This is a genomic window from Streptomyces sp. CA-278952, from assembly GCF_028747205.1.
GTDB lineage: Bacteria > Actinomycetota > Actinomycetes > Streptomycetales > Streptomycetaceae > Streptomyces.
In genome coordinates this window covers 3149875-3264140 of the sequence record NZ_CP112880.1, presented here as the reverse complement: position 1 = coordinate 3264140, position 114266 = coordinate 3149875, and the positions used below count along the sequence as shown (strand labels likewise).

Here is a 114266-nt window from a genome sequence, read left to right as displayed (position 1 = left end):
GGCTGGCGGCCCGCCTCGGTCACCGTCGCCCTGGCCGCCCTCGTCGTCGTCCCGTTCGTCTGGCTTCTGATGCGCGACCACCCGGCCGATGTCGGGCTCGCCCCCTACGGCGGCACGTACCTGGCGAAGCCCGTGCCGGTGCGGGGAGCCGCGCGCCGGACAGTGCGCGTGCTGTTCGACGCGGCCCGCACCGGCCCGTTCTGGCTGCTGGCGGGCGCCTTCGCGATCTGCGGGGCCTCCACCAACGGCCTGATCCGCACCCACTTCGTCCCGTTCGCCCACGACAACCACATGCCCATCGTCGTGGCGGCCTCGCTGCTCGCGGTGATCGGGGTCTTCGACGTCATCGGCACGATCTTCTCCGGCTGGCTCACCGACCGCTTCGACGCCCGCAGGCTGCTCGCCGTCTACTACGCGCTGCGCGGGATCTCCCTGCTGTTCCTGCCGCTGCTGATCGGCCCCGAGGTCCAGCCTCCGATGATCTTCTTCATCGTGTTCTACGGGCTGGACTGGGTCGCCACGGTCCCGCCGACGCTGGCGCTCTGCCGCGAGCAGTACGGCGACGACAGCGCGATCGTCTTCGGCTGGGTGCTGGCTTCGCACCAGGTGGGCGCGGCGGTCGTGGCGTTCCTCGGCGGGGTCGCGCGGGACGTGTTCGGCAATTACGACGTGGTCTGGTACGCGGCGGGGGCGCTGTGCGCGATGGCGGCGCTGATGTCCCTGGTGATCCGCCGCCGCGCCCCGGTGGACGCGGGCGGGGCCCCGGACCGCACGGAGCCGGTGGACGCGGGCGGGCTCAGCGGCTGAACCGGCCGAACGCCCCCCGGTGGAACAGCAGCGGCTCCCCCTCGTCCGCCGCCCCCAGCGCCTCCACCCGGCCGACCACGATGAGGTGGTCGCCGCCGGTGTGGACGGCGTGGATGCGGCAGTCGATCCAGGCGGGCACCGAGTCCAGCAGCGGAGACCCGGTCGCCGGGGCGTCCTCGTGGGCCACGCCCGCGAACTTGTCGGCGCCGCTCACCGCGAACGCCCGGCACAGCGCGCCCTGTTCCGCCCCGAGGATGTTCACGCAGAACGCCCCGGCGCGGGCGATGCGCGGCCAGGTCGTCGACGTACGGGCGACCATGAAGGACACCAGCGGCGGGTCCAGCGAGAGTGAGGCGAAGGACTGGCAGGCGAAGCCCGTCGGCCCGTCCGCGTCCCGGGCGGTGACCACGGTGACCCCGCTGGCGAAGTGCCCGAGTACGCGCCGGAATTCGGCCGGGGCGACGAGCAGCCGCTCATCGTCCCGGACGGCCCTCAGATCCGGCCGGGGCAGCGCCTCGGGCGGTGCCCCGGCAGGTGTCCCCGGTGCGGCTGTCGTGGCGGCGCCGACGGACCTGAGGTACCGGACGGCGGTGGCGGCCATGCCTGCATGTCCCATCACGCCGTCCATTAGAGCTGACGGCCCGCCAGATGTGAACCCGTGCGGGCGTCCGGGCCGGGTGGGGCCGGCGGGGTCGGGCGGGTCGGGCCGGTCGGACGGGGTGGGGCGGGCGGGTCAGGCCCCGGAGCGCCGGGCGTAGTGGCGCTGCGCCTTCGCGCGGTTGCCGCAGCCCGCCATGGAGCACCAGCGGCGCGTCCCGTTCTTGGAGACGTCGTAGAAGTGCAGGACGCAGGCGTGGTTCGCGCAGGGGCGGATGCGGTCGGGCCGGTCGGCGATCAGGCGGAGCCAGTTCTCCGCCGCGTACCAGGCGGGGGCCCAGGACGGGTCGTCCACCTCCACCGCCGACGCCGGCGCCCCGTCGGGCCCCAGTGCGCGGCGGACGCGCCCGTGGGAGAGGACCTCGTTCAGCCGGTCGGCGCTCTCGGGGGTGGCCGGATCCTGACGGGCGGCCGAGGCGGCCAGTGCGTCGAGCGCCGTCCGGGCGAGGAGCAGCCGGTCCAGCGTGGCGCGGTCGGCGGTCGGGGCGGGTGCGGGCCCGAGGTGTCCGCGCACCGGGGGGCTGTTCAGCCAGGTGGCCAGGCCGGCCACGGAATCCAGCAGGTCGTGCGGGCCGCCTCCGTCGATCCAGCGGGTGTTGAGCAGGTCGAGGGCGAGCGGCTCGCCGGTCAGCGGCCGGGGGTCCGCGCCGGGGGGTTGGGGCATGGCTGGACTCCTTCTGCCGCGAGGGAGGGGGTGGCGGGTACATCAATCTTAACCAGCCAAATGAAGATCACCGGTTGACTCCCCTCCGGTCTAACCCTCAAACTCGATATCAGCGGTTACGAGACCATCTCGCGACCCTGAGTGGAGGAGTGGGATCGACCATGGGCAAGGCGAAGAACCTGTCGACCGGCCACGTCGGCCTGAACGTCACCGACCTGGAACGCTCGGCCGCCTTCTACCGCGAGGTCTTCGACTTCGAGGTGCTGGCCGAGGGCAAGGACGCCGACCGCCGCTGGATCTTCCTTGGGCGCGACACCCGGCTCATGGTGACCCTGTGGCAACAGAGCACAGGCACGTTCGCGACGGCCCTCCCCGGCCTCCACCACCTCTCGTTCCAGGTGGACTCCGTCGAGGAGGTACGGGCCACCGAGGAGGTCCTGCGCGGGCTGGGCGCGGAGTTCGCCCACGAGGGCGTCGTACCCCACGGCGAGAGCGGCACCTCGGGCGGGATCTTCTTCACCGACCCCGACGGCATCCGCCTGGAGGTCTACGCGCCGACCGGGGCCGACCCGGCGGACGCACCGACCGCAGCCGCTCCCACCTGCGGCTTCTTCTAGCGCCTTTCGTCTGTGTCGGATCGGATCGGATCGGGGAGTGGGGTCATGAGCGGATACCACCGGGGTGAGGTCGCCGTGCAGGAGCGGGCGGGGCTCGCCCGGCGGGCGGCGAGCGCGGGGCGGGCCATCCGCTCCGACATCCCCGAGGTGGCGGCGGACTTCCTCGCCCGGCAGCCCTTCCTGGTGCTGGGCGGCGCGGACGACCGGGGGCGGATCTGGGCGACCCAGCTCACCGGCGAACCGGGATTTCTGAGCGTTCCCGCGCCGGACACCCTGGTCGTCGGAGCCCTGCCGCCGCCCGGCGACCCGCTGGCCGGTCTGCTGTCCGGAGCCGGCACGGGCGGGTCCGCCCCCGCCCGCGTCGGCATGATCGCCATCGAACCGGCGACCCGGCGCCGGATGCGGATGAACGGCCGGGCGGCCCGTGACGGGAACGGGCTCCGCGTCGACCTCGACCAGGCCGTCGCCAACTGCCCCAAGTACATCCAGGAGCGCCGGCACCGCCGGATCGCGCCGGGCGAGGAGACCGGGCAGCGGTCCACCGTCACGGACGGCGACGCCCTGAGCCCCGCGCAGGAGGAGGCACTGCGGACCGCCGACACCTTCTTCGTCGCCACCGCCTCCGACCGGGGCGACGCCGACGCCTCGCACAGGGGCGGCAACCCGGGCTTTGTCCAGGTGCTCACACCTCGCCTGCTGCGCTGGCCCGACTACGCGGGCAACGGCATGTTCCTGACCCTGGGCAACCTCGAACTCAACCCGGCCGCCGGTCTCCTCGTGCCCGACTGGGACACCGGAGCCTCCCTCCATCTGACCGGCTTCGCCCGCACCGTCTGGGACGGGGACGCGGTGGCGCGCGTACCGGGGGCGGAGCGCCTCGTGGAGTTCGAGGTGACCGCCGTGCGGGAGATCGCCGCCGCCTCCCCGCTGCGCTGGTCGGACCCCGCGTTCCACCGCTTCAACCCGCCGGTGGCCGGCTGAACCGATCCGCCCGGGGCGGGCGCCCCTCAGCGACCCCGGTACTCCGGCGACCGGCGCTCGACGAAGGACGCCACGCCCTCGTTGGCGTCGCGCGTGGTCATGTTGATCTCCTGGGCGGCGGCCTCCGCCGCGAACGCCGAGGCCCGGTCGCCGTCCAGCGAGGCGTTCACCAGCTGCTTGGTCAGGGCGAGGGCCCGGGTGGGGCCTTCCGCCAGCCGGCCCGCCCACTCCTTGGCCAGGGCCTCCAACTCCCCTCCCGGAACCGTGCGGTTGACCAGACCCAGCCGCTCCGCGTCCGCCGCCGGCAGCGCGTCCCCGAAGAACATCAGCTCCTTGGCGCGCTGCGGGCCCACCAGCCGGGGCAGCAGATACGCGCCGCCGCCGTCCGGGACGAGCCCCCGGCGTACGAAGACCTCGACGAACTTCGCCGTGTCGGCCGCCAGGACCAGATCGCACGCGAACGCCAGATGCGCGCCGATCCCCGCCGCCGTCCCGTTGACGGCGGCGATCACCGGCTTCTCGCAGTCCAGTACGGCGGCGATCAGCCGCTGCGCGCCGAGCCGGATCGTCCGGGCGACGTCCCCGGGGACGCGTTCGCGTGCCGGGGCCGGGGTGCCACGCAGGTCGGCGCCCGCGCAGAAGCCGCGGCCGGTGGCGGTGAGCACGACGGCCCGTACGGCGGGGTCGGCGGAGGCCTCGGCCAACAGGGCGATGATCCGCTCCCGCTGCTCCCAGGTGACGGCGTTCATGACCTCGGGGCGGTTGAGGGTGATCCAGGAGACGCCACCGTCGAGGGAGTGCAGGACGGTCGCGTCCCGGGGTGCTGCCTCCTGAGGGGCGGCCTCCGGGGGAGTGGCTTCCCGGGTGGCGGCCTCCGGGCCGGCGGACTCCCGGGTGGCGGCCTCCGGGCCGGCGAATTCCTGGGTGGCGGATTCCTGGGTGGCGGCCTCCGCCGCCTCCCCGCTCACCGGCACACCGCCAGCGCGTCCAGGGCCACCGCGCCCTGCCCGCGCCCCAGCACCACCAGCGGGTTGATGTCCAGCTCCGTCAGGTCGTCGCCCAGCTCCAGGGCCATGCGCTGCACCCGCAGCACCACTTCGACGAGGGCGTCCACGTCGACGGGCGGCCCGCCGCGCACCCCCTCCAGCAGGGCCCGGCCGCGCAGCTCGCCGAGCATGTCCCGGGCCTCCTGCTCGCCGAACGGCGGCACCCGGACCGCCGCGTCGTGCAGTACCTCCACCAGGACCCCGCCGAGCCCCACGGTGACGGTCGGGCCGAAGAGCGCGTCGTGGGTCACCCCGACCATCATCTCGACGCCCCGGTCGATCATCTGGCAGACCAGGATGCCGTCCAGCTCCACGGACTCGTACCGGGCGATGTCGGTCAGCTCGCGGTAGGCCTCCCGGACCTGGCTGGCCGAGGTGAGGCCGACCTTCACCAGGCCCAGCTCCGTCTTGTGGGCGAGCCGGGGCCCGGAGGCCTTCATCACCACCGGGTAGCCGACCGGGCCGGCCGCCCGGACCGCCGCCGCCGCGCTGGTCACCAACTGCTCGCGCGGCACCCGGATCCCGTACGCGCGCAGGAGCTGCTTCGCCGCGTGCTCGCTGAGCTGCTGTCCCGGCCGCAGCAGGCCCTGGGCCTTGCGGAAGGAGGGCGACGGGGTGCGCGGCGCGTCCTCGAAGGGGGAGCGGTAGCGGTCGGTGAAGCGGTGGTGGTCCAGATAGGCCTTCACGGCGGTGACGCAGTTGCGAGCCGTACGGAAGGTGGCGAGCCGGGAGGAGCCCAGCAGGGTGGTGCGGTAGGCGTCCTCGGTGCCGACGGGGGAGCCCCAGACCACGCAGACCAGCTTGTCCGTGGCCTCCGCCGCGTCCGCCAGGTCCTGGGCGAGCCGGTCGCTCATCGGGGGGAAGGGGCCGGTGATCGGGCAGATCAGCACCCCGACCGCAGGGTCCGCGAGGATCGCGTCGATGATCTTCCGGCCGCGCCAGTCGCCGACCGGGTGGCCGCCGTTGTCGATGGGGTTGGCGACGTCCAGGTAGCCGGGTATCCAGGTGTGCAGCTCGTCCTGCTTGGCGGCGGAGAGGGCGGGCAGCGAGAGCCCCGCCGCCGTCGCCAGGTCCGCGAAGTGCGCGCCGGTGCCGCCGGAGATCGAGTACACGGCGACCCCCTCGGCCTGCGGCGGCCGGGCGCGGGCCAACAGGGCCGCGGTGTCCTGGAGTTCGTCCAGGCCGTTCACCCGGATCACCCCGAACTGCCGCATCGCCGCGTCCACCACGTCGTCCGCCCCGGTCAGCTTGCCGGTGTGCGAGGCGGCGGTCCTGGCCCCGGCCTCCGTGCGGCCCACCTTGACGGCGACGACGGGGACCTTGGCGCGGGCGGCCCGGTCGGCGGCGAGCAGGAAGGAACGGCCGTCCCTGAGCCCCTCCACGTAACAGGCGATGGCCCCGACCTCGGGGAGCTGGGCGAAGTACGCGAGGAAGTCGGCGGTCTCCAGATCGGCCTCGTTGCCCGTGGGGGCCCAGTGGGAGAGCCGGATGCCCAGCTCCTGGAGGGCGTGGAGCGGGCGGCCCTGGTGACCGGACTGGGTGATCAGGGCGATGGCGGGACCTTCCAGGTCCTCCCGGAACCTCTCGAAGGCGTTCAGGTTGGTGTTCGGCCCGAGCAGGCGCAGCCCGGAGCGCTCCGCCGCCGCCGCCAGCCGGGCCTGGGCCTCCGCGCCCGCCTCCCCGGTCTCGGCGAACCCGGAGGCGAAGGCGACGGCGAAGGGCACCTTGGCCTCGCCCAGCTCCTCGATCACCGGGAGCGGGTCAGCGACCAGCAGGACCGCGAGGTCGACCGGCTCGGGCACGTCGGCGACCGAGGGGAAGCAGTCCCGGCCGAACACGGCCGGGCGGGTCGGGTGCACCGGGTGCAGCCGGGCCCCCACCCGGTCGGCCCAGGCGATGAGCTGCCGGGTGATGCCGGTGTTGGGGCGGCCCTCGGCGTCCGAGGCGCCGACGACGGCCACGGACCGGGGCCGGAAGAAGCGGTCCAGGTCGGGCACGGTCAGGTGCAGTGGTCGCCCGCTGACGTCGAGGCCGCCCCGGGCCGAGGCCGTCGGAAGGCTGACGACGGCGGCGTGCGGCTCCTCGCCGCAGGCCACCACCCGGGCACGGAAGTCGGTGGTGAGGGTGCCGTGAGTCGATCCAAGCATCGTTCCGCCCACTCCTGCTCGATGGCCCACCGGTGAACAGGCGGGACCGGCCGGTTAGCTGACACACTGTCAGGTTACTGAACTGACGCTGTGTCAGGAATGGGCGTGCAGGCAAAGGCTCCTGCGGGCGCCCGGCGCCCGGCGCCCGGAGCTGGGCGATCGAGCGCCCGGCGCCGGGCGATCGAGCGGGCGGAGCCTCGCGTGGTCACGGAGAGACATTCCGTGGCGTAGGGTGGTGTTTACCGACGCGGGGTGGAGCAGCTCGGTAGCTCGCTGGGCTCATAACCCAGAGGTCGCAGGTTCAAATCCTGTCCCCGCTACTGAAGAACACGACCGAGGCCCGGATCCCTGTGGATCCGGGCCTCGCTCGTCTCCCCCGGTGGAACGCCGGAGTGCCGCCTCCGCCGGACGATCGGACATCCCTCCCGGTCACTGGGCCATGGGCGGGGCCGCCCCACCGGGCGAGGCTGGTGCCATGACACAGACAGACACGACCTCCGTGCAGGAACCCGTACTCGTGATCGGCGGCACCGGCAAGACCGGCCGCCGGGTGGTGGCCCGGCTCCGTGAGCTGGGAGTGGAGACCCGGGCGGCCTCGCGGTCCGGCGACACCCCGTTCGACTGGGCGGACCCCACCACCTGGGCGGCCGCCCTGGACGGGGCCGCCGCCGTCTACATCACCCCGCTCGACACCTCACCCTCCCCGACACCCGCCTTCGTCGAACAGGCCGTCGCGAGCGGGGTGCGGCGGCTGGTGCTGCTCTCGGCCCGGGGCGTGGACGTGCCCGGCTTCTTCGGCCCCGGTTACGAGAACGGCGGCCCGCACGGTGAGGGGGAGCGGGCCGTACGTGCCTCCGGGGTGACCTGGACGATCCTGCGGCCCGGCTGGTTCGCCCAGAACTTCAGCGAGGGCGTCTTCCTCGACGGCGTACGCGGTGGCGAACTGGCCCTGCCGACCGGGGACGGGAAGGCCGCGTTCGTGGATGCCGACGACATCGCGGAGGTGGCTGTCGCCGCGCTCACCGAGGACGGTCACGCGGGCCAGGAGTACGGACTCTCGGGCCCCCGCGCGCTCGGCATCGACGATGTCCTGGACGAGATCGCGAAGGAGACCGGGAAGCGCGCCGCGTACGTCCGCGTCGACACGTCCGCCTTCCGGGCCGGGCTCGTCGCCCAGGGCCTCCCGGAGGTGGAGGCCGGCCTCTGGACGGACGCGCTGTACCCGATCATCACGAGCGGGGAGGCGCCCGTCCTGGACGGGGTGCGCCGGGCGCTCGGCCGGGAGCCGCGCGACTTCGCCGCGTTCGTCAGGGACGCGGCGGCGCGGGGTGCCTGGGGCTGAGCCCTTCGGTACCCCGGGGCCGATTCCCCGATTCCCCCATTTTCCCGATTTCCCGATTCGGACGTTTCGGTGACCGGCGGTTCGTATCCTTCGCACGTGCGTGCTGGGTGGGTGGGAGCCGTTCTGACGGCCGGGCTGGTGCTGTGGTTCGGCTGGGGCCTGGCCGGGCTGGTGGATGTGGGGTGCGACTGGGACGCCAAGGGCTGCCGTGTCCCGGAAGGGGGCGGCAAGTACTTCACCGCGTTCATGGCCGCGCCCTGGCCCCTGGGCATCATGGTCAGGGCGGGGCTCTACCGCAGGGACTGGCGCCGCACCTTGGGCTACCCGGCCGGAGCGGTCCCGGCGGCGGCGGTCACCCTGGGGATGGGCACGTCCGCCGGCCACTGGGCCGTGGCGACCCTCCTCGTGCTGATCGGCGGCCTCGTTCCGTGGCTGGCCCGGTACAACAGCGATGCGGTCCGCGACGTCAGGCGTCAGGAGCGCGAGCGCCGCTCGCAGGAAGAGCGACGGGAGCGGGCGCGGGTGCGGAGGAGGGAGCGCCGTCGCGAACGGCGCCGGAGTCGGAGCAGCGCGACGTGACGGCAGCCGGCCCGCCCCGCCCCCGCACCCCGCCGTAGCGGCGGCCCGCCTCCCGCAGGCCGTCGGGGGCAGCCGGCTCGCCGCCCCTCCTCCGTGGGCCCGTGGGTCGGCTCACCCGCCGCCTCTCCGTGGGCCCGTGGGGCGGCTCACCCCGCCGGGGCGGCCGTCCCCACGGGGTCGGCGGCCGCCGCCGCGCGCCGGAACGCGGTCGGGCTCTCGCCGCGCAGCCGCTTGAACGCCGCGCTGAAGCCGAACGCGTCCGCGTAGCCGACCCGCCGGGCCACGGCCGCGACCGTCAGCTCCGGGCGGGTCAGCAGATCGGCCGCGAGCGTCATCCGCCAGGCGGTCAGATAGGCCACCGGGCCCTCCCCGACCAGCTCGGTGAACCGCTTCGCCAGGGTCGTCCGGGAGACCCCCGCCCGGACCGCCAGCTCCGCCGTCGTCCAGGGATGCGCCGGGTCCGCGTGCATCGCCCGCAGGGCCGGCCCCGCCACCTGGTCGCCGAGCGCCCCGTACCACCCCGGCGGATCCGCCTCCGGCCGGTCGAACCAGTCGCGCAGCGTGCACACCAGCAACCAGTCCAGCAGCCGGTCGAGCACGATCTGCTCGCCCGGCCGCCCGCCGCCGATCTGCCCCTCCAGGTAGTCGCGCAACGGCGCGCAGTCCTGCTCGTCGGGCACCACGAGGGCGGGCGGGAGCGCCTGGAGGAGCCGCTGGGGCACCTGGGCCCGTACGTCGTAGGTGGCGGCCAACAGCACGGTGGGGAAGCCGGGTTCGGGCCCAGGGCCGGGTCCGGCTTCCGGTGCGGGCGCGGGCGCGGGGGCGGTGTCCGGGGCCGCGCCCCTGCCCACCGCCCGTACGCCGCCGCCCCGGCCCGTCCCCGACCCGTTCGCCGGGTCGTCGGTGAAGACGAACGGGGCCGGGCCGCGGACGATCGCCGCCTCGCCGACCCGCACCCGCAGTGGCTCGCCGCCCTCCGGCACGATCCATCCCCCGCCCCGCATCGGCAGGCACAGGGTCAGATACGCCCCGTCGGTGAACCGCACCGACCACGGCGCGCGCAGCACCGAACGGCCGAACACCGCGCCACTGCCCCGCACGCCCCGCAACAGCTCGTCGAACACGTCCATGACGCAACTGTAGGCAGGGCCGACCGCGCCCCGGACGCTCGCCTATGCACGGCGGACGGATGCCCATGGGCCCGGCGGGTCCGCCGCGATGGACTGGTCCCATGACGACGAAGAGCACGCACCGCGGTCCGTCCGGGATCCTCGTCCTCGGCGGCACCGGCAAGACCGGCCGCCGGGTCGTGGACCGGCTGCGCACGACCGGAACCACCACGGTCCGCCCCGCCTCCCGTTCCGGTGAGGTCCGGTTCGACTGGACCCTCCCCGACACCTGGGAGCCCGCCCTCGCCGGGGCCGAGGCGCTCTATCTGGTCGCCCCCGACGACCCGTCCCCCGTAAAGGAGTTCGTGACCCGCGCCGAGGCCTCCGGGGTCCGCCGCTTCGTGGTCCTGTCCGGCCACGGCATCGAGCACGCGGGCGAGGGCTTCGGCCGGGGCATGGCGGCGGCGGAGGACGCGGCCCGGGAGTCCGGGGCCGAGTGGACCCTCCTGCGCCCCAACAACTTCTTCCAGAACTTCGACGAGGACCTGTGGCGGACCCCGCTCCGCGAGGGCCGCCTCGGCCTGCCGATCGGGGACGTCCCCGAACCCTTCGTCGACGCCGACGACGTGGCGGCGGTCGCGGTGGCCGTCCTCACCGAGGACGGCCACGCGGGCCGCACGTATACCCTGTCCGGCCCCCGTGCCCTCACCTTCGCCGAGGCCGCGGAGACCATCGCCCGCGCGACGGGCCGCCCCGTCCGCTACGAGGAGCTGACCCCGGAGGCGTACCGCGCGGAACTCCTCGCCCAGGGATGGCCGGAGGCCGCCGCCGACTCCCTGGGCGCGATGTTCGCCCTGCACCGCGCGGGCCACTCGGCCGAGGTGACCGACGGCGTCCGCCAGGTGCTCGGCCGGGAGGCCGCCGACCTGGAACCGTGGGCGCGGCGCATCGCGGCCACGGGGGTGTGGGCGTAGCCCCGGTCCGCCCGGTCCGCCCCGTCCGTGGGTCCGTTACGCGGACTGTCCCACCTGGTAGCCGCCGGCCGGGTACTGGAGCATGACGTTCAGCCGGTTGAAGGTGTTGATCAGCGCGATCAGCGAGACGAGAGCGAGGAGCTGCTCCTCGTCGTAGTGCTTGGCGGCGTTCGCCCAGACGTCGTCCGGGACCCCGCCCGCCGCGTCCGCGATGCGGGTGCCCTGCTCCGTCAGCTCCAGCGCGGCGCGCTCGGCGTCGGTGAAGACGGTGGCCTCCCGCCACGCGGCGATCAGGTTCAGGCGCAGCGAGGTCTCCCCGGCAGCCGCGGCTTCCTTGGTGTGCATGTCCAGGCAGCCGCCGCAGCCGTTGATCTGGCTCGCGCGGATCTTCACCAGCTCCTGCGTCACGGCGGGCAGCGTCGTGTCCTCGACGAGTTTGCTCGCCGAGACCAGGTGCTTCACGAGCTTGCCCGTGACCGGGCTGGCGAAGGCGTTGAGTCGGGGGTTCATGGTGTGCTCCCTCTGCTGTCGTCACTGGCTACACACACAGGACGGAACAGGCCCCCGGGGATGTGACATCCGGGGGAGGGGAGTGACCGGCGTCACCCGGAGCGCGGTGCGGGGGCCCGCTCACGCCCGGGGTGGGGGATTCAGGTCCGCCAGGGCGGCCTCGGCGCGGGCGGCGTGGCCCGAAGCGTGGCTCTTGGCCCGTGCCCGGTTCAGGTGGTGCCTGGCGGCGTCCCGGTCGCCGCGGAGCCGTGCCGCGTGCCCCAGGCCGATCTCGGCGCGGATCTCGCCCGCGCTGTAGGCGCGTTCGGCCGACACGGACCGCGCGCGCTCGTACAGCTCCGTCGCCCGCTCGGCGCCGCCGTCCGCCAGCGCGGCCCTGCCGAGCGACGTCAGCGTCTCGACGACCTCGGTCCACAGGCCGAGTTCCTCGGCCATCAGGAGACCCTCCCGGTGCAGTCGTTCAGCCCGGGCGCCGTCACCCCGGCGTTCGGCCGCGAGCGCCAGGGCCCGGGTGGCCCGCAGTCTGCCCCAGCGGTCGCCGGCCTCCACGAACAGCGCGGCGCCCAGCTCCGCGGACGCCTCCCGGCCCGGGGCGTGGCTCGCGAGCTCGACCAGTGCCGCGGCCTCGCCCCAGTGGTCCCGGGCGGCGCGCGCGCCGGCCAGCCCCGCCTCCACCAGCCGCCGCCCCTCGCGGTGGTGGCCGCCGCCCGTCAGCCCGGTGCCGACGAACCACTGCAACCGGGCTCTCAGTACCGGGTCCTCGACGCCGGCGGTGGGGTCCTCGCCCGCCGGGGCCGCTGCCGTACCGCCCTCCGAGGAGCGCAGCTCCATACCGGCCAGCCAGGCCCGCGCCGCCACGCGCCCGGCCGGGGCGGCCTCGCCCCCGGCGGCCAGCGCCGTCCGGAGCGACCTGCGGGCCTCGGTGAGCCGGCCGCGCAGGAACCAGTACCACGCCTGCGCGTTCACCAGCCGTACCGCGTATCCGGCGGCGTCCTGGGCGACCGCGAGATCCAGGGCGCGGCGCAGGTTGACGGTCTCCGCGTCGAGGCGCTCCAGGCAGCGCCGCTGGTCCGGCCCGCGCAGCCGCTCGCTCTCCCGTTCGGCCGACTCGGCGCAGTGGCGTACGAACCGGGTGCGTACGGCGGTCTCCTCGCCGGCCTCCGCCAGCCGTTCGGCGCAGTAGGCGGCCACGGATTCGAGCAGCCGGAACCGGTCGCCCTCACGGACCACCAGCGAGCGGTCCACCAGCCGGGACAGCAGGTCGGGAATCCGCCCGGCGTCCAGGCCGGCGTCGGCGCAGACCGCCTGGGCGGACGCCATGACGCAGCCGTCGGCGTGCACGACCAGGCGCCGCAGCACCGTGCGCTCGTCCCCGGTCAGCAGCTGCCAGCTCCAGTCGAGCATCCCCCGCAACGTCCGCTGGCGGTCGGGGAGCCCGCGTACCCGGACGTCGGGCCGGGCGAACCGGTCGTCCAGCCGGGCGGCCAGCTCGTGCGGGCTCAGCGTCCGCAGCCGGGACGCCACGAGTTCCAGGGCGAGCGGAATGCCGTCGAGGCGACGGCAGATGGTGGCGACGGCCTCCGCGTTGTCCGCGTCGAGGACGAAGCCGGGCGCGGCCGCCGCGGCCCGCCGCACGAACAGCTCGACGGCGCCGGCCCGGGCGATCGCCGATGGATCGGTGCGCTCCGGCAGCGTCAGCGGCGGAACCGGATGCACCACCTCGCCGGGGATGTCGAGGGGCTCCTGGCTGGTGAGCAGGAGGTGTGCCGAGGGCACGGCCGACAGCACGGCGCCCGCGAGCACGGCGACCGGCTCGACGAGGTGCTCGCAGTTGTCCAGCAGGATCAGCAGCCGTCTGTCGGCCACGGCCCGGCAGAGCCAGCCCACCAGGTCGTCCAGATCCGGCTCCGTCGCCGCGGTGTCGCACAGCCCCAGCGTCGTGATGACCCGTTCGGCGATGTCGTCCGGGGCCGAGGTCGCGCCGAGGCCCGCCAGTTCGACCAGCCACACCCCGTCGGCGAACCGGCCGGACGCGTCGCGTGCCGCGGCGACCGCCAGCCGTGTCTTGCCCACTCCGCCGAGGCCGGTGAGGGTGACGAGACGGGTGTCCGCGCCGGGGTCCAGCCGGGCCAGCACCTGATCGGCCGCCTCCTGCCGGCCGATCAGCGGGGTCAGCGGGGCGGGCAGGTTGGTCCGGCACGACAGCGATCCGACGGCGGGTGTGGCCAGTCGTGTCTCCTGGCGCAGGATCGCCTCGTGCAGCGCGGAGGCCTCCGGGCCGGGTGACGCCCCCAGCTCCTCGGCCAGTTGCCGTCGCAGGTCCTGGAAGCTCCGCAGGGCGTCGCCCTGTCGCCCGGCCCGGTACAGGGCGCGCATATGGGTCATGCGCAGCCGCTCGCGCAGCGGGTGGCGCCCCACGAGTGTCCCCAGCTCCGCCGCCAGCGCGGTGTGCTCACCCCGGGCGAGGCGCGCCTCGGCGTGGTCCTCGACGACGTTGAGGCGCAGCTCCTCCAGCCGTGTGATCTCGCCGCGGGCGAACAGGGACTCGGCCACATCGGCGTAGGCAGGGCCCCGCCACAACGCGAGCGCTTCGGCGAACAGGTCGGCCTGCACCGCCGGTTCCCGGTGGGCGCGGGCGCGCTCGGCCAGCTCCTGGAACTCCAGGGCGTCGACCGTGCCGACCACGTCGTTCCCGCTGTTCCCGTTGTTCTCGGCGTCCGTGAGCAGCAGCCGGTAGCCGGCGGGCTCGCGGACCACCCGCTCCCGGCCCAGTACCCGGCGCAGCTGGGAGACCTTGGTCTGGAGCGTGTTGGCCGAGCCGCCCGGTGGGCAGCCCGGCCACAGGTCCTCGATCAGGCGGTCAGCCGGTACCGGCCCGCCGCCGTGGACGAGCAGATTCGCCAGCAGGGCGCGGACCTTCGCCTCGGGAACCCTGACCGGCCGCCCCTCCGCGTCCCAGACGGCCAGCGGGCCGAGCACCCCGTAACGCATGACCGGAGTCTAAGGGCTGTCCCGACGACCCTCAGGAAACCGTGCGTGGGGGACGGCACCGTGGCGCGTGCACGTTGCCGAGACGCGAAACGCAGGGGAGTTCCATGACCACAACGACCGTACGCGGAGCGGGCGCCCGGGAGTGGGGAGGACTGGCCGTCCTCTCCCTGCCCACCGTGCTGCTGGGCCTCGACGTCACCGTGCTGTACCTGGCCCTCCCCTCGCTGGCGGAGGACCTGCGGCCGTCCGGCACCCAGGAGCTGTGGATCATGGACGCCTACGGCTTCCTCATCGCCGGCTTCCTGCTCACCATGGGCACGCTGGGGGACCGGATCGGCCGTCGCAAGCTGCTGATGATCGGAGCCGCGGCCTTCGGAACCGTCTCGGTGCTGGCGGCCTGGTCCACCAGCGCCGAGCTGCTCATCGTCGCGCGTGCGGCCCTGGGGATCGCCGGGGCCACACTGATGCCGTCCACGCTGGCCCTGATCAGCAACATGTTCGCCGACCAGCGGCAGCGCTCCCTGGCCATCGGGGTCTGGGCGACGAGCTTCGCGCTCGGTATGGCGCTCGGGCCGGTGGTCGGCGGAGTGATGCTGGACCACTTCTGGTGGGGCTCGGTGTTCCTCCTCGCGGTCCCGGTCGCGATCGTGCTGCTGGTGGCCGCTCCGGTCCTGATCCCCGAGTACCGGGCGCCGCGGAGCGGCCCGTTCGACCTGCTCGGCGTCGCGCTGTCGCTGACCGCGATCCTGCCGGTGGTCTACGCGGTGAAGCGGTTCGCCGAGGACGGCTTCGACGTGCCCACGATCGCCGCCGCGCTGGTCGGTGCGGTCTTCGCGGTGCTGTTCGTCCGCCGCCAGGCGGGGCTGGCGAACCCGCTGCTGGACGTGGGCCTGTTCGCCGACCGGACGTTCAGCGCCGCGCTGAGCGTGCTGCTCGTCGGTCTCGTAGGCGTCGGCGGCTCGATGCTGCTGATCACCCAGCAGCTCCAGTTCGTCGAGGGGCTGCCCCCCGTGGAGGCGGGCCTGTGGATGGGGCCGCCGGCCCTGCTGATGTTCCTGGCGGCGATCGGGTCACCCCTGGTGGCCCGCCGGGTGGCGCCGGGAATCGTGGTGGCGGCCACCCTGGCCCTGTCCACGGTCGGATACGTGCTGCTCGCCCTGGTGGACGCCTCGGACGGCGTCGCGCTGATGGTGATCGGTTTCGGGCTCGTCTACCTCGGGCTCGGGGCGATCGCGGCGCTGGGCACGGACCTGGTGGTCGGAGCCGCGCCGCCGGAGAAGGCGGGCTCGGCCTCGGCGATGTCGGAGACCGTGCAGGAGCTGGGCCTCGCCTTGGGCGTGGCGGTCCTGGGCAGCCTGGCCACCGCGGTCTACCGCGACCGGGTCGACGACGCGATGCCCGCCGGTGTCCCGTCGGAGGTGGCCGCCGTCGCGGGCGACAGCCTCGCCGGCGCGGTCTCCTCGGCACAGCGGATGCCCGCCGGCTGGCTCGATCACGCCAAGGAAGCGGCCACCTCCGGGATGAACACCGCGATGATCGTCGCCGCGGCGTGCACCCTGCTGCTCTCGTTCCTGTCCGCCGTCGTGCTGCGGCGCGTCGGCGTCATCGGCGGCGGCGACGTGCCGGAGACCGGCGGGGACGGCCCGGCGGAGACCGACGGGGACGGCCCGGCGGAGACCGACGGGGATGGCGTGCGGGAGACCGACGGGGACGGCCCGGAGACCGACGGGGACGTCAGTGCGGCGCCCGGGCCACCCTCTTCGCGATCTTCTGGGCGTCCAGGGCCATTTCCCGGAGCATGCCGCTGATCGGGTTGGTGAAGCCGGTGAAGTAGAGCCCCGGGGCGCCCTTCGGTGAGCGTCCCCCGTGGGCGACCGGGCGGCCCCGCCCGTCCAGGACGTCCAGGTGGCCGAGCAGCGGTTCCAGCGCGCGGTCGTAGCCGGTGGCGGCGATGACGGCGTCCGGGGTGAGGCGGGTGCCGTCGGCCAGGACCACGGTGTCCCGGTCGAAGGAGGCGACCGTCGCCACCGGGGTGACCGCGCCGGACCGGACCGCGTCGATCAGCCCGACGTCCTGGACCGGGATCGCGCCCTGGCGGACCCGGGAGTACAGGCCGGTGTCGGGGCGGGGGAGGCCCTGCGCGGCCAGGTCGGGCACGGCTATCCGGCACATCACGGCCCCCGCGCGGTCGACGAGCCGCACCGGGAGGCGGCGGACCAGGATGCCGGTGGCCTGGGCCGGCCAGCCCGCGGTGGAGCGGCGGACGATGTGCGGGACCGTCCGGACCGCGATGCGGACCTGGGACGCGCCGCCCTCGGCGAGGTCCGCGGCGATCTCCGCGCCCGTGTTGCCGATGCCGACGACCAGGACGTCCCGGTCGGCGTACGGGGCCGGGGCGCGGTACTGCGCGGCGTGCAGCAGTTCGCCCGTGTACGTGTCGCGGCCCGGCCAGTCGGGGATGCGCGGGGTGTGGTTGAACCCGGTGGCGACGACGACCGCGCGGCCCCGCAGGACCCGCCCGCCCGTCGCCGTGAGCTGCCAGTCGCCGGAGCCGTCGGGGGCCCGGTCGATCCGCGTCACCTCGACGCCGGTGACCACTTCCAGCCCGTGGTGCTCGGTGTACTTCTCCAGGTACCGCACCACGTCGTCCCGGCCCACCCAGCGCCCGAACCTGCGGGGCATGCGCAGCCCCGGCAGCGCCGACCAACGCCGGGTCGTGTGCAGGCGCAGCCGGTCGTAGTGGCCGCGCCAGGAGGCGCCGACGCGGTCCGACTTCTCCAGGATCACGGTCCGTACGCCCCGGGCGCGCAGCGCGGCGGCGGCGGCGAGGCCTCCGGGGCCGCCGCCGATGACGTAGACGGGACGGTCGTCCGTACGGTCGGTGAGGGCGGCGGCGTCACGGCCTGTGGGGGACGGGCTGTTGGGCATGGTTCGGAGCGTAATCGTCCGCTCTGTTGATGGGTCTCGGTCAAGAGCGAAATCGATTGCGAATTGATCACGGGCGGGGGCCGGTTGATCAAGGGCGGGGGCCGGGGGTGGTCAGAGCCGCTACCAGCGCCTCGGCCCGGGCGGCGGCGACGGCCGGCCCGGCGCCGGTCGCGGCGACCATGCCCCACCGTCGCGGTACGCAGGCCACCGCCTCCAGCAGGGCGCCCGGCACGGCCATGGACCGGGCGGTCGCGGCCAGCTGGTGGAGCGTCCGGTCCGCCGGCGGCAGGAAGACGCGGGTGGCCGCGTACGGCTCGTCGATCCCCTGTTCCCGGGCGCGGTCCCGGAAGGTGCGCAGGCTCTCGGCCCCGTGCGCGGAGAGGTTGAAGTCGATCGCCCCGACGAGGAGGCGGTCGCCGAACGCGCCGCCGAGCCGGCCCACGGCGAAGTCGATGCCGCCGGTGACCAGCCCGCCGTGGCTGCCGTCCGCGATGCTCTCCGGGCCCTGGAAAGCCGCGCGGACGGCCTCCAGCGCGGCGCGGACGGTCCGGTAGGCGTCCCGGGGCAGCCCGAGAGCGGCCCAGCCGGCCTCGTCGACGTAGTCGTTGCCCCGCCAGGAGTAGCCGTCCAGCATCTGGAGGGTCAGCCCTTCGGCGACCTGTCCGTTGCGGATGTGCCCCGACGGCACGACCGGGACGCGGCGGGCGGTCGGGGAGCCGGGCCCCGGGGGGCCGGCCGCCGGGGAGCCCGGCGCGTCCTCCTCGCCGCCCAGGGAGACGGTGAGGAAGGTGGCCCAGGCCTCCAGGAGGTGATCGTCCCCGACCGCGTACGCGGTCCGGGCCTCCGCGGCCAGCCGGCCGGTGTCGGCGAGGTCCAGGTTGCCCACGATGCGCGCCCCGTCGCCCGCGTCGGCGGGCTTGAGCGCGGCCCGGCTCAGGCCGTACCGGGTGCGGAGCAGGGCGGCCGCGTCGAGCACGCCGGCCACGAAGGCGTCCCGGTCGACGCCGCTGCGGGCGATCGTGTAGCCGGGCAGGACCGGGACGGTCAGCCCCAGCCGCTGATGGGCCCGGCCGAGCCGCTGCTCGGCGGCGAGCAGCTCCTCGGGGGGCAGTTCCAGCGCCGCCGCGGGCATCGCACGGGCGGCGGCCACCGTGGGGTGGATGTGGTTCTTCCGGTTCCATTCGGTGGCGACCGCCGGGCTGTTGGCGTCCGTGGCCAGCTCGGCCAGCCCGGTCCTGCGGAGCAGCCAGAGCAGGAAGATCTGTGTCTCCACGTCCAACGCGTACAGCCGGACCACCGCGTCGGGCCGGTCGCGCAGCCAGTCGATGACGTGGCGCAGGGGGGTGTCCGCCCGCTCCTCGTGGGCCTCCGCCATCAGCAGCAGGGCATGGGTCAGGTAGTAGTGGTCCAGATCGCCGATGTCGACGGCGGGGACGCCCCGGAGCGCCGCGGCCTCGGCCCAGGGCGCGGTACGGCCCAGGGTGAGGTCGTCGGGGGTGCCCAGATACACCGATCTGGCTTCGACGTACGTGGTCACGTCGTGGGGCTCCTGGCCGCTCAGCAGAGCGGCCAGGTCCCCGTCGAACGCCTTGAGCAGGGGCGTGGTGGTGTGCAGCAGGAGCGACGGGGCGGTGCGGCCCGGCTGGGCCCGGTACGGCCGCACCACCTCGCCGGCGGCCCTCGCCACGGCCGCGGTGTCCATGCCGAGGAGCCGTTTGGCGCTCTCCGCGACCCGTGTCCCGTCCCAGACCCGGTGTCCGGTGAAGAAGCCTTCCCAGCGTGCCTCTGCGCCGTCTCGTGCGGAGCAGACGGACGCGGCGACGGGTGAGAGCACCGTGTTCCCTTTCGGCGATGACGTTTCCGGTTTCCCGTGCTCGGTATCCCGTGCTCCGGTTTCCCGGTATCCCAGGTTTCCTATGCGTTCCGGGCCTCCGGGCTTCCGGGCTTCCGGGTGTTCCGGTGTTCCGGTGCGGTCCGTCAGTTGCGGACCGTGGTGAATACCACCGTTACGTAGGGTAGCTCGAAGGTGTTGCCGCTTTTCAGTTCCGGGTGCACGGTGGCGAGTTCACGTATGCGTTCCTCGATTTCCCGACGGCGGTCCGGAGAAGACGTCAGGTAGTACGACCGTGATTTTATGAGCGTGATGAGGGACTCGATCGTCTTCGTCTCGGAGTGCGGGAAGAATTGCTGTTCGACGGCTCCGAACTCCGGCCCGAACGTGGGGTCGCGCAGCCAGCCGGTGAGCCACTCGGCGTCCTGGGTGCGCAGCGCCTTCAGCGCGCCGTGCAGCATGATCGCCGCGGGGGTGCGCGGGTCGGTCCCGGTGTCCTCGTCGGCGAGGATCCCGGACAGCGCCGCCGACCAGGGAACCTCCTCGTCGCGGAGGTTCCAGAGGGTCGCCAGGACTCCGCCGGGGCGCAGTACGCGCGCTATCTCCGCGTGGGCCGGGGCGGGGTCGAACCAGTGGTAGGCGTGGCTGACCAGCACCGCGTCCAGGCTGGCGTCGGGCAGCGGGATGTTCTCGGCGCTGCCGGCCAGGGCCTCGGTCCCGGGGGCGGTGGCGGTGATGCGGGCGCGCATCGCCTCGTCCGGCTCGACCGCCCGGGTGCGGTGTCCCTCGGCCGCCAGGACCCGGGTGAGCAGGCCGGTGCCCGCGCCGAGGTCCAGCACGTCGCGCGGCTCGGTCCCCAGGACCCACCGGACGCTTTCGACGGGATATCCCGGCCGGGTGGTCTCGTAGGCGTCGACCCCGTCGCCGAAGGAACTGCCTCGCTGCTGCCATGCCGTCGTGTCGTCCGCGGCTTGTGCGTCCGTCATTCGGGGAGCATCCGTCATGCGGGGAGCCTCGCATCCTTTTGTCCGTAGAACATACGGAGTCGATTCGGGTGATAGTCGATGTGCATCGGGTGGCTTTCCCCGCGAAGGGCCGAGGCCACCGCCTCGGCGGTCACGGGGGCCTGGGCGAATCCGCCCGTGTTGTGACCGCCGGTGATGAGGAGGAGCCCGCCTCCGGCGGTCCTCGCGGTCTCGAAGACCGGAAGGCTCGAAGCGGTCCAGGGCCGCACGCAATACCTTCTGCTCCGCTCCAGCAGACCGGATCGGCGGGCCGCGTCGAACGCGTCGGGGAAGAAGGAGGACGCCGTGTCCTCGACCGCCGCGTAGAGCGCTTCGAGCTGCGTCGGATCAACGTTGTCCGGGTCGGCGCCCGTCCAGCCGTACCCCGATCCGACGGTGAGGAAGGAGCGGCCGTCCGGCCCCTCGGTGACGGTGACGTTGGCGTCGGCCGCCGTGTGCCCGCTCCTGGTGATCTTCAGGGAGTTCCTCAGCCCCCGGCCGGGATCGGGGAGGGTGAGCCAGGCGCCGACCATGCCGTGGATCAGCCCGGCGGAGGCGGTGCCGCGCAGCAGCGCCTCCCCGTAGGCGCCGGTGGAGAGGACGTAGTGGTCGGCGCGGACCGTCTCGCCGTCGCGGCAGCTGATCGCGTCCGGCGCGCCGCCCTCGCCCGGGACGAGGGCGTCCACCGGCCGCCCCCAGTGGAAGACCGCACCCGCCCGCTCGGCCGCGTCGGCCACGGCGCCGAGGAACCGGTGCACCTGCACGGTGAACCCGTTCACCTCGATGCCGCCGACGAAGGCCCCTGCCCGGTGCGCCGCGGCCAGCGCCGGGTGGCGGGCGCTGATCCGGTCGGCGGACAGGATCTCGAAGCGCCGGTCCGTGAGGGAGTGTTGACGCTCCACATGGGCTTCCAGCACGTCCTGGTCGCTGTAGACCCGCAGGATGCCCTCCCGCAGGCCGACTCCGTGGAACAGCTCCGGAGCGTCGTGCCGGAGCTCCCGCCACAGCCGGTCGCTGGCGAGGTTGTAGCCCAGGACGTCCTCGGTGAAGGACCGGGCCAGCCAGTCGGGCACCCGGGCGTTGTCCTCGGCCCAGGCCGCCTCCGCCGGCCCGAGGCGGGCCAGGTCGGCCAGGCCCCAGCCCTGGTCCTTCACCGGCTGGGTGAAGGGCGGGGGCCCGCCCCCGGGGCTCCCGAAATAGCCGTCGGCCTCGGTGAGCGTGAACATCCGGGCGTCGCCGCCGCCCCTGCTGCATCCGAAGGACGTCCACGGCGCGTCGGACCGGGGGTCGGGGCCGCTGTCGTAGAAGCTCACGCGGTGGCCGGCCCGGAGCAGCCGCAGTCCGGTCAGCAGGTTCACCACGCCGGCGCCCACCAGGACGACCGAGGCCGCTTCTTGCCGGACGGCGCCGAGGCGCCCGGCGAGCACCGGGCCGACCCGCTCGGCCAGAAAACGGCGTTCGGCCGTGGCGAGCGCCCGTGCGTAGAGGTCCGCCGGGGGCTCGGCCGCCCCGGCCGACGGGCACGCGGTCACGCGTAATCGGGATCCGGCCGGTCCGGCCCCGGGTAATCGGCGGGCGGACGGGCGGTGGACGCGCGCGGCGCTCCTGCGTGGACCGCCCGGCCCGGCCGCCCGGTCCAGGAGGACCACGACGAGAGGACGCTCTCCCGCCGCCGCACCCCAGGCGGCCGTCTCGGCGGCCGCGGGCAGGGACCGGGTGAGCAGGACGTCCGGCCGGGTCCGAGCCAGTTCCCGGCCGCGGAGGGCACCCGGCCGAGCCCCCAGTGCGGGGCGGTGCAGTACGTGGGCGCCGTTCAGCAGCGGCTCGACGGAGGTCGGCACTGGATGATCCAGCAGAACCAGCAAGGGGCCTCCTCTGCAGGCTGGTTGGTCAGTTTCCAACCGGCCGGGCGGCGAAACGCCGAGGGGGTCCGGTGGCCGGATTTACGCCGTACTACGTCTCGGAATCCCGGCGGCGGGCCGGCCACGCCGCGTGCCGCGGCCGACGCCGAGCGGCGCCCCCACATGCTCCCGGCACGTGCCACCCCTCCTCCCTCTTGCGCCAAGCCATCGAATCCGCTGAACTGACGTACCGTCAGAAACCTGACTCCGGAGGCCTGATGCAGACGATCTGGCTCAGCGGCGCGGAATGGCTCGCCGTCCTGCGCATAGGCCTCGGCCTGTGGTGGCTGGAGAGCTGGCGGCACAAGGACAAGAAGGGCTGGTTCGAGCGCGGCACGGGCATCGCCTGGGCGGCGGAGGTCGCGGGCAAGCACCGCTGGGGCGTGGTGCGCACGGGCTTCCGGCGGGTCGTCGAACCGCGCCCGAAGGCGATGGCGTACATCGTCGTCTACGCGGAACTGGCTCTCGGTCTCGGCCTGGTGGCGGGGTTCCTGACCCCGGTCGCCCTCGTTGCCGGCCTGCTCCTCAACCTGCTCTACCTGGTCCTGATGATCCACGACTGGGCCGAGCAGGGACAGAACGCGATGATGGCGCTGATCTCGCTGGTGGCCCTGTTCGCGATGGCCTGGCAGACCTGGTCCCTGGACGCCGCCCTCGGACTGTTCCCGTGACCCCGCAGCGCGCGGGGGCCCCGCGCTTCGACCTCCCCGAGCCGGACGCCTTCACTCGCCCCTACTGGGACGCGGCGGCGGAGGGGCACCTGCTCCTGCGCCGCTGCGGCGGGTGCGGCCGGGCCCACCACTACCCGCGGGAGTTCTGCCCGTACTGCTGGAGCGAGGACGTCGGGTGGGAGCGCGCGAGCGGGGAGGCGACCCTGTACACCTGGTCCGTCGTCCACCGCAACGACCTGCCGCCCTTCGGCTCCCGCGTCCCGTACGTCGCGGCCGTCGTCGACCTCGCCGAGGGGCCCCGGATGATGACGGAGATCGTGGAGTGCGCGCACGACGGCCTCCGGATCGGGATGGGGCTGACGGTCACGTTCCGGGGTGCCGGGGAGGGCGAGAACGGCGAGGCGGTGGCGGTGTTCCGGCCCCGGGGCTGACCTCCGACGGGCCCAGGCGCTCAACCCCTGGAAGTCGGCGGAGATCATCGAGACGAAGGTGAGACAACTGTGAGCCACGGACCCGGACTGACCTGGTTCAAGTCCAGCTACAGCGGCAATACGGGCGAAGCCTGCATCGAAGTCGCCTACGACTGGCGCAAGTCCAGTTACAGCAACAACGAAGGCGGCGCCTGCGTCGAGGTCGCCACCTGCCCCCACACCGTCCACGTCCGCGACTCCAAGGTCACCGACGGGCCCACCTTCGCCGTCGCCCCGGCTGCCTGGAACGCGTTCCTGAGCCACGCCACCACCGTCAACGGCTGACCTCGTCCGGCGGTCTACAGCGCGAGTGCGGCGCGCAGTCCTGCCGAGACCTTCATCATGGTCTGCGGGGACAGCGCGCCGCGGTCCTCCTCGAAGTCTGTGCGGTACAGCAGGGCTACGTCGTCGCAGAGCACGCGTCCCACGAGTGGGTCCGCCGACCCGAGCTCGATGATGGTCGGCAACTCGGGTTTCGTGCTGGTGGTGAGCCGGACCGCCAGGCAGTCCTGCAATGCTCGGTTGCGAGCGTTGTTGGAGACGACGAGCCACGGTTTGCGCCCACTGCCGATGTCAGCCATGTAGACCCGTCCCCGGATGGGGGTGAGTGCATTGCCCACAGGGGTCAGTCCTCCAGTCGAGCGCTGCGAGCGCGCATCGCGCGACGCGTGGAGGCGTCTTCGTCGTCCTGGGCGGCGGCCAGAGCGGCATAGCCGGTGAGCATGGCGTGCTCGGTCACCGCAATGCGTCCAGCGGTGAGAAGGGCATGAAGGGTCTCGGCTTCGGATGCGTCGTCGGGCAGCCTTATACCCGCCATGTGCTCCAGGGCCTCGTGTTCCGGTGACCCCGCCGTTCGGAGACGTTCGATGTGGGCCTGATCCTCTTGGCTGAGGGGGACACTCTTGCGGACCTTCGCGTGTGCCATGCTGCACAGTGTGCAGCAGATTGTGCAGCATGACAAGCTGCACTAAGTGCCACAATTAGAGGTCACATGCCCGGCGCGCCCCACACCGGGAACCACCGGGACAGGTCCTTCTCCACCCGGAGGTCGTCCCCGAGGGCGCCCCGCACCTGGAGCTCCAGCTGGTTGTCCCGCTTCTCGGCACCGCCGGGCAGCGGGGCGAACGGATAGAACGTGCCGCGCTTGTAGAGGTAGACCAGCGCCAGCGACCGGCTCCCCGCGCCCTCCCCGTCCCGGAAACCGATCAGCGAGCAGAGCAGGTGCGGGCCGAAGCCGCCGTCCTGGAGCAGCGTGTTCACCGCGTGCAGGTCGTTGACCAGGGCGGCGGAGTCGTCCGCCGGGTGGCGGGCGAGCAGCCAGGTGTAGCCGTACGCGTCCCGGCTGAACTCCACCGGGATGCCGCCGCGCTCCGTGTCCGCGTCCAGCAGTTCGCGTACGTCCTCCTGGAGCCGGGCGAAGCCACCGCCCTCCACGCCCGCGAAGCACACCGAGCCCAGGCCGGTCGGGGCGAGGCCGGCGCCGGCCTGGAGGGTGAGGGCGGCCGAGGGGACGGCGAAGAGCTGGTCGAGGTCGGGGCGGACGGGTTTGCTCCGGCCGAGGATCACGTCGAGCAGGCCCACGGGCGTAACTCCTCACGTCACTCAACGGGACAGGTCGGCGGAGATGCGGGACAGCTGGTCCAGGCGCTGCTCCAGCGTCGGGTGGGACGAGAACAGCCGGCCCAGGGACTCCTTCGCGGAGAACGCCGGCATGAAGTAGAACGCGTTGTACGGCTCCGCCTTCCGCAGGTCCTCCGTCGGGATGCGGGCCATCTGCCCGCTGACCTTCGTCAGGGCGGAGGCGAGCGCGGAGGGCCGGCCGGTGAGCAGGGCGGCGGCCCGGTCGGCGGACAGCTCGCGGTAGCGGGAGAGCAGCCGGGTCAGCAGGAAGCTGATCGCGTACACGACGGCGCTGATCAGCGGGATCAGCAGCAGGAGGATGCCCGCGGGGTCGTTGCCGGGCCTGCTGCGGGCGAACCCGCCCCACAGGGCGATACGGGTGATGATGCCCGCCAGCACCCCGAGGAACGAGGCGATCGTCATGACGGCCACGTCCCGGTGCGCGACGTGCGACATCTCGTGGGCGAGGACGCCCTCCAGCTCCTCCGGCTCCAGTCTGCGCAGCAGCCCCGTCGTCGCGCAGACCAGGGCCGTCTTCTCGCTCCGGCCGGTGGCGAACGCGTTCGGTACGTCGCTCTCGGCGATGGCCACCTTGGGCTTCGGCATGTCCGCCAGCGCGCAGATCCGGTCGATGGTTCCGTGCAGCTCGGGGGCCTGCTCGGGGGTGACCTCGCGGGCCCCCATGCCGTACGCGGCGATGCGGTCGCTGAACCAGAACTGGGCGATGAACAGGCCGCCCGTGATGACCAGGATGATCGGCCAGGAGCCCCGCAGGGCCGCGAGCAGCACGCCCACGAAGACGACGTAGAGCAGACCGATCAGGAACATGGTGGTGACCATGCGACCGGTCAGCCCCCGGTCGGGGGCGTAGCGCGAACGGGCTCGTGGCATCGGTGCCTCCCAACAGCTCACCTCTCACCTGCCTCCCATAGTGCCCCTTTACGGTGAGAACCGGATAAGCGTGCGGTCTGCACCGGTCGGGGACGAACGGTGCGGGGCCGTCCGCACCGGTCGGCGGCGGACCGGCTCGGGGGCCCCGCGCCGCTCACGGCCAGAGCAGCTCGCGCGTCCAGGAGCCGCCTGTCGGGCGCCGGTAGCGCAGCCGGATGTGGCGGCGTCGGGCGTCGCCCTGGAAGAACTCGACCTCGGCCGGCTCGACCACGTACCGGGTCCAGGTCGGAGCTTCCGTGTCCGGCTCCGCCCGTGCCCGGTCCCAGGCCGCGTCCGCCGTCCGGTGCAGCTCCGACACGGAGCCCACGACCTCGCTCTGCGCGCCGGTCAGCGCGGCGGCGAGCGCCCCGGTGGACCGCGCGTGCAGGTCGGCGTGGCTCTCGGCGGGCGTGCAGCGGACGACGGGGCCCCGGACCCGTACCTGCCGACCTTGCGCGGGCCAGTAGAAGCCGAGGGCGGCGTGCGGGCGGGCGGCGAGCTGGTGCCCCTTGGCGCTGGTGGCGTGGGTGGCGAAGTGGAAGCCGCGCTCGTCGGCCTCGTGGAGGAGCAGCGTGCGTACGTCGGAGAGGCCCTCGGCGTCGGCAGTGGCCAGCGACATCGCGTGCGGCTCCGGCTGCCCCGCCGCGACGGCCTCGGCGAACCAGGCGTGGAAGAGAGGAGTCGGGGCGGACGGGGCGGACGCCGGATCGAAGGACGGCAGCTCGGTGTCCCAGACGCGCTGGGCGTGCAGGAGGTCGCGGAAGTGGTGCGGGGAAGGGGAGTCGGCTTCGCTCATGCCCCCATTTCATCCGGTCCCGGCCGCGAGGGGCAGTGGGGTGGGCGGCGCCGCGCCTCACGCGAAACCGTCGACAACAACAGTTTACGAACCGTCGAATGGTAACTATGGTTGTCGCATGACTGCATTCGGGATCACTCCGGAAGAACAGGTGGAGCTCGACAAGGCGCTCTACGACGCCCTCGACCCCCTCGCGTCGGCCATCCGCTCCCGGCTGTCGGGGCTGCCCGAGGACCGCAAGTGGGAGGCGGAGCCCGTCGAGGTGGCGTTGTCCGTCCTGGCCGCGTGGAAGGTCGTGGACACGGAGGTGAAGCGGCTGACGGCGATCGCGGCGGGCACTGCCGGAACGTATGGCGCGAGCTACGAACAGCTGGGGTCCGTATGGGGTATCACCCGGCAGGGCGCTCGGAAGAAGTGGCCCGAAGCCGTCAGTCGCCCGGCGGCCCCGGAATCGTCGGCGAACCGGACCGTCGAACTGTGCGGCGGAACGGCCGAACTGACCCGGGAGCCCGCGTCCGGCGGCTGGCGGTGGACCGGCGTGGGTGCGGACGGGGCGCGGGGGGCGGCCGACGCGGAGGTCCGGTACGCGACGCCGGAGGAAGCCGCCGCCCACGCGGGCGCCTTCCTGAAGGGGCACTCGCGGGTGGACGGTGGGGCGATGCGCCGTGAGGCGGACGACTTCTTCGGCACGGAGGATCGGGTCGGCGGTGGGGACCCGTGGGCGCGCGGGGGCGATTGAGCGGCGCCCGATCGCGTGGGCGGCACCCGCTCGCGCCTGCTCACCCCCGCCCCAGCACCACCGTCCCCGACGAGCAGAACCAGCCGCCCGTCCCCGACGCCACCGCCAGCTCCGGGAGGCGGCCCCCGGCCTTGCGCACCTGGCGTTCGCCGGCCTCGCCGCGTAGTTGCCGTACCGCCTCCACCAGCAGGAACAGCCCTCGCATCCCGGGGTGGCAGGCGGACAGGCCGCCGCCGTCCGTGTTCACCGGGAGGTCGCCGCGCAGACCGGTGCGGCCCTTCTCGACGAACGCGCCGCCCTCGCCCTTCGTGCAGAAGCCCAGGTCCTCCAGGGTCACCAGCGTCATGTACGTGAACGCGTCGTAGATCTCGGCCAGGTCGATGTCGGCGGGCCGCACCCCGGCCCGTTCGAAGGCCAGGCGGCCGGAGACGGCGGCGGGCGAGACCGTGAAGTCCTCCCACTCGGACATCGTGGAGTGCGAGACGCGCTCCCCGGCTCCCAGGATCCAGACGGGTTCTTTCGCCGTGTCGGGTACGTACTCCTCGGCGGCCAGCAGCACCGCGCAGCCCCCGTCGCTGCGGATGCAGCAGTGCAGCTTGGTGAACGGGTCCGCGATCATCGGGCCGGAGAGGACGTCGTCGACCGTGATCGGGTCCCGGAACATCGCCTCCGGGTTCGCCGCCGCGTTCGCCCGTGCCGTCACCGCCACCTCGGCGAGCTGGGCCGGCGTCGTGCCGTACTCGTGCATGTGGCGGCGGGCGGCCATCGCGTACTTGGCGATCAGCGAGTGCCCGTACGGTACTTCGAACTGCGACGGCCCCCGCGCCCCGAACGACAGGTTCGACGTGCGGCGGCCCGCCTTGATATCGGCCCGGGCCGTCGATCCGTACACCAGGAGCACGGCACGGGCCCGGCCCGCGGCGATGGCGTCCGCCGCGTGGGCGGCCATCACCTCCCAGGTGGCACCGCCCACCGCCGTGGAGTCGACCCAGGTGGGCCGTAGCCCCAGATACTCGGCGACCTCCACCGGGGCGAGCGTCCCGAGCCCCGCCGAGGCGAAGCCGTCGACGACCGAGCGGTCGAGTCCGGAGTCGGCGAGGGCGCGGCGGGCGGCCTGGGCGTGCAGGGCGTACGGAGTGGCGTCGTCGACCCGGCCGCAGTCCGCGAGCGCCACGCCGACGACGGCGACCTTGCGCGGACGGCGGGAGGCGGCCGGGGCGGAGCGGTCCGGGGCGGCGGATGCCGGGCGGGAGCTTGCCGGGCGGGAGCAGGCCGGGGCAGAGGAGGAGGGGGAGGGAGCCGGGGCGGAGGAAGCCGGGTCGGAAGAAGCCGGGTCGGAAGAAGCCGGGGCTGGGGCCATGAATTTGACGGTACATCAGATAGTGGTGGCCGCCGCAACCGTTCGGGCGCGACGGCTTCCGCCGCCCAAGCGCGTGCGGGACCCTGGGAAATGCCGCACCCCGGGCCTAATATGACGGCTCGTCAGATCAGGGGTCGGCTGTCGGTCCCTGGGGGGAAGGAGCCCGCAGATGGACGCCGCCTTCACCGCGGAACAGCACGAGATCCGCCGCACCCTGCGCGAACTGCTCACCCGGAGCGCCGGCCCCGACGCGATCCCCGCCGCCCTCCGCACCGCCGAGGGCTACGACCCGCTCCTGTGGCACAGGCTCGCCGGAGACCTCGGGCTGCCGGGGCTCGCCGTCCCGGAGGAGTACGGCGGGGCCGGGTGCACGGCCACCGAGCTGGCCCTCGCCTGCGAGGAGACCGGGCGCGCGCTGCTGCCCACACCGCTGCTCGCCACCGCCGCCCTCGCCGCACCTCTGATCGCCGCTCTCGGCACCCCGGACCAGCGGACCGCCCTGCTGCCCCGGATCGCCGGGGGAACCCTGACCGCAGCCCTCGCCGTCCCCGGCGGCTCGCTCGCCACCGCCCTCGGCCTCACCGGGGACAACGCCGACGGGGTCTGGGCGGGCGGCGGCCGGGCCGGCGGCATCCAGGCCCGCGGGCCCGGGGAGGGCGGGAGCCGGCGGCTCTACGGGGAGGCGGACCGGGTCCTGGACGGGCACAGCGCGGGACTGCTCCTGGTCGCCGCCCACGCCGGGGGCTACCCGCGCAGCCGTACGCTCCTGTTCCTGGTCGACGCCGGAGCGGCGGGGCTGGCACGCACCCGGCTCACCGCGCTCGACGAGACCCGCCCGCTGGCCCGCGTCGAGCTGCGCGACACCCCGGCCGAGCTCCTCGGTGCGGACGACACCGCCGACGCGGCCGCCGCGCTCGCCGCCGCCGGACGCACGGCCGCCGCGATCCTCGCCGCCGAGGCGGTCGGGACGGCGGCGAGCGCCCTGGAGCGCACCGTGGAGTACGTGAAGGCGCGCGAACAGTTCGGCAGGGCCGTCGGTTCGTTCCAGGCCGTCAAACACCGCCTCGCCGACCTGTACGTACGCGTCGAGGCGGCCCGCTCCGCCGCGTACCACGCCGCCCGGGACCCGGAGGCCGGGCCCCTCGCGCTGGCCCAGGCCCTGGAGGCGGCCCGGATCACCACCGGTGAGGCCGTCCAGCTGCACGGCGGCATCGGTTTCACCTGGGAGCACGAGGCGCACCGGTATCTGAAGCGGGCGGCGGGCGACGAACTGCTCTTCGGCCCGGTCCACCGGCTGCGCGACCACGCGGCGCGGCGGGCCGGGCTCTTCGGGCCCGACCGGATGACGCTCGCCGCTGCACCCGGGGCGGGCGTCCGATGACCGCCACCCGTGGAGTGCGTCTGATCCAGAAGGTCTCCTCGACCCGCGCCTTCGGACGGATCGCCCCGCACGTGGTCCCCGCCCTGGACCGGGCCGTGCACCGGCTCACCCGGGGAAAGGTGCTGCTCAGCGCCCGGATGCTGCCGGGGCTCGTCCTCACGGTGCCGGGGGCGCGCACGGGTCGGCCGAGGACCACGCCGCTGGCCTGCATGCCGGAGGGCGAGGTGGAGGGCAGCTGGATCCTGGTCGGCAGCAACTTCGGGCGCCCGGGTCACCCGGCCTGGACCGTGAATCTGCTGGCCCGCGGGGGTGAGGCCGTCGTCAACTGGCGCGGCCGGGACATCCCGGTGCGCGCGAGCCTGCTGGAGGGCGAGGAGCGGGAGCGGGTGTGGGAGGCCGCACTCGCGTTCTGGCCGCCGTACGCGGCGTACCAGCGGCGGCTGGAGCGGCAGATCCGGCTGTTCCGGCTGGAGAGGCGGTAGCGGCGGCAGCGGCGGGCAGGTCGGTAGCGGCGGGCGGAGCGGTCTCCGGCGCGGCCTCTGCTCCGGGACCGGGGCGGGGCGGCCCCGGCGCGGCCCCTCCTCCGGGAACGCCGACGGCGGACCACCCGCAGGGGCGCGTGGGTGGTCCGCCGTCGGTGAGACAGGACGGGGGCGTCCGGGTGGGCGGGTGCCCGCCCGGTGGCATGGGGCGCCCGGGGCCGGTCGGCCTCCCGCGCCCCGGACCGCTTACTTCGTCGGCTTCTTGCCGGTGATGCCGAGATGCACCAACAGGGCGAGATTGGGCCGCAGTTCGGCCTGCTTCACACCCCAGGTGGTGAAACCCTTCTGGTGCGAGGCGACCGCGGCCAGCATCGCCACCAGGGAGCCCGCCATCGCCGCCGGACTGACGTCCTTGTCGATCTTGCCCTTGCTCTGGAGCTCCTTCACGGAATCCGTGAGGGAGTTGGTGACCGAGTTCAGGATCTTCATACGGATCTTGTAGAACCGCTTGTCCCCCTCGGCCGCTCCGAGGTCGATCACGCGGAGGATCGCGTCGTTGTGCCGCCAGAAATCGAGGAATCCCTCGACGAGTTGCTCGGCGGTGGTCCAGCCGGCCTTGCCGACCCAGGAGCGTCCGGCGACCAGTTCGGTCAGTCCGGCGCCCTCCTTGGCCACCTCCTCGGCGATTTCGAGGACGGCGCCCTCCACGTCGGGGAAGTACTGGTAGAAAGTCGCGGGTGAAGTCCCGGCCTTCCGGGCGACGTCGATGACTTTGACGTCCCGGTACGGCGAGGAGCTGAGCATCTCGCTGAGGCAGTCGAGCAGCTTCTGCCGCGTCGCCTGACCGCGTCGACCGGCCACGCGGCCGTCGACGGTACGTACTTGTCCTGTCATGCCGTCAGCTTACCGAGGGGTGATGGGAGCGCGATTCGGCCGACTGCAAATGGGGAACGCCGCAGGACCGGCGGGGTGCGCGGGGGCGGCGAGCGGCGGTTTTCGGCCGCCGTGCGAGAGGCGCCGGAGCCCGGAGCGCGGTCAGGGCGAGGTCTCAGGGGCGCGGCCGGAGTAAATGTTATCAACAGCCTGTGGACAACTTCGGTGGACAACTTCCGTCCACATGGTGAGCGCGCCTTCATCAATCGGTCAAAAGTTCCCTTTAGGTGCCTCCGGGGCGCGCGGGGCCGGACGCGACGTTACGTTGACTGTGACGGGCGTCACTGCTACGGAAGGACCCGGTCCCATGGCCGCATTCGCGCATTCCGCGCCGTGCTGGGCGGACGTGCAGCTCTCCGACCTCGAAGCGGGCAAGCGCTTCTACGGTGGGCTCTTCGGCTGGACCTTCCGGGCCGGCGACGGCATGCCCTTCGCGGACGCGCTCAGCGACGGCCGCCTCGTCGCCGCCCTCGCCGCGAAGAAGGACGGCCGGATGCCCACGGCCTGGGGCGTCTACTTCGCCACCGACGACATCCGGGCCACCGTCGCCGCGATCCGCGAGCACGGCGGCCAGATCATCACCGACCCCGTACGGGCGGGGCGCGCCGGAATCGTGGCGCAGGCGGCCGACCCCGGGGGCGCCGTCTTCGGACTCTGGCAGCCGGAGGAGCGCGCGGGCTTCGAGAAACAGAACGAACCCGCCTCCTTCTGCTGGACCGAGGTCTACACCCGGCAACCGGACAAGGTGGACCCCTTCTACGAGAAGGTCTTCGGCTTCCACGGCACCGACCTGGACGAGGCGGGCCACGACATCTCCGGCGACTCCGAGGCGCTGGTCGACTTCCGGATGTGGTCCCCCGAGGCCGCCGAACCCGGCCCGGACACCGCTGTCGGCGGCCGCAGCGTCATCACGGACGCGTTCCCGGCCGAGATGCCGAGCTACTTCCTCGTCTACTTCGCCGTCGCCGACTGCGACGCCGCCGCCGAACTCGCCGTACAGCTCGGTGGCCGGGTGACCCAGCCACCCTTCGACATCCCCTCCGGGCGGATGACCGTGCTGCACGACGACCAGGGGGCCGCCTTCGCCGTGCTGGAGCCCGCCGAGCCGCGTCCGTAACCCTTGGCTTCCGCACCCCTCGTAACCCCGGCTTTGCGCACCCCTCGTAACCCCGGCTTTGCGCACCCCTCGTAACCCCGGCTTTGCGCGCCCTCGTAACCCCCGCTTACGCGCCCGCGTACCCCTGGCTTCCGCACCTTCGCAACCTCGGCTTCCGCACCCCCGCCCCCTCTCCGCACCCCCGGTGTGGGGGATACCGCCCGAAGTGGCATGAGACATCCCCATCCGCCCCCGGGTTCGCAACCGGGGCCCGGGCCAGGAAGAATCGGGGTGCGTACCGCCAGGTGATGCCCAGTGGTGAGACCCTGCACAGGGCGAGCTGCGCAGTGCGGGATTCGACCGGGCGGTAATTCGCGGACTTCGTCGCCGAGGTCCGTCTACGGGGAGGTGGCAGGCAAGTGGTGGAGCAGCTGACGCAGCACGACCCGAGACGGATCGGCCCGTTCGAGGTGCTGGGACGGCTCGGGGCCGGCGGCATGGGGCTGGTCTATCTCGCGCGGTCGGCGTCCGGCCGGCGGGTGGCGATCAAGACGGTGCGGACCGAGCTCGCCGAGGACCAGCTCTTCCGGGTCCGCTTCACCCGCGAGGTCGAGGCCGCCCGCGCGGTCAGCGGGTTCTACACCGCCGCCGTGGTCGACGCCGACCCGCGGGCCGCCGTGCCCTGGCTCGCCACCGCCTATGTGCCCGCGCCCTCGCTCGAAGAGATAGTGAACGAGTGCGGTCCCATGCCGACCCAGGCGGTGCGCTGGCTGGCCGCCGGCATCGCCGAGGCCCTCCAGTCCATCCACGGTGCGGGCCTCGTCCACCGCGACCTGAAGCCGTCCAACGTCCTCGTCGTCGAGGACGGCCCCCGGGTGATCGACTTCGGGATCGCGTCCGGCGTCTCCAACACCCGGCTGACCATGACGAACGTCGCCGTCGGCACGCCCGCGTACATGTCGCCCGAGCAGGCCCGGGACTCCCGCAGCGTCACCGGGGCCAGCGACATCTTCTCGCTGGGCTCCACGCTCGTCTTCGCCGCCACCGGGCACGCCCCCTTCCACGGGGCCAACCCGGTCGAGACGGTGTTCATGCTGCTGAGGGAGGGCCCCGACACCGAGGGGCTGCCCGACGACCTGCGGCCGCTGATCGAGTCCTGCATGCGGATGGACGCCACCCAGCGGCCGAGCCCCGCCGACCTCCAGGCCCAGCTCGCCCCGCACCTCTTCGCCTCCGGCAGCGACGACAGCGGCACGGCCTCGGCCTGGCTGCCGTCCGTGGCCACCGCGATGATCGAGCGGCGCAGGGGCGGCGGGCGCACCGCGCCGCCCGCCCCGGCCGTGCCCCCGCCACCCCCGCACCAGCCCCCCAGGGCTCCGGAGCGGGACACGGCCTGGCGCAGCGGGGCGGATCTGCGCTCGCCCTCCCCGCTGTCCTCGCCCTCGCCGCTGTCCGGCGGGCCCGGCCCGGCCGCGGGCCCTTCCGCAGCTCCCGACGGCGGGCCCGTCCAGCTGCCCGGCGCCAAGGTGCCGATCGGTCCCGGTCCGCGTGCGGGGGAGGGGCGCGGGGCCGCCGCCGCGCACCCGGCCGCCGCGACCGGCTGGGTCCGGCCGCCCGCCGGAGTGAACGGTTCGTCGGCGGTCACGGCCCCCACCGCACCCGTCCCGGCCCCGGCGGCCTCCCCGGACGGCGCGGCACCCGTTCCCGACCGCTGGCGGCCCTGGCGCTTCCGCATGTCCAACGACGTGTGGGGCACGCCCGTCGTCTCCGGCGACCTGCTTTACGTGACGTCCTTCGAGGTCCACGCGCTGGACGTGGGCAACGGCCGGCGCCAGTTCAAGACCCGGGACGTGGCCTGGGCGATGGCCGTCGAGGGCGGCAGGATCCACGCCTCGGACGGCCCCTCGCTGTACGCGCTGGACGCCACGACCGGCGCCGAGCAGTGGCGGCTGGCGACCGACGCCTGGGTGTACGCCCTCAAGGCCGACCGGGGCACGGTCCTGACCGCGACCCGGGGCGGCGGCGTCCAGGGCTGGGAGGCCTCCAACGGCGAGAAGCTGTGGGAAGTCACCGGTGCGCAGAGCGACTTCGAGACGGCGGAGGCCGGCCCGGTCATCCACGACGGCACGGTGTACGTCTGGCAGGACGCGCGGCTGCGCGCGCTGGACGCCCGTACGGGCATCGAGCGCTGGTCGTACCCGATCGGCGACGCGGCCTCCTGCGGCGGCGTCCCCGTCCGGGTCACCCCGGCCCCCGACGGCTACGTCTACATCGCGGCGGGCACCCGGGTGCTGGCGGTGGAGACCGGCTCCGGCCGGGTGCGCTGGCACTTCGAGGCCCCCGCGGTCTTCCTCTCCCCGCCGGCGTTCGCGCCGGGCCCGGCGGTGACCGGCGGCGGGGTGTACCTCGCGGACTACCTCGGCACGGTGTACGCGCTGGACGCGACGACCGGCAAGGACCGCTGGCGGATCGCCACGGAGGCCCGCTCCTCCATCGAACCGGTGCTGGTCGCGGTGGGCAACGTGCACGTCGGCAGCGGCAGCGCGCTGTACACCCTGGACGCGGTCACCGGCACGCCGAAGTGGCGCTTCGCGGCGGGCGGCGAGGTGGTGGGCTCCCCGGTGGTGGCGGACGGCCGGGTCCACTTCGGCTCGGCGGACCACGTGCTCTACACCCTGGACGCGGCAGGCGGCCAGCTGCGCTGGAAGCTCGCGACGGGCGGCGAGATCACGGGGTCGCCCGTGGCGCAGGCGGGCGTGGTCTACGCCTGCAGCAAGGACCGCTGCGTGTACGCGCTGGACGCACTGAAGGGCACGGGCACGGGGAGCAGGGCCCGGGCCTGACCGGGGTTCTGTCCGCAGCACCCACCCAGCTGGTCCGCACCACCCACCCAGCTGGTCCGCACCACCCACCCAGCTGGTCCGCACCACCCACCCAGCTGGTCCGGCGCGCACCCAGTCGGCCTGGCGCTCACCCAGCCCGTCCGGCGTTTGAGGACGGAAGCCTGGTCCGGGGGGCGTGGGCCCTGCGGTGTTCCAGCTGGTCCGGCGCCCAGCCAGTCGGCCTGGCGCTCACCCAGCCCGTCCGGCGTTTGAGGACGGAAGCCTGGTCCGGGGGGCGTGGGCCCTGCGGTGTTCCAGCTGGTCCGGCGCGCAGCCAGTCGGCCTGGCGCTCACCCAGCCCGTCCGGCGTTTGAGGACGGAAGCCTCGTCCGGGGGGCGTCGGCTCTGCGGTGTTCCAGCCCGTCCGGCGCTTGAGGACGGAACCCTCGTCCGGAAGGGCGTCGGCTCTGCGGTGATCCAGCCCGTCCGGCGCTTGAGGACGGAATCCTCGGAGGGGTGGCCGTCAATCCTGTTGCGGCGGCCGGTGCGGCGGATGTACCGGGTCGCGGGGGTCGGCCTCCGCCGACGGGGCCTTCGGAGAGGACCGCGTACGGGGGTCATGCGGGTCGGGCCCCGTGTACGGGTCCACCTCCGGCTCCGGCCACGGCGACGTCTGCACGGACATCCCCGGCTCCTGCGTCGGCGGCCAGGTATCCACCTGATCCGGCCCCGGCGCGGCAGACGGCTCCACCGGCTCCCGCTCTCGCCGCTCCCGCCGGCCCCGCCGGCCCCGCCCACTCATCAGCAGCGCCCCGATCAGCATCAGCAGCCCGCCCGCCAAGGCGTTCACCACCCCCACCTGGAGCCCGGACCCGTCCCCGGCCACCACCAGCGACCCCGCGGCCTGCCCCTGGCGGACCATCCACAGGATCGTGAAGCCCAGCACCACCAGACCCGCGAGGGCGACCACGAGCCGCGAGCGGAGCACCACGCCCACGATCACCAACAGCGCCGCGCCGAGGAACGGCAGCAGCATCGAGACCAGCACCCCCGACTCCGCGGCGGTGATGCCTCCGAAGAGGTCCTCCACCCGGTAGTCCTGCCCCGCCCGCCCGGCGTACCAGTCGCGGAACGGGCTCAGCACGGCCGAGGCCGCCCCGGCCAGGGCGACGACGGAGCCGAGGACATTGCGGATCATCGTCAGCCTCCAGGGCGTCGTCCTGCGAACACGCACCCCCGCAGCCGACGCTACGCCGGGGCGATCACCCCCGCCATGCGGACGATGACGGGACCGTGACAGGGTCATGACTTGGACATGGGGTCGCGTGCGGCATGCTGAGGGTGACGACGCACGCCATCGGCGCGACGTGCCAACGGCAACGAAACTCAAGGGGGGCTGCATCCATGATGCGGCGACAGACGAAACTCGCGGCGGTCCTGGTCGTGGTGGTGCTCGCGCTCACCGGGTTCTCCACCTCTTCCAGCGGCGGCAAGGGCAAGAGCGGCAAGAGCAGCAGCTCGGGCGGCGGTTGCTCCAGCTCGAAGAAGAGCAACAACGGCTACCGGGACAACGACTTCGACGAGGACTACGACGACGACTCCTCGTCCTCCGGCTCGTCCGGCTCCTACGGAACCCCGACGCCCACCGCGTCCGACGCCCCCGCCTACCGGATCATCCGCTGCGCCCAGCCCCGCAAGGGCAAGCGCAAGGCGGTCACCTCGTCGCTGATCGAGCTGCGGGCGAACGAGCCGGGCTCGCAGGCGTACGAGATCGACGTGCGGTTCGTCGACGGCCTCGGCAACACCATGGACACCGCCGAGACCACCGTGAACCTCGACGGCGGCGAGGTCCGCACCTACACCCTGCGTATGGAGAGTCCCCGCAAGGTGTCCAAGGTCAAGGGCTGCGAAGTGACCGTCGAGGTCCTCTGAGGCCGGGTACCTCGCGCGGATGGGACGGACGGACAGGGCTCGTCGTGCCCGGGCCCCCTCGGATGCTCACCGCACCCGGGGCTCCCCACCCCCGCCCCGCCCCTCGAACAGCTCCGCCTGCCGATCCGGGGGCAGATTGCCCAGGGCGATCAGCGCCGGAGCCTGGGACATCGCCTGGGCCCTGGCCGCCTCCTTCGCGGACCACACCGCCCGGACCGTGCCCTGCACCGCCTCCGTCGGGTAGCGGGCGATGACCGTCGCCGACCGCAGCGCCGCCGCCACCGCGCCGCCCGGCTCCGTCACCTCGCTGACCAGCCCGATCGCGTACGCCCGCCCGGCGCTCAGCCGTTCCGCCGTGCCCATCAGGGACATCCGGGCGACCTCCCCGAACGGCATCCGCTGGGCCATGGCAATCGCTTCGTACGCCGAGACCATCCCGTACGTCGTGTGCGGGTCGAAGAACGTCGCCTCCCGGGACGCGACCACGAACTCCGCCTCGCCCAGCAGATAGAACGCCCCGCCGCAGGCCATCCCCTCCACCGCCGCGACCACGGGCTTCCACAGGTCGTTCGCCTTGGGGCCGATCCGCAGGAGGGGGTCGTCGAGGGCGTACGGGGACGGGGGCTGCGGGACGGTGACGCCCCGGTCGATCCCCGTACAGAAGGCACGCGTCCCGGCCCCGGTGAGGACGGTCGCCCGCACCGACTCGTCGTACCGCAACTCCCGCCACAGCGCGGCCAGTTCCTCGGCCGTCTCCAGGTCGATCGCGTTGAGTCTCGCCGGTCGGTCCAGGGTGACGAGCGCGACCCCCGTCCCCTCGTCCCGCTCGATGCGCAGGGCCATCCGCTCACCCCTCCAGGAGCCAGCGGACGAGCGTGACGCCACCGCCGGGCCCCGCCGGGCAGAACGCTGCCCGCACCGGAGCCCCGATCCGCAGCCGCGCCGGGTCGACCGAGTTCAGCGGAGCGTCCGGGGCGGCGACGACGTTCCCGGCCAGCCGGATGTGCGGGGTTTCCGCCAGCTCGACCAACACCGCGTTGTACGGGGCCTGTTCGGCGTAGGCGGGGAGCAGCGGCGGATGAGGGATCACGTACGACCAGAGTCGGCCGCGCCCGCTCATCTCCCGCCACTCGCTCTCGAACGACCCGCAGTGCGGGCAGCAGGGCCGGGGCGGGAAGCGCGGTTCGCCGCAGGCGGGGGAGGCGCAGGCCTGGACGCGCAGTTCGCCGCGCGCGGCGTACTCCCAGAAGGGTGCGCCGTCCTCGTCGGCGACGGGCAGCAGGAGGGAATCGTTCACGGCCATGTCCTCAACTCCTCAGCAGTACGGCCGATGTCGGAACGCCCTCACCGGCGGTGACCAGGCAGGTGGCGGCGTCGGGAATCTGGGCGGTGGAGGTGCCGCGCAGTTGTTTCACGCCCTCGGTGATGAGGTTGAAGCCGTGGACGTACGCCTCGCTGAGGCCGCCGCCCCCGGTGTTGATGGGCAGCCGTCCGCCGCTCTCCAGGGCCCCACCCTCGGTGAACGCGCCGCCCTCGCCGCGCCCGCAGAAGCCGTAGCCCTCCAGGGAGAGCGGGACGAGCGGGGTGAACGCGTCGTAGATCTGGGCCACATCGACGTCGTCGGGCCCGAAGTCCGCCTGTTTCCAGAGCTGTCGGGCGGCGGTCCAGGCGGGCCCGGTCAGCGGGTCGTCGTTCCAGTAGTTGACCATCCCGTGGTGCTGGGCGGGCAGCCCCTGGGCGACGGAGTGGAGGTAGACGGGCTTCTGCCGGCAGTCGCGGGCGCGTTCGGCGGAGACGATCACGCAGGCCAACGCCCCGTCGGTCTCCAGGCAGTTGTCGAAGAGGCAGAGGGGTTCACTGATCCAGCGGGAGGTCATGTACATCTCGCGGGTCAGCGGGCGGTCGTACATGATCGCGGCCGGGTTCTGGTTGGCCCGGTTGCGGCAGGCGAGCGCCACGTTGAAGAGGTGGTCGCGGGTGGCCCCGTACTCGTGCATGTAGCGCCGGGCCAGCATGCCGATCTCGTCGGCGGGCCTCAGCAGCCCGTAGGGACGGGTCCACTGGGCGGGCGTGGGGAGCTGGACGGCCGTGTTCTTCCACGGCCGGGGCCCGGAGCCGCGCTTGCGTGACCGCCAGGCCACGCCGACGCTCGCCTGTCCGGTGGCGACGGCGGCGGCGAGGTGGGCGAGCGTGGCGCAGGAACCGCCGCCGCCGTAGCCGACCTTGGAGAAGAAGGTGACGTCGCCGGCGCCGATCGCCTTGGCGACCTCCACCTCGTCGGTCTCCTCCATCGTGTACGAGGCGAAGCCGTCGACCTCGGCGGGGGCGATGCCCGCGTCGTCGAGGGCCGCCAGGATCGCCCGGCAGGCGAGGGTCTTCTCCGGCTCGGGGAGCCGTTTCGCGAACGCCGTCTGCCCGATCCCGGCTATCGCCGTCGCGTCCTTGAGCGTTGCCATCCGCTGACCTCCCGCACCGTCGCCCCTGCTGACAGCGGCAGAGGCTACCGCTAATCTGACGGATAGTCAGCTAGTGCGGCGGCAGGAGGGCGCGTGATGCGGGGCGACGAGGAATGGGGCAGCATCCCGGAGCTGGTGCGGTCGGCGGCGCGGCGGTACGGCTCCGCCGAGGCGGTGGCCGACGGCCGTAACCGGCTCTCGTACGCCGAGCTCGGCGAGCGGGTGGAGCGGGCCGCGGCCGCGTGCCTCGCCTCCGGTGTGGAGCGGGGGGACCGGGTCGCGATCTGGGCCCCGAACACCCTGGACTGGATCGTCTCCGCGCTCGGGGCGGTGACGGCCGGCGCGGTGCTGGTCCCGCTGAACACCCGCTTCAAGGGCGCGGAGGCGGCGTACATCCTGCGCCGCAGCCGGGCGAGGCTGCTGTTCGTCACCGGCACGTTCCTGGGCACCTCGTACGTGGCGTCGCTGCGGCGGGCGGACATGGCGCTGCCGGACCTGGAGCGGGTCGTGGTCCTCGCGGACACGGCCCCCGAGGACTACACGAGCTGGCCGGACTTCCTGGCGGCGGGGGAGAGCGTCCCGCCCTCCGCCGTACGGGAACGGGCTGCCGGCATCGCCCCCTCGGACCCCTCCGACATCGTCTACACCTCCGGCACCACGGGCCGCCCGAAGGGCGCGGTGATCACCCATGCGCAGACGCTGCGGGCGTACGCGATCTGGAGCGACCTGGCGGGCCTGCGCGAAGGCGACCGCTACCTCATCGTCAACCCCTTCTTCCACACCTTCGGCTACAAGGCGGGGATCATCGCCTGTCTGATGCGGGGGGCCACGATGGTGCCGCAGCCGGTGTTCAACGTGGACACGGTGCTGGCGAACATCGCGGCGGAGCGGATCTCGGTCCTGCCCGGCCCGCCGACCCTCCACCAGTCGCTCCTGGACCACCCGGCACGCGACGCCCACGACCTCTCGGCCCTCCGCCTGGTCGTCACCGGCGCGGCGGTGGTCCCCCTCCAACTGGTGGAGCGCCTGCGCGAGGAACTCCACATCGCGACGGTCCTCACGGCGTACGGCCTCTCCGAGGCGAGCGGCATCGTCACCATGTGCCGCCGGGGCGACGCGCCGGAGATCGTGGCCACCACGTCGGGCCGCGCGATCCCCGGCACCGAGCTCCGCGTCCTGGCGGAACCGGGCGCTCCGGGCGAGGTCCAGGTCCGCGGCTTCCACGTGATGGGCGGCTACTTCGAGGACCCGGACACGACGGCCGCCACGATGACCGAGGACGGCTGGCTCCGCACCGGCGACGTGGGCGTCCTGGACGCGGCGGGGAACCTGCGGATCACGGACCGGATCAAGGACATGTTCATCGTGGGCGGCTTCAACGCCTACCCGGCCGAGATAGAGCAGCTCCTCGGCCTCCACCCGGACGTGGCCGACGTCGCGGTCATCGGCGTCCCGGACCCGAGGCTCGGCGAGGTCGGCAAGGCCTACGCGGTCCGCCGCCGGGGCGCGACGCTCACCGCGGACGACCTGATCGCCTGGTCCCGCCGCGAGATGGCCAACTTCAAGGTGCCGAGGGCGGTGGAATTCGTCCCGGAGCTGCCGCGCAACGCGAGCGGCAAGGTGGTGAAGGGGGAGCTGCGGGGGCGGTAGACCCCGGGTCGGGGACGTTCGTTCGGATGCGCTGCATGGGATGAACGAGGAGGGCGTCGCGACCCTCGTGGCGGTATGGTCGAGGGTATGGCAACCAAGAAATACACGGTCACCCTGCCGGAGGAGCTGGCGGAGGAGATCCGCAGCGAGGTGGGCCCCGGCGCGTTCAGCGCGTATGTCACGCGGGCCATAGAGCGGCAGCGGGAGCATGACCGGCTGGGGGAGCTGGTCGCCTGGATGCAGGAGAAGGACGGCCCGCTCACCGAGGAGGAGCAGGCCGCGGCCGCCGCGGAGCTGCGCGACATCGAGCGGTGGTTCGAGGAGCGGGAAGCCGACGGCCGTGGCGATCAGGCGGCTGCCGCCTGATGAAAGACATGTGCTTCGTCCTGGACAGTGAGGCGCTGTCCAGGATCGCGCTGCGGGATCGCACGTTCACGGGCATCCTGACCAAAGCCCACCAGTCGGGCATCCGGGTGGTGACCAGTTCCATGACGCTCATCGAGGCGTATCACGGCAAGATCCGCATGCCGGCGTGGAACTGGGCGATGGCACGGGTGGTCGTCGAACCCGTCACCAAGGACCTCGCCGACGAGGCGATCCGCCTCCTGCGCGAGGCCGGACTGCACGGCCACAAGTACGCCATCGACGCCGCCCTCGCCGCGATCGCGAACCGGCAGCCGGGCCGGACGGCGCTCTTCGCGTCCGACGTGGACGACCTGCGGAAGCTGTGCCGGCCGAGGGTCCAGCTGCGGGGCCTGTAGGCACGCCCCCGGACATGCGGGAAGGGCCCGAGCGCTTCCCCCGACTCGGGCCCCTCGCCATTCCCCCGTACCGCGGCCGCGGTGGCTCCCCCTCGGTGCCACCGCAGCCGCTTCCCCCGTATCCCCGTCGGGAAGGTCTAGGCGGGCTCGCCCGTCGCGTGGTTGTCGAGCGGCTTGGCCGTGCCGCCGGTGGCGTGGTTGTCCAGCGGCTTCAGCACGCCACCCGTCGCGTGGTTGTCCTGCGTCGTGGCTTCCCCGCCGGTGGCGTGGTTGTCGAGCGGCTTCACGACCGGCTTCTTCTGCGCATCGCTCATGGTGTTCTCCAGCTCCCTGAATGGCTGTGCTCGGACTCGACGAGCCCGCCCGGCAACTCCCCCGTCGGGTTGCCGGGCAGGTGTCGTTCGGCCGTTCAACCTACCTCTGCGGCCGAGGCCGGCCCGTCTGCCCCCCGACGCGACGGAACGACTGGAACCACCATGTCGGGGCGCGATAAACGAATGATGAACGCCTCGTCGGCTCACGCGGGCAGCGTCGAGGCCAGCAACTTCCGTACGGCTTCGACCTCCGCCGAACCGAGAGCCTCGTATATGTCCAGCGCTTCGCGCCAGCACACCGCGGCCCGTCCCGGCTGGCCGATGTCGTTCAGCGCCTGGCCCAGGACGGTGAGGACGTTGCCGCGCCGCCACTCCCCGCCGATACCGCGCAGCACCGCGAGCGCCTGCTCGGCCTTCGTGGCAGCCTGGGCCGGAAGCCCGGCGGCCAGATCCACCTCTGCCAGACGGAAGGTCGCCATACCCTCCCAGAGGCGCTGCCGGCTGTCCCGGAACACGGCCAGCGCCTCGTGGAGCTGCTCCGTCGCGTCCGTGAGCCGTCCGCTCTGCGTGAGGGCGAGACCCAGGGCGTACCGGCCGTTCGCGCCGCGCAGTGCGTGACCCAGTTCGTCGTATATGTCGATGCCCTGCTGGGCCAGGGCCACCGCGCTCGTCGTATGGCCCATCGCGAGGTGGATGCGGGAAAGGTTGCACAGGGCGCTCGCCTCGCCCGGACGGTTGCCGTCGGCCCGGAAGTTGGCGATGGCCTGTTCGAGGTAGGCCTCGCCCTCCGCGTGGCGGTTCTGGTACAGCGCGATGATCCCGAGGTCGTTGGGCGCCCAGCAGCTCGGCAGGGGATCGCCCACCGCGTGGGCGAGCCGCATGGCACGCTGCGCGTCCCGCTCCGCCTGGTCGAACCGTCCGGCGACGAGGCGGGCGTTGGTGAGAGTGATCAGCGCCCGCCCCTCGGCCCGCGCGTCGTCGCTGGACCGGGCCAGATCGCGCATGGTGATCGCCGCAGCCTCGTACTGCTTGGAGTTCGCGCCCGACTCCGCGAGGTCCTTGGTGGCCCAGAGCAGGTCGACCGCTCGGCGTACCCCTCCGGGCCCCGACGCCTGACGTACGCACGCGAGCAGGGAGTTGGCCTCCGTGTAGAGCCAGTCCTGCGCCGTGTGCCGGTCGGCGAACGTCAGCCCGCTGTACTGTGTGGGCTCCCGGTGATCGGCCAGCCGGTCCCCCGGCCGCTCCAGTGCGTACACCCCCGCAGCCGTCGCCAGGTAGAAGTCCAGCAGCCGCGACAACGCCAGCTCCCGTTCCACCGGCGACTGTTCGTCCCGCTCGGCGCACGCACGCGCGTAGAGGCGCACCAGGTCGTGGTACCGGTAGCGGCCCGGGGCGGCCGACTCCACCAGGCTCGTGTCGACCAGGGCCTCCAGGAGGTCCTCCGCCGCATGCGGGTCCAGGTCCAGCAGGGCCGCCGCCGCGGCCAGGGAGATGTCCGGGCCGTCCGCGAGGCCCAGGAGGCGGAAGGCGCGGGCCTGGGCCGGTTCCAGCTGGCCGTAGCCGAGTTCGAAGGTGGCCTTCACCGCGAGGTCGCCCGCCTGGAGCTCGTCCAGGCGGCGGCGCTCGTCCGCGAGCTTGGCGGCGAGGACCGAGACCGTCCAGGTGCGGCGCGCCGCCAGACGCGAGGCGGCGATGCGGATGGCCAGGGGCAGGAAGCCGCACGCGGCCACCACGTCCAGCGCCGCCTCGCGTTCCGCACCGACCCGCTCCACCCCGACGATCCGGGTGAAGAGCTGGAGCGCCTCCTCGGGCGACATCACGTCCAGGTCCACCAGATGCGCCCCGGCCAGGTCCACCATCCGCACCCGGCTCGTCACCAGCGCCGCGCACCCCGGCGTACCGGGCAGCAGCGGGCGGATCTGGGCGGCGTCGTGGGCGTTGTCGAGGAGGATCAGGATGCGGCGGCCGTCCAGCGTCGAGCGGTACAGCGCGGCCCGCTCGTCCAGGGTGTCGGGGATCGCCGAGTCAGCCGTGCCGAGCGCCCGCAGGAACGAGCCGAGGACCGTCTCCGGCTCCGCCGCCCGGGCTCCCGCGCCCTGGAGGTCGACGTAGAGCTGCCCGTCCGGGAAGTGCCGACGGGCCTGGTGGGCGACGTGCACCGCCAGCGTCGTCTTGCCGACGCCGCCGATCCCGGCGACCGCGGAGACGGCCATCACCGAGCTCTCGGCGGTCGCGAGACGGCTGCCCAGCTCGGTCACGAACGCGGACCGGCCGGTGAAGTCCGGCACCGTGGCCGGGAGCTGCGCGGGCTTCAGCGGCGCGGGCGCGGGGGCCGGCTCGTCCGCCGGGCGCGCCAGCTCCTCGTCGGCGCGCAGGATGCGCTGCTGGAGCTGGGCCAGTTCGGGGCGCGGGTCGACGCCCAGCTCCTCCGCGAGGAGCCGGCGGGTGTCCGCGTACACCGCGAGGGCCTCGGCCTGCCGGCCGCTGCGGTACAGCGCCACCATCAGCAGCTCGCGCAGCCTCTCGCGCAGCGGGTGCGCGGCGGTGAGCGCGGTCAGCTCGGAGACGGCCTCCGCGTGGCAGCCGACCTCCAGGTCCAGGTCGAGCCGCGCCTCCGTGAGCTGGAGCCGCCACTCCTCCAGCCGGGTCCGCTGGTTGTCCGCGTACGGGCCCGGCACCGAGGCCAGCGCCTCGCCGTCCCACAGGCCCAGCACCTTGTTGATCAGGGTGCGGGCCTGGAAGCGGTCGCCGGCCGCGCGGGCCTTCTCCGCCTCGGCCGCCAGGTCCTGTGCCAGCGTCAGGTCGAGCGCGGTCCGTTCGGTCCGGATCGCATAGCCGCCGGACTCGCTCACCAGGGTGTCCTGGCCCAGGATCTTGCGCAGCCGCGAGGCGTACGTCCGGATCGTGGCCAGCGCCTGCGAGGGCGGCTCCTCGCCCCAGAACGCGTCGATCAGCTCGCCCGCGGTGGCCGTCCGGCCCTCGCGGAGCAGCAGCGCGGCCAGCAGGGCGCGCTGCTGGGGCGAGCCGGAGGAGAGCAGCTCCGAGCCCCGCCAGGCCCGTACGGGGCCGAGCACGGTGAATCTGAGGGCGTCCGTCGTAGCCGGTTTCTCCGGAGCTCGCTGCTCCGGTACGCGCACGCGTGGCCCGCTGTCACGGTCCATTGATGCCCCCTGTCCTGCTCGCCTGCCGGTCCCGCTCGGCTGCGGATCCTGCCGGTGCTGCCCGCGTCCGTATGTCCGCCCGTGCGTCGAAGTGCGGTAGGCATCCGGATGGCGCGGTACCGCTGGTATCGCGCTCAACAGTCTGCCTTGTCCCGGGTGGACTCGTCAGCAGTGGGTGATGCTCTGCACAAGCCCTCGACAACGATTCGGGAACCGTGCCACGTGCCGCACACCTGCCATGTGTCATGTCAATGCGCGCGCGGTAGCTGACGGTTCGTCAGATCGACGCTACCGTGGAACGCATGGAGACCTTCCCGAAGATCATCTCGGTGGACGACCACACGGTGGAGCCCGCTCATGTCTGGCGGGACCGGCTCCCGTCCAGGTACGCGGACTCCGGGCCGCGCGTCGTCCGCGCACCGCTGAAGGAAATGACCTTTCTGGGCGGCAAGTTCGCGCCCGTGATGGGGGCGAAGGGCGACGACGGGCCGGTCGGCGACTGGTGGGTGTACGAGGACCTGCACCGTCCGCTCACCCGCCTGGACACCGCCGTCGGCTACGACAGGGACGAGATCAGACTGGAGATCATCACCTACGAACAGATGCGGCCGGGCTCCTTCTCGGTGCCGGACCGGCTCGCCGACATGGACGTCAACCACGTGCAGTCCGCCCTCTGCTTCCCGACCTTCCCCCGCTTCTGCGGACAGACGTTCACCGAAGCGAAGGACCGCGAACTGGGACTGCTCGGCGTGCGCGCGTACAACGACTGGATGGTGGAGGAGTGGTGCGGCCCCGAGGCGCACGGCCGCCTCATCCCGCTCACGCTCGTCCCGCTGTGGGACGCGGAGCTCGCCGCGGCCGAGGTCCGGCGCAACGCGGCGCGGGGCGTGCGCGCGGTCGCGTTCTCCGAGATACCTCCCCATCTCGGACTTCCGTCCATACATGCGGACGACTGGGATCCGTTCCTCGCGGCCTGCGACGAGACGGGCACCGTCATCGCCATGCACATCGGTTCCTCGTCGAGGATGCCTTCCACCTCCGCCGACGCCCCGCCCGCCGTCGGCTCCACCATCACCTTCGCCAACTGCTGCTTCTCGATGGTCGACTGGCTGATGAGCGGCAAGTTCGAGCGCTTCCCCCATCTGAGGATCATGTACGCGGAGGGACAGATCGGCTGGATCCCGTACATCCTGGAGCGCGCCGACGTGGTCTGGGAGGAGAACCGGGCCTGGGGCGGCGTCGCCGAGAAGGTCCACCGGCCGCCGTCCGAGCTGTTCGCCGAGCACGTCTACGGCTGCTTCTTCGACGACGCCTTCGGGCTGAAGAACCTCGACGCGATCGGCGTGGGCAACGTGCTGTACGAGACGGACTACCCGCACTCCGACTCCACCTGGCCCCGCTCCCGCGAGGTCGGCGAGGAGCAGATGGGCCACCTGGCCCCGGACGTCGTCGACCGGATCGTGCGCGGCAACGCGATCGAGCTGCTGGGGCTCACCGAGGACGGGCTCTGGGCGGGGGCGTAGAGCCTGGGCCGGGCCCGCGTACGGGGAGGAGCGGCGCGCCCCTCCCCGTACGCGGGCGGGGGCGGCGCGCCCCTCCCTGTACGCGGGCGGATCGGATCACCGTACGCACCGGATCGGATCAGGCCTTCGCCACCGGCTCCTGGAGCTCCGTCACCCCACTCTCGCGGTCCGGCGGGCACTCCAGGTCGACCTCACGGGTGTAGCCGGTGGAGCGGTAGCCGTTGGCGTCCAGCCGGCGGGCCAGGGTGTGGGTCGTCGACAGGACGTCGTCCATCGCGCCCCGGTGCACGATCGTGGCCGCCTCGAACGGCGGCACACCGGCCCGATGTCCTGCGGCTGGTAGCTCGCCGCCGTCCCGGTCAGCTGGGCCACCCGGACCGCCGGAACGGCCGGTCCGGGCGCAGCAGTCCGATGGCGTCGTCATGACGCAGCATCCGGGGCGACACCCGTCCGTATCTGGCGACATCTCCGATGTTGACGTCCTCTCCCTCCTGCGGGTCCGTCAGCCGTGCCGCTTCGGGTCCAGCAGCTGTTCGCGCAGGGCGGTCAGCTGGTGCGAGGAGCCGACGGCCCGGTCCTCGTCCAGGGTGGCCAGCGCCAGCAGCAGCGCGTCGGCCACCAGCAGCCCGGTCAGGGACTCCGCCGTTATGCCGGTCGGCGTGTGGGGCGCGGTGAGCACCGCCTCGACCCGGTCCGCGTATGCCTCGCCCAGCTCGTCCGTCACCAGGACCACCTTCGCGCCGACCGAGCGGGCCCGTTCCATCAGGACCGACAGCTCCATCAGCCGCCGCCCCGGCTGGAAGATCACCACCGCGTCGCCCTGCCCGAGCGCCAGCAGCTGGTCCGCCAGCGCGAACCCGGTCTCCGAGACGGCCCGGGCCCGGCGGCCGATCCGGCCGAGCGCCAGCGCCAGGTGCCGTGCGCCCGGTTCGGAGGCGGCGACCCCGTAGGCGAAGACCTCGCGGGCCTCCGCCAGGACAGCGACCGCCCGTTTCAGGGAGTCCGGGCCGGTCAGCCGGCGGGCCTGGTCGATGCGCTCCTGGGCCTCGTCGAAGACATCGGTCCAGATGGAGTCCAGGTCCTGGCCCACGTGCGCGATGCGCCGTTTGAGCCGCACCTCGGGGGCGACGGCCGAGGTGAAGTCGTTGGCCAGCTCCCGCTTGAGCGCCGGGAGGCCCGCGTAGCCGAGGCGTTGCAGGGCCCGTACGACGGTGGCGTTGCTGGTGGAGCTGGCCGCGCCGAGCTGCTGAGCGCTGGCGAAGAGCAACTGCTCGACCGGCGCGCTCACCAGGTACTGCGCCACGGCACGCTCCGAAGCGGACAGATCGTTCCATTGGTCACGAATGGCAGCACGGAGGCGCGTCACTCCGGTCTCGTTCTCTGGAATTTCCATTACAAGCATTGACTTCCGTGTGACCGGCGTTACTGTCCTGGGCAGAACGTTCCAAAGGGAACGCATCCTGAAATCGACGTTACAGGACCGTGCTGGTTCCTGGTCTCTGGTCTCCGGTCTCCCGTTCCCGGGGCCCGGTCTCCGGTCCGGTCCCTGTTCGTCGGTCGCCGAAGCGTTCCGTCGCGAGGAGAAGAATGGCACCCCTTCCCACGGAGTCCACCCCCGTCCCCACGGATTCCGCACCCCCGCCCAAGGATTCCGCCGCCCGGGTCCTCCCCGTCATCGAGATCTCCGGCTCCCCGCTGGAGCGCGGCCGCCAGTACGGCGAGGCCGTCCGCCCCCAACTGCACGCCGCCCTCGGCTACTACGAGGAGGCGTTCGGCCGCTCCGCCGGGCTCACCTGGGACAAGGTCACCGCGCGCGCCGCCCGCTGGCTGGAGCCCGTGAGCGCCTACGCCCCCCACCTCGTGGAGGAGATGCGGGGCATCGCCGACGGCGCGGGCGCAGACCTCCTGGACGTCCTCGCGCTGAACGCACGCGGCGAGGTCATCTACGACAAGTCCTTCGCCGAGATCGCCGCCGACGGGGCAGGGGAGGGGCCGCCCGACGAGGAACCCGCCGAGGGCTGCACCTCCTTCGCCGCGTACGGCCCGGCCAGCGGCGACGGCCACGTCTACGCCGGGCAGAACTGGGACTGGCGGGCCGGGGTCGCCGACACCGTCGTCATGATCCGGATCGTCCAGCCGCCCAAACCGACCCTGATCATGCAGGTGGAGGCCGGACAGATCGGCCGCCAGGGCGCCAACTCCGCCGGGATCGCCTTCAACGCCAACGGCCTCGGCGGCCGGTTCGACGACCGGATCGGACTGCCCCAGACGGTCGTCCGGCGCAGCGTCCTCGACCAGGACAACATCGCCGACGCCCTCGACGTGCTCTGCCGCACCCGGGCCCACATCGCCAGCAACGCCCTGCTCACCTGCCGGGAGGGCTTCGCCATCGACCTGGAGACCACCCCCGCCGGGCACGGCTGGATGTATCCGACCGACGGCCTGCTGGTGCACGGCAACCACTACCAGGCGGGCATCCCCGCCCCGCTCGCCGCCGCCGGCTACCGCCCGATGTCCTCCGACTCCCTGGTCCGCGTCCCCCGCGCCGAACAGGGCCTGGCCGCCCTGCGCCACTCCACCGGACCCGACGAGTCCCGGAAGCTGATCCGCCGGGCCATGTCCGACCACCTCGGCCACCCCGAGTCCCTGTGCACGCACCCCGACCCGCGCCGGCCGGCCGTCGAGCACTGGACCACCCTCGTCTCCTCCCTCGCCGACCTCACCACCGGCGACTACCACGTGACCGCCGGAACCCCCTGCGACCGCGAGTACCAGCACCTTCCCTGGAACCTCTACGACGGCCCGCACGGCGGCCCGGAACCGACAGGAACCCAGCCATGACCCAGCGCACAGCCCAGCGCACAGACCGCCGCACGGCCCGCCGCGCCGCCCCCGTCGCCGGAGCCGTCGTCGCCGCCCTGCTCGCCGCCGGATGCAGCGGGGCCACCAAGCCCGCCGGCAGCGGCTCCGCCGCCGATGCCGGGCGGCTCACCCTCACCCCGACCACGGCCGCCGCGAAGGGCGAACTCGCCGAAGCACGCTGGCTCCTGGAGGACGAACCGGACTCCCTCGACCTGGACACCCAGGGCTCCAGCGCCGGCCGGGTCGTCCTCACCAACGTCTGCGAGCGGCTCTACCAGCTCCAGCCGGACATGACGACGAAGCCCTTCCTCGCCGAGAGCGTCGAAACACCCGACGACACCACCCTCGTCCTGAAGCTCCGCTCCGGCGTCACCTTCCACGACGGCACCCCGATGACCGCCGACGACGTCCTCTGGAGCCTTCAGCGGCACGCCGACCCGGACATGGAGCAGGGCGACGAGTTCGAGAACGTCGCGTCCATGAAGAAGACCGGCGAGAAGGAGATCACCCTCTCCTTCAAGGCCCCCGACGCCCTCTTCCTCAAGGCGCTCGCCGGGGACGCGGGCATCGTCTGGAACAAGGAGCAGGTCGAGAAGGCGGGCCGGGACTTCGGCACCCCCGGACAGCCCGACGCCTGCACCGGCCCCTACCGGCTGGCGAACTGGAAGTCCGGCGACTCCATCACCATCGAGCGCTACGACGCCTACTGGGGCGACAGACCGCTGACGAAGCGCGTCACCTTCCGCTGGGCCACCGACAGCGCCCTGGTCAACGCACTCACCACCGGGGCCGCCGACGGCGCGTACGCCGAATCGCCCAACACCGCCGCCGCCTTGGCCGGCAAGAAGGGCCTCACCCAGCACTACGGGCCCTCCACCTCCTCCCTCGTCCTCATCCCCACCGCACGCGGCGGACTGAAGGACCCGGCCGTGCGCCGCGCGCTCTCCCTCGCGCTCGACCGCAAGGGCATCGCCGCCTCCGGCTACGGCGGGATGGTCCAGCCCTGGTCCACCCCGGTCGGCTCCGGCGCCTGGGGCTACGAGAAGCCGGCCTTCGAGGCAGCCCAGCGCGCCGCCGAACCGGTCGCCCCCGCCAGCCCCGACGCCGAGGACATCGCCGCCGCGAAGAAGCTGGTGAAGGACTCCGGCGCCGACGCGGCCACCCCGATCGTCATCGGCACCGACGCCAGCCAGGGCCGCACCGTCGTCGCCAACGCCGTCCGGGCCGCCCTCCAGCGGATCGGGCTCACCGGGCAGATCAAGACCGTGCCCACCGCCCAGTTCGAGCAGTTCTACAGCGACCCCGAGGCCCGCGGCGGCATCGACGTCCTGGTCGGAGACTGGTACATCTCCAAGGCCGACCCGATGGGCTTCTACGACAACGCGCTCACCGGCTCCTCCAACAACTGGGTCGGCTTCGCGGACCCCGCCTACGACGCCACGGTCAAGAAGGCGCTCGCCACCCTCGACGACGCCGAGCGCGCGAAGCTCGCCGCCGAGGTCCAGAAGAAGTTCACCGACGCAGCCGTCTGGATCTCCGTCGCCCAGGTCCCCTCCGTCCTCGTCCTCGGCGACAAGCTGACCGGACCGCCCGCCTCCATGGCGTACCTCTACTACCCCTGGGCCGCCGAACTCGGCGCCAAGAAGGGCTGACCCGCGATGCTCGCCCGGATCTCCCGGCGGCTGGCCGGACTGCTGGCCACCCTCCTCGCCGCCTCCTTCGTCATCTTCGCCGCCGTGTACGCGGCCCCCGGCGACCCCGCCGTCTTCCTGGCCGGCGGCCGCGACAAACTCACCCCCGAGAAGCTGGAGCTGGTCCGGGCGCAGTACCACCTCGACGAACCCCTCGTCGTGCAGTACGGCCGCTGGCTCGGCGACTGCCTCCACTTCGACCTCGGCCGCTCCTTCAAATACAGCGACCAGGTGGCCGACCTGATCGTCGCCCGCTTCCCGACCACCCTGGCCCTGGTGGCGTACGCGACCGTCCTCTTCGTCGTCCTCGGCGTCGGCGCGGGCATCCTCGCCGCCGTCCGGCGCGGTACCTGGGTCGACTCGGCCGTGGTCGGCGGTACGACGCTGGCGGCCTCGGTCCCCTCGTTCGTCTCCGCCATCGCGCTCGCCGCCGTCTTCGGCGTCCAGCTCGGCTGGTTCCCCGTCACCGGGGGAGGCGAGGGCTTCACCGGCACCCTGCACCACCTGACCCTGCCCGCCCTGGCGCTGGCGCTCGGCGCGCTCGCCATCATCAGCCGGGTCACCCGGCAGGCGATGGCCGACGCCGGGGCCGCCGACCACGTGGAGGCCGCCCGCTCCTCCGGCATCCCCGAGCGCGAGATCGTCCGCCGCCACATCCTGCGCAACGCGCTCGGCCCGATCGTCACCATGTGCGGCCTGGTCATGGCAGGGATGCTCGCCGGCACGGTCGTCGTGGAGACCGCGTTCGGCATCAGCGGCATCGGCTCGCTGCTCGTCGGCGCGATCAACACCCACGACTTCCCCGTCGCCCAGGCGGTCCTGCTGCTCATGGTCACCGGTTACATCGTGGTCACCACCCTCGTCGACCTCGTCCACCCGCTGCTCGACCCGCGCGTGAAGGAGGCCGCCGTATGACCGCCCCGACCCTGGCCCCGGCCCTCACCCCGGTGGAGATCCCGGCCGCGCGGCGCCCCTACGGGGCGATCCTCGCGGGCGCGGTCCTCGGCCTGGTGGTGCTCGCCGCCCTCCTCGCCCCGCTGATCGCCCCGTACGCCCCCGACGCCATCGACCTCTCCGCCTCGCTCGCCGGGACCACCGGCGACCACCTCCTGGGCACCGACTCCTCCGGCCAGGACCTGCTGTCGCGGGTGCTGTACGGGGCCCGCACCAGCCTCGTCGCCCCGGCGCTCCTGCTCGCCATCGCCGCCGTGCTCGGCATCGCGCTCGGCACCCTGGCGGCCTGGCGCGGCGGCTGGGCCGACACCGTCATCTCCCGGCTCACCGACGTCATGTACGCGTTCCCGGGACTGCTGTTCACCGTGCTGATCATCGCGGTCTTCGGCGCCGGAATGACCACCTCCGTGCTGGCGCTCGGCCTCGCCTACACGCCGACCGTCGCCAAGTACACCCGCTCCGTGGCCATGGGAGAGCGGCGCAAGCCCTACATCGACGCCTACCGCGTCCAGGGCATGGGCGGCCTGCGGATCTGCGCCTTCCACCTCGTCCCCAACCTCGGCCGCTCCGTCATCGGCTATCTGGTGGTCCTCTTCGGCGAGGCCCTGATGTCCCTGGCCACACTCTCCTACCTCGGCTTCGGCGCCCAGCCGCCCAGCTCCGACTGGGGGCTGATGGTGCAGGAGGGGCAGGCCGCCGTCGTCCAGGGAGCGCTGCTGCCCGCCCTGGTGCCCGGCATCGCCATCGCCCTGGTGGTCGTCTCCTTCAACGTCGTCGGGGTCCGGGCCGCCGACCGACTCGCCAACGGGAGGTAGGGCCCATGCCGTACGACGCAGCGGGATACGACAGAGCGGCGGAACACGCCGCACCGGGAAGTGACACCGTGCTCCTCGACATCGACCACCTCACCCTCCGCCTCCCCGGCACCGCCCGGCCCGTCCTGGACCAGGTGTCCCTGCGGGTCGCGAGCGGCGAAGTCGTCGGCCTGGTCGGCGAGTCCGGCTCCGGCAAGTCCACGACCGCCAAGGCCGCCCTCCGCACCCTCCCCGAAGGGACGGTCCTCGACGGTTCCGTACGGGTGGCGGGCCGCGACGTCCTCGCCCTGCGCGGCGAGGAGCTGCGCGCCCACCGGGCCCGGACCGTCGCCCTGGTCCACCAGGACCCGCGCGCCGCCCTCAACCCCGTCCGCCGCGTCGGGGACTTCCTCGTCGAGCGGCTCGCCGCCGCCGGGACCGGGGTGACCGGAGCGGCCGCCCGGGACCGCGCGGTCGAGCTGCTGGAGGCCGTCGGGCTCGACGAACCGGAGCGCCGGGTCCGCCAGCGCCCGCACGAACTCTCCGGCGGGATGCTCCAACGCGTCGTCATCGCCGGGGCGCTGGCCGCCGAGCCCCGGCTGCTGCTGGCCGACGAGGCGACCAGCGCCCTGGACGTCACCACCCAGGCGGAGATCCTCGCCCTCCTGCGCACCCTGCGCGCCGAACGCGGCCTCGGCCTGCTGTTCATCACCCACGACCTGCACCTGGCCGCCGCCTACTGCGACCGCGTGTACGTGATGTACGCGGGCCGGGTCGTCGAGGAGCGGACCGCCGGCGACCTGTTCGAGCGGCCCCGCCACCCCTACACCCGGGGGCTGCTGGCCTGCTCGCCGACGCTGGGGGAGGAGCACCGGGAGATCCGCCCGATCCCGGGGAAGCCGCCGTCGCTGGCCGACGCCTTCGCGGGCTGCCCCTTCGCCGACCGCTGCCCGGACGCCGAACCGGAGTGCGCGACCTGGCGGCCCGAGCCGGTGGCCCTCGCGGACGGCGGTACGGGCTCCGCCTCCTGCCGCCGGCTGCCCGAACTCGGCTCCGTACCCGTCCCCGTACCGCTGACACAGATGAAGGGCACCGACCGATGACGCTCTCCTCCGACCGGGACTCCGCGCCGCTGCTCGCGGTCGAGGGGCTGCGCAAGACGTACCCGCTGCCCGGCAAGGGCCGCCTGACCGCCGCCGACGGCATCGGCTTCACCGTCCCGGCGGGCGGTTCGCTCGGGATCGTCGGGGAGTCCGGCTCCGGCAAGACGACCGTGGCCCGGATGCTGGTGGGCCTGGTCCGCCCGGACGCCGGAACGGTCCGGGTCGAGGGCCGGGCCCGGGGACTCGCCGCCCCGCGCGGCAGGGCGGCCCGGCTGGCCCGCGCGCGGGAGATCCAGATGGTCTTCCAGGACCCCTACCTCTCGCTCGACCCCCGGCTCACCGCCCGCCGCTGTCTCACCACGGCGCTGCGACTGCACGGCCGGCCGGCGGAGCTGGCCGACGGCCTGCTGGACCGGGTGGGCCTCGGCGCGCGCGAGGCCGAGGCCCTGCCGCACGGGCTCTCCGGCGGGCAACGGCAGCGCCTGGCCATCGCCCGCGCGCTCGCCGTCGACCCGAAGGTGCTGGTCCTGGACGAGGCGGTGGCCGCGCTCGACGTGTCGATCCAAGCCCAGATCCTGCACCTGCTCGACGGGATCCGCCGGGACACCGGGGTCGCGCTGGTCTTCGTCAGCCACGACCTGGCGGTGGTGCAGCACATCACCGATGAGGTCGTCGTGATGCGGCGGGGAACGGCTGTCGAACAGGGCCCGACCGCCGAGGTCCTCGCCGACCCCCGCGACCCCTACACCCGGCTGCTGCTGGCCTCGGTGCCGCGCGCCGGCTGGGACCCGGCCGATGCGGTCGCCGCCCGGTCCGCCGTGGCCTGACGGGTCCGGTCGTCCCCCCGGCGATCCGATCGGCCCCAGGCGATCCGGTCGTCCCCGGGCGATCCGGTCGTACACAGGCAGGAGCCCCGTTCCTCCGCCGAGGCGGGGGAACGGGGCTCCTTGGGCACTGCTATGAACGGCCGCGATCGACCGACCCGGGCAACTAGACCGGGGTGACGTTCTCAGCCTGCGGACCCTTGGGTCCCTGAGTGACGTCGAAGTTCACCTGCTGGTTCTCCTCGAGGGAGCGGAACCCGGAGGCGTTGATCGCGGAGTAGTGAACGAAGACATCCGGGCCGCCGCCGTCCTGGGCGATGAAGCCGAAGCCCTTTTCAGCGTTGAACCACTTGACGGTTCCGGTAGCCATAAGCCCTCCTTGGGCCAAAGGGTTGCCCTGCTCCAGAACCTGCAAACAAGTCTGAAAACTACAAAAGCCTGCGGGTTACATGCTCCGCAGGCTCTGTACTGCAAGGGAAACCAAACTGCAACTTGCGGGCGAGCCTAGCACGCAGTCTCCGGCGAGCGGTAGAGGGAAAGATCACTTCACCCGAAGGTTTGACGGCCCTCCCCGAGGTCCGGCGGGAGGCCCCCGAAAAGGGGGCGCGGACCGGGGTGCGAGCAGGGCGTAGGACGGGGCGCGCGGGCCCCGGTGATGCTCGCGGGCGGCCGCGGGTCTAGCCTCGCGATGTGGACAATTCAACCGTCTCCCCCCGTGAAGGCGACGACGACCGTCGCAGTCGGCCCCGCGTCGGCCACATCCAGTTCCTGAACTGCCTCCCGCTGTACTGGGGTCTGGCGCGGACGGGAACCCTGCTCGACCTGGAGCTCTCCAAGGACACCCCGGAGCGGCTCAGCGAGCAGCTGATCAGGGGGGACCTGGACATCGGCCCGGTCACCCTCGTGGAGTACCTGCGCAACGCGGACGACCTGGTGGCCTTCCCCGACATCGCGGTCGGCTGCGACGGGCCCGTCATGTCCTGCGTGATCGTCTCCCAGCTCCCGCTGGAGCAGCTCGACCGGTCCCGGGTGGCGCTCGGCTCGACCTCCCGCACCTCGGTGCGGCTGGCGCAGCTGCTGCTGGCCGAGCGCTACGGCGTCCGGCCCGACTACTACACCTGCCCGCCCGACCTGGGCCTGATGATGCAGGAGGCGGACGCCGCCGTGCTGATCGGCGACGCCGCGCTGCGCGCCAACCTGCACGACGCCCCCCGGCTCGGGCTCCAGGTCCACGACCTGGGACAGATGTGGAAGGAGTGGACGGGGCTGCCGTTCGTCTTCGCCGTCTGGGCGGCCCGCAAGGACTTCCTCGCCGCCCACCCCGAACAGGCGGCCCAGGTCCACCAGGCGTTCCTGGCCTCCCGGGACCTCTCCCTGGAGGAGGTCACCAAGGTCGCGGAGCAGGCGGCCCGCTGGGAGGCCTTCGACGCGGAGGTGCTCGAGCGGTACTTCACGACGCTCGACTTCCGCTTCGGCCCGGACCAGCTGGCCGGCGTCCGCGAGTTCGCCCGCCGCACGGGCCGGGACACCGGTTACCCGGCCGACGTCCACGTGGAGCTGCTCGGCGGCTGAACCGGGGAATGGAGGGAATTCCCTTCCGTGCCCGCAAAGGGCCCGTACCCGCAAACTCCGTACCCGCAAAGGGTCCGTGCCGGCAAAGGGAATGGGAGAGGCCGTGCAACAACACATTCACGCCTTTCCCCGGGGCGAAAAGATCCCCTCCTGACCGGAGAAGGGGGAATGGTCCGGCCGTTTCCCGGTGACCGCGCCGTTGGCGCCCCCTAGGCTTCGGTCCGGGTCCGGACCGTCCACCGGGTTTGCCGTCCACGGGTTCACCGTCCGCAGGGTTCACAGGGGGAGTCCATATGCAGCCGCTGGAAGCGGGCGAACCGCGCACCATCGGTTCCTACCGGCTGCTCGGCAGGCTCGGTGCGGGCGGTATGGGCCGGGTCTATCTCGGCCGCAGCGCGGGCGGGCGTACGGTCGCGGTCAAGGTCGTCCACCCCCACTTCGCCCTCGACGAGCAGTTCCGCGCCCGGTTCCGGCGCGAGGTGGAGTCCGCCCGGCGCATCGGCGCCCAGTGGACCGCCCCGGTCCTGGACGCCGACCCGGACGCCCCGGTGCCGTGGGTGGCCACCGGGTACGTCGCCGGGCCACCGCTCTCGCAGGCGATCACCGAGCACGGCCCGCTGCCCGAACACGCGGTGCGCACCCTGGGCGCGGGGCTCGCCGAGGCCCTCGCCGTCGTCCACGGGCAGGGCATCGTCCACCGTGACGTGAAGCCGTCCAACGTGCTGCTCGCCCTCGACGGGCCCCGCCTCATCGACTTCGGCATCGCACGGGCCCTCGGCGCGACCGTCTCGCTCACCTCTACCGGCGTCTCCGTCGGCTCGCCCGGCTACATGGCGCCCGAGCAGATCCGGGGCCGGGACGTCTCCGGTGCGGCCGACGTCTTCTCGCTCGGTGCGGTCCTCGCGTACGCGGCGACGGGCGCGGCCCCCTTCTCGGGCGACTCCTCCGCCGTGCTCCTCTACAAGGTGGTCCACGAGGAACCCGAGCTGGGCGACCTGGAGGGCGAACTGCGCGAGGTGGTCGAGGGCTGCCTCGCCAAGGACCCGGCGGCCCGGCCCGGCCCGGCCGATCTCGCCCGGGTGCTCGCTCCCGGCGGGGCGGCGGTGATGGTGGCGGGCGGCTGGCTGCCGGGCGGGCTGGTGCGCGAGGTGAGCCGGTCCGCGGTGGCACTGCTGGACCTGGAACCGCAGGACGCGCCGGTCCAGTCGGGGCCGGTGCCGTTCAGCAGCGCGTCGCTGGGCGCGCTCCCGGGAACGGCCGCACCGAGCAGGGGCGGGCAGTTCGGCCCGCCGGCCCAGGGCTCGCAGGAAGCCCCGTACGGGACTCCCCGCCCACAGGAAGCGGCGCAGCGGGAGGCCCCGTACGGGACACCGCGCCCCCAGGAAGCGCAGGAAGCACCGCAGGAAGCACCGCAGGAAGCGACGCAGGACGCGCCGTACAGGACCCCGCATCCGCAGGACGACGCCTACGGCACGCCGCATCCGCAGGACGACACGTACGGGACGCCGCCCCCGCCCCCGACGCCTCCGCGCGCGAAACCCGCCTCCACCGTGCCCCCGCCGCCCATGCACGCCGGTACCTACCGCCAGGGCGGCGACGGCGCGCACGGCGCGAGCGGGCTGCCGGGCCAGCGCGCCGGCGACCCCCGACTCTCCCTCACGGTCAGCGCCGAGAACCGGCCGGCCTCCGGGGAGCGCCGCGGCCGCCGCGTCAGCTGCACGGTCGCCCTGGCGGTGGCGGGCGCGCTCGCGGTCGTCACCCTCAACACGGGGCTGCTCGACGGCTTCTTCCCGGGCGACGCCGACCGGGACCGGGGCAACGACGCCGCGACGACCCCGTCGGGCTCCGCCTCCCCGCCCGGCTCCGGGAAGCCGACGCCCGCCGAGTCCGCCGACGCGAGCGGGGCCCCGGCCGGCGAGCTGCCGAAGGCGTACCTGGGCACCTGGAAGGGCCCGGTCACCGAGAAGACGACCGGCCAGCCGCACGGCACCCTCACCGCCGTCTTCACCGAGGGGAGACGCGGCGAGCGGGTCGTCCGGATGAGCACGACGATCTCCCAGCTCGGCCTCACCGTCACCTGCAACAGCGTCGGCACCCTCGCCTCCGGCACCGCGAAGGAGCTGAACATCCGCGAGCGCACCGACCCCGACCGCCCCAGCACGCCCGGCCTGTGCACCGGCACCGAGGCGGACGTGGTCTTCCGCCTGGCCGGCGACGGCACCCTGGACTACCGCTCCAAGGAACGCGCCGCGGGTCTCCCGTACGGCAAGCTCACCCGGTCCGGCGGCTGACGGCGCCAAGGGCTGGCGTACGCTGGATCGGTCCGAGGAACGTCAATAAAACCGCCGAAAGGTGACAGCCCGGTGACCGAGAAGGCCGACCTCCAGCCCGTCCTCGACCGAGCCGCCGAAGGCGGACGGATCACCCCGGAGGAGGCGCTCGACCTCTACCGGTCCGCGCCCCTGCACGCGCTGGGCGCCGCCGCCGACGCCGCACGCCGCCGCCGCTACGCCGGTACGGAGCACATCGCGACGTACATCATCGAGCGGAACATCAACTACACCAACGTGTGCGTGACGGCCTGCAAGTTCTGCGCCTTCTACGCCCCGCCCAAGGACACCGCCAAGGGCTGGACCCGCGACCTCGACGACATCCTGCGCCGCTGCGCGGAGACCGTGGAGCTGGGCGGCACCCAGATCATGTTCCAGGGCGGCCACCACCCGGACTTCGGCGTCGAGTACTACGAGGAGCACTTCTCCGCGATCAAGAAGGCGTACCCGCAGCTGGTCATCCACTCGCTGGGCGCCTCCGAGATCGAGCACATGGCCCGGATCTCGAAGGTCTCCGCCGAGGAGGCCATCAGCCGGATCCACGCCGCCGGGCTCGACTCCTTCGCCGGCGCCGGCGCCGAGCTGCTGCCCGCCCGGCCGCGCACCGCGATCGCCCCGCTCAAGGAGTCCGGCGAGCGGTGGCTGGAGATCATGGAGATCGCGCACGGCCTCGGCGTCGAGTCCACCTCCACCATGCTGATGGGAACCGGCGAGACCAACGCCGAGCGCATCGAGCACCTGAGGATGATCCGGGACGTCCAGGACCGTACGGGCGGCTTCCGCGCCTTCATCCCGTACACCTACCAGCCGGAGAACAACAAGCTGAAGGGCCAGACGCAGGCCACGCTCTTCGAGTACCTGCGGATGATCGCCATCGCCCGGCTCTTCCTCGACAACGTCGCCCACATCCAGGGCTCCTGGCTGACCACCGGCAAGGAGGTCGGCCAGCTGTCGCTGCACTACGGCGCGGACGACCTCGGCTCGATCATGCTGGAGGAGAACGTCGTCTCCTCGGCCGGCGCCAAGCACCGCTCCAACCGGCTGGAGATCATCGACCTGATCCGCAAGGCGGACCGGGTCCCCGCGCAGCGCGCCACGACGTACGAGCACCTCGTCGTGCACGACGACCCGGCGATGGACCCGGTCGACGAGCGCGTGGTCTCGCACATCTCCTCCACCGCGATCGAGGGCGGCACGGCCCACCCGGAGCTGAAGCTCCTCAACGCCAACTAGGCCCCGGCTTCCCGTGCTGACGATCCACGCCGCGCCCCTGGTCCTCCCGGTGGGCGCGGCGGCCGTCGTGGACGGCGCCGTCGCGGTGGACGGGGAACGGATCGCCGCCCTCGGCCCCTACGAGGAGGTCGTCGCCGCGCACCCGGCGGCCCGGGTCCGCCGCTGGCCCGGCCTCCTCACGCCCGGACTGCGCCAGGACCGGCCCCGGGAGCTGCTCACCCGCTGCTACCACCCCGACCCCCGCGAGGCCGAAGAGCTGGGCGAACTCCCCCTGTTCGGCGAGGAGTTCGAGCGCCTGGCGGCGACGATGGACACGGCCAGGCGGGCCGGTTCCGTCCGGCGCGGGCTCCAGCGGATGCTGCGCCACGGCACGACGCACCTGGCGGGCCCCCTCGACGCGGAGGACCCCGCGCTGCGCACGGCCGTCGCCCGGTCGGGCCTGGTCCGGGTCCCGCCGTCGCCCGCGCCCCCCGGACCACCGGACCTGGACCCCTTCGCCACGGGCGGCGACCTGGCCCGCACGGCGGGCGCCCCGCTGACCGTGGGCGGCCGTGCGGACCTCGCGGTCTTCGACGTTCCCGACGAGGCGGCCCTCCGCGCGGGCGGCACCCGGGCCTGCGTGGCGACGGTCCTCGGGGGGCGACTCGTGCACCGCGCCCGCTGAGGCGGGGCCGGTACACCTCCCGAATGTACGAAAGGGCTCAGCGGAGTATTCCGTTGAGCCCTTCGCCGATGCCCGGTCCGCGCGGCGGCAGTACCGTTCATCGGACGGTCGCGGACCCGCAGGCGTGCAACCGGGGCCGGCCCCGCTCTCTCTTTCCAGCCTGGGTGGCGGTCGCCCAGTCGAGAAGCTCGGAGCGTGGGGAAGGCTACAGCTGAGACTGACAGTCCAGTGACGGCTGCGTCTCCTCGGCCCGAAGCGAACTATCCCCGCAGCGGGGCCTGTCTCGTAGGCTCGCGACCATGACTGAATGCGTACAGGTGTCGACCGCGACAGAGACCCGGGAACAGGCGATTGCCCTGGCGGGCGGGGCTGTTCAGCAACGTCTGGCGGCGGGAGTCCAGATCGTGGGGCCCGTCGTCAGCGTCTTCTGGCACCTGGGCCAGTACGGCACCGGTGAGGAGTGGCAAGTCCTCCTCAAGACGACGAAGGAGCGCTACGCCGAGCTGGAGGCACATCTCCTGGAGCGGCACCCCTGGGACAACCCGGAGCTGTGCGCCGTCCCGATCGTCGAGGGTGCTGACCGGTGCCTCGAATGGATCCGGACTTCGGTTGGCCCTTCCTAGGCGGCAGTGCCTTCCAGGAGTTCACGGACTGCGGGGAGGTCGGCGTGCGGGCGCAGGTGGTTGATCAGCGGGACGAGACGCTGCGCCGGACGCTGTGATGCGACCCCACTGGCAAGGGTGGCCGCACGGCCGACGTGCCGCGCGGCCACCTCAACCTCGTCGGCAATTAGGTAGGCCTGAGCCAGCCAGGACAGGTAGAGGGACTTGTCGCGCGCGTGGTCGTCGCTGTACTGGTCGAGAGCGCGGGTGAGGGCAGGGACGGCGCGGAGCGGTCGTCGGAGCTCCGTCCAGCAGCGGCCGGTCATGATGTCCAGCTCGACGTGGTCGACCCAGGCCGCCCAGTCAGGCTGGGGCTCGTCCTTCTGCGTGCTGTCGAGAGCATCGCGGGCTGCCTCCAGTGCACGCTCAGTGCCTCCGATCCGGCCGTTGACAGCGCAGGCCCATGCGTGGCGCTCGTGCAGCAGCGCGCGGACGGTGGACGGGGTCCGAGCTGTGATCGTGGCACAGGAAGCCTCTGCGACGGCGACGGCGGCCTGTCGGTCGTCGGGCCCTATCTTGTAGGCGAGGAACGCGAGCGCGTTGCCGTAGAGGTCCGCGTCCCGGGCCTCTCGCGCGAGGTCGCGGCTCTCCTCGTACAGGTCCACCGCTTCCCGAGTACGGCCGCCGTCGAATGCGGACCATCCCGCCTGCTGGGCCAGCTCGGCAAGGAGCGCCGTCGCTCTCTGGCGGGCGTCGTCTGTGAAGACGGCCGCGCGCAGAAGGGACTTGGTGCGCTGGACCTCCGCGAGGTACACCCGATAGGTGTCGCCACCGCCGAGATAGATATCGAGGCGCCGGAGGCGGGCTGCCCGCGCGCGCAGCTCCTCAACGTAGACCGGGGTGATCCGGCTCGGTGGCTCCGGGTGGTGCAGGGCGGGGAGCGCTGCGGCGAGGCCGGTGGCGGTGGCTGCCTGGAGGATGGTTCGACGTCGCACGTGCGGTCCGATCTCTTCACTGGAATGACCAGGAGAGCCCGCCTCCCAGGGGCGGGGAGCCAAGCCGAGCACGTGCCCCGGGACGCGTAATGCGTCGGCGATCTGGACGATCTTCTCAAAGGTCGTGATGCGCCCGCGGCCCTTGGCGAGTTCTCCTACGCGATTCGGCTTGATGTCGCACTCTGTGGCGATCTTGGAGTACGAGATGCCCGCGTGCTCGCGCGCGAGACGGAACACCGCCCCGAAGTCATGACTTACCAGCGCGCGGTGCACCTCTTCCTGGTCGATGAGGTCGCGCGGTAGAGCTGTCGGCGGCTGGTAGGTCATGCGGCTCTCCTGCCTGCTCGTCCCACTGTGCACGGGGGGCACCCACGGGGGTGTACCCATCATGGGTACACCCGCGATGGGCAGGCGGAGCACTCGCAGGAGAAGGACTCTCGGACGTCAAGGCCCCATGCGCGGTGACGCCCGCCTGCCCGGGGTGACGACTGACTAGGAGTCGCCGTGCGTGAGAGTACTCATTTCCGTATCGCAGAGTTGACGCGATGACTGATCTAACTGGAAAAGGCATCTCGCGGGAGCGGACGCTCGCCGGCGAGCACTGGCTGCTGGGGGCGGCTTCGTCGGTCCGGGCAGCACGAGCCGACTGGGCCGAAGACGGCATCACGTTCCTATCGCCCTGTGCCCTGTTCGGCGCAGTCCTCGTCCGGGCCGCCGTGGTGCACGCCGCGCTCCTCCTGGACGACCCGGTCAAGTGCGCGGATCCGCTGCGGACGCGCCTGTGCGGCGGGCCGGTCTTCTACGCCGAGCAGAAGTTCGGACGTGAGCCCGGCTACGTCGCCCTGGTCCCGGCGTCCGTGGCCAGGGCGTGGGGTGTCCGCGGCTCAGTGGCGCACCACCGTAAGGCGCTGCTGGAGGTTCCGGCCCCGGGGAACGTTCGCCCCGATCAGGGTGCTGTGTGGTGGGTGGTGCCCCCGGGCGGCCCCGGAGCGCTGTGCGGCCAACAGCCGCTCGCCACCTTGGTCAACCACGGTCACGACGTCCTCAACAGCAGCCTGGGCGGCGGCCGTGGTGCTTGAGTCGCTGCTTCGCGTGGCCGCGCCCGTGGTGTCGACTCCCCTGGCAGTCCGCAGACGCTCATCCAGAAGGATCGGAGCGCTCGTCATGATCGAGACCGTAGCGGGCCGGATGCCCGCGTACACCGAGACGCTGCCGAGAGTCGCTGAATCCGTGCACCGTGCGCGGCGACTGGTGCGCCTGGCCCTGGACGTGTGGGGGCTTACCGATGTGCAGGACGACGCCGAGCTGGTCGTCAGCGAGCTGCTGACGAACGCCGTGCTTCACGCCCGCCGGGGGGATTCGGTCCGGGTGACCGTGACCCGGCTCGGGGAGGGACGGGTCCGGGTCGCCGTGGTCGACCTGTCGAAAGGCAGGCCGGTGCCACGGGATGCCGGCAGCGATCAGGAGTCCGGGCGGGGCCTGGAGATCGTGAAGACGCTGAGCGGCGGCCAGTGGGGCGTCGACCTCCTGCCGTGGGGGAAACGCGTTTGGGCCACGCTCGGCCTGGAGGCCACGCCCGGTGGGTGAGCGAACAGCACAGGTCCTGCACTGGACCGCCCTGCCTCGCTCCTCACGGCGATCCGTCTCGGAAGCCCCCAGAACTAGCCGTACGTGGCCCGGCTGTGCCGCGCCCGGCCGACACATGAACGCGAGCCGAGGAAGAACGGTTGATGACGCTGACCACGAGCGGGGACACAGCAATGAAGGCAGAGCAGCTGTATGAGGCGAGCCGGAGGGCGATCACGCTCACGGCCGATGACCTCTGGCCGGGCCGTGGTGCTGTCCTGGGGCCGCAGTGCCCGAGCGTCACTTCCTACGTCTGCTCGGTGACGGTCGACGGCGAGGAGATGTATGCCAAATACAGCTGGCTGGGTTCGTCGCTGGTGTCGATCTTGCGCGGCGCGCGGGGGACGTGGGACGACGTACTGGAGGCGCAGCACTCGTACACCAGGAGCGCCGACTTGGTGACGCGGCGGGAGTACCAGCACCTGGAATTCCTGCGGGAGCTCGGGCGGCCCCGGGTGTGCGAGGGCGCCACATTCCGAGCAGGCGTCCTGTTCACCAAGGCGGTGCCGGGGACGACGGTTGCGGAGGAGATCACCGCGCGCCCCTGGGACACCGCCGCCTTACTGGACTCGGTTTTGCTGTCGCTGAAGGAACTGCACGGCGACCAGGGGGCGCGGTACCTGCGGGGCGCGTGGCCGATAAACGAGCGCAACATCGTGGACGTGTTCCTCCGGAAGTTCAACGGTCCGGCCGTAGCGGGGTACGTCGTCGGCCTCGGCCGGGACAGCGGACTTCCGGAGAATGAACGCCTGGCGGTCGTCGGCCTTATCGAGAGCGCGGTACGCCGACTGTTGCGGCTCACGACCGCGATCCCTGCCAGGCACCGGACTGCCGTGTTCGGGGACCTCAAGCCCGAGCACGTCATTCTCGGCGGCCACCGGCTGACGTTCATCGACCCGGCGCTCCAGTGGGCGGCCGGACCGCAGCCCGACGTGGCGAAGCTCTGCGGCCGAACTCTGATGCTGGCCCTGTGCCACCACGAGCTGCGCGTCGAACGGCAGATCACCCAGGGGGGGTTGGACACCTTGAGCCGATATTTCGCAGGCATGCCCAAGACGGATCGGGTCGATCGGCTGCGCGAGGTCATGGTCCTGTGGCTGATGGACACCACGAACTACCTGACGTCGTGCCTGAGTGCGCCGTCCGGCTTCCCCTTGTCGGCCCACCAGCGGACGCTGATGTCGCAGGGGCGTCGGATCGCGACGGTCGTGGACCGGGTCAGCGGTCTCCTCATCGGGTCGATGACGGGGCTCGGCCTGATCGACGCCATCTTCAACGAGGTCGAGCACACCACGCTGGACCTGCGGTGACCGGGCCGGTGGTGGGAGTCATCGGCGCGGGCGCGGTCGGTCAGGCCCTGGCAACCGGCCTGGTGTCGGTGGCGCTTGCCGAGCGGCTCGTCGTCGTGTCCAGGCGGCAGGAGCAGGCGCGCGGACTGGTCGCCGATCTCCAGGACCTGGCCCTGTCCGTCCGGTCGCGCACTCAGGTCGAGGCCGGCGATACCGCGGACCTCAACGCGTGCGACGCCGTCGTGGTCACCCTGCGCACCGACTTCACGAACACGAACGCCCGGGACATACGTCGCGGCGGTGCCAGGGCAAACGCCCCCGCGGTCACCACCCTGGCAAGGGAGCTACGCGGGTATCCGGGCGCCGTCCTCGTTGTCACCAACCCGGTGGACCTGATGGCCCGCCGCTTCGCCCAGGTGTCCGCGTGCGCTCGGGTCTACGGGATCGGATCGAACCTCGACTCGGCCCGGTACCGGCTTCTCCTGGCCCGGTACGCCCAGGTCTCCCCGGAACGGGTCGAGGGCCATGTGATCGGGGAGCACGGCGACCTCGCGGTGCCGTGCCTGTCCACCACGACCGTGAACGGCAACCCGGTGACGGCCACCGCCCGCGCTGTCGCGGAAGACCTCCGGCAGCGGCCGGCGCTGATCCGGGCCGGGAGCGGCCGCACGCGCTGCGGCCCCGCCGGTGCCGTGCTGTCGACGCTCCGCAAGGTCCTCGGCCTGGTCGACGGTATCGAGGAGCTGTCCGTTCCGTACGGGGACGTGTGGCTCGGCATCCCGCTGCGCTTCACCGGGGGTGTGGCCACCCCGTGCCTTCCCTCGCTCACTCGTCACGAACTCCTGTGCCTGGACTCCGCGGCCAGCAGTCTCCGCGACGCCTACACCCGTCTGCCTGACCCGACCGAGAGGATCCCCGCATGATCACCGCTACCCGGCTGGAGGCCGCTGCTGCGGCAGTCACCGTCATGAGCAACCGATCGGAGGTGACGGACTGGGCGGCTCGGTACTTCGGCCAGTGGTGGAACGCGACCTCCGTCGAAGCCGCCACGGTGTGTGCGGGGGCTGTCCTTGTGGCGGACGTCGACCCGGAGGCGTACCAGGCGCTGACCCTCCTGGTCCACGACGGGCGGCACACGGAAGAGGTCGAGTACGCGCGGCACCGGATGCTCGTTGCCCGGGACGGTGAGGACGTCATCGCGACGTCGCCGGACGAAGCGATCGCGTACCGCAGCAGCCCCCTCTCCGGCCGGCTCACGCTCACGGGCATCGGCGTCGTGGAACTCTCCCTCGCTACCGCGCGTGTGGCCCGCGAGGTGATCCGGGGTCACCTCCTGCGGGACGGGTGGGCAGTGCTTCACTCCTCGGCGGTCGTACGCCCGCAGGACGGGGCGACGCTCCTCGCGTTCGGCGGGAAAGGCGCGGGGAAGACCACGACGGCCCTGCTGCTCGCCTCTTCCGGTTGGCAGCTCCTGGCCAACGACCGGGTGCTGGTCCGGCCGACCGGTACCCGGGGCGTGGAGGTGGTGCCGTGGCCGTCTGCCGCTGCGGTCGGCCTCGGCCTGCTGGAATCGTTGGGGTGGGGTGCCGCTGCACGCGGCCACGTCAGAAGGGGCGGAGCCTTCCATCCGACGCAGCACGACGCGGTGACGACGGCCCTCCTCGCCGGCGATTTCACGCCCCTGTGGGAAGACGGGAAGCGGCGGGAGAAGAAGGTCCAGGTGTTCCCGGACCAGTTCACGAGCCTGTTCGGGGTCGAGCTGGCCACGGGTGGCCGCGCTGCGGCGCTCCTCTTCCCCCGGGTCGACGCCGAGTCCTCGCCCGATGTGGTCGGCGGTGCGGTGCGGGCGTTGGAGGACGACGACTTCATGAGCGGCGCTACGGAGGACCGCTACCCCGACATCTTCGAGCTGGCCGGAGGTGTGGACGGCGGTGGGCTGCGGAGCGCTCGGGATGAGGTGTCGGCCCGGCTCGCCGTGCTGCCTCACCGGACGGTCCGGCTGAGCCACGACGTTCCGGCGAGCGTTGCCGCCCTACGGAAGGCCGCGGAGGCGATCTGACACCGGGCGCCATGCCCAACAGGCTCCCGCGCCCCGGACGGTGGGCGTCATGGACGTCGACGTCGACGTCGAGCTGCGGGAGCTCGACGGGGCGGACTGTTCACCGTGCGACAGCAAGGTGCCTGCCTGCGTATCATCGCCGATCCCGGCGGCCCTTGACCAACTTCGTGATCGCCCCGAGGCCGGGGACGGGGAGTTCGCCGGTTTGCTGGAGCGGCTGGCCGAGGTGCCCGACCCGCGCGATCCGCGCGGAGTGCGCCACCGGCCGACCGTCGTCCTCGCCCTCGTCGCCTGCGCCGTCCTGTCCGGGGCGACATCGCTGCTGGCAGTAGGCGAGTGGATCGCCGATGCATCGCCGTTCGTACGGGAACAGGTAGCTTGCCGAATGGTCCTGGGACGGTCATCGAGTCCCTCTCTGTCGGCCTTGGGTGAGACTTCCCGCTTCGGCGGGTGAGCCTGAGAGGGCACCGACAGGAGAACCACCCCGTCATGACCAGCACCGAGCCCGCCTGATCCGACCCGGACGTCACCTTCCACGAGGACGACTCCCAGGTCGGGGAGGCCGGGGCCGTTCCTGGAGAACGATGACGGCTTCACAACCGAACTCGTCGAAATCAAGCCATCACGACGGGACTGAGATCAATCGGTCCACAGATCTCGACGACTACTGGCGGCCCGTGATCAAGCCATGAGTACGTTTACTCATGCGCCCCATGGGAGCGTGTGGCAAAGATTCATCTATGCCATCAATGCGCTTCACTGTGTCCGTCGTCATAGCGGCTGCGGGCTCCCTCGCCCTGACCGCCTGCGGCACCCAGACAGCCTCATCCACATCCACCGCCCCGGTCGGCTCCCAGGTCTCCGCCTCGCCCGCCCGGCAGCCCACCGATAAGCAGTTCCTCGACATCCTCAACAAGTTCGCGCGCCAATGCTCCCCCGACGCCCCCAGCGGCAGCGGCGCCGCACCAGATCCCGGGACACTGCCCGGCGGCATCCCCAGCGGTGTAGCCCCCCGCACCGACAAGCCCGCCGGGACACCTGATGCGAACGGCGACATACCCATCCCCGTCGATGAGTCAAATGAGATGCCCGACAAGCCCATGCAGTCCGGCCCACCCCAGGAAGTCGAACTCGGCGAAATCGAAAAGTGCGCAGGCGCCAAGCACGCCGAGCGCCTGACCACCAAAGCAGCCGGAGAGTCGCACACCACCTACAGCACACTTCAGCAGACCATTATCGCCGCCGGATACCGTACCGACCGCATCCACAAGATGCCCGACCTCGGCGGCGGCCCGCGCGCCCGAGTGGACCTTCGGTTCATGGGCTCCGGCCTGGCAGTGGAAGTCATCGGCACCGGAACAGGCGTGATCGCGGAACCCTTCGGCGCCCCCGAAGACGAGAGCGTGTCCGTGACTGAGGTGAGGCGCAAGCCGAACCCGGACGCACCGTCCTCCTGAACTGCGAGTGAACCGTCCCGGGTTCGTCGGAGACCCTGCGGAACTGGGTGAAGAGTCCCCATTGGCCGAGATTAAGCATGCTTGACAATTTTAGGCACTTGCGGGCTTCCACTCGAATCGGTGCAGGATGCAAACCACCTGTAATACGCCATGTATCCATCGCGAGTGCCTTGAATCCATCTCAAGCTATTCCAAACGATCACGTTACTCTCGCGACACTGCAATGCCCCGCTTGAGGTTCGGGCAAATGCGGGGAGTGGGGGAGGATTCGGCGTGTTGGCAGGCGATCTGATCCCTGCCAATGGCGTAAGGCCTCTCTGGACGGGGAGTGCCGATCTATGCTCTTGGAGGAAAAGCAATGGATCCGGTCGCGGGATTCACTTTCGGCGCGGGATTGATGGTGCTGGGCGCGGTGATTCATTACATGAAGAGCCAAGTTGCGAGCGGCAGTATTGAAAGTAATTCCGTGATGGGAATTCGCACTAAGGCGACGATGTCCTCCGACCGTGCATGGCAAGCAGGGCACGTCTCCGCGGCTCCGATGCTGACGGTAACCTTCCTTACCGCCTATGTCACAGGTGCCATTTCGTTGGCACTCGGCCTGGCGTTCACGCTGAGCGATACCGAGAATGCGACTGTCATCATCGTCCCGTCGGCCGGGCTAGTAGGCGTTCTCACACTTCTCACCACAGCAGCGATCAAGGCGAATTCAGCTGCATGTGCAGTCGGTCATTCAGACAGATAGCTCGGCTCGCGCCGAGCTGTCCCCGTGTGCGATGGGTGCGAACGTGGCCATCTACGTCAATGCCGTGGGTGCCGGACCACCGGGAGGGAAGGGGGCGGGTCGAGTCGCTCGGAATCGGCCCTGGTCCCCCCTACGGGCGGCATTCTCCTGGTCGGAGTTCTGCTGGCTGGATCGATCTTTTTCTCACTCCCGAGCAACGCACTCTCCCCGCACGACGGGAGTGATCTCCGGTCACTGTCAGAAGGTTTCTGCCCCAGAGTCGGGCATTCTTCACGAATCGCCGATTGATCCGGAGTTTGTCCCGTACGTCGTGTCTGACGCAGGTCACGGAACCTTCGGGCCGCCCAGGTAGCGTCCCTTCGTGTCGTAGGGCCAGGCGTTGGCGACGCAGCCCTTCAACCCGTCGATCTGCTGCATCATCGCGGGAGCGGGGAGCCCCTTCCCCGGGCAGGTCTCGTGGCCGCGCCCCAGCCAGTGGCCGACCTCGTGGTTGACGATCAGCGCCCGGTACTCCGTTACGGGCCCGTCGAACTGCGGTGAACCGAGCTGCCAGCGCTTCAGGTTGGCCACCACCGTCTCGCCGACCCGGCAGTTGACCTCGCCGCGCGTCCTCAGTCCGTACTCGCCGCAGATCCGGTCCGTGGTCGCCGGGGTGGCGATCTTGATCACCAGCCCGGCCGGTCCGTCGGCGACCTGGCGGAACGTGTGCTCGCCGCCGTGGCCCCAGCCGCGTGGGTGGGCGAGGACGGCGGCTATCTCCGCGGCGGCCCGGTCGGGGTCGACGCCGCTGCCGTTCTCCACCTCGACCCGGTAGGCGCTCCCCCTGCCCTTCGGGTCGACCCCCGCACGGGCCACGGTGAACGTGCCGGGGCCCGAGGCGGGGATGTCCTCGGCCCGGACGTCGGCGTCCTTCTTGGCCGAGGCCGAGGCGGAGGGCTTCGGGGACGGGGACGGCGGGGGAGTCGACGCAGAAGGGTCCTCCAGCGGCTCCGACGCGTTGTCCGGTCCACCCGCCGGTGCCGTACGGGACGAGTTCGGCGCCGCCGTGTCCGCCGGCCCGCCCCCGTCCTGCCAGGGGCGGCCGACCAGCAGGGCCGCGCCCGCCACGACCACGAGGGCCAGCACGGTGAGCGAGGCCGCCCGGCGCCGGTTGCGGCGTCTGCGGCGTACCCGGGAGCGGGCCGTCGACCGTGAGCGGCCCGGAGCGCGCCCCGGGGCCCGGGGCGGCGGCACGCGCAGCCGGAACGTGTCCTCGTCGCGGTCCGGTTCCCCGTACGCGCGCGGCAGGGTGCCCGTGGACCGGCGGCGCGTCACGAGGCGGCCCCGCTCCGCTCCACCGGGTTCTCGTCGGCGTACGCGACCAGCTCCCGGAACCGCGGACTCTGGACGACCCGGACCAGGTCCCCGGCGGTGACGGGAGCACCACCCGCCCCGGACGGCGCGGGCGCGACGGAGAGGGCCACCGTGCTGCCGCCGGAACGGTACTGGAGGGAGACCTCCGTGCCCGTCGTGTCCTCGGCCGGCTGCCGGTACACCCGGGCGGGCGTGCCGTCGTCCAGGGCGAGGTCCTCGCAGGTCAGCCCCTTCTCGGGGATGTCGCGACAGGCGGGCGCCGGGCCCTCCGGCTCCGGGCGCACCGACAGCCGGACGGCGTGCACGGTGGAGCCGCGCCGCCCCTGGTAGCTCTCCGGGCCGTCGCCGACCGGCAGGACCGTCCCGATCGACGCGGGCAGCAGGGCGTCCAGCGCCCCGGCCGCCCACTGCCGGAAGTCCTCCAGCCGCTGGGCCTCCTCGGGGCCGAGGCCGGGCGGGACCGATGGGGAGGGCGTCGAGAGGGGCGGCGTCGCAGGAACGGCCGCGGACTCCGTAGGCACGGGGGTGGACGTGGGGCTCGGCATGTCGGGGCGTGGCTCCGTACGTTGGGGGGACGGGGTGGAAGTGGGAGCGGGCAGGGAGAGGGACGGGCCGGCGGGCGCGGCGGGCCCCGCCTCCGGCCCCGCCAGCAGCCAGGGGCCGAGCACGGCGAGGCCCAGGGTCACCGCGGTGACCGCGACGAAGGTGCCCGCGACCGCGAACGCCCGGGTCCTGGCCCGCCGCCGGTGCCCCTCGCGGACGGCGTCGGGGACGAGATCGGGCTGGAGGGACAGCGGGCCGACGGTCCGGTGCAGGGCGTCCCGGAACAGCTCTTCGTCGTGGGTGCGGGGCGGCAGGTGCTCGTGCGGTTCAGGAATCATGACCGGCCCTCAGCTTCCGGTGGAGTAGAGCTGGACGTCGCCCATCCGGGCGCGCAGTCGGATGAGCGAACGCGAGCACTGGCTCTTCACCGTGGACTCGCTGCACCGCAGCAGCGAGGCCACGGTCTCCACGCTCAGGTCGTCCCAGTAGCGCAGGACGACCATCGCCCGGGCCCGGGGCGGGAGTTCGGCGAGCAGGGCGAGCAGCGTGACCCGGAGGTCGGCGTTGGGCGCGGGGTTGGGCTGCGGGCGGGGCGCGTTGCGGTTGTGGGCGAGCAGATCGGTGACCGATCGGCGGCGCTCGGCCACGAAGGTGCGGACGAGCACGGTCTTGGCGTAGGCGTCGAGGTTGTCCGCCCGGCTCGCCTTCCGCCAGTGCTGGAACAACTTGGCGAGCGTCGTCTGCGTCAGGTCCTGCGCGCCCTCGACGTCTCCGCACAGCAGGTAGGCCGTCCGGTACAGCCGGCGCTGCCCGGTCCGGGCGTACGCCTCGAACGCGGCGCCCTCGCCGTCGGCCATGGCGGGCTCAGCCGCTGCCGGCATCCGCCCTCCCCTCTCCTCGCGCTTCCGTGCTCCCCGAACTCCGCCGCTGGGCGGACTCCCACCCCTTACAGAGCACCCGTGTGCCGAAAAGGTTGAAGAGAAGTGAAGATCAGTTCGAGGGAGCGCGGGGCCCGGTCGACCGCCCCCGCTGATCCGTGGCGCCGGGCTGCTTGAATGGAAGGGTGACCCGAGCCTCCCTGGAAAAGCAGCCGCACGAAGTCGCCTCGATGTTCGACGGTGTGGCGGCCAACTACGACCTGACCAACGACGTGATCTCGCTCGGCCAGGCCCGGCTGTGGCGCCAGGCGGTCGCCCGGGCGGTCGACGCCCGCCCCGCGCAGAAGATCCTCGACCTGGCGGCCGGTACGGCGACCTCCTCGCAGCCCTTCGTGAAGGCGGGCGCCTACGTCGTACCGTGCGACTTCTCGCTCGGCATGCTCAAGGTCGGCAAGGAGCGCCACCCCTGGATGCCGTTCACCGCGGGCGACGGGATGAAGCTGCCGTTCAAGGACGAGACGTTCGACACCGTCACGATCTCCTTCGGGCTGCGCAACATCCAGGACACCGAGGTCGCGCTGCGCGAGCTGTACCGGGTGACGAAGCCCGGCGGCCGCGTCGTGATCTGCGAGTTCTCCCAGCCGACCTGGACCCCGTTCCGTACGGTCTACACGGAGTACCTGATGCGGGCGATCCCGCCGGCCGCCCGCGCGGTGTCCTCCAACCCGGACGCGTACGTCTACCTCGCCGAGTCCATCCGCGACTGGCCCGACCAGCCCGCCCTCGCCGCGCTGCTCCAGAAGGCCGGCTGGTCGAAGGTCGCCTGGCGCAACCTGACCGGCGGCGTGGTGGCCCTGCACCGGGCCACCCGCGCCTGACGTTCCCGTAGCGGCCCGGAGTCGGTCACGGTCCCGGGTCGGTCACGGTCACGGACCGGGGTCGGTCACGACGACCCCCGGCTACGGCTCCCGCCCGTGGACCCGGCCCGGACCGTCCACGGGCCCGGATACGGCCCCGGGCTCACAGCTCCAGCCGGAAGCAGACGGCCTCCTGGCCGCGCGGAGTGGCGTACGACTCGGCCCGCCGCATCCCGAGCCGTTCCGCGACCGCCATCGACCGGACGTTGCGCGAGTGGACCAACGCGACGACCTCGCCCACCCCCGCCACCCGCAGCCGCTCCAGCGTGGTGCGGGCCGCGGCGGTGGCGTACCCCCGCCCCCACGCCGGGCGCCCCAGCCGCCAGCCGATCTCGGTCGCCCCGACCGGCCCGTAATGCGTGTGCGGCCACGGCTGCGCCCCGGTGAAGCCGAGGACGGCGTCCTCCTCGTCCGTGACGGTCCACAGGCAGTAGCCCAGCTCCGCGTCGTGCCGCCGCTGGCGGGCGGTGAGCTCCTCGTACGCGGACAGCTCCGCGCTCCGCCCGCCGAAGAACTCCATGACCTGCGGGTCGTCGAAGACCCGGTGCCAGCTCAGGGCGTCCTCGTCGGTCGGAACACGGAGGTGTACGGCGGGGGCCGAAGCAGGGGGCGTGACAGGTGCTGTCGACATGAGGGAGCCCTTCGGAGGGTTGGTTCGCAGGCCCCCATAGACTGCACGGGACATGTGCCGCGCGGCACGCGAATTCGAGTCTTCGGGAGATCCGACCGTGACCGAGCCCCTCTCCGAGCACAGCGCGGACGTGATCGTCGTCGGAGCGGGCCCAGCCGGCTCCACGACCGCCTACTACCTCGCCAAGGCAGGACTCGACGTCCTGCTCCTGGAGAAGACCGCCTTCCCCCGCGAGAAGGTCTGCGGCGACGGGCTCACGCCCCGTGCCACGAAACAGCTCGTCTCCATGGGGATCGACATCTCCGAGGAGGCGGGCTGGCTCCGCAACAAGGGCCTGCGCATCATCGGCGGCGGCGTGCGGCTCCAGCTGGACTGGCCGGACCTCGCCTCCTACCCGGACTACGGTCTGGTCCGCAAGCGCGACGACTTCGACGAGCAGCTGGCCCGGCAGGCGCAGAAGGCCGGCGCCCGGCTGTACGAGCGCTGCAACGTGGGCGCGCCCATCAAGGACGAGCGCACCGGCCGCATCACCGGGGTCGAGGCGAAGATCGGCGAGGAGAAGACCCCGGTCACCTTCCACGCCCCGCTCGTCGTCGCCGCCGACGGCAACTCCACCCGGCTCTCCCTGGCGATGGGCCTGCACCGCCGCGAGGACCGCCCCATGGGCGTCGCCGTGCGGACCTACTTCACCTCGCCCCGCCACGACGACGACTACCTGGAGTCCTGGCTGGAGCTGTGGGACAAGCGCGGCTCCGAGGACCGGCTGCTGCCCGGCTACGGCTGGATCTTCGGCATGGGCGACGGCACCTCCAACGTGGGCCTCGGCATCCTCAACTCCTCCTCCGCCTTCAAGGAGCTGGACTGGCGCGAGGTCCTCAAGGCCTGGTGCGCCTCGATGCCGGAGGACTGGGGCTACACCCCGGACAACATGACGATGCCGATCCGCGGCGCGGCCCTCCCGATGGCCTTCAACCGCCAGCCGCACTACACCAAGGGCCTCCTGCTCGTCGGTGACGCGGGCGGCATGGTCAACCCGTTCAACGGCGAAGGCATCGCGTACGCCATGGAGTCGGGCCAGATCGCGGCCGACGTCATCGTCCAGGCCCACGCCCGCGCCACCCCCGCCCAGCGCGAACTGGCCCTGAACAACTACCCGAAGGTGCTCAAGGAGACCTACGGCGGCTATTACACGATGGGCCGCGCCTTCGTGAAGCTGATCGGCAACCCGAAGATCATGAAGATCGCCACCCAGCGCGGTCTGACCCACCCGCTGCTGATGAAGTTCACCCTCAAGATGCTGGCCAACCTGACCGACCCGCAGGGCGGCGACGCGATGGACCGCATCATCAACGGCCTGTCGAAGGTGGCCCCGAAGGCCTGAGGCCGCTCAGGAAGGGTCCGCCGCACGCGTGCGTTCGTAGTGGCGGGCCACCCGGGCCCGGTTGCCGCAGGAGGGTTTGCACCACTCCTGCCGGCCGTGGCTCCTGATGAAGTAGCGCACGCAGCGCGGCGCGTGGCAGGCCCGTAGCCGCTCGCACTCCGGGCCGCTCAGGAAGTCGACGGCGTCGCGCGCCAGCGCCGCGACCAGCCGTACGCGGGGGTCGGCCTCGGCCGACAACAAGCGGGCCACCGGGGCCCCTTCGTCCGGCCAGTGCAGTTGGGGGGCGACGGGCTCCCGGGCCGCGGCCGCGTTGAGGCGGGCCAGGGCCTCGTCGGCGGGCATCAGGCGGTGGGCGTCGGCCGGGCTGGGCGGGCCAGGGCTGACCACCCGCGCGAACAGCGCCCGGACGGCCCGCCGTACGCCGACGACCGCGGCCCGGAGCTCCTCGTCGACGACCAGGTCCCCGGAGGCGGTCGCGACGGCCGGCAGGCCGGGCTGCTGCCGGAGCCACCGCTGCGCTCCCCGGACCGTGTCCAGGTCGTCGAGCACCCCGCCGTCCCCATCGTGACGGATGGTGCTCACCAGCTCCATCACGGGCCGCTGTGCCACCGCCTGCTCCCTCCGCCGCCTCTTGAACGTCCGAGCCACCCACTCTAGAGTCCTAACGGATCATGGGAAATAACCATTAGGCGGGGGAGTGCTGCTCATGTTGCTTGCTCAGATCAGCGATCTGCACCTGGACGGCAGCGAACGCGCGACCCGGCGGACCGCCCGCGTCATGGACCATCTGCGGGCCCTGCCCCACCCCGTCGACGCGTTGCTGGTCACGGGGGACATCGCCGATCACGCGGCCGAGACCGAGTACGAGGAGGCGGTACGCCTTCTGGACGCGCCGTTCCCCGTGCTCGCCTGCCCGGGCAACCACGACGACCGTCCCGCCTACCGCACGGCGTTCCTCGGGGAGGCCCCCGGCACCGCCCCCGTCAACCGGGTCCACCGCATCGCCGGGTGCGCCATCCTGATGTGCGACTCCACGATCCCCGGCCGCGACGAGGGGCGCCTCGCCCCGGAGACGCTGGCCTGGATCGACGCCACGCTCGCCGGGCTGCCCGACGGCGTTCCCGCGCTGATCGCCTTCCACCAGCCGCCCGTCGAACTCCACCACCCGCTGCCGGACGCCGGGATGCTCCAGGAGCCCGAGCGGCTCGCCGCCCTGCTCGCCGCCCACCCGCGGGTCGTCGCCGTCCTCACCGGACACGCCCACACGGCCGCCGCCTCGGTCTTCGGCGGCCGCCCCCTGATCGTCGGCCCCGCCGTCACCTGGACCCTGCGCCTGCCCTGGGAGGGGGACCGCCCGGCGGACCGGGAGCAGCCGCCGGGCCTGGCGTTCCACGTCCTGGGCGAGGACCGGCGGCTGACCACGCACTTCCGCGTCGTCCCCTGAGCACCCCGAACGCGGCGCTCCGCTCGCCTCCGGTGTTAATCCTCATCCCCCCAGGTGATCGTGTGCGATGATTTGCGCGCCCCCGGTCGTCGGCAGTACCGGACCGGACGGCGCCCGCCCGCCCCCGCCCGCAGTGGCGGCACGCGGTGCGTGCCACTCTTCTTGACGCACGCTCACATCGAACGCAGGCCAGCGGGGTACGGAACAAGCCGATACAGCGCTGCTCGACCCCAAGGACAGACAGCCATGACCACCGCCTCCCTGCCCCAGCACCACGGGCTCTTCCTGGAGCCCCGCTTCGCCGTGGATCCCACCGCGACGGACGAGGACGAGGACTTCGACGCCGCGTACGACGCGCTGCCCGCGCCCACCACCTCGGCCAAGGAGCCGGAGCGGACGACCCGCCGCCCGCGCCGCCGCTGATCCGGGCGGCGGTCCCCTCCGGCCCGGAAAAGCGCTGGAGGCCCCGCCGCCCGACCGGTAGCCTCTCTTCCATGGCCAGCCCCGAGTCCGACAGACTCCGGCCACCGGTGCGCCGGTGGCCGTGTTCGTGCTGAGCGTCGTCGGCTGACCCACGGGTCACCGGCCTCCCTCGTCACGGTTCCACGCCCCCTGCTCACCGCGGGTACGGGCCGTCCCCCCTCGCGTACGCGCTGAAGCACCGCCGTACGCGAGGTTCGTGCACCGGCCGGTCGTCACCGCAGGGCACTTCTCCGTGCCACCGGCCGATCACCGCCGGGCACTTCTCCCGCACCGCCCCGCCGGACCACCGGCGGACGTCTCCGCGGCCCGTATCCCCGCACTCCGGTCTGTCTGTCCACCCGACGGTTCCGTCCAAGGGGCTACTCACCCATGCCATTCGCCGTCTACGTCCTGGGGCTCGCGGTCTTCGCCCAGGGCACCTCCGAGTTCATGCTGTCCGGGCTCGTCTCCGGCATCGCCGCCGACCTCGACGTCTCCCTCTCCGCCGCCGGCCTCCTCACCTCCGCCTTCGCCATCGGGATGGTCGTCGGCGCCCCCCTGATGGCGCTCGCCGGCCGCGCCTGGCCCCGGCGCCGCGCCCTGCTCCTCTTCCTCGCAGTGTTCGTCGCCGTCCATGTCGTCGGCGCTCTCACCCCGAGCTACGAGGTGCTCCTGGTGACCCGCTTCGTCGGGGCCCTCGCCAACGCGGGCTTCTGGGCGGTCGCGCTGACCACGGCCATCGCGATGGTCCCGGACCAACTGAAGGGCCGGGCCACCGCCGTGGTGGTCGGCGGCGTGACGATCGCCTGCGTCGTGGGCGTACCGGCCGGCGCGGTGCTGGGCGAGCGGTGGGGGTGGCGGTCGGCCTTCTGGGCGGTCGCGATCGTCTCGCTGCCCGCCTTCCTCGCGGTCCTGCGCTCCATCCCGGGCGGCCGGGGTACGGGCACGGGCGCCGCTCCCGTACCCGTGCGGGACGAACTGCGGGCGCTGACCGGCCCCGGGCCGCGGCCGGTCCTGCTCACGATGGCCCTGGTGCAGGGGGCGACCTTCTGCGCCTTCTCCTACCTGGAGCCCCTCCTCACCCGGGAGACGGGGCTGGGCGCGGGGTGGGTGCCGGTGTCCCTGGCGCTCTTCGGGGCGGGTTCGTTCGCCGGGGTCACGGTGGCGGGCCGGTTCGCCGACGCCCGCCCGGTCGCCGTCGTCGCCACGGGGATGACCGCCCTCACCCTGGGCTGGGCGGCCCTCGCCCTGACGGCGGGCCGCCCGGTGCTCGCCCTGGCGCTGATCCCGCTCCTCGGCATGCTCGCCTTCGGTACGGGCACCGCCCTGATCACCCGGGTCCTGGGCCTCGCGTCGGGGGCCCCGACGCTGGCCGGCGCGTTCTCGACGACCGCGTTCAACCTGGGGGCGGCGGTGGGCCCGTGGGTGGGCGGCCTGGCCCTGGACGCCGGGTTCGGCTACCGGGCGCCGGTCTGGGTGAGCGCCCTGCTGATGGTCCTGGCCCTGCTCGTCGCCGCGACGACGGCGAAGGGCCGCCGCCCCCGAGCGGGGGAGCGGCGGCCCTCAGAGGCTGTCGACGTGAGCGCCGACGGGCGCTTGTGAATCAGAGAACGCGGACCGCGCCGGTCGGCCGGTCGTAGTCCATGGAGCGCTGCACCGTGCCGGTGTTGGAGTTCTGCGCACCGACGAACTCGCCGCCGCCGATGTAGATCGCGACGTGGTACGCGCTGCCCGCGCTACCCCAGTAGAGGATGTCGCCGGGCTGGAGGTTGCCCAGGGAGACCTGGGTGCCGAACGTCGACTGGGACTGCGAGACGCGCGGCAGGTCGATGCCCGCCGTGCGGTACGCGGCCTGGACCAGGCCGGAGCAGTCCCAGGAGTTGGGGCCGGTGCCGCCGGGCACGTACGCGTCGCCCACCTGCGCCTTGGCGAACGCCACGATGGAGGCGGCGGAGCCGCTCACGTTCGAGGAGGACGACGAGGAGGAGGGTGCGGAGGCGGAGCTGCCCGAGTCCGAGGAGCCCGACGAGCCGGAGGAGGCGCTGAGCGTCGTGCGCTCGGAGGTCCGGGACGCGCGCTCGGCGCGCTCCTCGGCCTCCGCCTCGGCCTTGGCCTTCGCGGCGGCTTCGGCCTTCTTCTTGGCCTCGGCCTTGCGGACGGCCTCGGCGTGCGCCTTCTTGGCCGTCTTGGCGGCCTTCTCCGCCGCGGCGTCCTCGTCGGCCTGCGTCTCCAGGTCGAGGGCGACCTGCTGCGTGGCCTGGGCGGAGGCGGCCACAGCGGTGGAGAAGCCGGACGTGATCGTGGGCATCTCGATCGTCTGGGTCACCGGCTCGGCCTGGGCCGGACCGGCGGCACCCGCGACCGCGATGGTGCTGAGGACGCCACCGGCAACTCCGGCTCGCAGTGCCGACTTCGAGGCGCGCTGACGGGGCTTCCGGTGGCTGGGTATGTGAGCGGTGTGGGACATGAGTACTAGCGCTATCAGGGCTGTAGGGGTCCCATCAAGAAACGTGTGTTGCGACACAGTTACGTTCGGAATCTGTGAATCCGCTTTCTGAGCACCCTTATTGACGCCGTAACGGGCAAATCGGACGTCGCCTATCAGGCCCGTGATCATTGTCTTTTGGTAATACGCCCGAATTGCCCGTCGCTTACCATCCGTTCACACCGATGGCCAAGCCCGGCTTTCCGCGGCGTGAGGCCGAGTGGCGCAGGTCACAGTGTGGGTCCACCGGGACGGGCAACCCTCGCGGCCGCGATCCGCGTGGGCGGCCCGCGGTCACTCGCGGGCCCCCATGATCGCCCCGTGATCGCCCCGTGATCGCCCCGTGGTCGTCCCGCGGTCGTCCCGTGTCGGCGGAGGCGGTGACTCCACTCGCGTACCGAGCCGGCGCGGAGGGGGGCTCCCGGTGCGCGATCCGGAAGTTCGTGAATGCGTGCACATGTCCGCATCGGTCCCCGCCGCCCCTCGTGCGGACGGTCGCCGATCTCGGCCGAGGCCCTTATCACCCCGGGGTATTCCACCGCCAATTTGCTTGTACGGGCGGTCGATTGATAGCGCGACACGCCTTTGACCAGCGGTAACACCGTCGAATGTCACGTCTCGTGATCACTCGGCCGCTTCGCGTACGAAGATCACCGCTCATACGACTTCATGATCCTTCGTCAGGTGGTGGAGATCACAAAGCCGTTGCCGTACCCCGTGTCGCAGATCACAGGGGGCCGGGCATAGGATGCGGGGCAGTCGGGCTTGTGAACTGCCTCACATGTGCACGATCTTGGTGAGGCGGCGAGCCGGTCGCCCGATGCGGTCCACAGGTCAAGGACGACTGGAAGGAGCGAGGAGCGTGAATGCCTACGCGCCCATCCTCGTGCTCGGCGCCCTCGGGGCAGGGTTTGCGATCTTCTCCGTGGTCATGGCCACGCTTATCGGCCCCAAGCGGTACAACCGGGCAAAGCTCGAAGCGTACGAGTGCGGTATCGAACCCACCCCGACTCCCGCCGGAGGCGGCCGCTTTCCGATCAAGTACTACCTGACGGCGATGCTTTTCATCGTCTTCGACATCGAGATCGTCTTCCTCTATCCCTGGGCGGTCTCCTTCGACGCCCTCGGGATCTTCGGGCTCGTGGAGATGCTGCTCTTCGTGCTCACCGTCTTCGTCGCCTATGCGTATGTATGGCGTCGCGGCGGCCTGGAATGGGACTGAGGGGCTGAGGGGCACACCATGGGACTCGAAGAGAAACTGCCGAGCGGCTTCGTTCTGACCACGGTCGAGCAGGCCGCGGGCTGGGTGCGGAAGTCGTCCGTCTTCCCGGCCACGTTCGGACTGGCCTGCTGCGCCATCGAGATGATGACGACCGGCGCGGGCCGCTACGACCTGGCCCGGTTCGGGATGGAGGTCTTCCGCGGGTCGCCGCGACAGGCGGACCTGATGATCGTCGCGGGACGGGTGAGCCAGAAGATGGCGCCCGTCCTGCGGCAGGTCTACGACCAGATGCCGAATCCCAAGTGGGTCATTTCCATGGGAGTCTGTGCGTCATCGGGCGGAATGTTCAACAATTACGCCATTGTGCAGGGTGTTGATCATATTGTCCCGGTCGATATCTACTTGCCGGGTTGTCCGCCTCGTCCCGAGATGCTGCTGGACGCCATCCTCAAGCTCCACCAGAAGATCCAGGACGGCAAACTCGGGGTCAACGCGGAGGAGGCCGCCCGCGAGGCGGAGGAAGCGGCCCTCAAGGCACTGCCCCTGATCGAGATGAAGGGGCTCCTGCGGTGACCGAGAACTCCGACGCGAACGGCGAGCGGAACGGCAACGCCGTACCCGCCCCGCGTGACACCGGCGGCGAGGTCATCCGCGTCCGCAAGGGCATGTTCGGCGCGAACAACGGCGGTGACACCTCCGGCTACGGCGGCCTCGTCCGCACCGTCACCCTGCCGGGAGCCGCCTCCCGGCCGTACGGCGGCTGGTTCGACGAGGTGGCCGACGAGCTGGAAGGCGCCCTGGAGGAACAGGACCTGCTCCCCTCCAACGCCATCGAGAGGACGGTCGTCGACCGCGACGAGCTGACCTTCCACATCGCCCGCGAGCACCTGGTCCAGGTCGCCCGCACCCTGCGCGACGACCCCGCCCTGCGCTTCGAACTCTGTACGGGCGTGAGCGGCGTCCACTTCCTGGGCGACAAGGGGCGCGAGCTGCACGCCGTCTACCACCTGCGGTCCCTCACCCACGGCCGGCTGATCCGGCTGGAGGTCTCCGCCCCGGACAGCGACCCGCACATCCCGTCGCTCGTCGAGGTCTACCCGACCAACGACTGGCACGAGCGCGAGGCGTACGACTTCTTCGGGCTCGTCTTCGACGGGCACCCGGCCCTGACCCGGATCATGATGCCGGACGACTGGCAGGGCTTCCCGCAGCGCAAGGACTACCCCCTCGGCGGCATCGCCGTCGAGTACAAGGGCGCCCAGATCCCGGCTCCGGACCAGCGGAGGTCGTACTCCTGATGACCACTCCCCACGCGACACCCCGTGCCACGACCGAGGGGACTGTATATACAGTCACCGGCGGCGACTGGGACGAGGTCGTCGAATCCGCGGTGAAGTCCGACGACGAGCGCATCATCGTCAACATGGGCCCCCAGCACCCGTCCACGCACGGCGTGCTGCGCCTCATCCTGGAGATCGACGGCGAGACCGTCACCGAGGCCCGCTGCGGCATCGGCTACCTCCACACCGGCATCGAGAAGAACCTCGAATTCCGCAACTGGACCCAGGGCACCACCTTCGTCACGCGGATGGACTACCTGACGCCGTTCTTCAACGAGACGGCCTACTGCCTCGGCGTCGAGAAGCTCCTCGGCATCGAGGACCAGATCCCCGACCGGGCCACCGTCCTGCGCGTCCTGCTGATGGAGCTCAACCGGCTCGCCTCGCACCTCGTGTGCATCGCCACCGGCGGCATGGAGCTCGGCGCGACCACGATCATGATCTACGGCTTCCGCGATCGTGAACTGGTTCTCGACCTCTTCGAGCTCTTCACCGGCCTGCGGATGAACCACGCGTTCGTCCGCCCCGGCGGCCTCGCCCAGGACCTGCCCCCGGGCGCGGTCGACCAGCTGCGCGAGTTCATCAAGACCATGAAGAAGAACCTGCCGGAGTACGACAAGCTCGCCACCGGCAACCCCATCTTCAAGGCCCGGATGAAGGACGTCGGCTACCTCGACCTCACCGGCTGCATGGCGCTCGGCGCCACCGGCCCGGTGCTGCGCTCCGCCGGACTCCCGCACGACCTGCGCAAGAGCGACCCGTACTGCGGCTACGAGACCTACGACTTCGACGTCCCGACCGCCGACACCTGCGACTCCTACGGACGCTTCCTGATCCGCCTGGAGGAGATGCGCCAGTCGCTGCGCATCATCGAGCAGTGCATCGACCGCCTGGAGCCCGGGCCGGTCATGGTCGCCGACAAGAAGATCGCCTGGCCCGCCCAGCTCGCCCTCGGCCCGGACGGACTCGGCAACTCGCTCGACCACATCCGGAACATCATGGGCACCTCCATGGAAGCCCTGATCCACCACTTCAAGCTGGTGACCGAGGGCTTCCGGGTCCCGGCCGGTCAGGTGTACACCGCCGTCGAGTCCCCCAAGGGCGAACTCGGCGTGCACGTCGTCTCCGACGGCGGCACCCGCCCCTACCGGGTCCACTTCCGCGACCCGTCCTTCACCAACCTCCAGGCCATGGCGGCGATGTGCGAAGGCGGCCAGGTCGCCGACGTCATCGTCGCCGTCGCGTCCATCGACCCCGTGATGGGAGGCGTCGACCGGTGACCACATCACGCCAAGACGTCAGTCTGGGGATGCCGCAGCTCCCCGCCACCCCCTACCCGGCCGAGGTGCGCGCCCGGCTCGACGCGGACGCGAAGGAGGTGCTCGCCCGCTACCCCGGCAGCCGCTCCGCCCTGCTGCCGCTGCTGCACCTCGTGCAGTCCGAGGAGGGATACGTCTCCCGTACGGGCATGGCCTTCTGCGCCGAGACGCTCGACCTCACCACCGCCGAGGTCACCGCCGTCGCGACCTTCTACTCCATGTACCGGCGCAGGCCCAGCGGCGACTACCAGGTCGGCGTCTGCACCAACACCCTGTGCGCGGTCATGGGCGGCGACGCCATCTTCGACACGCTCAAGGAACACCTCGGCGTCGGCAACAACGAGACCACCGACGACGGCAAGGTCACCCTCGAACACATCGAGTGCAACGCCGCCTGCGACTTCGCGCCCGTCGTGATGGTCAACTGGGAGTTCTTCGACAACCAGACGCCCCAGAGCGCCACGCAGCTCGTCGACGACCTGATCGCCGGCCGGACCGTCGAGCCCACCCGGGGCGCGCCCATCTGCTCGTACAAGGAGACGGCCCGCATCCTGGCCGGCTTCCCCGACGAGCGGCCCGGCGCCGTCGAGGCGACCGGCGGCGCGGGCCCCGCCTCCCTCGTCGGGCTGAAGCTCGCCAAGGGCGAAGCGCTCCCGCAGGCGCGCGTGGTCTCCCCGCGCGCCGGACAGCCCCAGGACGCGCAGCCGCAGGCTGCGCAACCCCAGGATGCGCAGCCCCAGGACGGGCAACCGCACGACCCTTCGCCGTCCGAGCACCTCAGCTCGCACGACGCACCGCAGCAGACCTCGGCCTCCGACCCGGAGCACCCGGCCGGGCCCGCAGCCGAGGAGGGGGAGTGATGACCTTGGCCGCCGAGATCGACCACAACGGGACGAGCCCCGAGAAGCTGCTCGCACCGGTCCTCTCCGCCTTCTGGGACCAGCCCGAATCCTGGACCCTGGACACCTACCGCCGCCACGAGGGCTACGAAGGGCTGCGCAAGGCGCTCGCCATGGCGCCCGACGACCTCATCGCGTACGTCAAGGACTCCGGTCTGCGCGGACGCGGCGGCGCGGGCTTCCCCACCGGGATGAAGTGGCAGTTCATCCCGCAGGGGGACGGCAAACCGCACTATCTGGTTGTCAACGCCGACGAGTCGGAGCCGGGGACCTGCAAGGACATCCCGCTCCTCTTCGCCAACCCGCACAGCCTCATCGAGGGCATCGTGATCGCCTGTTACGCGATCCGTTCGTCGCACGCGTTCATCTATCTGCGCGGTGAGGTCGTCCCCGTGCTGCGACGACTGCACGAGGCCGTACGAGAGGCGTACGAGGCGGGTTATCTGGGGACGAACATCCTGGGCTCAGGACTCGATCTGGAACTCACGGTGCACGCGGGCGCCGGTGCGTACATCTGTGGTGAGGAAACCGCGCTGCTCGACTCTCTCGAAGGACGGCGTGGCCAGCCCCGGCTGCGGCCCCCCTTCCCTGCGGTCGCCGGTCTGTACGCCTGCCCCACTGTCGTGAACAACGTCGAGTCCATCGCCTCGGTTCCCGCGATCCTGAACAAGGGCAAGGACTGGTTCAAGTCGATGGGCAGCGAGAAGTCCCCGGGCTTCACGCTCTACTCGCTCAGCGGCCATGTCACCAGCCCCGGCCAGTACGAGGCCCCGCTCGGCATCACGCTGCGCCAGCTCCTCGACATGAGCGGCGGCATCCGGGCCGGTCACCGCCTGAAGTTCTGGACCCCGGGCGGCTCCTCCACCCCGATGTTCACCGAGGAGCACCTCGACGTCCCCCTCGACTACGAGGGCGTCGCCGCCGCCGGGTCCATGCTCGGCACCAAGGCGCTCCAGTGCTTCGACGAGACGACCTGCGTCGTGCGGGCCGTCACCCGCTGGACCGAGTTCTACGCCCACGAGTCCTGCGGCAAGTGCACACCCTGCCGCGAAGGGACGTACTGGCTGGTCCAGTTGCTCCGCGACATCGAGGCCGGCAAGGGCGAGATGGCCGACCTCGACAAGCTCAACGACATCGCCGACAACATCAACGGCAAGTCGTTCTGCGCGCTCGGCGACGGCGCCGCCTCGCCGATCTTCTCCTCGCTCAAGTACTTCCGCGAGGAGTACGAGCAGCACATCACCGGCAAGGGCTGCCCCTTCGACCCCGCCCGGTCCACGGCCTGGGCCGACGACAAGAACACCGACGGCAAGAACGCTCACCGGGGGGTGAACGCATGACAGTCACCACGAGTGCGCCCTCCGGGGGCGGCGAGGCGGCGATCCCGCCCGAGGACCTGGTCACGCTGACCATCGACGGCATCCAGATCAGCGTCCCCAAGGGGACCCTGGTCATCCGCGCCGCCGAGCTCCTCGGCATCGAGATCCCGCGCTTCTGCGACCACCCGCTCCTCGACCCCGCCGGCGCCTGCCGGCAGTGCATCGTCGAGGTCGAGGGCCAGCGCAAGCCGATGGCCTCCTGCACCATCACCTGCACCGACGGCATGGTCGTCAAGTCGCAGATCACCTCTCCTGTCGCCGAGAAGGCGCAGAAGGGCGTGATGGAGCTGCTGCTGATCAACCATCCGCTGGACTGCCCCGTCTGCGACAAGGGCGGCGAGTGCCCGCTCCAGAACCAGGCGATGTCCCACGGCGGCGCCGACTCCCGCTTCGAGGGCAAGAAGCGGACGTTCGAGAAGCCCGTCCCGATCTCCACCCAGGTACTGCTGGACCGCGAGCGGTGCGTGCTCTGCGCGCGCTGCACCCGGTTCTCCAACCAGGTGGCGGGCGACCCGATGATCGAGCTGATCGAGCGCGGCGCCCTCCAGCAGGTCGGCACCGGCGAGGGCGACCCCTTCGAGTCGTACTTCTCCGGCAACACCATCCAGATCTGCCCGGTCGGCGCGCTGACCTCGGCGGCGTACCGCTTCCGCTCCCGCCCCTTCGACCTGGTCTCCACCCCCTCGGTCTGCGAGCAGTGCGCGGGCGGCTGCTCGACCCGGACCGACCACCGGCGCGGCAAGGTCATGCGCCGCCTCGCGGCCAACGACCCCGAGGTCAACGAGGAGTGGCTCTGCGACAAGGGGCGGTTCGGCTTCCGTTACGCCCAGCAGCGCGACCGGCTCACCACCCCGCTGGTCCGCAACGCCGAGGGCGAGCTGGAGCCGGCGAGCTGGCCCGAGGCGCTGGCAGCCGCGGCGGCCGGACTCCTCGCCGCCCGCGGCCGTACCGGCGTCCTGACCGGCGGCCGGCTCACCGTCGAGGACGCCTACGCGTACAGCAAGTTCGCCCGGGTCGCCCTCGACACCAACGACGTCGACTTCCGCTCCCGGGTGCACAGCGCCGAGGAGGCCGACTTCCTGGCCGCCCGGGTCGCCGGACGAGGCCTGGACCTGGACGGCGAGGGGGTCACGTACACCGCGCTGGAGAAGGCCCCCGCGGTCCTGCTCGTCGGGTTCGAGTCCGAGGAGGAGGCGCCCGGCGTCTTCCTGCGGCTGCGCAAGGCCCACCGCAAGAGCGGACAGAAGACCTTCGCGCTCGCCTCGCACGCCACCCGGGGCCTGGTGAAGGCGGGCGGCACGCTGCTGCCCGCCGCCCCCGGCACCGAGACCGAGTGGCTGGACGCGCTCGCGGGCGGCGTCGGCCTGGAGGCCGAAGGGGCCGCCGCGGCCGAGGCGCTCCGCGCCGAGCACTCCCTGATCATCGTCGGTGAACGGCTCGCCGGAGTGCCCGGTGCGCTGTCCGCCGCCGTCCGCACCGCCACCGCCACCGGCGCACGCCTGGTGTGGATCCCGCGCCGGGCGGGCGACCGGGGCGCGGTGGAGGCGGGCGCGCTCCCCACCCTGCTGCCCGGCGGCCGCCCGGCCACCGACCCACGGGCCCGGGAGGAGGTCGCGGGGGTGTGGCGCGTGGCCGAACTGCCCACCCGCCACGGCCGCGACACCGGCCAGATCGTCGAGGCCGCGGCCACCGGCGAACTGGGCGCCCTGCTCGTCGCCGGAGTCGGCGTCGAGGACCTGCCCGACCCGAACCGTGCCCTCCAGGCGCTGAACGAGGTCGGCTTCCTGGTCTCGCTGGAACTGCGGCCGAGCGCGGTCTCCGCCCGGGCGGACGTGGTCTTCCCGGTCGCCGCCGTCGCGGAGAAGTCCGGCACCTTCCTCAACTGGGAGGGCCGGGTCCGGATGTTCCAGGCGGCGCTCAAGCCGGAGCAGATGCCCCGGACGCTGGCGCCGACGGACTCCCGGGTGCTGCACATGCTGGCCGACGCCATGGACGTGCACTTCGCCCTGCCGGACCTGACCGCCGCCCGCCGCGAGCTGGACCGGCTCGGCGGCTGGGAGGGCGGCCGCGCACAGGACCCGCGCGAGAGCGCGCAGCCGCTGCCCCGGCCCGGCGACGGCGAGGCGGTCCTCGCGGGCCACCGGATGCTGCTCGACCTCGGCCGGCTCCAGGAGGGCGACACCGCCCTCGCCGGGACCCGGCACGCGGCCGTCGCCCGGCTCTCGGCGGTCACCGCCGCCGAGTCCGGCGTCAAGGACGGCGACCTGCTCGCCGTCACCGGCCCCGCGGGCACCGTCGAACTGCCCCTCGCGGTCACCGACATGCCGGACCGGGTGGTCTGGGTGCCGCTGAACTCGGTGGGGCGCGGCATCCCCGCCGACACCGGCGCGAACCCCGGCGGCCTGGTGCGGATCGGCCCCGCCGCCGCACCGGGTGCTCCCGTCGAACCATCGGAGGTACGAGCGTGACTGGCCTCGCCGCATTCACGACGGCGCCCGAGAGCGTCGTCCTCGCCGCCGAGGATCTCTCGATGTTCGGCACCGACCCCTGGTGGCTCGTCGTCATCAAGGCGGTCTTCTGCTTCGCGTTCCTGATGCTGATCGTGCTGTTCTCCATCGTGTGGGAGCGCAAGGTCGTCGCCTGGATGCAGCTGCGCATCGGCCCCAACCGGCACGGCCCCTGGGGGCTGCTCCAGTCGCTCGCCGACGGCATCAAGCTGATGCTGAAGGAGGACGTGATCGTCAAGCGCGCGGACAAGGCGGTCTACGTCCTCGCGCCGATCCTCGCCGCGATCCCGGCCTTCATGGCGATCGCGGTGATCCCCTTCGGCCCGGCGGGCAACGAGGTCTCGATCTTCGGGCAGCGCACCACGATGCAGCTCACCGACCTCCCGATCGCCGCGCTCTACATCCTGGCCGTCGGCGCGGTCGGGGTGTACGGCTTCGTCCTCGGCGGCTGGTCCTCGGGCTCGACGTACCCCCTGCTCGGCGGAATCCGTTCGTCCGCCCAGATGATCTCGTACGAGATCGCGATGGGCGCGGCCTTCGCCTCGGTCTTCCTCTACTCCGGGTCGATGTCCACCTCGACCATCGTGGAGGCGCAGGCGGACCGCTGGTACATCATGCTGCTGCCGGTCTCGTTCATCATCTACATGGTGACCATGGTCGGTGAGGCCAGTCGGGCGCCGTTCGACATGCCGGAGTCCGAGGGCGACCTGGTCGGCGGGTTCAACACCGAGTACAGCTCCATCAAGTTCGCGATGTTCATGCTCGCCGAGTACATCCACATGGTGACCGTGTCGATGATCGCGGTGACGCTGTTCCTCGGCGGCTGGAGGGCCCCGTACCCGATCTCCGCCTTCTGGGAGGGAGCGAACCACGGCTGGTGGCCGATGCTCTGGTTCTTCCTGAAGCTCCAGGTGCTGATCTTCTTCTTCATCTGGCTGCGCGGCACGCTTCCCCGCGTCCGCTACGACCAGTTGATGAAGCTGGGCTGGAAGGTCCTCATCCCGGTCTCGGTCGTCTGGCTGATGCTCGTCGCCACCGTCCGCGCCCTGCGCAACGAGGGCTACGACTTCTCCCGGATCGTGCTGTACGTCGGTGCGGCCGTGATCGCGATCCTGCTGATCTCGTTCGTCGTCGACATGTTCCGCGACCGCAGGAACCGGGCCGAGGAGGAAGCGGCCGGACCGGAGCCCGCCTTCGACCCGATGGCGGGCGGGTTCCCGGTGCCTCCGCTGCCCGGACAGACCCTGCCGCCGGTGCCCAGGCGCACACCGCGGCGGGAGCGGGAGCTCGTTGTCAGTGGCGGGGCGGATACTCAGAGTGACGAAAGCGCGAGTGACGGAAAGGAGGCCGGCGGTGTCTGAGAAACCAGAGCTCACGGGCTCATCGGGATCCGCTGGGTCCTCGGGCCAGGCGGGGCAGGCAGGGGAGTCGGGGGACAAGTTCCAGAACCCCGTGGCCGGCTTCGGCGTGACCTTCAAGGCCATGTTCAAGAAGCGGCTCACCGAGCAGTATCCGGAGACGCCGAAGGTGACGGCGCCCCGCTTCCACGGCCGCCACCAGCTCAACCGCCACCCGGACGGCCTGGAGAAGTGCGTCGGCTGCGAGCTGTGCGCCTGGGCCTGCCCGGCGGACGCGATCTACGTGGAGGGCGCGGACAACACCGAGGAGGAGCGCTACTCCCCGGGAGAGCGCTACGGCCGCGTCTACCAGATCAACTACGCGCGCTGCATCCTGTGCGGACTCTGCATCGAGGCCTGCCCCACCCGGGCGCTGACCATGACGAACGAGTTCGAGCTCGCCAACACCACCCGCGAAAGCCTCATCTACACCAAGGACGAGCTGCTCGCGGGCCTGGAGGAAGGCATGGTCGACAGCCCGCACGCGATCTTCCCCGGCATGGACGAGCAGGACTACTACCGGGGCGTGGTCACCGAGGCCGCTCCCGGCACGGTCCGTCAGACGGCCGTGTCCAAGGGCGAGGGCGACAAGCCCGACCAGGACGAGGACCCCATCGAGTCGACGCATGCCGCCGACGCCCGGCAGGGAAAGGGGGTGGGGGAGTGAACGCGCTGGCCGCAGCCACCACCACCTCGACCGGCGAGGCCGTCCAGTTCTGGATCCTGGGCACCGTCGCCGTGATCGGCGCGCTCTCCACGGTGCTGATGAAGAAGTCCGTGCACAGCGCCCTCTCGCTCGCCGGGACCATGATCGTCCTCGCGGTCTTCTACCTCGCCAACGGGGCGTATTTCCTCGGCATCGTCCAGATCGTCGTCTACACCGGCGCCATCATGATGCTGTTCCTCTTCGTCGTGATGCTCGTCGGCGTCACCGCCGCCGACTCCCTCCAGGAGACCCTCAAGGGGCAGCGCTGGCTGGCCCTCGGGTGCGCTCTCGGGTTCGCCGTGCTGCTGATCGCGGGCATCGGCAACGCCTCCCTGAGCACCTTCAACGGGCTCGGCGCGGCCAACGCCCGGCACGGCGGCAACGTCGAGGGAATCGCCAACCTCATCTTCACCAAGTACGTCTTCGCCTTCGAGATCACCGGCGCCCTGCTGATCACCGCGACGGTCGGGGCGATGGTGCTCACGCACCGCGAGCGCACCGAACGGGCCAAGACCCAGCGGGAGATGTCCGAGGAGCGCGTGCGCGGCAAGCACCTCCCGCCGCTCCCCGCCCCCGGCGTCTACGCCCGGCACAACGCGGTGGACATCCCCGGTCTGCTCCCCGACGGCACGCCGTCCGAGCTGACCGTCATGCAGACACTGCGTCAGCGCGGCCAGATCCGTGACGTCTCGCAGCAGTCCCTCGCCGATCTCAAGGCCCTGGAGCAGCGCTCCGGGGAGCGGCTCGGACGTGAGGACGCGGACGCCGTGGCGCGCGGAGCCAATCCCCCGTCCGCGGCGGAGAATTCGGAGGCCGCGAAGTGAACCCGGTCAACTACCTCTATCTCGCGGCCCTGCTCTTCGCGATCGGCGCCTCCGGGGTGCTGATCAGGCGGAACACGATCGTGCTGTTCATGTGCGTCGAGCTGATGCTCAACGCCTGCAATCTGGCGCTCGTCACGTTCTCCCGGATGCACGGCAACCTCGACGGGCAGATCGTCGCGTTCTTCACGATGGTCGTCGCCGCCGCGGAAGTCGTCGTCGGACTCGCGATCATCGTGTCGTTGTTCCGCTCCCGCCACTCGGCCTCGGTCGACGACGCCAGCCTGATGAAGCTGTAAGGGGTCGGAAACGTGGAGAACCTGATTGCGCTGCTCGTCGCGGCGCCCCTGCTCGGAGCGGCGGTCCTGCTCTGCGGCGGACGCCGACTGGACAAGACCGGCCACTGGCTCGGCACCGTCCTGGCCGGAGCCTCGTTCGTCGTCGGACTGATTCTGTTCACCGACATGCTGGGGAAGGACGCCGAGGACCGGGCCCTGCACCAGCACCTGTTCAGCTGGATTCCGGTGGAGGGCTTCCAGGCCGACATCGCCTTCCAGCTCGACCAGCTGTCGATGACGTTCGTCCTGCTCATCACCGGTGTGGGCACCCTGATCCACATCTACTCCATCGGTTACATGGAGCACGACGAGCGCAGGCGCCGCTTCTTCGGCTATCTCAACCTGTTCCTCGCGGCGATGCTCATCCTGGTCATCGCCGACAACTACCTCCTGCTGTACGTCGGGTGGGAGGGCGTCGGTCTGGCGTCGTTCCTGCTCATCGGCTTCTGGCAGCACAAGCCCACCGCGGCCACCGCCGCGAAGAAGGCCTTCCTGGTCAACCGGGTCGGCGACATGGGCCTGTCGATCGCCATCATGCTGATGTTCACCACCTTCGGCACCTTCGCCTTCGGGCCGGTGCTGGAGTCGGCCGGCGAGACGAGCCAGGGCAAGCTGACCGCCATCGGGCTGATGCTGCTGCTGGCCGCCTGCGGCAAGTCGGCCCAGGTGCCGCTCCAGTCCTGGCTCGGCGACGCGATGGAGGGCCCGACCCCGGTCTCCGCCCTCATCCACGCCGCGACCATGGTCACCGCGGGCGTCTATCTGATCGTCCGCTCCGGCGCGATCTTCAACGCCGCCCCGGACGCCCAGATGGTCGTCGTCATCGTCGGCGCGGTCACGCTGATCTTCGGTGCGATCGTCGGTTGTGCGAAGGACGACATCAAGAAGGCCCTGGCCGGCTCCACGATGTCGCAGATCGGCTACATGATCCTGGCCGCGGGCCTCGGCCCCATCGGCTACATCTTCGCGATCATGCACCTGGTGACGCACGGCTTCTTCAAGGCCGGGCTCTTCCTCGGCGCGGGCTCCGTCATGCACGGCATGAACGACGAGGTCGACATGCGCAAGTACGGCGGCCTGCGGAAGTACATGCCGGTCACCTTCGTCACCTTCGGTCTCGGCTATCTGGCCATCATCGGCTTCCCCGGCCTGTCCGGCTTCTTCTCCAAGGACAAGATCATCGAGGCGGCGTTCGCCAAGGGCGGCACCGAGGGCTGGATCCTCGGCTCCGTGGCCCTGCTGGGCGCCGCGATCACCGCGTTCTACATGACGCGCGTGATGCTGATGACCTTCTTCGGCGAGAAGCGCTGGCAGCCGGACGCGGAGGGCCACGAGCCGCACCCGCACGAGTCCCCGAAGTCGATGACGATCCCGATGATCGTGCTGGCCTTCGGCTCGGTCTTCGCCGGCGGGTTCTTCGCGATCGGCGACCGGTTCATCACCTGGCTGGAGCCCGTGACCGGTTACGACCACGGGCACGCCCCGCTGAGCGCGGCCACGGTCACCGGAGCCACCGTGGTGGCCCTGGTCATCGGCGTCGGGATCGCCTGGGCGATGTACGGGCGCAAGCCCGTGCCCGTCGTCGCCCCGCGCGGCTCGGTCCTCACCCGGGCCGCCCGCCGCGATCTCCTCCAGGACGACTTCAACCACGTGGTCCTGGTCCGCGGCGGCGAGCACCTCACCCGCTCGCTGGTCTACGTGGACCACTCCCTGGTCGACGGCGTCGTCAACGGCACGGCCGCCTCGGTCGGCGGGCTCTCCGGCCGGCTGCGCAAGCTGCAGAACGGCTACGCCCGCACCTACGCGGTCTCGATGTTCGGCGGTACGGCGGTCGTCATCGCCGCGACCCTGCTGATGAGGGCGGTCTGATCACATGTCCTTTCCCCTCCTGACCGCGACGGCGGCGCTCCCGGCGATCGGCGCCATCGCCACCGCCGCGGTCCCCGCCGCGCGGCGCACCGCGGCCAAATGGCTCGCGCTGCTCTTCTCGCTCGGGACGCTCCTCCTGGCGGCCGTCGTCTTCCTCCGCTTCGAACCGGGCGGCGACCGCTACCAGCTCACCGAGTCCCGGTCCTGGATCGCCGACTTCGGCGTCCGCTACGAGCTGGGCGTGGACGGCATCGGGGTGGCGCTTCTCGGCCTCACCGCGCTGCTGATCCCGTTCGTCATCGTCGCGGGCTGGCACGACGCCGATCCCCAGGAGACGACGTCCTCGCGCTGGCGTCCGACACAGGGCTTCTTCGCCCTGATCCTCATGGTCGAGGCCATGGTGATCCTGTCGTTCACCGCCACCGACGTCTTCCTCTTCTACATCCTGTTCGAAGCCATGCTCATCCCGATGTACTTCCTCATCGGCGGCTTCGGCGACCGGGCCCACGCGGGCACCGACGAGAACGCCGCGACCCAGCGGTCGTACGCGGCGGTCAAGTTCCTCCTCTACAACCTGGCCGGCGGCCTGATCATGCTGGCCGCCGTCATCGGGCTGTACGTGGTCGCGGGCAGCTTCTCGCTCTCCGAGATCACCGAGGCCCGGGCCAACGGCTCCCTGGAGATGGCGACCAGCACCGAGCGGTGGCTCTTCCTCGGGTTCTTCCTCGCCTTCGCGATCAAGGCCCCGCTCTGGCCGCTGCACACCTGGCTGCCCAACGCGATGGGCGAGGCCACCGCCCCGGTGGCCGTGCTCATCACCGCGATCGTCGACAAGGTCGGCACCTTCGCGATGCTCCGCTTCTGCCTCGGGCTCTTCCCGGAGGCCAGCAAGTGGGCGACGCCGGTGGTGATCACCCTGGCGCTCGTCTCCATCGTGTACGGGGCGCTGCTCGCGGTCGGCCAGCGCGACATCAAGCGGCTCATCGCCTACGCCTCGATCTCGCACTTCGGCTTCATCATCCTGGGCATCTTCGCGATGACCAGCCAGGGCCAGTCGGGCGCCACGCTCTACATGGTCAACCACGGGATTTCGACGGCCGCGCTGCTGCTGGTCGCCGGATTCCTCATCACCCGGCGCGGATCGCGGCTCATCGCGGACTACGGCGGGGTGCAGAAGGTCGCCCCCGTGCTGGCCGGGACGTTCCTCATCGGCGGGCTCGCCACCCTGTCGCTGCCCGGACTCGCCCCGTTCGTCAGTGAGTTTTTGGTCCTCGTCGGCACGTTCAGCGTGTACCCGGTGGCCGGCATCATCGCTACCTCCGGCATCGTGCTCGCCGCGCTCTACGTCCTGGTCCTCTACCAGCGCACGATGACCGGCCCGGTGAAGGAATCGGTCCGGTCCATGCCGGACCTCAGGGCCCGGGAGCTGGCGGTCGCGCTTCCGCTGATCGCCGTGCTGATCTTCCTGGGCGTCTTCCCGAAGCCGCTCACCGAGGTCGTCAACCCGGCGGTGGAGCACACCATGTCCGACGTACAGAAGAAGGACCCCCAGCCCGAGGTGGAGGCCGCCAAGTGAGCGCAACAGCTGTCCACAGTCTGTGGACGACGGCGAGCGGGGTGACATCGGCGGCACCGGGCAGTACGTTCACGGCGCCGAAGATCGAGTACACCCAGCTGATGCCGGTCCTGATCATCGTGGTCGCCGCCGTCCTGGGCATCCTGGTGGAGGCCTTCGTGCCGCGCCGGGCCCGCTACCACGCCCAGCTCCTCCTGACGGTGGTGGCGGTCGCCGGTTCGTTCGCCGCGATCGTCGGCCTCGCGGCCGGCGGATACGGCACCACGGACGCCGGGATCGTGGCCATGGGCGCCATCGCGATCGACGGCCCCACCCTGTTCCTCCAGGGCACCATTCTCCTGGTCGCCATGGTGGCGGTGTTCACCTTCGCCGAGCGCCGACTGGACCCCACCGCCCACGGCAACCGGGTCGACTCCTTCGCCGCCCAGGCCGGAGCCGTACCGGGCGGTGAAGGCGAGAAGGCCGCCGTCCGGGCCGGCTTCGCCACCACCGAGGTCTTCCCGCTCCTCCTCTTCTCGGTGGCGGGGCTGCTGGTCTTCCCGGCCGCCAACGACCTGCTGACCCTGTTCATCGCGCTGGAGGTCTTCTCCCTCCCGCTCTACCTCCTGTGCGCCGTGGCCCGCCGCAAGCGGCTGCTGTCGCAGGAGGCCGCCGTGAAGTACTTCCTGCTCGGCGCGTTCTCCTCGGCGTTCTTCCTCTTCGGGATCGCCCTCCTCTACGGCTACGCGGGCTCCCTCTCGTACGCCGACATCGCCAATGTCGTCGACGGGTCGGTCCTGGAGATCGACCCGGCCCTCGCCGACACCATGGGCAACGACGCACTGCTGCTCATCGGCGGCGCGATGGTCCTGGTCGGCCTGCTCTTCAAGGTCGGTGCGATCCCATTCCACATGTGGACCCCGGACGTCTACCAGGGAGCTCCGACCCCGGTGACCGGCTTCATGGCCGCCGCCACGAAGGTCGCGGCGTTCGGCGCGATGCTGCGCCTGCTGTACGTGGCGCTGCCGGGCCTCGCCTGGGACCTGCGGCCGGTCATGTGGGGGGTGGCCATCGTCACGATGCTGGGCGGCGCGGTCGTCGCGATCACCCAGACCGACATCAAGCGGCTGCTGGCCTACTCCTCGATCGCGCACGCGGGCTTCATCCTCGCGGGCGTCATCGCGGCCAGTCCGGAGGGCATCTCCTCGGTCCTCTTCTACCTGCTGGCCTACTCCTTCGTGACGGTCGGCGCGTTCGCCGTCGTCACGCTGGTGCGGGACGCGGGCGGCGAGGCCACCCACCTGTCGAAGTGGGCCGGGCTCGGCCGGCGCTCGCCGCTGGTCGCCGCGGTCTTCGCGGTGTTCCTGCTGGCCTTCGCGGGCATCCCGCTGACCTCCGGGTTCTCCGGCAAATTCGCGGTGTTCAAGGCGGCCGCCGAGGGCGGTGCCGGCGGGCTGGTCGTCGTCGGTGTGCTCTCCTCGGCCGTCGCGGCGTTCTTCTACATCCGGGTCATCGTCCTGATGTTCTTCAGCGAGCCGAAGGCGGACGGCCCCACGGTCGCCGTCCCGTCCCCGCTGACCATGACGACGATCGCGGTCGGCGTCGCCGTCACCCTGGTGCTGGGCCTGGCCCCGCAGTATTTCCTGGACCTGGCGAGCCAGGCGGGAGTGTTCGTGCGGTAGCCCGTGCGGTATGCGGGTCAGCAGCGCCGGACGGTCGGTTATCCACAGACCGTCCGGCGTTGTCGTTGCCGCCGCCTATCGTGGACGGGGACGAGAGCAGGACGGACAGGGCCGGGCGTGCGGACCTCGGGGGACAGAGCATTGGGTGTGACCATGGATGTGACCGGGACGGTGACCGACACCGACATCGACACGGGCGGCGAGGGCGAGACCGACACGGGCGGCGAGAGCGAGGCGCGGCGGACACTGCACCGCGTCTTCGGGTACGAGTCGTTCCGCGGCGAGCAGGGCGCGGTCATCGAGCATGTGGTGGCGGGCGGCGACGCGGTCGTGCTCATGCCCACCGGCGGGGGAAAGTCCCTCTGCTACCAGATCCCGTCCCTGGTCAGGCGGGGCACCGGCGTCGTCGTCTCCCCGCTGATCGCCCTCATGCAGGATCAGGTCGACGCCCTGCGGGCGCTCGGCGTCCGGGCCGGCTTCATGAACTCCACGCAGGACTTCGACGAGCGCCGCTCGATGGAGGCGCAGTTCCTCGCGGGCGAGCTGGACGTGCTCTACCTCGCGCCGGAGCGGCTGCGCCTGGACTCCACCCTCTCCCTGCTGGCCCGGGGCGAGATCTCCGTCTTCGCGATCGACGAGGCGCACTGTGTCGCCCAGTGGGGCCACGACTTCCGCCCCGACTATCTGGCCCTGTCCGTGCTCGGCGAGCGCTGGCCGGACGTTCCGCGCATCGCTCTGACGGCGACCGCGACCCACGCCACGCACGAGGAGATCACCCGCCGCCTCGGCATGCCGAACGCGAAGCACTTCGTCGCGAGCTTCGACCGGCCGAACATCCAGTACCGGATCGTGCCGAAGTCCGAGCCCAAGAAGCAGCTCCTCACCTTCCTCAAGGAGGAGCACGCCGGGGACGCGGGCATCGTCTACTGCCTCTCGCGCAACTCCACCGAGAAGATCGCGGAGTACCTCTGTCGCAACGGCGTGGAGGCCGTGCCGTACCACGCGGGCCTGGACGCCGGGACCCGCGCCACCAACCAGGCGCGCTTCCTCCGCGAGGAGGGGCTCGTCGTCGTCGCGACGATCGCGTTCGGCATGGGCATCGACAAGCCGGACGTCCGCTTCGTCGCCCACGTCGACCTCCCCAAGTCCGTCGAGGGGTACTACCAGGAGACCGGCCGCGCGGGCCGTGACGGGGAGCCGTCGACGGCCTGGATGGCGTACGGGCTCCAGGACGTCGTCCAGCAGCGCAAGCTCATCCAGGGCAGCGAGGGCGACGAGGCGTTCCGCCGCCGGGCCGCCTCTCATCTGGACTCGATGCTGGCCCTGTGCGAGACGGTGCAATGCCGCCGGTCGCAGCTGCTGACCTACTTCGGCCAGGAGCCCACGGCCCCCGCCTGCGGCAACTGCGACACCTGCCTGACTCCGCCGGAGACCTGGGACGGCACGGTCGTCTCGCAGAAGCTGCTCTCCACGGTGGTGCGGCTGAAGCGGGAACGGAACCAGAAGTTCGGCGCGGGCCAGATCATCGACATCCTGCTGGGCCGCAAGACCGCCAAGGTCATCCAGTTCGACCACGACCAGCTCTCCGTCTTCGGCATCGGCGAGGACCTGGCGGAGGCGGAGTGGCGCGGTGTGGTGCGCCAGCTGCTGGCCCAGGGGCTGCTCGCGGTCGAGGGGGAGTACGGCACGCTGGTCCTCACCGACGAGAGCGCGACGGTCCTGGGGCGGGAGCGGGACGTGCTGCTCCGCAAGGAGCCGAAGAAGCCGACGTCCCGGTCGTCGTCCTCGGCCGGCGGAGCCAAGGGCGCCAAGGGCAAGGCGGCCGTCGCCGATCTCCCCGAGTCCGCGGTCCCGGTCTTCGAGGCGCTGCGCGCCTGGCGCGGGGCGACGGCGAAGGAGCAGGGCGTCCCGGCGTACGTCATCTTCCACGACGCCACGCTGCGCGAGATCGCGACGCTGCACCCGAGCTCCCTCGCGGAGCTGGGCGGCGTCAGCGGCCTGGGCGAGAAGAAGCTCGCGACGTACGGGGAGGGCGTGCTGGAGGTCCTGGCGCAGACGTCCCCGGGGGCGGCGGCGGAGGTTCCCGCACCGGCCGTCCCGGCTCCCGCACCGGCGGCCCCGGCTCCCGTAGCCGCTCCTGCGGCTCCCGTGCCCGCGTCGCGCCCGGCGGCGGCCCCGGCCCGCACACAGGCCCCGGCCGCGGTCCCGGCCCCGCAGCACAGCGACCCCGAGTTCGGCTGGGACGAGGAACCGCCCGAGTACGAGTGAGGCGTACCGGGCGGTGGGGGAGGGGCGGCGGGGCCTATGCCAGGTCCGCCGCCCTGGGGGTGGTTGGGTCGATCGCGGTGAGGTCCAGGTCGACGGGGAACGGGACCGCGACCTTCATCCGGTCGTGGAAGATCCCGGTAGAGGTGTACGTACCGGTGGCGGGCTCCAGCTCGAAGACGTAGACCACGGCGCGTCCGTCGTGATTCTCGACGCGCCAGTAGTGGGGGATCTTGACCCTGGCGTACTTGACCGGCTTGGTTTCCCGGTCGCGCGAACGAGACTCCGGTGAGACGACCTCGATGGCCAGGCGTACCGAGTCGGCTGGGTAACGGGTCTGGCCCGGCGTCGGGGCTACGCGACTGTCGTAGACGGCCACGTCGGGCTCAGGCCGGTTGTAGCGGTCGATGTCGATGGTGCACTCACGCACAATCTGGAGCTCCGGCGGCGCAAGTGATCGCAGGTGCCAGGTGAAGAAATCAACCGCCCACGAGTGGAAGAAGCTCTGCGGACTCACGAAAACCAGACTCCCGTCGATCAGCTCCGTGTGCGGAGGCAGATTCGGGAGTGTGTCCAGGTCATCGGCGGTCCAGCCGCCCTCGGGCGGGACCGCCCACCGCGGCTCGGAGGCCTCGGGTTCGATGCTCATCATTGCTCCCATGGGGAGGAGTCTCGCGGGCCCGACCAGCGTATCCGCCGGGAACCGGATAAGGCTCCCCCGAACGTGCGAACGCCTCACGCACCGCTGACCGGCCCGCTCTCCTACTCCCCGCCGCCCCCTCCGCAGCCGCCGCTCTCTCCGCCCCCGCTGTCGCCGCTCCAGCCGTTGCCGGACTCGTGCTGCTTCACGTTGTAGCGGACCGCTGCGGCGGTCCACTCGGAGCGGCGCATGACCTTCATCACCGTCCGGCCCGTGCGGCCGAGGCGGGTCAGGTCGCCGGCCAGGCCGATGGCGGAGGCCAGGGCTGCCAGCACCCGGGCGCGGTGGTCCGGATATCCCGCCGCCTCGGCCGCCGCGAACCGGTCGAGGACGCCCGGCGCGAGGTCCGGCACGCCCGGGTAGTGGCGGTGGTACGGGATGACGCCGAGGAAGCGGTGGGTCTTCCGGGACAGGACGGAGCGCTCGACCAGGGAGTCCAGGTACTTCTCCTGTACGTACCGGTCGTACTCGCCCACCCAGCGCCGGGCGCGGATCCCCCGGCGGCGGCGGCCCTTGGCCGGCGGGTCCAGGGTCCGGAGCAGGGCGGCGAGGAGCGGGTCGGCCGGGTCCAGCGGGTTCACCACCTGGATCCGGCCGCCCTCCTCCCGTATCCGGCCCTGGATCTCCAGCTCCGCGAGGGCCGCCCCGGCGGTCCCGTACGCCAGATCGCGGGCCCCGCACGTCGGCTTGCCCCGGTCCGGATCCAGGGCGAGCAGGATCAGCTCTTCCGGCAGCGTCAGCGCGGGGGCGTCATGCGTCATGGCGCGGTGACGATCCTTCCGGTCACGTCGCCGAGGCCCACGCGGGTGCCGTGCGGGCCGGGGGCCCAGGCGGTCAGCGTGACCGTGTCGCCGTCCTCCAGGAACGTCCGCTTGCCCTCGGGGAGTTCGAGCGCGTCGCGGCCGTTCCAGGTCAGCTCCAGGAGCGAGCCGCGCTGGGCGGGCTCGGGGCCGCTGACGGTGCCGGAGCCGTACAGGTCACCGGTGCGCAGCGACGCGCCGTTCACCGTCATATGGGCGAGCTGCTGGGCGGCCGTCCAGTACATCGAGGCGAACGGCGGCTCGGCGACCACCTGCCCGTTGATCTCGACGGTGATGCGGATGTCGAAGCCGCCCGGCTCCTCGTCCGCCGCGTCGTCGAGGTAGGGGAGGAGGGGGACGTCGCGGGCCGGGGGCGCCGTGCGGGCGGCGTCCAGGGCCTCCAGCGGGGTGACCCAGGCGGAGACGGAGGTGGCGAAGGACTTGCCGAGGAACGGGCCGAGCGGCACGTACTCCCAGGCCTGGAGGTCGCGGGCCGACCAGTCGTTGAGGAGCGAGAGGCCGAAGACGTGCTCGCGGAAGTCGGCCAGCGGTACCGGGGTGCCGTGCGCGGAGGGGACGCCGACGACGAAGCCGACCTCGGCCTCGATGTCGAGCTTCACCGAGGGCCCGAAGACGGGGGCCGGGTCGGTGGGGGCCTTGCGCTGGCCGCTGGGGCGCACCACGTCGGTGCCGGAGACCACGACGGTGCCGGAGCGGCCGTGGTAACCGATCGGCAGGTGCTTCCAGTTGGGGGTGAGCGCGTCGCCGTCCGGCCGGAAGATCTGTCCGACGTTGGTGGCGTGGTGCTCGCTGGCGTAGAAGTCGACATAATCCGCGACCTCGTACGGCAGGTGCAGGATCACCGCGTCCACCGGGTACAGCAGCGGCTCGATGTCCGCGCGGTGGGCGGGGACCGTCAGCCAGGCGGTGAGCGCGCGGCGCACGTCCCGCCAGGCGGTGCGGCCCGCCGCGAGCAGCGGTGTCAGGCTCGGCTGCGCGAGCAGCCCCGCGTAGGGGGAGCCCAGCGCGTGGGCGGCGGCCCCGGCGTCCAGGACGTGGTTGCCGATGCGGACGCCGACCCGGCGGTCGTCGGGGTGGTCGGGGGTGGAGAACACACCGTACGGAAGGTTGTGCGGGCCGAAGGGGTCGCCCTCGGCCGGATCGAGCGGGCTGCTCTGCTCGGGCATGTGGTGCTGCCTCGCTTTCCAGGTCGCGTTGGGGGACACGTTACGTCGGTGCTCCTACCCAGCGGCAGTGCCCCGACTGTCCCCAACTGTGCGCATTGCCCGGAAAGTTCGTCGGGTCCCCCGGAAAACCGGGGGACCCGACGAAGGGAAACCGCGCGCCGCTCAGCCCGCCGTGCGCGGGATGCGCTTCTCCCAGGTGCGGTGGAAGACGACCTCCCCGCCGTCCTTGCAGATCACCTCGTTGGAGGTGATGAAGTCCTGGTCGTCGGCGGCGATCTCGGAGCGGGTCTCGATCTCCACGTCCCACGCCATCTCCGGGCGGTGCAGCCGGATCCGCCAGTCGGACCGGGTCCGCGCGGAGAGCGGGTCGTCCTGCTGGATCGTGTACGTCTCCAGGGCGTCCTCGGTGAATTCGAGGCCGTCGGGGTAGACCCGCGTACCGCCGTAGCGGGGGTCGACCTCCATGCGCCATTCGCCCTTGGCGACATCGCGGACGACGAGGCGTTCGGGGCGGGGCTCCTCCAGGGTGACCGGGTAGACCACGCCGAGCGGTTCGGACTGCTCGGGCTCCCCGAAGGTGATCGCCGGGTCCTCGGTGTGGCGGCGGACCGGGAGCTCGACGAAGCTGCCGTCCGCGTCCAGGGTGAAGCCCGCCGAGCCGGCCTGCGGCCAGATCCAGGGCCAGTAGGAGGAGGAGACGGCGAGCCGGATGCGGTGGCCGGGCGGGAAGGTGTGCCCGATGCCGTTGAGGTCGAAGACCACGTCCTCGGTCTCGCCGGGGGGCCAGTCGTCGGCGCGGTCGCGGCCGTGCCGGGCCGCGAGGTTGAGCACGCCCCGGGTGACCAGGGTGGAGGATCCGTCGGGGGCGACGTCGCAGAGCCGGGCGATGGCCTGGCCGCGCGGGACGTCCATCCGGACGCGGAGCTTCACCCGGGGGCGGCCGAGGATCTCGATCGGCGCGTCCTCGACGGGGAATTCGAAGGACACCGACTTCGCGTCCTCGTCCCGCTGGTCCGGCGGCAGGTCCGCGTCGTTGCCGAACGGGAAGAAGCGGCCCGCGTCCACGCCGGTCTGCTGCGGCGAGGCGACGATCCGCTCGCCGCCCTGGAGGGCGTACGCCACCGGGGAGACGTTCTCCGAGGGCCAGCTCGCGTCCCCGACCCAGCGGCCCGGCAGCGTCTCGTACACCGTGGCGGGCGGGTGCGAGCCGCTGATCCAGGACCGCAGCAGCGGCTCCCGCATCACACCCGTCTCCTGGCCCTTCAGGTGCTGGTCCCACCAGCGCAGCGTCTCCTGGAGGAAACCGATCGCAGGCCCCGGCGGCAGCCCCCGGTCGGGGTACTGGTGCGACCAGGGTCCGATCAGCCCGCGCACCTGCTCCGGGTCCAGGTGCTCCACGAGCCGCAGCACGGTGTCCCGGTACGGGTCGTGCCAGCCGCCGACCGCGAGGACCTTCGCCTTGATCGCGCCGTAGTCCTCGCAGACGCTGCCGTGCTTCCAGTAGTCGTCGCGGCTCTGGTGGGCCAGCCAGGTGTGGATGAAGGGGTCGACGGCCTCCAGCCGCTTCAGCCACATCTCCTTCCACTCGTCGCCGACCTGCGCCGGGTCCGGCGGGCGGCAGACGAAGGCGAGCATGGTGGCGGCCCAGGCGTGCATGTCCACGGCGAGGACGGAGCCGCCCATGTAGTGGACGTCGTTGTCGTAGCGGTCGTCGGCCGAGCAGACCGTGACGATCGCCTTCAGCGGCTCGGGGGCGAGCGCGGCGATCTGGAGCGAGTTGAAGCCGCCCCAGGAGATGCCGAACATCCCGACCCGGCCGGAGCACCACTCCTGCTGGGCCAGCCAGTGGATGACGGCGACCCCGTCCTCCAGCTCCCGCGCGTCGTACTCGTCGCCCGGCAGCCCCTCGCTGTTGCCGTGGCCGCGGACGTCGACCCGGAGGGAGGCGTAGCCGTGGCCCGCGTACCAGGGGTGGCGCTGCCAGTCGCGGGGCGCGGTCCAGTCGCTGAGCCGGTAGGGCAGGTACTCCAGCAGGGCCGGGACCGGTTCGTCGGTCAGCGGCCGCCAGATCCGGGCGTAGAGCCGGGTGCCGTCGGGGAGCGGGATGTACACGTCCTCGCGGGTGGTCTCGTACGGGAACTCGGTCGTGATGTTCATGGGTGGGTCACCTCGATGGACGACGACGGGGTGCGGAGGCGCGCTCAGTGGACGGGGTGCATGGTGCGTTTCAGCCATGGCGCGGCGGCGATCATCGCCACGCCCGCCGCCACGGCGATCGCGCCGTTGACGCCGAAGTAGGCGGGGTTGGAGACCTCGCCGTACAGCTTCACGATCTGGGCCTGGATGCCGTTGGCCAGGGCGAGCGAGAGGAACCACAGGGCCATCGTCTGGCTGGCGAACGCTTTCGGGGCGAGCTTGCTGGTGGCGGACATTCCGGACGTCTCCAGCAGGATGTCGCCGAGCCCGAGCAGCAGGTACGAGCCGACGATCCACCAGGCCGCCATGCGGTACGTGTCGTCGGCGTGGCCGGAGGTCGGCAGGACCATCAGCAGGAAGGAGAGCCCGCCGAGGATCACCCCGAAGGCGATCTTGTTGGAGGCGTGCGGCTGGCGGGGGCCCATCTTCGCCCAGACCGCGGCGACGACCGGGGCGAGCGCGACCTCGAAGGCGCCGAGCGCGGAGGCGTACCAGCTGGCCGGGAAGGTGAAGCCGAGGATCTCGGTCCGGGCGTTCGTCGACGCGAGCAGCATCATCGTGGAGTACGCCTGGAAGAGGATGAAGTTGAAGACGACGGATCCGAGGAAGAGGACGATGTACGGGCGGAGCCTGCCGCGTTCCTCGGCGGTGACCCGGGGGGAGCGGAACATCACCACGAAGTAGACGATCGGCGCGATCACCGAGATGACGGTGAGGACGTCGACGAACCGGTCCATCGTCAGCCAGCCCGCCAGGGCCACCGCGGCGACCGCGACGGCCCCGCCGATGATCAGCCGCACCGCGCGGCGCATCGCGTCGGGGGCCAGCGCGAACTCGGCGGCGTGCTTACGCCCGGCCAGGTGACGGCGGCCCGCCACGTACTGGATCAGACCGAGGGTCATGCCGACCGCGGCGGCCGAGAAGCCCCAGTGCCAGCTGACGTGGTCGCCGAGCCAGCCGGTGATCAGCGGTCCGGCGAACGCGCCGATGTTGATGCCCATGTAGTAGAGGGCGAAGCCGGCGTCGCGCCGCTCGTCGTCGGTGCGGTAGAGCTTGCCGACCATGGAGGCCACGTTGGGCTTGAGCAGGCCCGTTCCGGCGCTGATCAGACCGAGGCCCACCCAGGTCATGGCGTCGGTGGGAACGGCCATGCTGTAGTGGCCGCACGCGATGAGGATGCCGCCGTACAGCACGGCCCGGTACGAGCCGAGGATCCGGTCGGCCAGCCAGCCGCCCGCCACGGAGACCAGATAGACCAGTGTCCCGTAGGCGGCGGAGACGGAGGCGGCGGTTCCGGGGTCCATGTCCATGCCGCCGTTCGCCACTGTGTCGGCGAAGAACAGCACCAGGATGGCCTGCATGCCCAAGAACGAGAACCGCTCCCAGACCTCCAGGCCGGACAGGGTCATCAGTCCCCGGGGGTGCCCGAAGAAGGCGTGGTCGTCCTCGGGAGGGGGCTTGGTCGGCTCGGTGCCGGCGGTGCTGTGCGACAAAACGGGGACTCCTGATCGTATGAGCTGATCCCGAACATACCGGCGGTCATGGGAAGCCGCCCACGGTGATCCATAGCGGACCGGATACGCTGAAGTTGCTAAGGGAGACAGCGACACATCGACATTGCGTGTGATCGTCAGCAGACAGGAGATGCCCTCGTGACCGTCGTCGGGCCGTTCGGACTGCACGTGCGGGACCAGGCTCTTGAGGCCGATGTCCAGTCGGGCCTGGCCGCTGTCGAGGCGGGGCTGCTCGAAGCCACCAAGAGCGACGTGCCCTTCATCACGGATGCCGCCCAGCACCTCCTGCGCGCGGGGGGCAAGCGGTTCCGCCCGCTGCTGGTCATGCTCGCGTCACAGTTCGGCGATCCCGGCGCGCCGGGAGTCGTCCCCGCCGCCGTCATCGTCGAACTGACCCACCTGGCCACGCTGTACCACGACGACGTGATGGACGAGGCCGACGTGCGGCGCGGGGTGCCCAGCGCCAACACCCGCTGGGGCAACTCCGTCGCCGTCCTCACGGGCGACTTCCTCTTCGCCCGCGCCTCCCACATCCTGGCCGACCTCGGCCCCGAGGCCGTCCGCATCCAGGCGGAGGCCTTCGAGCGGCTCGTCACCGGCCAGATCCTGGAGACCGCGGGCCCGCGCGACGGCCGCGACCCGGTCGACCACTACCTGGACGTCCTCAGCGGCAAGTCCGGCTCGCTGGTCGCCGTGTCCGGCCGCTTCGGCGCGATGATGTCCGGCGCCGACGAGCGGACCGTGGACGTCCTCACCCAGTACGGGGAGCGGCTCGGCATCGCCTTCCAGCTCGCCGACGACGTCCTCGACATCGCCTCCGACTCCCACGAGTCCGGCAAGACCCCCGGCACCGACCTGCGCGAGGGCATCCCGACGCTCCCCGTCCTGCGGCTGCGCGCCCAGGCGGCGGCCGACGGCGAGCCCGACGACCTGGAGCTCGTCGAGCTGCTCGACGGCGACCTCGGCGACGACGCCGCCCTGGACGAGGTGCTGCGCCGGCTGCGCGTCCATCCGGCGCTGGAGCAGGCCCGCCAGGACGCCGTGCGCTACGCCCAGGCGGCGCGCGCCACGCTCGCACCGCTGCCCGAGGGGTACGCGAAGTCCGCGCTGGAAGAGCTGTGCGACGCGGTGGTGCACCGCGCGGGCTGAGAGAGCCTGCCCGCGGCGGCCTGCGCCGGGTCCTGGCCGTGGTGCGCGAGGTCCTCGCCGTGGTGCGCGGGACGTTGACGGCGCGTCGTCCGGTGGGGCGTACCCCTACTGGATGACGTACACGACCCTCCCGGTTGTCATACCGGAGCAGTACGTGGAGTTGATTCCCCGGGCTGACGCTTCGGACCGCCTTATTTGGTCAGATGGTTGACAACGGAAGCCGCCGACCACGGAGGTAGGGCACACCATGGCACCGAACGACAGCGCAGAGACCACCGGCGAGGCCACGAGCACTGTCGTGGGCCGCCGGAAGGCGGCGCGCTACATCGTCCCCGTCGCGGTCGCGGGGGTGGCGGCCGCGACCATCGGGCTCGTCCCGGCGCTCGCCAGCACCGGCGACCCGGACCTGCCGAAGATCACCGCACAGCAGCTCATCGAGAAGATCGCCGCTTCCGACGAGGAGCAGCTCTCCGGCACGTTCAAGATCAGCACCGACCTGGGCCTGCCCCTCGACGGCCTCGCGGGCTCGCTCGCACCGGGCGGCGCGGGCGGGGACAAGGACGGCGGCGCGGCGGACCCGCAGGACAAGCTCATGGAGCTGACGTCCGGCACGCACACGCTGCGCGTGGCCGCCGACGGTCCGGAGCGGCAGAAGCTCTCCATCCTCGGGGACGCGTCCGAGTACAGCCTCATCCACAACCAGGGCGAGGTCTGGGCGTACGACAGCGAGTCCGACGAGATCTACCACGCCGAGGCTCCCGAGGGCCGGGACGGCAGCAAGCACGCGGAGAAGGCCCCGAAGGCGCCCAAGGGCGCTCCGGCCACCCCGAAGGACTTCGCCGAGCAGGCGCTCGCGGCGGCCGGGGACACCACCTCGGTCACCGTGGACGGCACGGCGCAGGTCGCCGGGCGGGACGCGTACCAGCTGCTGATCAAGCCGAAGCAGTCCGGTTCGACGATCGGCTCGGTCCGTATCGCCGTGGACGCCGAGAACGGCGTACCGCTGAAGTTCACCCTGTCGGCGGCGAGCGGCGGCAAGGCCGTGGTCGACGCCGGGTTCACCAAGGTCGACTTCTCCAGGCCCGCCGCGTCCACGTTCGACTTCACCCCGCCCAAGGGGGCCGAGGTGACCGAGGCCGACGAGCTGGAGACCGGCAAGGACGAGCACGGCGCGGCGCAGCAGGCCCTCCCCGGGCAACTGGCCGAGCTGGACGGCTTCGAGGGCCTCAACGTCATCGGCAAGGGCTGGACCTCGATCGCCGAGATCAGGACCCCCGGCGGCACGGGGCTCCCCACGGCCGGCTCGGGCGACGTCCCGGCCGAGGCGCAGGGCTTCCTCGACGCGCTCGGCGACAAGGTCACCGGAAAGTTCGGTTCGGGCACGGTCTTCAAGACGCGCCTGGTCAACGCCCTGCTGACGGACGACGGCAGGGTGTACGTCGGAGCGGTGACGAAGGACGCGCTGGTCCGCGCCGCCGACGCCGCCAAGTAGGACACCCCGGCGCCCGTCCTGCCGGACGACCGGCGCCGGGCACCCCGCCCCGTCGCGCACCGTGCGGCGGGGCGGCAGTGCCGCAGGGGCGCTGCCAGCCGTGCGGACGGGACGGGAGAGGTGCGACCGGGATGACGACGACGGGAACGGCCGGGGCGACCGGATCGGCCGGGTCTGCCGAGGCGGGCGCGCGAGCCGCGTCGGGCGGTGCGGGCACGGCGGGTGCGGTGCGTGCGTCGGACGCGGCGAGCACCGGCGCTGCGGGTACGGCGGGTGCGGCGGGTGCGGAGGAGGCCGGTCCGGTCATTCGCACCCGTGGTCTGACCAAGCGCTACCGGGGCGGCCAGCTCGCCGTGGACGGCCTCGACCTGAGCGTGCCCGGCGGCAGCGTCTTCGGCTTCCTCGGCCCCAACGGCTCCGGGAAGACCACCACGATCCGCATGCTGATGGGCCTCATCACCCCGACGTCCGGCACCGCGGAGGTGCTCGGCCGCCCGATGCCGGGGGCCGTTCGCACGGTGCTGCCGCAGGTCGGCGCGCTGATCGAGGGGCCCGCGCTGTACGGCTTCCTGAACGGCCGGGAGAACCTGCTGTGCTACGACCGGGCCGACCCCACCGCCGACCCGCGTACTCGCCGGGCCCGCGTCGACGAGGCCCTGGAGCGGGTCGGGCTCGCCGCCGCCTCCGGGAAGAAGGCCAAGGCGTACTCCCTCGGCATGAAGCAGCGCCTCGGGCTCGCCGCCGCCCTGCTCCGGCCGCGCCGGCTGCTGGTCCTGGACGAGCCGACCAACGGCCTCGACCCGCAGGGCATGCGCGAGATCCGTGCCCTGGTCCGGGAGCTGGCCGCCGAGGGCACCACGGTGTTCCTCTCCTCCCACCTGCTGGACGAGATCGAGCAGGTCTGCACGCACGCCGCGGTGATGGCCCGGGGCCGCCTGATCGTCCAGGGCACGGTCGCCGACCTCGCCGCGGGCGCCCGGGGCCGGCTCGCCGTCACCACCCCCGACCCCGGGGGCGCGGCCCGCATTCTCGAGGAGCACGGACTCACCGGCCTGAGCGCCGACGGCGACCGGCTGACCGCCGACGCCCCGCCTGCCGCCGTGGACCTCGCCGACCTCAACGCGGCGCTGGTGTCCGGCGGGGTGCGGGTGCGCTTCTTCGGCGTCGAGCGGGGCTCGCTGGAAGACGCCTTCGTCGCACTCACGGGAGAGGGATTCGATGTCGCAGACTGAGAAGGTCACACCTGCGGGGAGCGCGGGCCCCCGCAACCCGCTGTGGACCCTGGGCATCCTCCGGTCCGAGATCACCACGCTGCTCCGCCGCCACCGGACCTTCGCCCTGCTCGGCGTGCTCGCCGCCGTGCCCGTACTCATCGGGATCGCGGTCCGGATCGAGACGGGCGGCGGCGGTGGGGCGGGCGGCCCCGACGGCGGGGCGGGGCCGGCGTTCCTCGCCCAGGTCACCAACAACGGCCTGTTCCTCGTCTTCGCCGCCCTGGCCGCGACCCTGCCGGTCTTCCTGCCGATGGCCGTCGGCGTCGTCGCGGGCGACGCGATCGCGGGCGAGGCGAGCAGCGGCACCCTGCGCTACCTGCTGGTCGCCCCGGCCGGCCGGACCCGGCTGCTGCTGGTGAAGTACGCCTCCGTCCTCACCTTCTGCCTGGTCGCGACCCTGGTCGTGGCGGCGTCGGCGCTGGCGGTGGGTGCGCTGCTGTTCCCGGTGGGCGAGGTCACCACGATCTCCGGGACCCGCATCAGCTTCGGCGAGGGGCTGGTAAGGGCGGCACTGACGGCGCTGGTCGTCGCGGTCTCCCTGACCGGGTTCGCCGCGCTCGGGCTGTTCGTCTCGACGCTGACCGGCAGCGGGATCGGGGCGATGGCGGCCACGGTCGGACTGCTGATCACGGTGCAGATCGTGGACAGCATTCCGCAGCTGAGCGGCGTGCACCCGTATCTGTTCGCGCACTACTGGATGTCCTTCGCGGACGTCCTGCGCGAACCCGTCCACTGGGACGACCTGATCAAGAACTTCCAACTGCAGGGGCTGTACGTCGCGGTGTTCGGCTCGGCGGCCTGGGCGCGCTTCACGGCCAAGGACATCACGGCCTGAGAGGCCTGGCAGGTCTCGGAGGCCTGAGAGGCCTGAGAGGCCTGGCAGGTCTGGGAGCCTGGGATAGACGATCCGGGAGGGCGCAACTCCTGGCTGGATCAGATCGGCGGGAGGCCGTCCGCGCCGTCGGCCGGGCGAGCCGTCCCCCGATCGGCTCGTCGCGGCACGAACGGCACGAACGGTGCGGACACCGGGAACGACACGACACGGTACGTTCCGTTTCCGCCTGGGTATTGTTCGGTCTTTGGCGACGAGATGTCAACAAGAGATTGGCTGGAACCCCCCTATGCTCACCGAATGATCACATCGCCGAGCAGTGTGCGCCGCAGCGAAAGATCACGCCGCGCGATCCTGCGGTCCGCTCTCGATCTCTGTACGGAGCGGGGGTACGGACACGTCACCATAGAGGCCATCGCGGCCGGGGCCGGGGTCAGCAAGAAGACGATCTACCGCTGGTGGCCGTCGAAGGGCGCGGTGCTGCTGGAGGCGTTCACGGACGCCCTGATCGACGCCACGCCGTTCGTGGACACCGGCGACATCGGCGCCGACCTGCGGGCCCACGTCGCCGGCGCGGTGAGACTGCTCTCGGTCCCGCCGTTCGGCCCCGCCTACGCGGGCATCCTCTCCGAGCTGCACCACGACGACCTGCTGGCCCAGCAGCTGCGGGAGGAGCTGGTCGACCCGCGCGTCGAGGAAGCGATCGGCCGGCTGCGCAGCGCCCAGGAACAGGGCCAGATCCCGCCCGGTGCGGACCTCCCGCTCGCCGTGGAGATGCTGTACGGCCCGGTCTACTACCGCCATGTACTGCGCAAGCCCGTCCAGGACGAGGAGACGATCGCCGCCCTGGTGAACCACGTGCTGCGCTCCCTGCGCGCGCCGGGCTACTGAGTCCCGCCGTCCGGATCCTGTCGGGTGGCGCCGCTCGCCCCACGCGTCATAGGGATGTCCCCGTGCCGTACGGCGAAGCGTTCCGGCGGAAGAGGCCGAGGACGGCATCCCTGGTGCCCTGCCACGGGTCCGTGGCCATCGCCGCCACCACGACCGCGGCGCCCGCCTCGGCGAGCAGCGTCACTTCGTCGGTCACGTGGGCCCCTTCATTTCTCGCCGCCGATGTTCATCGTGCCGTTCGCCGGCGCGTGGACGACGCCGTGCCCCGAGGCCCTGCTGATCACCGCTACGCGAAGCACTCCAGGATCAGGGGCAGATCCTCCAGCCACTCCTGGAGGCGGCTCCGCCGCCGGGCGGCGAGGAGGCACGGGTGGGCCGTGCCGCGGTGCGGGTGGACGACGACCCTGAGGTGCTTGGGGCCCTCGGCCGCGTACGTCACGGTGCCGATCTCGGCCCAGGGGTAGTGCGTCTCCGCGCCTTCCGGGCCCAGCGTGACGCCCGCGGCGTCGATCAGCAGGGAGCCTCCCGGGCCGACCGCCACGAACGTGAGGTCGGCGTCGGCCGGTGCGGCGCCCGCCAGGACGGTCGGGACCTGGTGCGGCGGGAGGGCGTTGGACGGGGCGTACGACGGCGGCGGCGGAAGCACGGGCACGGTGGGGGCGTACGCCGCGGCGGGAGAGTGCGTCACCGCGTCCTGTACGAACAGGTCCAGCAGGCCCGCCGGGGTGGGCCGCTCCCCCGGGTCCTTGGCCAGGCAGGCCGCGAGCACCGGGCGCAGCCCCTCCGGCACCCGGGCCAGGTCCGGCTGCTCGTGCACCGACCGGTACATCATGCCCATCGGCGTACCCGCCCCGAACGCGCTGCCGCCCGCCGCCGCGACGAGCACCGCGCCCAGCGCGAACACGTCGGCGGCGCCGTCGACCTCCTGCCCCTGGGCCTGCTCGGGCGCCAGGAACCCCGGCGTGCCGAAGGCCGTGCCGGTCGCCGTCAGCCGGGTCGATTCCAGTGCCCGGGCGATGCCGAAGTCCACGACCCGCGGGCCGTCCGGAGCCATGATGATGTTGCCGGGCTTGAGATCGCGGTGCACCAGGCCGCAGCCGTGGATCGCCGCCAGCGCCTCGGCGAGCGCCGCGCCCAGCCCCCGCAGCCGCGCCTCGTCCAACGGCCCCCCGGCCTCCAGGAGCGCGGAGAGGGTGGGCCCGGGAATGTACGCCGTGGCCAGCCAGGGCGCTGCCGCCTCCGGGTCCGCGTCCACCACGGGGGCCGTGTGGAAGCCGCCCACGCTGCGGGCGGCGGCGACCTCGGCGCGGAACCGCTCGCGGAAGTGCGGGTCGCTCGCGAGTTCCGGGCGGGCCACCTTCACGGCCACCGCGCGCCCTCCGCGGGAACGCGCCAGATAGACGGTGCCCATCCCGCCGGCACCCAACTCCCGCTCCACGGCGTACCCGCCGATCCGCTCCGGCAGCCCGCCGCCGTCCGCCCCGTACTCCATGCGCTGTACGCCCCCCTGTGTTCCGGCGGTCAGTATGACGCAGGGACCGGCCGGACCCGGGCCCGATGACGCAGTGACCGATCGGACCCGGACTCGATGACGCAGTGACCGATCGGACCCGGACTCGATGACGCAGTGACCGGCCGGACCCGGGCCCGCCGGGCCCGTCGTTCACGCCTCTGCCCTCCACCGGTGGCCGGGCCCGGTGCGGCGGGTGATGCTGGTCCGGCGCGTACCGGCTCCGGTGCACCGGTGCGCCGGAGCCGGAGGGCGGGTGGAGCCGTGGCGGACGCCGAGACCCCGGCCGGGCGCGGGACGCCCCGGGGCGTCCCGGACCAGCTGGACGAGGCACTGCTGGCGACCCTGTTCACCCAGTCCGCCGTCGGCCTGGTCGTGCTCGACCCGCAGCTCCGTCTCGTACGGGCCAACTCACTCGTCGACGGTGTGGAGACCGGGGAGTACATCGGCCGCCGGTTCACCGAGGCCTTCCGGCTCGACGACCCGGACGGCGCCGAGCAGCTCATGAAGCGGGTGCTCGCCGGCGAAGGCCCGGTGCGCGACCGCCTCGTGCGCGGCCGGCTGCGCGAGATCCCCGGCGACCGGGAGTTCCTGGTCTCCGTCTACCGCCTCGACGGCCCCGGCGGCCCCGACGCACCCGCCCTCGGCCTGCTGACCGCGGTCGTCGACGTCACCGAGCGCCAACGGGCCCGCGCCCGGGACGCCGCACTCGCCGCCGTGCGGGACGCCGTCGGCGGCTCCCTCGACGTTGCCGCCACCTGCCGCGCCTTCGCCGACGCCCTGGTGCCCGGATTCGCCGACCTCGCCGTCGTCGAGGTGGTGGACGACGTCCTGCGCGGCGCCGACCCGCCGGTGGGCCCGCTGCCGCCCGGCACCCCGCTGCACTGCGCCGCGAGCGGCCGGTGCGACTCCGTCCGGGACACGGTGGAGGGGCAGGGCGGAGACCGGGAGTGCTCGGCGGGGGTGACCCGCCGCCTCCCCGCCCGTACGCCGTACGCGCTCGCCACCACCGACCTGCGGGCCCGGCTGGTCCCGCTCGCGCCCGACACCTCCTGGCTGAAAACCGACCCGGACGGGGCGCGCGCCGTCGCGGAGACCGGCGCGCACTCCCTGATCGTCGTTCCCCTCACCCTGCGGGGCGCGGTCCTCGGGCTGGTCAGCCTCTACCGCTGCGGAGCGGCCGAGCCCTTCGACGACGACGACCTCTCCCTCGCGGTCGCGGCGGCCACCCGGGCGGCCCTCGGCATCGACAACGCCCGCCGCTACGAGCGCGAGCACGTCATCGCCGCGACGGTCCAGCGGCGGCTGCTCCCGCAGGCCGAACGGCAGCAGGCCGCCGTCGA

At 72.2% G+C, this 114266-nt stretch carries 105 protein-coding genes, 1 tRNA gene and 1 pseudogene (2 of these 107 only partly in view); 66 read left to right on the top strand and 41 right to left on the bottom strand.

The annotated features are described in order from the left end of the window. Window positions 1–807: the 3' portion of an MFS transporter gene (locus N7925_RS14410; RefSeq protein ID WP_274344052.1), read on the top strand. Its footprint begins 561 nt before the window's first position; 807 of the gene's 1368 nt are visible here — the last part of the coding sequence; its start codon lies beyond the left edge, outside the window; it ends in the stop codon at window positions 805–807. On the opposite strand, the gene N7925_RS14405 is transcribed toward N7925_RS14410, so the two are convergent. Next, entirely contained in the window at window positions 797–1408 is a 612-nt protein-coding gene (locus tag N7925_RS14405; protein ID WP_265603874.1) for a flavin reductase family protein, read from the bottom strand. The genes N7925_RS14410 and N7925_RS14405 overlap by 11 nt on opposite strands. Before the next feature lie 132 nt (window positions 1409–1540). Next, the gene (locus N7925_RS14400) at window positions 1541–2128 is read right to left on the bottom strand and encodes a CGNR zinc finger domain-containing protein (protein WP_274344051.1); all 588 of its coding nucleotides are present in this window, start codon (window positions 2126–2128) and stop codon (window positions 1541–1543) included. A gap of 161 nt (window positions 2129–2289) precedes the next feature. Here N7925_RS14400 and N7925_RS14395 point away from each other — a divergent pair, with 161 nt between their 5' ends. Together N7925_RS14395 and N7925_RS14390 are read left to right on the top strand one after the other, a co-directional pair. Beyond that, entirely contained in the window at window positions 2290–2745 is a 456-nt protein-coding gene (locus N7925_RS14395) for a VOC family protein (RefSeq protein WP_265600016.1), read from the top strand. 45 nt (window positions 2746–2790) lie between these two features. Then, window positions 2791–3726, top strand: coding sequence for a pyridoxamine 5'-phosphate oxidase family protein (locus tag N7925_RS14390; RefSeq protein WP_265600015.1), 936 nt, complete (start codon window positions 2791–2793; stop codon window positions 3724–3726). A gap of 26 nt (window positions 3727–3752) precedes the next feature. Here the strand turns inward: N7925_RS14390 and N7925_RS14385 are convergent, their stop codons facing one another. Then, window positions 3753–4694 (bottom strand): enoyl-CoA hydratase/isomerase family protein, encoded by a 942-nt coding sequence (locus N7925_RS14385; RefSeq protein WP_443032150.1) that lies wholly within the window; start codon window positions 4692–4694, stop codon window positions 3753–3755. Beyond that, window positions 4691–6919 carry an acetate--CoA ligase family protein gene (locus tag N7925_RS14380; protein WP_265600014.1) on the bottom strand — a complete coding sequence of 743 codons (2229 nt, stop codon included), beginning with the start codon at window positions 6917–6919 and terminating at the stop codon, window positions 4691–4693. Before N7925_RS14380 ends, N7925_RS14385 begins: the two co-directional genes overlap by 4 nt. A gap of 246 nt (window positions 6920–7165) precedes the next feature. Here N7925_RS14380 and N7925_RS14375 point away from each other — a divergent pair. The 3 genes from N7925_RS14375 to N7925_RS14365 all read left to right on the top strand — a co-directional run bounded on the left by N7925_RS14375 (window position 7166) and on the right by N7925_RS14365 (window position 8840). Next, window positions 7166–7239: transfer RNA gene (locus tag N7925_RS14375), tRNA-Met, on the top strand. 155 nt (window positions 7240–7394) lie between these two features. Next, entirely contained in the window at window positions 7395–8261 is an 867-nt protein-coding gene (locus N7925_RS14370; protein WP_265600013.1) for an NAD(P)H-binding protein, read from the top strand. A 96-nt stretch (window positions 8262–8357) separates the two neighbouring features. Next, window positions 8358–8840: a hypothetical protein gene (locus N7925_RS14365; protein ID WP_274344050.1), complete on the top strand. Its 483-nt coding sequence runs from the start codon at window positions 8358–8360 to the stop codon at window positions 8838–8840. Between the two features lie 146 nt (window positions 8841–8986). Here the strand turns inward: N7925_RS14365 and N7925_RS14360 are convergent, their stop codons facing one another. Beyond that, the gene (locus tag N7925_RS14360; protein WP_274344049.1) at window positions 8987–9970 is read right to left on the bottom strand and encodes an AraC family transcriptional regulator; all 984 of its coding nucleotides are present in this window, start codon (window positions 9968–9970) and stop codon (window positions 8987–8989) included. 101 nt (window positions 9971–10071) lie between these two features. Between N7925_RS14360 and N7925_RS14355 the strand changes: the two genes are divergently transcribed. Beyond that, window positions 10072–10923: an NAD(P)H-binding protein gene (locus N7925_RS14355; protein ID WP_274344048.1), complete on the top strand. Its 852-nt coding sequence runs from the start codon at window positions 10072–10074 to the stop codon at window positions 10921–10923. Between the two features lie 36 nt (window positions 10924–10959). Here N7925_RS14355 and N7925_RS14350 read toward each other — a convergent pair whose 3' ends face one another. Both N7925_RS14350 and N7925_RS14345 read right to left on the bottom strand, forming a co-directional pair. Continuing rightward, entirely contained in the window at window positions 10960–11433 is a 474-nt protein-coding gene (locus N7925_RS14350; protein ID WP_265600009.1) for a carboxymuconolactone decarboxylase family protein, read from the bottom strand. A gap of 120 nt (window positions 11434–11553) precedes the next feature. Continuing rightward, window positions 11554–14424, bottom strand: coding sequence for a BTAD domain-containing putative transcriptional regulator (locus N7925_RS14345; RefSeq protein WP_274344047.1), 2871 nt, complete (start codon window positions 14422–14424; stop codon window positions 11554–11556). Between the two features lie 104 nt (window positions 14425–14528). On the opposite strand from N7925_RS14345, the gene N7925_RS14340 reads away from it, so the two are divergent. Next, window positions 14529–16232: an MFS transporter gene (locus tag N7925_RS14340; RefSeq protein ID WP_274344046.1), complete on the top strand. Its 1704-nt coding sequence runs from the start codon at window positions 14529–14531 to the stop codon at window positions 16230–16232. On the opposite strand, the gene N7925_RS14335 is transcribed toward N7925_RS14340, so the two are convergent. From N7925_RS14335 to N7925_RS14320, 4 genes are all read right to left on the bottom strand, one after another. Next, complete coding sequence (locus N7925_RS14335; protein ID WP_274344045.1) at window positions 16159–17352, bottom strand: flavin-containing monooxygenase; 1194 nt, start codon at window positions 17350–17352, stop codon at window positions 16159–16161. The two genes, N7925_RS14340 and N7925_RS14335, sit on opposite strands and share 74 nt — an antisense overlap. An 88-nt stretch (window positions 17353–17440) precedes the next feature. Continuing rightward, entirely contained in the window at window positions 17441–19186 is a 1746-nt protein-coding gene (locus N7925_RS14330) for a hypothetical protein (RefSeq protein ID WP_274344044.1), read from the bottom strand. A gap of 143 nt (window positions 19187–19329) precedes the next feature. Then, the gene (locus tag N7925_RS14325; protein WP_265600004.1) at window positions 19330–20169 is read right to left on the bottom strand and encodes a class I SAM-dependent methyltransferase; all 840 of its coding nucleotides are present in this window, start codon (window positions 20167–20169) and stop codon (window positions 19330–19332) included. A gap of 14 nt (window positions 20170–20183) precedes the next feature. Further along, the gene (locus tag N7925_RS14320; RefSeq protein ID WP_274344043.1) at window positions 20184–22052 is read right to left on the bottom strand and encodes an NAD(P)/FAD-dependent oxidoreductase; all 1869 of its coding nucleotides are present in this window, start codon (window positions 22050–22052) and stop codon (window positions 20184–20186) included. Window positions 22053–22306: 254 nt separating this feature from the next. Between N7925_RS14320 and N7925_RS14315 the strand changes: the two genes are divergently transcribed. The 3 genes from N7925_RS14315 to N7925_RS14305 all read left to right on the top strand — a co-directional run bounded on the left by N7925_RS14315 (window position 22307) and on the right by N7925_RS14305 (window position 23514). Beyond that, a complete protein-coding gene (locus N7925_RS14315) occupies window positions 22307–22759 on the top strand; it encodes a DoxX family protein (protein ID WP_265600002.1) in 453 nt (150 codons plus the stop codon). Next, a complete protein-coding gene (locus N7925_RS14310) occupies window positions 22756–23190 on the top strand; it encodes a Zn-ribbon domain-containing OB-fold protein (protein ID WP_265600001.1) in 435 nt (144 codons plus the stop codon). Before N7925_RS14315 ends, N7925_RS14310 begins: the two co-directional genes overlap by 4 nt. 69 nt (window positions 23191–23259) lie before the next feature. Beyond that, entirely contained in the window at window positions 23260–23514 is a 255-nt protein-coding gene (locus tag N7925_RS14305) for a DUF397 domain-containing protein (protein WP_265600000.1), read from the top strand. Window positions 23515–23528: 14 nt separating this feature from the next. On the opposite strand, the gene N7925_RS14300 is transcribed toward N7925_RS14305, so the two are convergent. The 5 genes from N7925_RS14300 to N7925_RS14280 all read right to left on the bottom strand — a co-directional run bounded on the left by N7925_RS14300 (window position 23529) and on the right by N7925_RS14280 (window position 26575). Further along, entirely contained in the window at window positions 23529–23849 is a 321-nt protein-coding gene (locus N7925_RS14300; RefSeq protein WP_265599999.1) for a type II toxin-antitoxin system PemK/MazF family toxin, read from the bottom strand. 5 nt (window positions 23850–23854) lie between these two features. After that, entirely contained in the window at window positions 23855–24154 is a 300-nt protein-coding gene (locus N7925_RS14295; RefSeq protein WP_265599998.1) for a hypothetical protein, read from the bottom strand. A 62-nt stretch (window positions 24155–24216) separates the two neighbouring features. Further along, entirely contained in the window at window positions 24217–24810 is a 594-nt protein-coding gene (gene pspAB / locus N7925_RS14290) for a PspA-associated protein PspAB (RefSeq protein WP_265599997.1), read from the bottom strand. Window positions 24811–24831: 21 nt separating this feature from the next. Then, complete coding sequence (htpX, locus tag N7925_RS14285; protein WP_265599996.1) at window positions 24832–25740, bottom strand: zinc metalloprotease HtpX; 909 nt, start codon at window positions 25738–25740, stop codon at window positions 24832–24834. Window positions 25741–25894: 154 nt separating this feature from the next. Further along, entirely contained in the window at window positions 25895–26575 is a 681-nt protein-coding gene (locus N7925_RS14280) for a pyridoxine/pyridoxamine 5'-phosphate oxidase (RefSeq protein ID WP_265599995.1), read from the bottom strand. Window positions 26576–26693: 118 nt separating this feature from the next. Here N7925_RS14280 and N7925_RS14275 point away from each other — a divergent pair, with 118 nt between their 5' ends. Continuing rightward, window positions 26694–27314, top strand: a complete 621-nt coding sequence (locus N7925_RS14275) for a hypothetical protein (RefSeq protein ID WP_274344042.1) — start codon at window positions 26694–26696, stop codon at window positions 27312–27314. Window positions 27315–27354: 40 nt separating this feature from the next. On the opposite strand, the gene N7925_RS14270 is transcribed toward N7925_RS14275, so the two are convergent. After that, window positions 27355–28488, bottom strand: coding sequence for a thiolase C-terminal domain-containing protein (locus N7925_RS14270; protein ID WP_274346466.1), 1134 nt, complete (start codon window positions 28486–28488; stop codon window positions 27355–27357). Between the two features lie 355 nt (window positions 28489–28843). Here N7925_RS14270 and N7925_RS14265 point away from each other — a divergent pair, with 355 nt between their 5' ends. Both N7925_RS14265 and N7925_RS14260 read left to right on the top strand, forming a co-directional pair. Then, window positions 28844–30055: an acyl-CoA dehydrogenase family protein gene (locus tag N7925_RS14265; protein ID WP_265599993.1), complete on the top strand. Its 1212-nt coding sequence runs from the start codon at window positions 28844–28846 to the stop codon at window positions 30053–30055. After that, a complete protein-coding gene (locus N7925_RS14260; protein WP_274344041.1) occupies window positions 30052–30537 on the top strand; it encodes a nitroreductase/quinone reductase family protein in 486 nt (161 codons plus the stop codon). Before N7925_RS14265 ends, N7925_RS14260 begins: the two co-directional genes overlap by 4 nt. Before the next feature lie 246 nt (window positions 30538–30783). Here the strand turns inward: N7925_RS14260 and N7925_RS14255 are convergent, their stop codons facing one another. Further along, entirely contained in the window at window positions 30784–31431 is a 648-nt protein-coding gene (locus N7925_RS14255) for a TetR family transcriptional regulator (RefSeq protein WP_265599991.1), read from the bottom strand. A gap of 346 nt (window positions 31432–31777) precedes the next feature. Here N7925_RS14255 and N7925_RS14250 point away from each other — a divergent pair, with 346 nt between their 5' ends. Next, window positions 31778–32587 (top strand): VOC family protein, encoded by an 810-nt coding sequence (locus tag N7925_RS14250; RefSeq protein WP_265599990.1) that lies wholly within the window; start codon window positions 31778–31780, stop codon window positions 32585–32587. A gap of 398 nt (window positions 32588–32985) precedes the next feature. Then, window positions 32986–35409 (top strand): outer membrane protein assembly factor BamB family protein, encoded by a 2424-nt coding sequence (locus tag N7925_RS14245; RefSeq protein ID WP_274344040.1) that lies wholly within the window; start codon window positions 32986–32988, stop codon window positions 35407–35409. Window positions 35410–35911: 502 nt separating this feature from the next. Here N7925_RS14245 and N7925_RS14240 read toward each other — a convergent pair. Further along, window positions 35912–36586, bottom strand: coding sequence for a hypothetical protein (locus N7925_RS14240; protein WP_274344039.1), 675 nt, complete (start codon window positions 36584–36586; stop codon window positions 35912–35914). Between the two features lie 206 nt (window positions 36587–36792). On the opposite strand from N7925_RS14240, the gene N7925_RS14235 reads away from it, so the two are divergent. Continuing rightward, window positions 36793–37320: a hypothetical protein gene (locus N7925_RS14235; protein WP_265599987.1), complete on the top strand. Its 528-nt coding sequence runs from the start codon at window positions 36793–36795 to the stop codon at window positions 37318–37320. Between the two features lie 66 nt (window positions 37321–37386). On the opposite strand, the gene N7925_RS14230 is transcribed toward N7925_RS14235, so the two are convergent. Genes N7925_RS14230 through N7925_RS14220 form a run of 3 tightly spaced genes read right to left on the bottom strand, consistent with a single transcriptional unit; the run spans window position 37387 to window position 39776 of the window. Beyond that, window positions 37387–38163 carry an enoyl-CoA hydratase/isomerase family protein gene (locus tag N7925_RS14230; protein WP_265599986.1) on the bottom strand — a complete coding sequence of 259 codons (777 nt, stop codon included), beginning with the start codon at window positions 38161–38163 and terminating at the stop codon, window positions 37387–37389. Between the two features lie 4 nt (window positions 38164–38167). Beyond that, window positions 38168–38623, bottom strand: a complete 456-nt coding sequence (locus N7925_RS14225) for a Zn-ribbon domain-containing OB-fold protein (protein WP_265599985.1) — start codon at window positions 38621–38623, stop codon at window positions 38168–38170. Between the two features lie 4 nt (window positions 38624–38627). Further along, window positions 38628–39776 (bottom strand): lipid-transfer protein, encoded by a 1149-nt coding sequence (locus tag N7925_RS14220; protein WP_274344038.1) that lies wholly within the window; start codon window positions 39774–39776, stop codon window positions 38628–38630. A 96-nt stretch (window positions 39777–39872) separates the two neighbouring features. Between N7925_RS14220 and N7925_RS14215 the strand changes: the two genes are divergently transcribed. From N7925_RS14215 to N7925_RS14205, 3 genes are all read left to right on the top strand, one after another. Next, complete coding sequence (locus N7925_RS14215; protein ID WP_274344037.1) at window positions 39873–41426, top strand: FadD3 family acyl-CoA ligase; 1554 nt, start codon at window positions 39873–39875, stop codon at window positions 41424–41426. Window positions 41427–41513: 87 nt separating this feature from the next. After that, the gene (locus N7925_RS14210) at window positions 41514–41792 is read left to right on the top strand and encodes a hypothetical protein (RefSeq protein ID WP_274344036.1); all 279 of its coding nucleotides are present in this window, start codon (window positions 41514–41516) and stop codon (window positions 41790–41792) included. Further along, a complete protein-coding gene (locus N7925_RS14205) occupies window positions 41792–42187 on the top strand; it encodes a PIN domain-containing protein (RefSeq protein WP_274344035.1) in 396 nt (131 codons plus the stop codon). The genes N7925_RS14210 and N7925_RS14205 overlap by 1 nt, the downstream gene beginning before the upstream one ends. 137 nt (window positions 42188–42324) lie before the next feature. On the opposite strand, the gene N7925_RS14200 is transcribed toward N7925_RS14205, so the two are convergent. Beyond that, window positions 42325–42501, bottom strand: coding sequence for a hypothetical protein (locus N7925_RS14200; protein ID WP_265599980.1), 177 nt, complete (start codon window positions 42499–42501; stop codon window positions 42325–42327). 203 nt (window positions 42502–42704) lie between these two features. Then, on the bottom strand, window positions 42705–45662 hold the full coding sequence (locus N7925_RS14195; RefSeq protein WP_274344034.1) for an AfsR/SARP family transcriptional regulator: 2958 nt from the start codon (window positions 45660–45662) through the stop codon (window positions 42705–42707). 302 nt (window positions 45663–45964) lie between these two features. On the opposite strand from N7925_RS14195, the gene N7925_RS14190 reads away from it, so the two are divergent. Next, window positions 45965–47185 carry an amidohydrolase family protein gene (locus N7925_RS14190; RefSeq protein WP_265599978.1) on the top strand — a complete coding sequence of 407 codons (1221 nt, stop codon included), beginning with the start codon at window positions 45965–45967 and terminating at the stop codon, window positions 47183–47185. Between the two features lie 118 nt (window positions 47186–47303). Here the strand turns inward: N7925_RS14190 and N7925_RS14185 are convergent. Both N7925_RS14185 and N7925_RS14180 read right to left on the bottom strand, forming a co-directional pair. Continuing rightward, a pseudogene (locus tag N7925_RS14185) lies at window positions 47304–47572 on the bottom strand (MerR family transcriptional regulator); the annotation flags it as partial. Window positions 47573–47687: 115 nt separating this feature from the next. Then, window positions 47688–48587 (bottom strand): MurR/RpiR family transcriptional regulator, encoded by a 900-nt coding sequence (locus N7925_RS14180; RefSeq protein ID WP_416222892.1) that lies wholly within the window; start codon window positions 48585–48587, stop codon window positions 47688–47690. A 185-nt stretch (window positions 48588–48772) separates the two neighbouring features. Between N7925_RS14180 and N7925_RS14175 the strand changes: the two genes are divergently transcribed. From N7925_RS14175 to N7925_RS14150, 6 genes are read left to right on the top strand one after another with little or no spacing between them, the layout of a single operon-like run. Next, window positions 48773–50026, top strand: a complete 1254-nt coding sequence (locus N7925_RS14175) for a C45 family autoproteolytic acyltransferase/hydolase (RefSeq protein ID WP_265599976.1) — start codon at window positions 48773–48775, stop codon at window positions 50024–50026. Next, window positions 50023–51699 (top strand): ABC transporter substrate-binding protein, encoded by a 1677-nt coding sequence (locus tag N7925_RS14170; RefSeq protein WP_274344033.1) that lies wholly within the window; start codon window positions 50023–50025, stop codon window positions 51697–51699. Before N7925_RS14175 ends, N7925_RS14170 begins: the two co-directional genes overlap by 4 nt. 6 nt (window positions 51700–51705) lie before the next feature. After that, a complete protein-coding gene (locus tag N7925_RS14165; RefSeq protein WP_097964034.1) occupies window positions 51706–52653 on the top strand; it encodes an ABC transporter permease in 948 nt (315 codons plus the stop codon). Beyond that, window positions 52650–53507 (top strand): ABC transporter permease, encoded by an 858-nt coding sequence (locus tag N7925_RS14160; RefSeq protein ID WP_265599974.1) that lies wholly within the window; start codon window positions 52650–52652, stop codon window positions 53505–53507. Before N7925_RS14165 ends, N7925_RS14160 begins: the two co-directional genes overlap by 4 nt. 5 nt (window positions 53508–53512) lie before the next feature. Next, window positions 53513–54589, top strand: coding sequence for an ABC transporter ATP-binding protein (locus N7925_RS14155; protein ID WP_416222891.1), 1077 nt, complete (start codon window positions 53513–53515; stop codon window positions 54587–54589). Beyond that, window positions 54586–55416: an ABC transporter ATP-binding protein gene (locus N7925_RS14150; RefSeq protein WP_265599973.1), complete on the top strand. Its 831-nt coding sequence runs from the start codon at window positions 54586–54588 to the stop codon at window positions 55414–55416. Before N7925_RS14155 ends, N7925_RS14150 begins: the two co-directional genes overlap by 4 nt. A 163-nt stretch (window positions 55417–55579) precedes the next feature. Here N7925_RS14150 and N7925_RS14145 read toward each other — a convergent pair whose 3' ends face one another. Then, window positions 55580–55783, bottom strand: coding sequence for a cold-shock protein (locus tag N7925_RS14145; RefSeq protein WP_003984261.1), 204 nt, complete (start codon window positions 55781–55783; stop codon window positions 55580–55582). A 320-nt stretch (window positions 55784–56103) separates the two neighbouring features. Between N7925_RS14145 and N7925_RS14140 the strand changes: the two genes are divergently transcribed. The 5 genes from N7925_RS14140 (at window position 56104) to cutA (ending at window position 61835) form a co-directional block, all read left to right on the top strand. Next, the gene (locus N7925_RS14140; protein WP_265599972.1) at window positions 56104–56985 is read left to right on the top strand and encodes a menaquinone biosynthetic enzyme MqnA/MqnD family protein; all 882 of its coding nucleotides are present in this window, start codon (window positions 56104–56106) and stop codon (window positions 56983–56985) included. 293 nt (window positions 56986–57278) lie between these two features. Further along, window positions 57279–59276: a serine/threonine-protein kinase gene (locus tag N7925_RS14135; RefSeq protein WP_274344032.1), complete on the top strand. Its 1998-nt coding sequence runs from the start codon at window positions 57279–57281 to the stop codon at window positions 59274–59276. Between the two features lie 72 nt (window positions 59277–59348). Then, complete coding sequence (mqnC, locus tag N7925_RS14130) at window positions 59349–60548, top strand: cyclic dehypoxanthinyl futalosine synthase (RefSeq protein WP_069756823.1); 1200 nt, start codon at window positions 59349–59351, stop codon at window positions 60546–60548. Between the two features lie 13 nt (window positions 60549–60561). Beyond that, a complete protein-coding gene (locus N7925_RS14125) occupies window positions 60562–61212 on the top strand; it encodes an imidazolonepropionase-like domain-containing protein (protein WP_274344031.1) in 651 nt (216 codons plus the stop codon). 299 nt (window positions 61213–61511) lie between these two features. Next, a complete protein-coding gene (gene cutA / locus N7925_RS14120) occupies window positions 61512–61835 on the top strand; it encodes a divalent-cation tolerance protein CutA (protein ID WP_265599969.1) in 324 nt (107 codons plus the stop codon). Here cutA and N7925_RS14115 read toward each other — a convergent pair. Continuing rightward, the gene (locus N7925_RS14115; RefSeq protein ID WP_265599968.1) at window positions 61832–63136 is read right to left on the bottom strand and encodes a helix-turn-helix domain-containing protein; all 1305 of its coding nucleotides are present in this window, start codon (window positions 63134–63136) and stop codon (window positions 61832–61834) included. The two genes, cutA and N7925_RS14115, sit on opposite strands and share 4 nt — an antisense overlap. A 218-nt stretch (window positions 63137–63354) precedes the next feature. On the opposite strand from N7925_RS14115, the gene N7925_RS14110 reads away from it, so the two are divergent. From N7925_RS14110 to N7925_RS14075, 8 genes are all read left to right on the top strand, one after another. Then, entirely contained in the window at window positions 63355–63888 is a 534-nt protein-coding gene (locus N7925_RS14110) for a hypothetical protein (RefSeq protein ID WP_265599967.1), read from the top strand. Window positions 63889–63973: 85 nt separating this feature from the next. Next, window positions 63974–64396 (top strand): ATP-binding protein, encoded by a 423-nt coding sequence (locus tag N7925_RS14105; RefSeq protein ID WP_265599966.1) that lies wholly within the window; start codon window positions 63974–63976, stop codon window positions 64394–64396. Window positions 64397–64539: 143 nt separating this feature from the next. Beyond that, window positions 64540–65745: a hypothetical protein gene (locus tag N7925_RS14100; protein ID WP_274344030.1), complete on the top strand. Its 1206-nt coding sequence runs from the start codon at window positions 64540–64542 to the stop codon at window positions 65743–65745. Then, complete coding sequence (locus N7925_RS14095) at window positions 65742–66647, top strand: lactate/malate family dehydrogenase (protein ID WP_274344029.1); 906 nt, start codon at window positions 65742–65744, stop codon at window positions 66645–66647. The genes N7925_RS14100 and N7925_RS14095 overlap by 4 nt, the downstream gene beginning before the upstream one ends. Then, the gene (locus N7925_RS14090) at window positions 66644–67783 is read left to right on the top strand and encodes a hypothetical protein (protein WP_265599963.1); all 1140 of its coding nucleotides are present in this window, start codon (window positions 66644–66646) and stop codon (window positions 67781–67783) included. The genes N7925_RS14095 and N7925_RS14090 overlap by 4 nt, the downstream gene beginning before the upstream one ends. Window positions 67784–67832: 49 nt before the next feature. After that, complete coding sequence (locus N7925_RS14085) at window positions 67833–68237, top strand: transposase family protein (protein ID WP_274344028.1); 405 nt, start codon at window positions 67833–67835, stop codon at window positions 68235–68237. Between the two features lie 295 nt (window positions 68238–68532). Continuing rightward, window positions 68533–69240, top strand: coding sequence for a hypothetical protein (locus N7925_RS14080; protein ID WP_274344027.1), 708 nt, complete (start codon window positions 68533–68535; stop codon window positions 69238–69240). A 358-nt stretch (window positions 69241–69598) separates the two neighbouring features. Beyond that, entirely contained in the window at window positions 69599–69985 is a 387-nt protein-coding gene (locus N7925_RS14075; protein WP_274344026.1) for an SdpI family protein, read from the top strand. A 324-nt stretch (window positions 69986–70309) separates the two neighbouring features. On the opposite strand, the gene N7925_RS14070 is transcribed toward N7925_RS14075, so the two are convergent. Genes N7925_RS14070 through N7925_RS14060 form a run of 3 tightly spaced genes read right to left on the bottom strand, consistent with a single transcriptional unit; the run spans window position 70310 to window position 72738 of the window. Then, entirely contained in the window at window positions 70310–71299 is a 990-nt protein-coding gene (locus N7925_RS14070) for a DUF3152 domain-containing protein (RefSeq protein ID WP_274344025.1), read from the bottom strand. Further along, window positions 71296–72219 (bottom strand): hypothetical protein, encoded by a 924-nt coding sequence (locus tag N7925_RS14065; protein ID WP_274344024.1) that lies wholly within the window; start codon window positions 72217–72219, stop codon window positions 71296–71298. The genes N7925_RS14070 and N7925_RS14065 overlap by 4 nt, the downstream gene beginning before the upstream one ends. Before the next feature lie 9 nt (window positions 72220–72228). Then, a complete protein-coding gene (locus N7925_RS14060) occupies window positions 72229–72738 on the bottom strand; it encodes a SigE family RNA polymerase sigma factor (protein WP_274346465.1) in 510 nt (169 codons plus the stop codon). A gap of 206 nt (window positions 72739–72944) precedes the next feature. Here N7925_RS14060 and N7925_RS14055 point away from each other — a divergent pair, with 206 nt between their 5' ends. Further along, a complete protein-coding gene (locus N7925_RS14055; protein WP_265599957.1) occupies window positions 72945–73637 on the top strand; it encodes a demethylmenaquinone methyltransferase in 693 nt (230 codons plus the stop codon). 142 nt (window positions 73638–73779) lie between these two features. Here the strand turns inward: N7925_RS14055 and N7925_RS14050 are convergent, their stop codons facing one another. Next, entirely contained in the window at window positions 73780–74307 is a 528-nt protein-coding gene (locus tag N7925_RS14050; RefSeq protein WP_274344023.1) for a GNAT family N-acetyltransferase, read from the bottom strand. A gap of 97 nt (window positions 74308–74404) precedes the next feature. Here N7925_RS14050 and N7925_RS14045 point away from each other — a divergent pair, with 97 nt between their 5' ends. Beyond that, the gene (locus N7925_RS14045; protein WP_265599955.1) at window positions 74405–75688 is read left to right on the top strand and encodes a geranylgeranyl reductase family protein; all 1284 of its coding nucleotides are present in this window, start codon (window positions 74405–74407) and stop codon (window positions 75686–75688) included. A gap of 6 nt (window positions 75689–75694) precedes the next feature. Here N7925_RS14045 and N7925_RS14040 read toward each other — a convergent pair whose 3' ends face one another. Beyond that, on the bottom strand, window positions 75695–76279 hold the full coding sequence (locus N7925_RS14040; RefSeq protein ID WP_274346464.1) for a CGNR zinc finger domain-containing protein: 585 nt from the start codon (window positions 76277–76279) through the stop codon (window positions 75695–75697). A gap of 115 nt (window positions 76280–76394) precedes the next feature. On the opposite strand from N7925_RS14040, the gene N7925_RS14035 reads away from it, so the two are divergent. From N7925_RS14035 to N7925_RS14025, 3 genes are all read left to right on the top strand, one after another. Next, complete coding sequence (locus tag N7925_RS14035) at window positions 76395–77132, top strand: metallophosphoesterase (RefSeq protein ID WP_274344022.1); 738 nt, start codon at window positions 76395–76397, stop codon at window positions 77130–77132. Between the two features lie 246 nt (window positions 77133–77378). Next, window positions 77379–77555, top strand: a complete 177-nt coding sequence (locus N7925_RS14030; RefSeq protein ID WP_274344021.1) for a hypothetical protein — start codon at window positions 77379–77381, stop codon at window positions 77553–77555. A gap of 429 nt (window positions 77556–77984) precedes the next feature. Then, window positions 77985–79196, top strand: coding sequence for a Cmx/CmrA family chloramphenicol efflux MFS transporter (locus N7925_RS14025; RefSeq protein ID WP_265599952.1), 1212 nt, complete (start codon window positions 77985–77987; stop codon window positions 79194–79196). A 1-nt stretch (window position 79197) separates the two neighbouring features. Here the strand turns inward: N7925_RS14025 and N7925_RS14020 are convergent, their stop codons facing one another. Then, a complete protein-coding gene (locus tag N7925_RS14020; RefSeq protein WP_265599951.1) occupies window positions 79198–80061 on the bottom strand; it encodes a C40 family peptidase in 864 nt (287 codons plus the stop codon). Window positions 80062–80941: 880 nt separating this feature from the next. Here N7925_RS14020 and N7925_RS14015 point away from each other — a divergent pair. The 15 genes from N7925_RS14015 to recQ all read left to right on the top strand — a co-directional run bounded on the left by N7925_RS14015 (window position 80942) and on the right by recQ (window position 99381). Next, window positions 80942–81301, top strand: coding sequence for an NADH-quinone oxidoreductase subunit A (locus tag N7925_RS14015; protein WP_003967084.1), 360 nt, complete (start codon window positions 80942–80944; stop codon window positions 81299–81301). A gap of 18 nt (window positions 81302–81319) precedes the next feature. After that, on the top strand, window positions 81320–81874 hold the full coding sequence (locus N7925_RS14010; RefSeq protein ID WP_018490715.1) for a NuoB/complex I 20 kDa subunit family protein: 555 nt from the start codon (window positions 81320–81322) through the stop codon (window positions 81872–81874). Continuing rightward, window positions 81871–82599: an NADH-quinone oxidoreductase subunit C gene (locus N7925_RS14005; RefSeq protein WP_265599950.1), complete on the top strand. Its 729-nt coding sequence runs from the start codon at window positions 81871–81873 to the stop codon at window positions 82597–82599. Before N7925_RS14010 ends, N7925_RS14005 begins: the two co-directional genes overlap by 4 nt. Beyond that, window positions 82599–83921 (top strand): NADH-quinone oxidoreductase subunit D, encoded by a 1323-nt coding sequence (locus N7925_RS14000; RefSeq protein WP_265599949.1) that lies wholly within the window; start codon window positions 82599–82601, stop codon window positions 83919–83921. The genes N7925_RS14005 and N7925_RS14000 overlap by 1 nt, the downstream gene beginning before the upstream one ends. A gap of 29 nt (window positions 83922–83950) precedes the next feature. Beyond that, on the top strand, window positions 83951–84820 hold the full coding sequence (gene nuoE / locus N7925_RS13995; RefSeq protein ID WP_265599948.1) for an NADH-quinone oxidoreductase subunit NuoE: 870 nt from the start codon (window positions 83951–83953) through the stop codon (window positions 84818–84820). Continuing rightward, entirely contained in the window at window positions 84817–86199 is a 1383-nt protein-coding gene (gene nuoF / locus N7925_RS13990; protein WP_265599947.1) for an NADH-quinone oxidoreductase subunit NuoF, read from the top strand. Before nuoE ends, nuoF begins: the two co-directional genes overlap by 4 nt. Then, window positions 86196–88706 (top strand): NADH-quinone oxidoreductase subunit G, encoded by a 2511-nt coding sequence (locus N7925_RS13985; RefSeq protein ID WP_265599946.1) that lies wholly within the window; start codon window positions 86196–86198, stop codon window positions 88704–88706. The genes nuoF and N7925_RS13985 overlap by 4 nt, the downstream gene beginning before the upstream one ends. Next, window positions 88703–90106 (top strand): NADH-quinone oxidoreductase subunit NuoH, encoded by a 1404-nt coding sequence (gene nuoH / locus N7925_RS13980; RefSeq protein WP_265599945.1) that lies wholly within the window; start codon window positions 88703–88705, stop codon window positions 90104–90106. The genes N7925_RS13985 and nuoH overlap by 4 nt, the downstream gene beginning before the upstream one ends. Then, complete coding sequence (gene nuoI, locus N7925_RS13975) at window positions 90099–90809, top strand: NADH-quinone oxidoreductase subunit NuoI (protein WP_274344020.1); 711 nt, start codon at window positions 90099–90101, stop codon at window positions 90807–90809. Before nuoH ends, nuoI begins: the two co-directional genes overlap by 8 nt. Then, window positions 90806–91672: an NADH-quinone oxidoreductase subunit J gene (locus N7925_RS13970; protein WP_274344019.1), complete on the top strand. Its 867-nt coding sequence runs from the start codon at window positions 90806–90808 to the stop codon at window positions 91670–91672. Before nuoI ends, N7925_RS13970 begins: the two co-directional genes overlap by 4 nt. After that, window positions 91669–91968 carry an NADH-quinone oxidoreductase subunit NuoK gene (nuoK, locus tag N7925_RS13965; protein WP_018960446.1) on the top strand — a complete coding sequence of 100 codons (300 nt, stop codon included), beginning with the start codon at window positions 91669–91671 and terminating at the stop codon, window positions 91966–91968. The genes N7925_RS13970 and nuoK overlap by 4 nt, the downstream gene beginning before the upstream one ends. A gap of 12 nt (window positions 91969–91980) precedes the next feature. After that, on the top strand, window positions 91981–93876 hold the full coding sequence (gene nuoL, locus N7925_RS13960) for an NADH-quinone oxidoreductase subunit L (protein WP_274344018.1): 1896 nt from the start codon (window positions 91981–91983) through the stop codon (window positions 93874–93876). Window positions 93877–93880: 4 nt separating this feature from the next. Beyond that, window positions 93881–95452, top strand: a complete 1572-nt coding sequence (locus N7925_RS13955; RefSeq protein WP_274344017.1) for an NADH-quinone oxidoreductase subunit M — start codon at window positions 93881–93883, stop codon at window positions 95450–95452. Further along, window positions 95449–97113: an NADH-quinone oxidoreductase subunit NuoN gene (gene nuoN / locus N7925_RS13950; protein ID WP_026290978.1), complete on the top strand. Its 1665-nt coding sequence runs from the start codon at window positions 95449–95451 to the stop codon at window positions 97111–97113. The genes N7925_RS13955 and nuoN overlap by 4 nt, the downstream gene beginning before the upstream one ends. Before the next feature lie 153 nt (window positions 97114–97266). Next, window positions 97267–99381 carry a DNA helicase RecQ gene (gene recQ / locus N7925_RS13945; RefSeq protein WP_274344016.1) on the top strand — a complete coding sequence of 705 codons (2115 nt, stop codon included), beginning with the start codon at window positions 97267–97269 and terminating at the stop codon, window positions 99379–99381. A 34-nt stretch (window positions 99382–99415) separates the two neighbouring features. Here recQ and N7925_RS13940 read toward each other — a convergent pair whose 3' ends face one another. From N7925_RS13940 to N7925_RS13920, 5 genes are all read right to left on the bottom strand, one after another. Continuing rightward, window positions 99416–100027, bottom strand: a complete 612-nt coding sequence (locus N7925_RS13940; RefSeq protein ID WP_265599940.1) for a Uma2 family endonuclease — start codon at window positions 100025–100027, stop codon at window positions 99416–99418. A gap of 113 nt (window positions 100028–100140) precedes the next feature. Further along, window positions 100141–100839 carry a GOLPH3/VPS74 family protein gene (locus tag N7925_RS13935; protein WP_274344015.1) on the bottom strand — a complete coding sequence of 233 codons (699 nt, stop codon included), beginning with the start codon at window positions 100837–100839 and terminating at the stop codon, window positions 100141–100143. Continuing rightward, window positions 100836–102065, bottom strand: a complete 1230-nt coding sequence (gene fahA / locus N7925_RS13930) for a fumarylacetoacetase (protein ID WP_274344014.1) — start codon at window positions 102063–102065, stop codon at window positions 100836–100838. Before fahA ends, N7925_RS13935 begins: the two co-directional genes overlap by 4 nt. Window positions 102066–102227: 162 nt before the next feature. After that, window positions 102228–104222: a CocE/NonD family hydrolase gene (locus N7925_RS13925; protein WP_265599937.1), complete on the bottom strand. Its 1995-nt coding sequence runs from the start codon at window positions 104220–104222 to the stop codon at window positions 102228–102230. A 44-nt stretch (window positions 104223–104266) separates the two neighbouring features. Further along, window positions 104267–105754 (bottom strand): peptide MFS transporter, encoded by a 1488-nt coding sequence (locus tag N7925_RS13920; protein ID WP_274344013.1) that lies wholly within the window; start codon window positions 105752–105754, stop codon window positions 104267–104269. A gap of 159 nt (window positions 105755–105913) precedes the next feature. On the opposite strand from N7925_RS13920, the gene N7925_RS13915 reads away from it, so the two are divergent. From N7925_RS13915 to N7925_RS13895, 5 genes are all read left to right on the top strand, one after another. After that, the gene (locus N7925_RS13915) at window positions 105914–106924 is read left to right on the top strand and encodes a polyprenyl synthetase family protein (protein WP_274344012.1); all 1011 of its coding nucleotides are present in this window, start codon (window positions 105914–105916) and stop codon (window positions 106922–106924) included. Between the two features lie 247 nt (window positions 106925–107171). Further along, window positions 107172–108416, top strand: coding sequence for a LolA family protein (locus tag N7925_RS13910; RefSeq protein WP_274344011.1), 1245 nt, complete (start codon window positions 107172–107174; stop codon window positions 108414–108416). Between the two features lie 131 nt (window positions 108417–108547). Beyond that, window positions 108548–109648: an ABC transporter ATP-binding protein gene (locus N7925_RS13905; RefSeq protein ID WP_274344010.1), complete on the top strand. Its 1101-nt coding sequence runs from the start codon at window positions 108548–108550 to the stop codon at window positions 109646–109648. Then, the gene (locus N7925_RS13900) at window positions 109635–110525 is read left to right on the top strand and encodes an ABC transporter permease (RefSeq protein ID WP_265599933.1); all 891 of its coding nucleotides are present in this window, start codon (window positions 109635–109637) and stop codon (window positions 110523–110525) included. Before N7925_RS13905 ends, N7925_RS13900 begins: the two co-directional genes overlap by 14 nt. A 297-nt stretch (window positions 110526–110822) precedes the next feature. Beyond that, window positions 110823–111413 carry a TetR/AcrR family transcriptional regulator gene (locus N7925_RS13895; protein ID WP_274344009.1) on the top strand — a complete coding sequence of 197 codons (591 nt, stop codon included), beginning with the start codon at window positions 110823–110825 and terminating at the stop codon, window positions 111411–111413. A gap of 46 nt (window positions 111414–111459) precedes the next feature. Here N7925_RS13895 and N7925_RS13890 read toward each other — a convergent pair whose 3' ends face one another. Next, window positions 111460–111609 (bottom strand): hypothetical protein, encoded by a 150-nt coding sequence (locus N7925_RS13890; protein ID WP_274344008.1) that lies wholly within the window; start codon window positions 111607–111609, stop codon window positions 111460–111462. A gap of 90 nt (window positions 111610–111699) precedes the next feature. Continuing rightward, window positions 111700–112905, bottom strand: coding sequence for a serine/threonine-protein kinase (locus N7925_RS13885; RefSeq protein WP_274344007.1), 1206 nt, complete (start codon window positions 112903–112905; stop codon window positions 111700–111702). Between the two features lie 282 nt (window positions 112906–113187). Between N7925_RS13885 and N7925_RS13880 the strand changes: the two genes are divergently transcribed. Continuing rightward, a protein-coding gene (locus N7925_RS13880) for a SpoIIE family protein phosphatase (protein WP_274344006.1) crosses the window boundary here: on the top strand, window positions 113188–114266 show its 5' portion. 1138 nt of this gene lie beyond the right edge of the window; 1079 of the gene's 2217 nt are visible here — the first part of the coding sequence; the start codon lies at window positions 113188–113190; the stop codon falls past the right edge of the window.

Coding starts and splice junctions, on each gene's coding strand:
- N7925_RS14405 (WP_265603874.1), bottom strand. CDS start 1,408: ATGGCCGCCACCGCCGTCCGGTACCTCAGGTCCGTCGGCGCCGCCACG.
- N7925_RS14400 (WP_274344051.1), bottom strand. CDS start 2,128: ATGCCCCAACCCCCCGGCGCGGACCCCCGGCCGCTGACCGGCGAGCCG.
- N7925_RS14395 (WP_265600016.1), top strand. CDS start 2,290: ATGGGCAAGGCGAAGAACCTGTCGACCGGCCACGTCGGCCTGAACGTC.
- N7925_RS14390 (WP_265600015.1), top strand. CDS start 2,791: ATGAGCGGATACCACCGGGGTGAGGTCGCCGTGCAGGAGCGGGCGGGG.
- N7925_RS14380 (WP_265600014.1), bottom strand. CDS start 6,919: ATGCTTGGATCGACTCACGGCACCCTCACCACCGACTTCCGTGCCCGG.
- N7925_RS14370 (WP_265600013.1), top strand. CDS start 7,395: ATGACACAGACAGACACGACCTCCGTGCAGGAACCCGTACTCGTGATC.
- N7925_RS14360 (WP_274344049.1), bottom strand. CDS start 9,970: ATGGACGTGTTCGACGAGCTGTTGCGGGGCGTGCGGGGCAGTGGCGCG.
- N7925_RS14355 (WP_274344048.1), top strand. CDS start 10,072: ATGACGACGAAGAGCACGCACCGCGGTCCGTCCGGGATCCTCGTCCTC.
- N7925_RS14350 (WP_265600009.1), bottom strand. CDS start 11,433: ATGAACCCCCGACTCAACGCCTTCGCCAGCCCGGTCACGGGCAAGCTC.
- N7925_RS14345 (WP_274344047.1), bottom strand. CDS start 14,424: ATGCGTTACGGGGTGCTCGGCCCGCTGGCCGTCTGGGACGCGGAGGGG.
- N7925_RS14340 (WP_274344046.1), top strand. CDS start 14,529: ATGACCACAACGACCGTACGCGGAGCGGGCGCCCGGGAGTGGGGAGGA.
- N7925_RS14335 (WP_274344045.1), bottom strand. CDS start 17,352: ATGCCCAACAGCCCGTCCCCCACAGGCCGTGACGCCGCCGCCCTCACC.
- N7925_RS14325 (WP_265600004.1), bottom strand. CDS start 20,169: ATGACGGACGCACAAGCCGCGGACGACACGACGGCATGGCAGCAGCGA.
- N7925_RS14315 (WP_265600002.1), top strand. CDS start 22,307: ATGCAGACGATCTGGCTCAGCGGCGCGGAATGGCTCGCCGTCCTGCGC.
- N7925_RS14295 (WP_265599998.1), bottom strand. CDS start 24,154: ATGGCACACGCGAAGGTCCGCAAGAGTGTCCCCCTCAGCCAAGAGGAT.
- htpX (WP_265599996.1), bottom strand. CDS start 25,740: ATGCCACGAGCCCGTTCGCGCTACGCCCCCGACCGGGGGCTGACCGGT.
- N7925_RS14280 (WP_265599995.1), bottom strand. CDS start 26,575: ATGAGCGAAGCCGACTCCCCTTCCCCGCACCACTTCCGCGACCTCCTG.
- N7925_RS14275 (WP_274344042.1), top strand. CDS start 26,694: ATGACTGCATTCGGGATCACTCCGGAAGAACAGGTGGAGCTCGACAAG.
- N7925_RS14265 (WP_265599993.1), top strand. CDS start 28,844: ATGGACGCCGCCTTCACCGCGGAACAGCACGAGATCCGCCGCACCCTG.
- N7925_RS14260 (WP_274344041.1), top strand. CDS start 30,052: ATGACCGCCACCCGTGGAGTGCGTCTGATCCAGAAGGTCTCCTCGACC.
- N7925_RS14255 (WP_265599991.1), bottom strand. CDS start 31,431: ATGACAGGACAAGTACGTACCGTCGACGGCCGCGTGGCCGGTCGACGC.
- N7925_RS14250 (WP_265599990.1), top strand. CDS start 31,778: ATGGCCGCATTCGCGCATTCCGCGCCGTGCTGGGCGGACGTGCAGCTC.
- N7925_RS14240 (WP_274344039.1), bottom strand. CDS start 36,586: ATGATCCGCAATGTCCTCGGCTCCGTCGTCGCCCTGGCCGGGGCGGCC.
- N7925_RS14235 (WP_265599987.1), top strand. CDS start 36,793: ATGATGCGGCGACAGACGAAACTCGCGGCGGTCCTGGTCGTGGTGGTG.
- N7925_RS14230 (WP_265599986.1), bottom strand. CDS start 38,163: ATGGCCCTGCGCATCGAGCGGGACGAGGGGACGGGGGTCGCGCTCGTC.
- N7925_RS14225 (WP_265599985.1), bottom strand. CDS start 38,623: ATGGCCGTGAACGATTCCCTCCTGCTGCCCGTCGCCGACGAGGACGGC.
- N7925_RS14220 (WP_274344038.1), bottom strand. CDS start 39,776: ATGGCAACGCTCAAGGACGCGACGGCGATAGCCGGGATCGGGCAGACG.
- N7925_RS14215 (WP_274344037.1), top strand. CDS start 39,873: ATGCGGGGCGACGAGGAATGGGGCAGCATCCCGGAGCTGGTGCGGTCG.
- N7925_RS14210 (WP_274344036.1), top strand. CDS start 41,514: ATGGCAACCAAGAAATACACGGTCACCCTGCCGGAGGAGCTGGCGGAG.
- N7925_RS14205 (WP_274344035.1), top strand. CDS start 41,792: ATGAAAGACATGTGCTTCGTCCTGGACAGTGAGGCGCTGTCCAGGATC.
- N7925_RS14200 (WP_265599980.1), bottom strand. CDS start 42,501: ATGAGCGATGCGCAGAAGAAGCCGGTCGTGAAGCCGCTCGACAACCAC.
- N7925_RS14195 (WP_274344034.1), bottom strand. CDS start 45,662: ATGGACCGTGACAGCGGGCCACGCGTGCGCGTACCGGAGCAGCGAGCT.
- N7925_RS14190 (WP_265599978.1), top strand. CDS start 45,965: ATGGAGACCTTCCCGAAGATCATCTCGGTGGACGACCACACGGTGGAG.
- N7925_RS14180 (WP_416222892.1), bottom strand. CDS start 48,587: ATGCTTGTAATGGAAATTCCAGAGAACGAGACCGGAGTGACGCGCCTC.
- N7925_RS14175 (WP_265599976.1), top strand. CDS start 48,773: ATGGCACCCCTTCCCACGGAGTCCACCCCCGTCCCCACGGATTCCGCA.
- N7925_RS14170 (WP_274344033.1), top strand. CDS start 50,023: ATGACCCAGCGCACAGCCCAGCGCACAGACCGCCGCACGGCCCGCCGC.
- N7925_RS14165 (WP_097964034.1), top strand. CDS start 51,706: ATGCTCGCCCGGATCTCCCGGCGGCTGGCCGGACTGCTGGCCACCCTC.
- N7925_RS14160 (WP_265599974.1), top strand. CDS start 52,650: ATGACCGCCCCGACCCTGGCCCCGGCCCTCACCCCGGTGGAGATCCCG.
- N7925_RS14155 (WP_416222891.1), top strand. CDS start 53,513: ATGCCGTACGACGCAGCGGGATACGACAGAGCGGCGGAACACGCCGCA.
- N7925_RS14150 (WP_265599973.1), top strand. CDS start 54,586: ATGACGCTCTCCTCCGACCGGGACTCCGCGCCGCTGCTCGCGGTCGAG.
- N7925_RS14145 (WP_003984261.1), bottom strand. CDS start 55,783: ATGGCTACCGGAACCGTCAAGTGGTTCAACGCTGAAAAGGGCTTCGGC.
- N7925_RS14135 (WP_274344032.1), top strand. CDS start 57,279: ATGCAGCCGCTGGAAGCGGGCGAACCGCGCACCATCGGTTCCTACCGG.
- cutA (WP_265599969.1), top strand. CDS start 61,512: ATGACTGAATGCGTACAGGTGTCGACCGCGACAGAGACCCGGGAACAG.
- N7925_RS14115 (WP_265599968.1), bottom strand. CDS start 63,136: ATGACCTACCAGCCGCCGACAGCTCTACCGCGCGACCTCATCGACCAG.
- N7925_RS14110 (WP_265599967.1), top strand. CDS start 63,355: ATGACTGATCTAACTGGAAAAGGCATCTCGCGGGAGCGGACGCTCGCC.
- N7925_RS14105 (WP_265599966.1), top strand. CDS start 63,974: ATGATCGAGACCGTAGCGGGCCGGATGCCCGCGTACACCGAGACGCTG.
- N7925_RS14100 (WP_274344030.1), top strand. CDS start 64,540: ATGACGCTGACCACGAGCGGGGACACAGCAATGAAGGCAGAGCAGCTG.
- N7925_RS14090 (WP_265599963.1), top strand. CDS start 66,644: ATGATCACCGCTACCCGGCTGGAGGCCGCTGCTGCGGCAGTCACCGTC.
- N7925_RS14085 (WP_274344028.1), top strand. CDS start 67,833: ATGGACGTCGACGTCGACGTCGAGCTGCGGGAGCTCGACGGGGCGGAC.
- N7925_RS14080 (WP_274344027.1), top strand. CDS start 68,533: ATGCGCTTCACTGTGTCCGTCGTCATAGCGGCTGCGGGCTCCCTCGCC.
- N7925_RS14075 (WP_274344026.1), top strand. CDS start 69,599: ATGGATCCGGTCGCGGGATTCACTTTCGGCGCGGGATTGATGGTGCTG.
- N7925_RS14065 (WP_274344024.1), bottom strand. CDS start 72,219: ATGATTCCTGAACCGCACGAGCACCTGCCGCCCCGCACCCACGACGAA.
- N7925_RS14060 (WP_274346465.1), bottom strand. CDS start 72,738: ATGGCCGACGGCGAGGGCGCCGCGTTCGAGGCGTACGCCCGGACCGGG.
- N7925_RS14050 (WP_274344023.1), bottom strand. CDS start 74,307: ATGTCGACAGCACCTGTCACGCCCCCTGCTTCGGCCCCCGCCGTACAC.
- N7925_RS14040 (WP_274346464.1), bottom strand. CDS start 76,279: ATGGAGCTGGTGAGCACCATCCGTCACGATGGGGACGGCGGGGTGCTC.
- N7925_RS14035 (WP_274344022.1), top strand. CDS start 76,395: ATGTTGCTTGCTCAGATCAGCGATCTGCACCTGGACGGCAGCGAACGC.
- N7925_RS14030 (WP_274344021.1), top strand. CDS start 77,379: ATGACCACCGCCTCCCTGCCCCAGCACCACGGGCTCTTCCTGGAGCCC.
- N7925_RS14025 (WP_265599952.1), top strand. CDS start 77,985: ATGCCATTCGCCGTCTACGTCCTGGGGCTCGCGGTCTTCGCCCAGGGC.
- N7925_RS14020 (WP_265599951.1), bottom strand. CDS start 80,061: ATGTCCCACACCGCTCACATACCCAGCCACCGGAAGCCCCGTCAGCGC.
- N7925_RS14010 (WP_018490715.1), top strand. CDS start 81,320: ATGGGACTCGAAGAGAAACTGCCGAGCGGCTTCGTTCTGACCACGGTC.
- N7925_RS14000 (WP_265599949.1), top strand. CDS start 82,599: ATGACCACTCCCCACGCGACACCCCGTGCCACGACCGAGGGGACTGTA.
- nuoE (WP_265599948.1), top strand. CDS start 83,951: ATGCCGCAGCTCCCCGCCACCCCCTACCCGGCCGAGGTGCGCGCCCGG.
- N7925_RS13985 (WP_265599946.1), top strand. CDS start 86,196: ATGACAGTCACCACGAGTGCGCCCTCCGGGGGCGGCGAGGCGGCGATC.
- N7925_RS13955 (WP_274344017.1), top strand. CDS start 93,881: ATGTCCTTTCCCCTCCTGACCGCGACGGCGGCGCTCCCGGCGATCGGC.
- recQ (WP_274344016.1), top strand. CDS start 97,267: ATGGATGTGACCGGGACGGTGACCGACACCGACATCGACACGGGCGGC.
- N7925_RS13940 (WP_265599940.1), bottom strand. CDS start 100,027: ATGAGCATCGAACCCGAGGCCTCCGAGCCGCGGTGGGCGGTCCCGCCC.
- N7925_RS13935 (WP_274344015.1), bottom strand. CDS start 100,839: ATGACGCATGACGCCCCCGCGCTGACGCTGCCGGAAGAGCTGATCCTG.
- fahA (WP_274344014.1), bottom strand. CDS start 102,065: ATGCCCGAGCAGAGCAGCCCGCTCGATCCGGCCGAGGGCGACCCCTTC.
- N7925_RS13925 (WP_265599937.1), bottom strand. CDS start 104,222: ATGAACATCACGACCGAGTTCCCGTACGAGACCACCCGCGAGGACGTG.
- N7925_RS13910 (WP_274344011.1), top strand. CDS start 107,172: ATGGCACCGAACGACAGCGCAGAGACCACCGGCGAGGCCACGAGCACT.
- N7925_RS13905 (WP_274344010.1), top strand. CDS start 108,548: ATGACGACGACGGGAACGGCCGGGGCGACCGGATCGGCCGGGTCTGCC.
- N7925_RS13900 (WP_265599933.1), top strand. CDS start 109,635: ATGTCGCAGACTGAGAAGGTCACACCTGCGGGGAGCGCGGGCCCCCGC.
- N7925_RS13895 (WP_274344009.1), top strand. CDS start 110,823: ATGATCACATCGCCGAGCAGTGTGCGCCGCAGCGAAAGATCACGCCGC.
- N7925_RS13885 (WP_274344007.1), bottom strand. CDS start 112,905: ATGGAGTACGGGGCGGACGGCGGCGGGCTGCCGGAGCGGATCGGCGGG.